The following is a 115343-nucleotide window of genomic DNA, read 5'->3' as shown; positions in this document are numbered from 1 at the left end:
GAAGAGCAAAAAGCGACTATCGCTGCACTGTAATTTAAGCTAACGCACAAGAGAAAGACCGGTCGAATGACCGGTCTTTTTTTATCTCAAAACTGTAAGAAAAATTTAAACCACACGGTTTTGCTCTTCCCCATCCATGTAAGCACGAATATTGTCCATTAAGATATGAGTCAACTTTTCAATCGCGGAATCGCTGCCCCAAGCAACATGAGGCGTTAACAATAAATTGGGTAAATGGCTATTGGCTAACAGTGGGTTACTCTCATCGGCTGGCTCTTGGCTAAATACATCCACACCTGCACCGCCAACCTGCTGAGTTTTCAACGCATCCACAAGTGCCTGTTCATTAACTAATCCACCCCGCCCGGTATTGATCAGTAAGGCGTCAGGCTTCATCTTCGCTAACTCTTTGGTGCCAATCAGATCACGCGTCTCTTCCGTAAGCGGGCAATGTAAGGTAATCACATCAGCAAGCATCAGCACCTGTTCAAAAGGTAAGTAACCTTCTCGGTAATTCGTCGCCCCTTTACGTTCAGCAAAAATAATGTTCATCCCTAGCGCTTTGGCTAAGGTCGCCGTTGCCTGCCCAAGCTCCCCACTGCCAATCACCCCAAGCGTTGCACCAGCGATATCCCCAATCGGATGAGTAAAAAAGCAAAACTGCTGCTTGCGCTGCCATTCTCCGTCAGCAATGTCGCGGTGATACCCCATCAAATTGCGCCTTAGCGCAAACATCAGCGCGATAACATGCTCAGGGACAGATTGCGTCGCGTAACCGCGAACATTCGCCACCGCAATACCTGCTTCGCGACAGTAATCGATATCAATGTTGTTAAAACCCGTGGCTGAAACGGCGATTAACTCGAGATTGGGCAGGAGCGAAAGCGTACTGCGATCCAGCACGACTTTGTTAGTGATCACGATTTGAGCTTGACTCAAACGTTCAACAATCTGATTTTGTTCAGTGGTATCGTATTCGACCCATTGGTGGTCAAAAGGTAGGTGAGGAAACTCAATATGATCTGGGATGGTTGAGCGATCAAGAAAGACAACAGTAGGCAGCGACATAAATTTCTCCTTATTTCACTGCCTATTACTCAATCTACATCACTGTAGTTAGTCTTGCGCTCGTAACGACGCGATAGTTTTTGCGCGGCATTATGGTCGTGGCAGCGTTTTGTAATCCGGTAATTTTCGCACAGGATCGAAATAGTTAAAGATCATCTCTTCTGCTTCCGGATAGAAGTCACAAGGTACAAAAATACTTCGTAGCCAATGACTGCGTGGATGATAAAAGCTTAGCTCAGCAGCATGCAGAGCCAAACGGTCCGAGCAACTAAACGCTTCACCTTCAGAATAAAACTCATCACCAACGATTGGATGCCCTAACGCCTGCATATGCACACGCAACTGGTGTGAACGTCCAGTGACAGGTAATAACCTGACGATAGTGGTGTTCTCTTCATACTTCGCCACTTGGAAGATGGTTTTCGATGGCTTACCCGTCTCATAACAGACCTTTTGTCTTGGTCTATTTTCCCAATCGCAAATCAGAGGAAACTCCAGCACACCTTCACTTTGATCGACATGCCCCCATACTCGAGCATAGTAGACCTTATGGGTTAAACGGTATTGAAACTGCTTTTTCAACGCACTCTCTGCACGTTTGTTCTTTGCGAGTACCATTAACCCTGACGTATCCATATCTAAACGGTGGACCACCTGTGCATCTGGGTAGGTTTCTAACACACGACTCCAAGCACTATCATGGTGCTCAGGTAAACGTCCTGGTACAGACAATAACCCCGATGGTTTGTTGATCGCTAAGATATGCTCATCCTCAAAGACGATCTCAACCCAAGGATCGCGAGGTGGGTTGTATTCCAGCATTGCCATGTTACTTGCTCCAAGAAACGGGCGATAGCACTCAGCCTATCGCCCGCAATAGATGGGATTATTGGTGAGAAACCACGATCATACGTAGTGAGTCTAGTTGGAACTGCGCTTTGCTGATGTAGCCTGTTAGCTCTTTGATTTGAGCATCAATCGCGTCAATTTCTTCATCACGAATGTTCGGGTTAACCGCCTTCAGTGCTTGTAGACGCTCTAGCTCACCGTTAAGGCTAACTTGCATCTCTTGTTGAGCTTGGGCTCGAATTGCTTCTACCTTACTCTCAACCAGTTTGTCACCAGCACCAATTAGCTGATGCACCTGCGCTTGCACTGAAGTCACCAATTTCGCCGCAATATGACGACCAACAGGGCTCAATTGACGGTTGAAACTCTCAAACTCTACCTGCTCAGACAGATCATTACCTTTGCCATCCAACATCATACGAATTGGAGTTTGTGGCAAGAAGCGGCTGATACCACTGCGTTTCGGCGCTTGCGCATCAACCTTGTAAACAAGCTCAAGTAGCATAGTGCCAACCGGTAGCGCTTTGTTTTTCAATAGCGATACCGCTGCGGTACCCACCCCTTCACTCATCAGTAGATCAATACCACCTTGGATCATCGGGTGCTCCCAACTGATAAAGTGCATATCTTCTCGCGAAAGCGCCGTCTCACGATCGAAAGTAATCGTGGCGCCTTCGTATGGTAAACCTGGATAGCTTGGCACCATCATATGATCAGATGGCGTCACGACTAGCGCATTTTCACCTTTGTCATCTTGGTCCAAACCAATGGTGTCAAATAGGCTTAATGCGAACGTGACTAGATTGGTATCACCGTCGGTTGCTGAGATTTTCTCAACGATTTCTTGAGCACGTTCACCACCGTTAGAGTGCATCTCTAATAGGCGGTCGCGACCTTGCTCAAGTTGCGCTTTCAGCTCTTTGTTCATTTGAGCTGATTCTTCAATCACCTCATCTAAACCTTCACTGCTACCAGACGCCAAGATTTCAATCAAACGGTCTGAGAAACGATCATACACCGAACGCCCCGTTGGACAGGTTTCCGCAAATGCGTTTAGGCCTTCATCAAACCAACGCGCTAGAATCGCTTGCGAGGTCCCTTCTAGGTACGGCACATGGATATCGATATCGCGGTTTTGACCGATACGATCCAAACGACCAATACGCTGTTCAAGTAAGTCTGGGTTGAATGGTAAATCGAACATCACCAGTTGGTTAGCGAACTGGAAGTTACGACCTTCCGAGCCGATTTCGCTACAGATAAGTACCTGAGCACCGCCCTCTTCTTGAGCAAAGTAAGCCGCCGCTTTGTCACGCTCTAGAATCGACATACCTTCGTGGAATACAGTCGCACGGATACCTTCACGCTCACGCAGCGCTTGCTCGAGTTGCAGTGCAGTGCTGGCACGCGATGCGATCACCAAAATTTTCTCGCTACGTTTATCTTTGATTTTCTCAAGTAACCAGTTCACACGAGAGTCAAATTGCCACCAGCTTGAGTCTTCACCTTCAAACTCTTGGAAAATCTCTTCTGGGTAAAGGTTTTTCAGCGCGCGAGCCTCTGGGCTCATCTTACCGCCGATCATACCCGCAACACGCATCGACGTGGTGTATTGCTGTGGGATTGCCATTGGCAATAGGTGCACGTTACGAGTTGGGAAACCTTTGATTGCCGCACGTGTATTACGGAACAACACACGACCAGTACCATGGCGATCCATTAGGTTATCAATCAACTCTTGGCGAGCGGCCGCTTTATCGGCTTCATCACTATTGCTTTCAATAATGCGGAATAGCGGTTCAACATCTTGCTCAGATAGTAGCTCAGTAATTTGGTTTTTCGCGTCATCAGGCAACGGCTGACCAGAGAACAACATGCTGACAGAATCTGCTACTGGTGCGTATTGTTCTTCTTCTTTAACAAATGCTTGGTAATCGTAGAAACGGTCTGAATCCAACAGGCGCAGACGAGCAAAGTGACTCTCGCGACCCAATTGCTCTGGCGTTGCGGTTAGCAGTAGGACACCAGGGGTACGTTCAGCTAAACCTTCAACCACTTGGTATTCGCGGCTTGGTTTATCTTGGCTCCACTCTAGGTGGTGCGCTTCATCGACAACCAGTAGATCCCACTCACCTTCTAATGCTTGCTCGTAGCGCTTACGACTCTTACGTAGGAAATCGAGTGAACACAACACATATTGCTGGGTATCAAATGGGTTATCCGACTCAGCAAACGCTTCAATGCAGCGCTCTTCATCAAAGATTGAGAAGTGCAGGTTAAAGCGACGCATCATCTCAACTAACCATTGGTGTTGCAGTGTTTCAGGTACCACGATAAGGATACGCTCAGCACGACCCGCCAATACTTGTTGGTGAATGATCATGCCCGCTTCGATAGTCTTACCTAGACCTACTTCATCAGCCAACAGTACGCGTGGTGCGTGACGACGACCAACTTCGTGAGCAATGTACAACTGGTGAGGGATCAAACCTGCACGCATACCACAGAGACCACGCATTGGGCTCTTATGTTGTTCGTACTGATTTTTTAGTGCACGGTAACGCAACACAAAGTTGTCCATACGGTCGATTTGACCAGCGTACAACTTATCTTGAGGCTTATTAAAACGAATCTGGTTACTCAGCATGATTTCGCGTAGTACAACTTCTTCATCGTTATCTTCACGCGTACCAATGTATGACAGTAGTCCTTGTTCCTCGACCACTTGCTCAACTTTTAGTGACCAACCTTGCTGGCTCTCTACTACGTCACCAACATTGAAGCTCACGCGAGTTACGGGCGCATCACTACGAGCATAAACACGATTCTCTTCTGATGCAGCAAACATTAGCGTTACTGTACGAGCATCCAATGCAACGACGGTTCCTAAACCTAGATCACTTTCCGTATCGCTAATCCAGCGTTGGCCCAAAGCAAATGTCATGAATCGACTACCTCATTTAATCAATTTGTTGTTTATACCCAGTGACTTCAAAGTAAAAAGTGCCAAGCCGTACCAAGGATTCCATTAAATGAAAACGCTGACACGATAAAGTCATATCAAAGTTACTAGGGTATATTTTAGCTGCTCTCGCGCCATTTCAAAGGCGACTGACGGGGAATTTTAAGGTCAGCTATGGCACGAAAAAAGGTCGCTAATATTACTCGAAGCTGTGACATTGGTCACGTGCCTAGCGCGCATTTCCTAACAAAATTTCGCCGCAATTATGAATGACATCAAAGTGTAAGAAAGCAGTGGCACAACTAAAAGTGCTGGTTGCATATACCAAAGCCGCGCAATAAATCGTCAAACATGAGCAATAGACAGCCATCAAGCGAACAAATCTGCTCACTAAATTGACGTTGAATTGTGCAACTTTAATAAAATCAGCTATATACTTTTATTAACGCATGAGTGATTGCCAATTTGTCACTGTTTGCGTCTCTCATGCGTATAAAAGACGATCAACACGGGTTTGCTAGTTGGCTCTCCCGCTCGGTCAGACAACAGAGCGTTGAGTCACTTTCTCCCTTACCGACCGCTCAACGTCGGAGGTTGAAAGCAAAAGCTAGCAAGCAGGTAGTTAGCCTCACATCAGTGAGCCTACGCCGCTTAGCGGCAGGAGACGCCTATGGGTGATACGGACAGAAAACTCTTCGTTCTCGATACCAATATTTTACTTCACGAACCTCTCGCTATTTTTTCTTTCCAAGAACACGACGTGGTTATCCCCATGACAGTGTTAGAAGAGCTCGACCGAATCAAAGACAGTAAGCGCGACGTCGCTCGCGATGCGCGGGTAGCCATCCGCGCCCTAGAAGCCCTCTTCAAAGATGCGACACCGGATGAGATTTCCGAGGGTATTCCGATTAATCGCGACAAAGACAGTACCGGGCATATTGCGATTCTCGCTGACTTTGAACTGCAAGAAACCATCAAAGCTTTTGCCGATAAAGCCGGTGACAATCGCATCCTCAATGCGACGCTCTACTTACAAAATAAACGGGCACCACGAGAAGTCATCTTAGTCACTAAAGACATCAATATGCGCCTTCGAGCCAAAGGTGCTGGAGTGCGTTTTGTTGAAGATTATCGCAGCGACCAATTGATCGATGACGTGCAATATCTCACTAAAGGTTTTCAGCAAATTGAAGGGGATTTTTGGTCCAATGTCGATCAAGTCGAAAGTAAAAACCTCGCAGGCCGAACCTACCACACTCTAGCTCGAGAACCGTTCGAACCCACTTATCTCAATCAATATGTGATTGATGATGAAAGTGACTTTGTCGGTCGTGTGGCACAAATCGACACCGACTCGATTACTTTGCAAGATCTCAGCCGCGAGCGCCTCATTCATCGCCGCGCGTGGGATATCACACCGAAAAATATCTACCAAGCGATGGCGCTTGATGCTCTGCTCGATCCCGAAATTGATTTAGTGATCCTAACCGGGGCGGCGGGAAGTGGTAAGACATTGCTTGCCCTTGCAGCAGCATTAGAACAAAGCATTGAAAAAAACATGTTCGATAAGATCATCGTCACACGTAACACCCCAGATATTGGTGAGTCGATTGGCTTTTTGCCCGGTAGCGAAGAAGAGAAAATGTTGCCATGGCTTGCCGCCGTCACGGATACCTTAGAAGCGCTGCATAAAAACGATCACTGTACCGAAGGCTCGCTCAAATACATCTGCGACAAAGCCAATATTCAGTTTAAGTCGATCAACTTTATGCGTGGTCGCTCAATCCAAAATGCCTTCGTTTTACTCGATGAGTGCCAAAACCTGACCGCCTCGCAAATCAAGACCATCATCACTCGTTGCGGCGAAGGGACTAAGATCGTTTGTTCCGGTAACTTAGCGCAAATTGACTCACACTACCTCACCCCCGTTACCTCGGGCTTAACTTATATGGTGGAGCGATTTAAAAACTTTGAAGGCAGCGCCAATATTCACCTCAACGGCGTCGTGCGTAGCCGCTTAGCTGAGTTTGCCGAAGAGAACCTATAGTGACAGCAAACTGATTACAAACTCACAAATGGCGAATCAATATTCTCAATTCGCCATTTATTTAAAATAATTATTCACAAACAGTGCGTTTTTATGTTTAACTAACCCTATGTTTTATTCACACTCAAGGATTAGAGTATGGCTTTCAATCTTCGCAACCGTAATTTCGTCAAGTTACTCGACTTCACGCCTAAGGAGATCCAGTTCTTACTCGATCTCTCTGCGGATCTAAAAATCGCTAAGTATTCCGGTACTGAGCAGCCAAAACTGCAAGGAAAAAACATCGCTCTGATCTTTGAAAAAGCCTCCACTCGTACTCGTTGCGCGTTTGAAGTGGCTGCGTTTGATCAAGGCGCTCAAGTCTCGTATATCGGTCCGTCTGGCTCGCAAATTGGTCATAAAGAATCAATGAAAGATACCGCTCGAGTGCTCGGGCGTATGTATGACGGCATCGAATATCGCGGCTTTGGGCAAGCGATTGTGGAAGAACTAGCCGAACACGCTGGCGTTCCAGTCTGGAATGGTTTGACAGACGAATTCCACCCGACGCAAATCTTGGCCGACTTCTTAACCATGCTCGAACACGGTCAAGGCAAGCAACTGTCAGAAATGAGTTTTGCCTACCTCGGCGATGCACGCAACAATATGGGCAATTCTCTTATGGTTGGCGCTGCGAAAATGGGCATGGACATTCGCCTTGTCGCGCCACAACAATTTTGGCCAGAAGAAGAATTGGTTGCCACGTGCCAAACGATAGCGAAACAGACTGGCGCGAAAATTACCCTAACTGAAAACGTCGATGAAGGCGTGCAAGGTTGCGACTTCCTCTACACCGATGTTTGGGTATCGATGGGAGAAGCCGCCGAAGCTTGGGATGAACGTGTCGCACTCATGACCCCATATCAAATCAATATGGATGTGATTCACAAAACCGGTAACCCACAGGTGAAGTTTATGCACTGCCTACCTGCATTTCACAATGACGAAACCACTATTGGTAAAGAGGTGGCAGAAAAGTACGGCATGCAAGGGCTAGAAGTGACTGAAGAGGTGTTTGAGTCTGACTATTCGATCGTATTTGATGAAGCAGAAAACCGTATGCACACCATTAAAGCTGTCATGGTGGCGACACTTGGTCGCTAAATTAACCGATTTCTGATTCAAAAAGCGCCAAGTAATCGCTTGCGCTCGACAATCTTCTGCGTATAATGCACGGCAATTTGTCTGGAGGTTGTAAAAAATGCCACGTAATTCGTGTTCTACAATGCGCTTTACTCAAGGTAAGCTAGCTTGCTTACTGGCTGTTTATTTTACACTTTCCACCGATTTTTAAAGCCTCCCTATTGGGAGGCTTTTTTATTGCCTAAATTTTATTCTTCTAGTCAGATAGGGATGACGATTATGACCAACACGCTTTACAACAAGCACATCATTTCGATTCCAGAGCTATCACGTGCAGAGCTCGAATTAATAGTTCAAACCGCAGGTCAATTAAAAGCTGAACCAAACCCAGATCTGATTAAAAACAAAGTGGTTGCAAGCTGCTTCTTCGAACCATCAACCCGTACGCGTCTCTCTTTCGAAACGGCGATTCAACGTATCGGCGGTGATGTGATTGGTTTTGACAACGGTGGGAATACTTCGCTGGCGAAAAAAGGTGAAACACTGGCTGACTCAGTACAAGTTATCTCTACGTATGTGGATGCGTTTGTGATGCGTCACCCACAAGAAGGCGCTGCGCGTCTTGCGGCAGAGTTCTCGAATGGCGTACCAGTGATTAACGCCGGTGACGGGGCGAACCAGCATCCAACACAAACTTTGCTGGATCTCTACACCATTTCAGAAACTCAAGGACGCCTTGATAACCTCAACGTTGCGTTTGTCGGCGACCTAAAATACGGACGTACTGTGCATTCATTGACTCAGGCGCTGGCGAAATTTAACAACATTCGTTTTTTCTTCGTCGCTCCTGAAGCGCTTGCGATGCCAGACTACATCTGCGAAGAGCTTGATGAAGCTGGCATTGAGTACAGCCTGCACACCGATATGGAGAGTGTGATTCCTGAATTGGATATTCTCTACATGACTCGCGTGCAAAAAGAGCGTTTCGACGAGTCTGAATACGCCCATATCAAGTCAGCATACATCCTAACAGCCCCAATGTTAGAAGGTGCACGCGAGAATCTGAAAGTACTGCACCCACTACCGCGCGTCGATGAAATCACTACTGATGTGGATAAAACCCCGCACGCCTACTACTTCCAGCAAGCAGAAAATGGCGTTTACGCGCGCCAAGCCTTGTTAGCACTTGTATTAAACCCATCACTGTAATCGAGGAGAATCATCATGGCTAAAGAAACTCAATTGCAGGTTGAAGCAATTAAAAATGGTACGGTTATCGACCACATTCCTGCGCAAGTAGGTATCAAGGTACTGAAACTATTCAGCATGCATAAGAGTAACCAGCGCGTGACTGTCGGTCTAAACCTGCCTTCGTCAGCGTTGGGACACAAAGACTTACTGAAAATTGAAAACGTATTTATCAGTGAAGAGCAAGCAAGCAAACTGGCGCTGTACGCACCGCATGCGACCGTCAACCAAATTGAAAACTACCAAGTCGTCAGAAAGCTAGCGTTAGAACTACCAGAGCAAGTCAACAACGTCTTTGCTTGTCCTAACACCAACTGTATTACTCATGGTGAACCGGTTGAAAGTAGCTTTAAAGTGTTTGAGAAAAACAATGATGTACGCTTAAAGTGTAAATACTGTGAGAAAGTGTTCTCGCGTGAGATTGTTACCGAGCGTTAAGCTAAATCTCGCCACAAGTGCGATATTGTCTACATTCATACCCCGCTTATGCGGGGTATTTTGATCTTTACCTAGTGATTTATAAAGGGCACACTGATTGCCTTAATGAGATCAGATAAATGAGAAACCTCACATGACTAAAGTACTTCACACAGAATCGGCTCCTGCAGCTATCGGTCCTTACGTTCAAGGTGTTGACCTAGGTAACATGGTGCTGACTTCTGGCCAAATTCCAGTAAACCCAGTAACTGGTGAAGTCTCAGCAGAGATCACGGTGCAAGCTCGTCAATCACTGGAGAATGTTAAAGCAGTGGTTGAAGCATCAGGTCTTAGTGTGGCTGATATCGTAAAAATGACGGTATTTGTCAAAGATCTAAATGACTTTGGCGCGGTAAACGAAGTTTACGGTGCTTTCTTTGATGAGCACAATGTTGCTAACTACCCAGCGCGTTCTTGCGTAGAAGTGGCTCGCCTACCAAAAGATGTTGGTATTGAAATCGAAGCGATTGCGGTACGTAAATAATCGTAATTAGCATATAACAAAGGCGAGCAGTAGCTCGCCTTTTTCGTATCAGTCATGCCGATAAAACGGAATACTATTTAAAGCCTTTGACCTTCTTAATCAGATCATACGCATTTTGAATTTCTTGCGATTTCTCTTTGGCTACGTTCATCATTTCAGGCGGTAAACCTTTCGCCATCAATTTGTCTGGATGATGTTCATTCATCAGCTTGCGGTAAGCACGCTTAACCGTTTTCGAGTCGGCATCTTCATCGACACCAAGTACTTTATAGGCATCACTTAATTGACTAGCAGACGAAGCTTGCTGCCACTGACCTGATTGTTGATGACCGCCACCAGCTTGACCACCGAATCCACCACGCTGAAAACGAAAGGCGGCTTCTTGCATACGCAGGCGCTGTTCCAATTGCTGAGTAGAGAAACCTAACCCTTCCGCCACTCGGTGCAGCACTTCTCGCTCACTTGGATGAATATCGCCATCAGCAAAAGCTGCCGAAATCTGGAGCTCTAAGAAAAACTGCAATAAATCAAAACGACCACCTGAAGAAATCTTCACCCGAGCCAATACTGAATCGAGTGGAAAATCGCTGGATTTACCTTCACGAAATGCATTCTGTGCTGCGGTACGCAGTTCACCATGCAAGTTCATGCGATCCATCATCGCACTGGCTAGTTGAATTTCTTCGCGAGTCACTTGACCTTTAGCCTTCGCCACGTGTCCCATTACCGCAAACGCTGCTTTAAAAAACTCTTGTTGCTTTTGCGCTTGACTCGGTCCACCACCAAATGGCGAAGAGTTAAATCCCGCTTGTCTTAAACGGCGCGCTTTATCGAATTGGTGGCCAATAAATAAACCAAAAATTGCGCCTAGAATATGTCCAAACAGAAAGCCGAATATGGCACCTAAAATTTTGCCCAAATTATGCATTATGTGCTCTCAATCTATGAATTTTTTCATCGTTAAGCGGTCTGATAGTGCCGGATGGTATAAATTCCTTTATGATAAAGACCGTTTTATTCTTTGTTCGGTTGTCGATACACCGAATTTATCAAGTTCAACAGGATAGTAAAACTCAATGTCACGTTTTCCACGTACGTTACTAGCCGCTTCAATCAGTGCTGCGTTATTTGCACCCCAGATTCAAGCCAATGAAGTCGTCGCTGATAATAGTGTGCAGGAACTGCCTGCTATAGATCAATGCTTGATCGATCAACCGGAAGCAGAAAACCCAAATCAGCTACCGATCACCGTAGAAGCTGACAGCCTTGAAGGAGTCAATGGCGACAAAGCCACTTATAGCGGCAATGTAGTTGTTGTACAAGGCAAAAAGCGTATGCAAGCTGATAGCGTGACTCTACATCAGCCAGATAACGTTGTGGTTGCCGAAGGCAATGTCACCTTCAGTGATGGTCAGGTAAAAACCGTTTCCGATAAAGCGGTTAATAACCTCAATACTGATTACGTTGAACTCAATAACACCAAATACCAATTCCTATGTGAACCAGGACGTGGTGAAGCGGTGTACGTATCGAAAACCGGCAAAGCGGTCTATGAAATCGAGGACGGTTCGATCACCTCATGTCCTGAAGGCGATAACTCTTGGCGCATGAAAGCCTCAAGCATAGAAATCGATCAAGACGAGGAACAAGCGACCTTTTTCAATCCCCGCTTTGAAGTACAAAGCGTACCTATTTTCTATTTACCGTATTTAACCGTGCCAATTGGCGATACGCGTAAAACGGGTTTCCTCTATCCAACCGCATCCTATGGTTCAAGTGATGGTGTTGAGTTTGAAGTTCCTATTTATTGGAACCTAGCACCCAACTACGACTTGCTGACCACGCTTAAGTATATGGAAAAACGCGGTACACAATTAAACAGTACCTTCCGTTATTTAACCGACTTTGGTCAGGGCGAAATAGAAACCGAATACCTACCGGATGATAAGAAGTATCCGGAAAAAGGTGATCGCTGGGGTATGCAATACACCCACGACGGTATTTACGAGCAAAACTGGAAATTCCATATCGACTACTCCAAAGTCAGCGATATTGATTACTTCACTGACGTTGATTCCAATATTGGTAAACGTGAAGATGGTCAGCTGATCCAAGAAGGCGAATTCCAGTATCGTACTCAGAACTGGGACGCGACGTTACTTGCGCGAGACTTCCAAGTATTGACAGAAGAAGGCAACCTTCCTTACCGAATCTTGCCGCAATTGTCATTTAACTACTACTCGCCAGCCATTGCGCCATATGTCGATTTTGATGTGATCAGTCAAATCTCTCGCTTTGACACCGATGACTCATCGAAGCCTTCGGCAACACGTCTGCATGTAGAGCCAGGTATTACGATTCCAGTGCATACCACATGGGGTTCTTGGACTACCGAAGCTCGAATTCTCGGCACCCATTATCAACAAGATTTGAACGGTGTAGATACCTCATTCCGTGATATTGATAACGATGGCATCAACGATAACTCGGCTTACGGATTGAAAGAAAACGTGACGCGCGTGATTCCAGAATTCCGCAGTCATGCTGGTATTGTTTTAGAGCGCAACACTTATGTATTTGGTGGCTATACGCAAACGCTGGAGCCTCAAATCCAATATCTATACGTACCAAAAGAAGATCAATCCGATATTTTCTTGTACGACACCACGTTACTGCAAACCGACTACTATGGTCTGTTCCGCAGTCGTAAATACAGTGGCGTAGACCGAATTGCGGCAGCAAACCAATTTAGTTATGGTGCCTCTACTCGTTTCTTTGACGACATGTACAAAGAGCGCCTAAACATTTCATTTGGTCAGATATTCTATCTTGATAAATCAACTAAGAATTCCGACCCACTGTCACAAAACCAAGACGCAACCAGCTACTCTGCATGGGCGGTCGAGATGGACTTCAACTTCTCTGACTACCTCTTCTACCATGGTGGTATTCAATACGACGTGGATTCAAGTGAAATGCAGTTAAGCAACAGTACACTTGAATATCGTACCGACAAAGGTTACCTACAAGGTAACTATCGTTACGTGACGAAAAGCTACATCGAACAAACGGTTGATCTAGAAAGCATCGCTGGCACAGGTGGCATCAACAGCATCACCCGCGACGGTATCTCTCAAGCAGGTGTGTTAGCCGGTTATACCTTCTCACCAAACTGGAATGCTAGCGCCCAATATTTCTATGACTTGACCACCGATAAATCGATCGAATGGTTAGCGCGCGTCAACTATATCGACGATTGCTGGTACATTGGTTTCACCTACAGCAACCAATTACGCGGCTGGAATTCAAGCGATGATCGCGGTTTCGCTGCTTACCCTAATGCTGAGCCAGATTACGAAAACAACTTCAGTATCAACTTTGGTATTGTTGGTTTTGGTACCAATATTGGCTCAGGGGCTGGTCTATCGGAAACCGATAATGGTGGCAACTCCCTCGGTTATGGTCGCCCATTCTTCTTAAACAATTAATTTTTCAAGCCAGCTCATTTGGGCTGGCATACATCTAAGGGTTATTAATGAATACTTGGAAAACGGCGCTGCTTACCCTTGTAGCGGCATGCCATATCGGTACAGCTAACGCTGATATGGTTGAAATGGATAAAGTGGCAATTATTGTTAATGACGGTGTCGTACTACAGAGCGATATCGATACTGCACTGAAAACACTGGCTATCAATGCAAAGAAAAGCGGTCAAACACTTCCAGATCGCGATGCTCTGATTGAGCAGGTAGAAGAAAAGCTGATCTTGGAAACCATTCAAGAGCAAGAAGCCGAACGTATTGGTGTGCGTATTGATGACACTCGTCTTAATTCGGCGATTGCTGATATTGCCAAAAACAACAACCAAACCGTTGACGAACTAATTGCCTCAATTGCGGCGGAAGGCATCAGCTACCCAGAGTTCCGTGAGCAAATCCGTAAAGAAATTGCAGCCACTGAAGCACGCAATACCTTGGTGCGTCGCCGCGTCAACATTCTGCCAGCAGAAGTGGATAACCTAGCTGAAGTGCTCGCCAATGAAACCAATGCGACGGTGCAATACAAAATTGGTCATATCCAACTACGTGTCAACGATGGGGACGATAAAGCCAAAGTCCAAGCACAAGCTGAAGAGTTAGTAAAACGCATCAAAAATGGGGAAGACTTCGAGAAGTTAGCCTACACCTATTCAAAAGGTCCTAAAGCTCTGCAAGGCGGTGACTGGGGATGGATGCGTAAAGAAGAAATGCCAACCATCTTTGCTGATCAAATCAAGCTGCAGAATAAAGGTAGCATTATTGGTCCGTTTGCCAGTGGCGTGGGTTACCACATCCTAAAAATTGAAGATGTGAAAGGGCTTGAAACGGTAGCGGTAACTGAAATCAATGCTCGTCATATTTTGATTAAGCCGACCGTAATCCTCAGCGATGAAGGGGTTCAGAAGCAGCTCAATGAGATTATTCGTCAAATCAAAGCCGGTGAAGCAACCTTTGGCGAACTGGCGCAACAATATAGCCAAGATCCAGGTTCAGCGGCGCAAAATGGTGAACTAGGCTACCAAACTTCTGATCTCTATGTACCAGAATTTAAGCATCAAGTTGATACACTTCCAGTTGGACAAATTAGCGCACCGTTTAAAACGGTACATGGCTGGCACATTGTCGAAGTACTTGATCGTCGTGAAGTGGATCGCACTGATTCAGCAATGAAGAACAAAGCATATCGCATTCTGTTCAACCGTAAGTTCAACGAAGAAGCCAGCGCATGGCTACAAGAAATTCGTGCTGGTGCCTATGTTGAAATGGTAGAGGATCAACAAAATGGCAATTAAGCGTATCGTGGTAACCGCAGGTGAACCTGCGGGTATCGGTCCTGATTTAGTCCTCGCCCTCTCTAAAGAGGGCTGGGATCATCAAATTGTAGTCTGTGCCGACAAAACTATGTTAGCCCAACGTGCGGAGCAGCTTGGTATCGAAGTCACTCTGCATGATTACGATGCATCTCAACCAGCTACCAAACAGCAAGCTGGCTCGCTAATTGTTGATCATATTCCCTCAGCAACTAGTGTAACTGCTGGTCAGCTGGATGAAGCAAATGGTCACTACGTGCTGCAAACTCTTGAGCGTGCTGCCAACGGTTGTATGGCTGGCGAATTCGATGCGGTCGTCACCGGTCCAGTGCATAAAGGTGTGATCAACCGTGCCGGGGTTGCCTTTAGTGGGCATACTGAGTTTTTCGCTGAAAAATCTAATACACCACTGGTGGTTATGATGCTGGCAACTGAAGGTTTACGTGTTGCACTGGTCACGACCCACATTCCACTGGCTTACGTATCAAAAGCGGTAACAGCAGAACGCTTAGAAAAAATCATCGATATTTTGCATACCGATTTGGTAGAAAAATTTGCTATTCGTCAGCCAAACATCTATGTTTGCGGGCTTAATCCTCACGCTGGGGAAGATGGCTGTTTAGGCAGAGAAGAAATAGAGACGATTACGCCAACTTTAGAGCGTATCAAACAGGAAAAAGGTATTAACCTGATTGGTCCACTTCCCGCTGACACCATCTTTAACGAAAAGTATTTACAAGATGCGGATGCGGTTCTTGGTATGTATCACGACCAAGTACTTCCCGTGCTAAAATACAAAGGATTTGGTCGCTCAGTGAATATCACGCTCGGCCTACCATTTATTCGGACATCGGTGGACCACGGTACAGCACTTGATCTTGCTGGCACGGGTTCAGCAGATACAGGGAGCTTCCGAACAGCATTGGCGCACGCAATAGATTTAGTAGAGAAGAAACAATGAGAAATGATGTCCATCTAGGGCACAAAGCGCGTAAACGTTTTGGTCAAAACTTCCTAAACGATCCATATATCATTGATGGTATTGTTTCAGCCATCAACCCAAGACCGGGTCAGAACCTAGTGGAGATCGGTCCGGGTCTAGGTGCAATTACCGAGCCTGTAGGTCGCGAAGTTGATAAGTTTACTGTTATCGAACTTGACCGTGATCTAGCAGAGCGTCTGCGTAATCACCCGGAACTGGCGGATAAATTGACTATCCACGAAGGCGATGCAATGCGCTTCGACTTCACGCAATTGGTAAAACCAAACAACAAACTGCGTATTTTCGGTAACCTTCCGTACAATATTTCTACGCCGTTAATGTTCCACTTATTTGAATTCCACGCGGATATTCAAGACATGCACTTTATGCTGCAAAAAGAAGTGGTAAACCGTCTAGCAGCAGGTCCTGGCAGCAAAGCTTATGGTCGCCTAACGGTAATGGCGCAGTACTACTGTAAAGTTGTACCTGTACTAGAAGTACCGCCAACGGCATTTGTTCCGCCACCGAAAGTGGACTCTGCGGTTGTACGTCTAGTACCTTACGAAACTCTTCCGCATCCAGCGACAAGCCTAAAATGGCTTGAGCGTGTATGTCGTGAGGGCTTCAACCAACGCCGTAAAACCGTGCGTAACTGCTACAAGGCACTGATGAGTGCTGAAACTCTGGAAGAGCTAGGTGTAAACCCAGCTATGCGTCCAGAAAACCTAATGCTAGAGCAATTTGTTGCCATGGCGAACTGGTTAGATGCAAACAGCAGTCATCAAGCATAATCTTTAAGGGCGCACTCGCGCCCTTTTGTTTGGCTATACTCAAGTAACCTCAAGGTGCGAGGTCACTTGAGTATATACGAGGAGCTTATATGGATGTCTCTCAACCTTGTATTAAAGTCCAAGTTCATACCCGCTATATCGCGGAACAATCCGATCCTGCGGCAAAACGCTATATCTTTGCCTATCTCATTACTATCAAAAACCTCAGCACTGAAACCGTACAGCTAATTGCTCGTCGCTGGCTGATTACTGATGCCAACGGCAAACAAGTCACGGTTGAAGGCGAAGGTGTGGTTGGGCAACAACCTTTTATTGCAGGTAATGACGAGTATACCTACACCAGCGGCACGGCGATTGAAACGCCTGTCGGAGTGATGCAAGGTCAGTACATCATGCTGGATGCGAAAGGACAGCAATTCCACGCTGAAATCGAGCCATTTCGTCTCGCTATCCCCAATGTCTTAAACTAGGAAAACGCTGTGGCAACATATATCGTTGGCGATATACAGGGCTGCTTTGATGAACTCAAGCAGCTACTTAACACCGTGCAGTTCAACCCAACTCAAGATCAGCTCTGGCTCGCAGGTGACTTAGTCGCTCGTGGTCCTAAATCACTAGAAACACTCCGTTTTGTTAAACAACTCGGTGATAGCGCGAGAGTGGTACTCGGCAACCATGACTTACATTTGCTCGCGGTTTCCCTTGGAATTCATCGCGTAAAAGACAAAGATCAAACCGCGCCGATTTTTGCCGCTGAAGATAAAGATGAGCTTTTGACATGGCTGCGTCACCAGCCGTTAATGGCAGAACATGAAGAATTCGTGATGAGTCACGCTGGCATCTCTCCTCAATGGAATTTAGCCACCGCGAGAGCAAATGCAAAAGAGGTAGAGCAAATCCTACAAAGCCACGATTGGACTTGGTTAATTGAAAACATGTACGCCAATCAACCGGACTTATGGGATAACAAGCTGGAGGGTATTGAGCGCTACCGTTATATCATCAACGCTTTTACCCGTATGCGTTTCTGCTTTGCCGATGCTCGACTCGATATGGATTGCAAATTACCACCACAAGAAATCGAGGGTGATGAGCTTGTGCCATGGTTTGAACTACCAAGCCGAATCCGATTAGATAAAGCGGTGATCTTTGGTCACTGGGCGGCACTTGAAGGGCATCAAAGTGACCAAGAGATAGGCTTAGACACTGGCTGCGTCTGGGGTGGCTCACTCACCATGTTGCGTTGGGAAGACAAACAGTTTTTTACTCAACCGGCGTTAGCATAGTAACGCATGGATTATGGAACGCAATGCTACGGACAACGGAATCGCGAGGGAACTCGCGATATCAACATCTCACAGTTTCTGAGTAACTAAACTGTCCCGTATCTAATAGTGAAGCTCCGATTTACTTTCCGTAAACGCAGTGTTCTCACATCCGTCAGCGAAGCGTTCCATACAAAGCGAAGCTACGCTTCGCGCCCTACTCTCTATCCAAAACCGTAAAACGCATATCGTAAGCGTTCTTCTCATCGGCACTGTAGTGCTCTGAATGGCTCTCAACAAAGCTTTCATCCCATGCAGGGAATTGGGTGTCACCCTCAATCTTTGCATCGATATGGGTGATGTAGAGACGAGTCGCAAGAGGCAGGCACGCCGCGTAGATCGCACCACCACCAATGATCATCACTTCTTCCACATCTCCAGCAACCTTTAACGCCTGCTCAATCGACGTCGCGGTTTCAACGCCTTCAATGCGAAGCGTGTCATCACGGCTAATCACGATATTCTGACGACCAGGCAGCGGTCGGCCAATAGATTCATAAGTCTTACGTCCCATGATCACTGGTTTGCCTAGCGTGCAGCGCTTAAACCAAGCAAAATCTGCTGGCAAGTGCCATGGCATTTGATTGTCTTTACCAATAATACGCGCGTCTGCCATCGCGGCAATCATGCTAATAATCATTCAGCTATCCTATTTGTTGAGCCTAACTTTCTGTAAAAGGAGTGGGTGCCTGTGCGTTTAAACAATTGGGCGACGGCGATAGAATAACAAGCCTGGCATCGCTAAGCCAACAGCAAGACCGGCGATAATAAACATCGCTTTCAAAAAGTTAGTCGCCAGCATTTCTAGTAACTGTGGTTCAAAACCACGGTGGTTGAGCTCCACTAGCGCGATCATGGCTTTAAAGGCAAACACCCCCGGAACCATCGGAATCAATGATGCCACGGTGAAGACTTTCGGGTGCGCTAACAGTTTATGCGACCAATGCACGCCAATCATGCCAACAAAAGTCGCGGCAAAGAAAGTCGCCCATTCAATCGGGACTCCAAAATGCATCATTAGATAGCGTGAACCATGACCTATCGCTCCGCCCAATGCGCAATACTTCAGTGCTTTCACTGGCACATTAAACACTAAGGCAAAGCCAACCGCGGGAATCGCGGCAAAGAACATGTCATTGAGTAAACCAAACAGCAGTTCGAAGAAACTCATAATAGCCACCCCCACACATCAAAAACACTCATGGCGGCAATAATGCCAAGACAAGTCGCAAGCGTCAGCAGGCTCGCCATAACAAAGCGAGCAATCCCCATATTGACGTAGCCTTTGAGCATATCGGCGACACAGTTAATTAATGGCACCCCTGGTACCAACATCAAAACTGACGATGCCATCACCAGCGTAGGTAAATTACCGATATTGTAGATATAGGCTTGTACAGAAATAGCCGTGGTGACAAAAGCCGTCACAGCAAAGTTAAGCAGAGGATTGAAATGACGATGACCAATCTCTTGACGTACAGTCATCCCCACAGCAGAAGCAAGGAAAGTCATGGCAAATACTGCCCAGTCACCGCCCGCTAGGCGAGCAAATGCGGCACAAGATAGACCAATCATCACCATCACTAACCACCGATTATAACGCTCCGGGCTGATCTGATTGATCTTATGCTGGGCAAGATATTCATCAATGATCCCACGCTCCAGCATAATACAGATGCGCTGTACTTGAGTGACGACACGCATGTTGATGCCACGGTCAGCGCAACGCCTCGCCGTGGTAATACAATGTCCACGATTAACGGTCGTCACGACTAATGAGCTTGCTGAAAGCGATACTTCAACTTCATCCATGCCACAGGCAAGACCAATTCGTTCCATGATGCTGCCAACCAATGCACTTTCTGCTCCATGAGCAAGCAGCATTTGACCAGCTTGTGCAATTAAGCGGGAAACCGCTCTTTGCTTGGTATCCATACTGATTTAACTACTCCCTAAATCACACACTTCCTTGAAGGGATGACATTGTGACCAAAAATCACGCAAATAACTTTGATTTCAGACCAGATTTGTTTTTAGACGTAAAAAAGCCGCAAATAAATTGCGGCTTTCAATTCGATATAAGGATTAATCGCGAACGTAGACAACGTGACCGTCATCTTCTTCGTCATCCCAATCATCCCAGTCGTCGTCATCACCTTCAGTAATAACGTCTTTGCCAGACATCGCGTCTTTGTGGTAATCATCCCACATGAAATCAACTTTATCTTCTTCGCTGATCTCTTCTTCACCGCGAGGTAGAGTTTCCATAAAGTCAGCTAGCTTGTAACAAAGCTCTTTCGTGCCTTGCTTGTTCACTGCTGAGATCTTGAAGTACTCTTCTTCCCAACCTAGCGCATCCAAAATACCTTGAATCACTTCATCAGCTTCTTCTTCAGGCATTAGATCCACTTTGTTGAACACTAGCCAGCGAGGTTTGTCTGCCAGCTTCTCACTGTATTGCTCTAGTTCATCAATGATCGTTAATGCATTTTGGATCGGATCAGATTGATCAATCGGCATAATATCGATCATGTGTAGCAATACGCGACAACGCTCTAGGTGCTTCAAGAAACGAATACCTAGACCCGCACCGTCAGCGGCACCTTCGATTAGACCAGGGATGTCAGCAACAACGAAGCTCTTCTCTGGAACAACGCTGACTACGCCAAGACTTGGGATCAGTGTCGTGAACGGGTAATCCGCTACTTTTGGCTTCGCTGCAGAGACTGCGCGAATGAAAGTTGATTTACCTGCATTAGGCAGACCAAGCATACCAACGTCAGCTAACAACAGTAGCTCAAGACGCAGTTCACGGATCTCACCTTTAGTACCCAGTGTTTTTTGGCGTGGCGCGCGGTTCACTGAAGATTTAAAACGCGTGTTACCAAGACCATGCCAGCCGCCTTTCGCAACCATCATTTTCTTGCCGTGTTCTGCAACTTCCGCTACCACTTCATTGGTGTGGATATCAACCGCACGTGTACCTACAGGTACGCGTAGCACTTTGTCTTTACCACGTTTACCAGTACAGTTACCACCACGACCATTCTCGCCGCGCTCCGCTTCATAGAAGCGTTGGAAACGGTAATCGATCAGCGTGTTTAGGTTCTCGTCAGCCACGATGTAAACATCACCGCCGTCACCACCATCACCACCGTCAGGACCACCTTTGGTAATAAATTTCTCACGCCAGAAACTTACTACACCACTACCGCCATCACCGGCTTGAACTTTAACTACCGCTTCATCAACGAATTTCATCTGTTACTCCGCATTGTGTGCGTTGCAATATCACTTACAAGGCTCATTCGAGCTAATTGACAATGATATAAATTCTAGCAGATCCCATATACAGATCGATCACCTGAGATCTTGGGTCGCCTACTTTGGACCAAATAACGAGAGGTTTTCTCTGTTCAGCTATAAAAACTAAAAGCCTCTGGTTATTTGCCCTTGCTAAAAATAAAAAACCCCGCCGAATCGGCAGGGCTTTTAAATTCAGCTAGAAACCTAGTTCTAAGCTAAGAATCTGATTATTCAGCAGATTCGATGCTTACGAATTTACGGTTTTTAGGACCTTTCACTTCAAACTTAACTTTACCGTCAGTTAGAGCGAATAGAGTGTGGTCTTTACCAAGGCCTACATTGTTACCAGCGTGGAACTTAGTACCACGTTGACGAACGATGATGTTACCTGCAAGAACAGATTCGCCACCGAAACGTTTAACACCTAGGCGTTTGCTTTCTGAATCGCGGCCGTTACGAGTAGAACCACCAGCTTTTTTGTGTGCCATTGTTAAGCTCTCCTAATTCGATTAAGCGTTGATTGCAGTGATTTTCACTTCAGTGAACCACTGACGGTGACCTTGCTGCTTACGAGAGTGCTTACGACGACGGAATTTAACGATTTTAACTTTATCGCCACGACCGTGTTGTACAACTTCAGCTACAACTTTGCCACCCTCAACAAGAGGTGCACCAACGTGAATGTTTTCACCGTTAGCAACAAGAAGAACTTTATCAAATTCTACAGTTGCGCCAGTTTCAACGTCTAATTTTTCTAAACGAAGAGTTTGACCTTCGCTTACACGGTGTTGTTTACCACCAGATTGGAAAACAGCGTACATATTTTACTCCGCTTTTTCCGCACAGCCTGCATACATAATGAGCTAGGGTGTGCGCTAAACTAATCATCAATAGGGCGCAGATTCTACAGAATGAATGCCACTATGACAAGCCATATTTTGAAAAAATTGGCGAAAAGCTAGTCGCCAATTAAAAGTGCCGAGATCATGCCCTTAAAGCATGTATTTATCAACGTTTTTTAGTGTATTATTCAGTTAACAATTTAGATATAAATACCAGACAGGTTCTAACCTCAGCCGGAATTACAATGGATTTTAAAGCTATCCAAGCGCTTACTGCCGACGACATGGCAAAAGTGAACGAAACTATTCAAGCCCAGCTAAACTCTGATGTATCACTAATTAACCAACTTGGTTTCTATATCGTCAGTGGCGGCGGCAAACGCATACGCCCACTCTTAGCGGTACTGACAGCTCGTGCGCTTGGTTATCAAGGTAATGCACACACGACCGCGGCAGCCTTTATTGAATTCATCCACACAGCAACTCTGTTGCACGATGATGTTGTGGATGAATCTGATATGCGCCGTGGCAAAGCGACCGCTAACGCAGCATTTGGTAATGCCGCCAGCGTATTAGTTGGTGACTTTATCTACACCCGCTCATTTCAAATGATGACTGAGCTCGGCTCACTGAAAATTCTTAAGCTGATGAGTGATGCGGTAAACGTGATCGCTGAAGGTGAAGTATTGCAGTTAATGAACTGTAACGACCCTGATACTACCGAAGAAAGCTACATGCAGGTGATCTACTCTAAGACTGCACGCTTATTCGAAGCGGCGACGCAAATCGGAGCGATTCTAACCGACTCTTCTGCCGAAGTTGAATTAGCCATGCAGAACTACGGTAAATACCTTGGTACTGCCTTCCAGTTGATTGACGACGTGATGGATTACACTGCTGACGGCGAAGAGATGGGTAAAAACGTTGGTGATGACCTTGCTGAAGGCAAACCAACCTTGCCATTGCTGCATGCGATGCAACATGGCAACGCAGAACAGGCAGCAATGATCCGTGAAGCGATCGAAAAAGCCAACGGCATGGATCGTTTAGAAGAGATTTTGCAAACCATGGATCAAACAGGATCTTTAGAGTACACCCGTGCGAAGGCTGTTGAAGAAGCTGACAAAGCGATTGCCGAACTCGCTATCTTGCCTGATTCTGAATACAAGCAGGCATTGATTACCCTAGCCCACTTGTCAGTGCATCGTAGCAAGTAAGCTCTCACTCAAATTACTAAAAAAGGCAAGCCAATTGGCTTGCCTTTTCTCTATCTCATACGCTTAGTAATATTTATCGCAACCTAGATGCAGTTGAGGATCATCGACGATTTCCTCGACACCCACCGCGAATTGCTCATGACTCTGCTGATTTTCAATCAACACCGATTGTGTCACTTCATCAATCACCAACACTTTGCCGCTACCTTGAGCGCTCTCAACTAGCATACCTCGTCTTAACTCAGAAAGTTCCATATCGCATCTCCTGTGAAACCTCGGTTTAAGTACGGCACGTATTTGGGCAAAGATCAAAAAAGCCGATATCTCTATCGGCTTTTTACTATCAGCTCAGCGACGTCAAATTACTTAACGAAATCGACACCCACTTGAATATCGCCACTTAGTGTTTCTAGCATGCCATCAAGTGCCGCTTTTTCGTAAGCGCTCAGCTCACCGTAGCTCAGTACTTCTTCAACACCGTCTTTACCTAGCTTCACTGGTTGAGCGAAGAATGGCGCATGTTCACCAGCACCTTCTACGTAAGCACACTCAACCACGCCTTCTTCACCTTGCAGCGCGCGAACCAGTGCTAGACCAAAGCGACAAGCAGCTTGACCCATAGATAGCGTTGCAGAACCGCCGCCCGCTTTCGCTTCAACCACTTCAGTACCTGCGTTTTGAATACGTTTGGTTAGCGCTTCTACTTCTTCAGCCGTAAACTCTACACCTTCAACTTGAGAAAGTAGCGGTAGAATTGTCACACCAGAGTGACCACCAATCACAGGCACACGTACATCGCCTGGATCTTTATCTTTTAGCTCAGCAACAAAAGTTTCAGAACGGATCACATCAAGGGTTGTCACGCCGAATAGTTTGCGCTTGTCATAAACACCTGCATTTTTTAATACTTCAGCCGCGATTGGTACTGTAGTATTTACAGGGTTAGTGATGATACCGATACATGCTGTTGGACATACAACCGCAATTTTTTCCGCTAGCGACTTAACGATACCCGCATTGACGTTGAAAAGATCCGCACGATCCATACCCGGTTTACGCGCAACACCTGCCGAGATAAGAACCACATCAGCGCCTTCAAGCGCAGGCGTAGGATCTTCGCCGGCATAACCTTTGATCGATACTGGAGTTGGGATATGGCTAAGATCCGCAGCAACACCAGGTGTCACTGGCGCGATATCATAAAGAGCTAAATCTGAGCCTGCAGGAAGGCGATTTTTAAGTAGTAGGGCTAGGGCTTGTCCGATGCCACCAGCGGCACCTATTACGGCTACTTTCATCGTAGTTCTCCTTGAGAGGTGATCTCTTCTATTTTTTTGGTAGAGTATTTTGTAAACAGTTCTGCAGTCCAAGCTATAGTATTTAACGTCCAATTACAATTATTTAACTTCAGCTTTGCGACGCCACGCAACTCGCGTTTTTCGTGCTACAAATGGGCGCGGATAATAGCATGATAATCTCGTTATTTTCCAAGTCTTTAACTAACTAAAATGTCACTAATCAGCGGTAATGTCTTCATCACACTCTGAAGTTATTTTCGATGGCTAACTAGCGAAAAATGCATGTTTATGCGAGACTATGCACTTACTTTTAGTGTTGCGAGTTAAATAGAGAACTATGCGTCATACCGAAAAACAAGATAATCTCGTACGTGCTTTTAAAGCTTTATTAAAAGAAGAACGCTTTGGTTCACAGGGCGACATCGTCGATGCGTTAAAAAACGAAGGGTTTGAAAATATTAACCAATCCAAAGTTTCTCGCATGTTAACCAAATTTGGTGCGGTTCGTACGCGTAATGCCAAAATGGAGATGGTTTACTGTCTGCCAGCTGAACTCGGCGTTCCAACAGTTTCAAGTTCACTGCGCGAACTCGTGTTAGACGTTGATTACAACGCAGCGTTAGTGGTAATTCACACCGGTCCAGGTGCAGCACAACTGATTGCTCGCCTACTCGACTCGCTAGGTAAATCAGAAGGTATCCTTGGTGTCGTTGCAGGTGATGACACGATCTTCATCACGCCTACTCTGTCTATTTCAACCGAACAATTGTTTAAGTCGGTCTGCGAACTGTTTGAATACGCTGGCTAAAATTGAAATCAAACAGAATAAATGATTAATCACACCTATTTTTAGGTGTGATTTGTTTCACAACTTAATCAAAACCCCGACCGAAGTCTCAATTATGATAACTAACTGAGCAAAAAGAACTTTCCCTGCTATAGCAGAATCAAATCTCGCCTGATTAACTAGCTATTTTCGCTAAAAATTTTAACAATCATGTAATTATCTGCGGTTTTTTGATATCATTTATCAACTTTTTCAACAAAAGGATTGAAAAAGATGCCGTTTCCCAAATAGGAAACTCTTTTAGCAGATATACTTGCTGAAGGACTAATAATGAATAAAGGAAGGAACATTCATGGCATTTAACAAACTTATTCAAGCTGGCGCAATCGCAGCAGCAGTTATGGGTGCAGGTGCAGTAAACGCGCAAGAGTTTATTACTATCGGTACTGGTTCAGTAACTGGTGTTTACTATCCTACTGGCGGTGCAATTTGTAAGCTTGTTAACAAAGGTCGTAAAGAACACAATATTCGCTGTTCAGTAGAATCAACCGGTGGTTCGATCTACAACGTAAATACCATTCGTGCCGGTGAACTGGATTTCGGTATTGTTCAATCAGACTGGCAATACCACGGTTATAACGGTACCAGCAAATTTGCTGATCAAGGTCCATACAAAGACCTGCGTGCAGTGTTCTCTCTACACACCGAACCTTTCAATATTATCGCTCGCGCTGACTCAGGCATTGAAAACGTCTCAGATCTAGCAGGTAAACGTGTCAACATTGGTAACCCAGGTTCAGGTGACCGCGCGACAATGGGCGTGGTAATGGATGCAATGGGTTGGACTAATGACAGCTTCAAACTTGCTTCTGAGCTTAAAGGTTCTGAGCGTTCACAAGCACTTTGTGATAACAAGATTGACGCATTTGTTTATGTTGTGGGTCACCCAAATGGATCAATCAAAGAAGCAACCACTTCTTGTGATGCAAAACTAATCCCTGCAACGGGTGAAGCGATCGATAAGATCGTGGCTGACAACCCTTACTACGCATTCAGCACAGTGCCAGCGGGCATGTACCGCGGCACCGAAAAAGATGTAAACAGCTTTGGTGTAGCAGCAACGATGGTGACGACAGCGAAAGTCTCTGATGAGATTGCTTACAATGTTGCCAAAGCCGTGTTTGAAAACTTTGATACATTCAAACGCCTACACCCTGCGTTCGCAAACCTGAAAAAAGAAGACATGGTGCAAGCTGGTCTTTCAATTCCTCTACACCCAGGTGCAGAGAAATACTACAAAGAAATTGGTCTAATCAAGTAACCAACATCGGCAAGGAGGCTCGCCCTCCTTGCCTGCTACTCTCTGATATATACACCAGATACTTTTAGAGTTTCACAACTGAAACTCCGACCTTTTACATTCAAATTTTGCCGCGCTTCACTGACTCAGTCACTACACTGATAAAAGCGTAAGGCTCTATATCAATAAAAACGAACCCAATATAACAAGGATAACCTCCATGACGCAGACTACTACACCATCGCAAGATGTGCAGGATATGGTAGCCCAAGCCGATACAGGGGCACGTTCACCGAAGGGGATTTCGGGACGTATTCTATGGTTTGTTCCGCTATGTTGGTCTCTATTCCAACTTTGGTACGCATCACCACTTCCGTTTATTTTCAATTTTGGCGTACTTAACGACACTGAAGCGCGTTCTATTCATCTAATGTTTGCGGTGTTTCTAGCCTTTACCGCTTACCCCGCAATGAAAAACTCACCGCGTGATCGCATCCCGCTGATTGATTGGGTATTAGCACTCGCGGGCAGTTTCTCTGCCGCTTATATCTATATTTTCTACACCCAATTAGCAGAACGCTCTGGTGCCCCAATACAACCTGATATTGTGGTCGCCGTGATAGGTATGTTGTTGCTTCTAGAGGCTACCCGTCGTGCATTAGGTCCACCATTGATGGTGGTTGCCGCTGTATTCTTACTGTATACCTTTGCCGGTCCTCACATGCCGGACGTGATTGCGCACAAAGGCGCAAGCCTTAACAAAGCCATGTCTCACTTATGGTTAACAACCGAAGGGGTATTTGGCGTTGCACTGGGGGTTTCCACCTCGTTTGTATTCTTATTTGTCCTCTTTGGTGCGATGCTGGAGCGAGCGGGCGCTGGTGCATACTTCATTAAAGTTGCCTTCTCTATGCTTGGTCATATGAAAGGTGGTCCGGCAAAAGCGGCGGTTGTTGCATCTGGCTTGTCCGGCTTAGTCTCGGGTTCTTCGATTGCTAACGTAGTAACAACCGGTACGTTTACCATTCCTTTAATGAAACGTGTTGGCTTCCCTGGCACCAAAGCTGGCGCAGTTGAAGTGGCAGCTTCCACCAATGGTCAGCTCACGCCACCAATTATGGGTGCAGCGGCTTTCTTAATGGTCGAGTATGTCGGCATTTCCTATGTTGAAGTAATTAAAGCTGCACTTTTACCTGCGCTTATCTCTTACATTGCGCTGATTTACATTGTCCACCTAGAAGCATGTAAAGCAGGTATGACGGGCTTACCTCGCCGTCATAACCCAACGCTACTACAAAATTTACTCTCATTTACTGGCACTATCTTGGGACTAGTCGTCACCAGTGCGGTGGTGTACTACGGTATTGGCTGGACTAAAGATGTATTTGGCGATGCAGCAACACCAATTGTGACTGTCGCGCTGTTTATCGCCTACCTTGCGCTACTGCGCGTGTCTGCTAAATACGCCGATGCGGGCAACATTGAAATTGATGCCGAGCTCACTGAAGTGCCAGATCCCGGTCCAACCGTAAAATCTGGTCTGCACTACCTACTGCCTATTGTGGTTTTAGTTTGGTGCTTAACGGTAGAGCGTTTTTCGCCGGGTCTGTCGGCATTCTGGGCAACCGTGTTTATGATCTTTATTTTGATCACTCAACGCCCTCTTATGGCGATGATGGCGAAAACCGGTGATGTGGCAGAGCAAACCAAACAAGGCTTTATTGATTTAGCTGAGAGCTTAGTAACTGGCGCGCGCAACATGATTGGTATTGGCGTGGCAACCGCGGCAGCTGGTACTGTGGTTGGTGTTGTGACCCTTACGGGCATTGGCTTAGTGATGACCGAATTCGTTGAGTTTATCTCTGGCGGTAACGTAATTCTGATGCTGCTGTTTACCGCGCTGATCAGTTTGATTCTCGGTATGGGCTTGCCTACTACAGCAAACTACATCGTAGTTTCAACCCTAATGGCACCGGTAATCGTAACATTAGGGGCTCAACATGGTTTGATCATTCCACTTATCGCTGTACACCTCTTTGTGTTCTACTTCGGCATATTGGCAGACGATACCCCTCCAGTAGGTCTGGCTGCTTTTGCTGCGGCTGCGATTGCCAAATCCGATCCAATTCGCACCGGTATCCAAGGTTTTACTTACGATATCCGTACCGCGATTTTGCCCTTCATGTTTATCTTCAATACTCAGTTATTAATGATGGGTATTGATAGTTGGTGGCACTTACTGCTGACGGTGATCTCTTCAATCATAGCAATGCTGCTCTTCTCTGCGGCGACGCAAGGTTGGTGGTTTACTCGTAATAAATGGTGGGAAACCATTCTACTGCTAGCTTTGACCTTCTCATTCTTCCGCCCTGGTTTCTGGTGGGACATGATCTACCCAGCGAAAGTTTATTCGCCGGGTACCGAGATTGCTCAGATTGCCGAGCAACTCGATGTAGGGCAAACACTTGAATTGCGCGTCGCCGGTGAAACCTTAGCAGGCGATATGGTTGAAAAAACTGTGCGCCTACCATTTGAAGATGATGCAGTAGGTGCTGAAGAGCGCATAAGCTCAATGGGTCTGATGCTAACTGAAAATGAAGGCAAGATGATTGTCGATATGGTGGAGTTTGGCAGCCCAGCAGAAGCGTCTGGCATCGATTTTGATTGGCAAATTAAATCAGTGGTCCAAGACGCCGATCGACCAATGAAAGAGTGGGTGTTCTTACCTTGTCTATTGATTGTCATCGCACTTGGTGCCAACCAGAAACGTCGTGCTCGTAAGGAATCGCTGAGCGCTTAAACCGATAGGCTCCAAGGATGGAGCCTTAAAGAGAGAAAGTGATGTATAAACAGATTCTTGTACCTGTCGATTTAAACGAAAATGGTTTTTCTGATCGCGCAATTGAAACTGCGATTTGGCATGCCAAGCAATCCAATGCTCAATTGCACTTATTGACGGTGTTGCCTGGAATTCATATGCCTATGGTGGCGAGCTACTTCCCTAAAGATGCCGCCGAGGTGATGAGAAAAGATGTCGAGAAGCAGCTTAACCAGTTTGCCGAGCAGCAAATTGGCGATCAAGTGGCGTATAAAGTCCATATCGCTGAAGGTAAAGCTTACAAGACCATTTTAAAGTATGCCGACAAACTCGCGGCAGACTTGATCATTATGCCAAGCCATAAGCGGTCCAAATTGGATAAAGCCGTGTTAGGTTCTGTGGCAAGTAAAGTGGTTCAAGCGTCACCGGTCAACGTGTTGGTGATCAAACCACAGGGTTAATCTATTAGTGAATAGCGACTTATTTAAAACACAAAAGGCGCTCATTGAGCGCCTTTTTGATAGGTATTAGCTATTAAATAAATACAATTAAGCCATTATCTTTATCAAAACAAATCGACAATAATCAAATCATGGTCACCCACTAATGACATTGATTATGAAGAAGACACTTACTTTTGCCAGCATTCACTTTACTATCGCTTTTACCGTTGCATACCTACTAACCGGTGACATTTTGATTGGTAGTATGATTGCAATGCTTGAGCCAAGCGTAAACACGGTCGCCTTCTACTTCCATGAATTAGTTTGGAACAAGACTCGCGCCTTGCAGAACTTAGCACGTAATCCAAAAATCAAAACAACCAGCTTTGCAGTGGTTCACTTCAGCGTTGCATTTGGTGTGGTATACCTACTGACTGGCGATGCCTTTGTCGGTGGTATCATGGCAGCGATTGAGCCAACCATTAATACTTGTGCTTATTACTTCCACGAAAAAGTGTGGTTACGTAAACAAGAGCGTGAATTCAATATCGCTTGCGCTCATTAATCTCAGAGCTACACCGGATAATGCTGAGCGCAAAGATCTTCGCTCAGCCCGACTCGGTACTCTCGAGTCTGACCATCTAAACTCACTTGCAATGCATACAAATGTTGTGGGTTGGGCTGATTAACATCAAAGTAGATCGGCGCTTCGACTTGAAACAGTGCACTGGTATGGTTGTTGCGCACATCAATAGGTAAATGGTAAGTCATACCATTGAACTTCACCGATGCAGAGACAAGACCTGCAGCATAAGTGGTATAGTAAAGATCGACCTTAAACTCACAGCCTCCCCCATGGTGCCAAATTTGCTCTGTCGCGACATAATCTAAGCGTACATGGCGGATAAACTGTAAATATGGCGCTTGCCAAACACCAATGCGCTCATCGTGTTTTGACTCTCCATCAGCACACAAGCTACATACTTGCTCAACTTCATCTTCATCAATCAGCCAGTCGTCATCTTGATGAAGAAAAAGGATTTCAAAACGGTTTCGTCCTAATTGTAGGTAGGGTCGCACATCTTTCTTATAGATCGCTTGTGTGCCATCACAATCAAACACCGCCACACCATTAACCCGCACCTCGGCATAGTAATCGACCCCGCCAATTACGAGATCCACTGCCGGAAATGCCAGCATCGCTTCATCAACTTCAATGTCGTGCATTAAATGCCACTCTTGCTCAGCAATGGCGGTTTCAGAGAGCGTATTTGGCAACACCTCACTGAGCGGTGCAGGGAAAGAAAGATCGTCTTGTGGGATAGAGAGATCGGTTAGCGGAGATAATTGCCACAGTCCGGCGAGAGAGAATTCCATGTTATACAAACTTGCGCTAGATCAATATTCGCTAGATTATAGTGAATACAAGTGAGTATAGATACCGCTTAGATACAAAAATACCAGCTTGATAAGCTGGTATTTGTAAAACAGTTTCCGATGCTAATCGCGTAGATTAGTAATCTTCGTCGTCTTCATCTTCTTCAGAGTACAGAGCGTCTTCGCCTTCGTAGTAAGTACCCCAACCATCGTAGATGATGTCGTATTTTTCAGCTAGGTGAACAAGTTTTTCAACTTGAGCATCGATCGCTTCTGCATTCAGTACAGATTCCATCGTTGCGTCACAGCAAAGTAGCTTGTTGCCATCTTCGTCTTCAGTTTCTTCTGCTTCTAGCACTTCGAAACCCATTTTGAACGCTTCAACGACTGCTTTTTCTAGCGTGTCGAAGTCTTCAGCGAATAGATGGTGCTCGATCTCGTATAGCGCATCTGGATCACTGCCGTCTTCAAGCAATGCTTGGATAATATCGCGAGTCTCTTCCTTTTGAATCTCAATTAATTCTTCTACTGATAGATATTCATCTTCGTGAGACATAGTTGTGCTCCAGAGTGTGATAACAATATTGACGATTTCTCGCGACGAAATATCGCACGGTTCAACAAAAAATACTACCCAGAATCGCTGCTCGCGATGATCTTTCTTGCGATCTTAGCCTTAAATGGGCGATCTTGAATGCAAATACTCTAATTTAACCACTTTATCCTCGCTAAGCCGACTTCAGAACAAAGTATCGCCTGGTCAATTAGACCAATTTCACTCAAAGCGAGTGTTTATCAATTATGGACGCATAACTAAACGCTCACTAAATTATGCATAAACATGAACTTAATCAGCTGCTTTAACTGAATTGATGCATAGCTATATCTCATTGAGTGCCGAACGATGCAGTATCAATCAACTCAGCTTACGAATAGAAACTCGCGAATGTGAAATGTTACAAAAAGCGCCATAAAGTTATATTCGCCAAAATAGCCCATTTTGCAGATAAAAAATTTACAAAGACACCAGTAGGCAGAAGTTAAATTTACAAAACAAGCTTGCATCTTTTAATTAACATTGTCATAAATGTAGTAGAACTTAATGTAAGGATACAAAATGAGTAAGTTGTATGTAGGCTCAGAAGTTGGTCAGTTGAAGCGAGTGTTGCTCCACCGCCCAGAGCGTGCGCTCACCCACCTCACACCATCAAACTGTCACGAACTCTTGTTTGATGATGTACTTGCAGTGGATGCAGCGGGTGAAGAGCATGATATTTTTGCCAATACCCTCAGAGGACAAGACGTCGAAGTTTTGCTCCTTCACGATTTATTAGTCGAAACGTTAGATGTACCAGAAGCGCGCGAATGGCTGCTCAACACCCAAATCTCTGATTTTCGTTACGGTCCCATGTTTGCCCGTGATTTCCGTCATTACTTATCAGAAATGGACAACGAGCATTTAGCTTGTGTATTGCTTGGTGGCTTAGCCTATTCTGAGTTACCGTTTAAGTCGGCTTCAATTTTGCCCAAGCTTAATCGCGCACTCGATTTTGCCATTGAACCGCTACCTAACCACCTATTTACCCGTGATACTTCATGCTGGGTCTATGGTGGCGTCTCGCTCAATCCAATGATGATGCCTGCTCGCCAACGCGAAACCAACCATCTCCGTGCCATCTATCATTGGCATCCAACGTTTGCCGGACAAGATTTTATTAAATATTTTGGTAACGAAGACCTTCACTATGATAACGCCACCATAGAAGGTGGTGATGTGCTAGTGATTGGTAAAGGCGCGGTGTTGATCGGCATGTCTGAACGTACGACTTCACAAGGAATTGAAAACTTAGCCGCTTCGCTATTTAAACATGGTCAAGCCTCGCAAGTCATCGTCACTGAACTGCCAAAAAACCGTGCCTGCATGCACTTAGATACAGTGATGACTCATATGGATATCGATACCTTCTCGCTCTATCCAGAAATTGTTCGTAAGGACATGAACACCTGGTGTCTCACGCCGAAAAATGATCACCAAATGCATATCGAACAAACCAATAACCTGGTGGGTTCAATTGAAAAAGCGCTCGGTTTAGATGCACTAAAAATTATCACTACGGGTGGCGATAGCTATGAAGCAGAACGAGAACAGTGGAATGACGCCAACAATGTCCTCACTGTGAAACCAGGCGTGGTAATTGGCTATGAACGCAATGTCTACACTAATGAGAAGTATGACAAAGCCGGAATCACCGTCTTACCGATTCCAGGTAACGAGCTTGGTCGCGGTCGCGGTGGCGCACGTTGTATGAGTTGCCCAATCGAGCGTGAGGGGATCTAAATAACGGAACGCAACGCTCACGGATACGGGAACGCACAGCATCTGCTGTGCTGCGGGAAAAATAGATAATGAGTTATTTTTACTTTCCTTAAAAACACCAAGGCTGACGTCATAGCGTCAGCCTTGTTTATTAATCAGAGCGAGATCGTTAAGACGCTCGCCTCCCAAATCTCGCAGCGAAGCGCTCCGTTATCCGTAGCGTAAGCGTTCTAAGTATCTATTACGCTACTCCGTACCACCCACTGTGATTGAGTCTAGTTTTAGTGTTGGTTGACCAACACCAACAGGCACGCTTTGACCCGCTTTACCACAAACGCCAACGCCGCGGTCAATGCTAAGATCATTACCGACCATCGAAACTTGCTGCATCGCTTCAATGCCTGAGCCAATCAGCGTGGCACCTTTCACAGGGCGAGTGATCTTACCGTCTTCAATTAAATAAGCTTCTGAGGTTGAGAACACAAACTTACCCGATGTGATATCTACCTGACCACCGCCAAAGTTTGGTGCATAGAGACCTTTTTTCACCGTAGAGATGATCTCTTCTGGCGTGTGCTCACCCGGCAACATGTAAGTGTTGGTCATGCGTGGCATTGGTAGGTGCGCGTACGACTCACGACGACCATTACCCGTTGGTGCAACACCCATTAGACGCGCATTCAATTTGTCTTGCATGTAGCCTTTTAGCACGCCGTTTTCAATCAGCGTGTTGTATTGACCCGCAACACCCTCATCATCAACGTTTAGCGAGCCGCGCAAGTCAGTCAAGGTACCATCATCAACGATGGTGCAGTGTTTCGAAGTTACTTGCTCGCCAATACGACCGCTAAATACTGAAGACTCTTTACGGTTAAAATCACCTTCTAACCCATGACCTACCGCTTCGTGTAGAAGAACACCCGGCCAACCAGAGCCTAGTACCACAGGCATGGTACCCGCAGGCGCGGCATCAGCGTCTAAGTTCACTAGCGCCATACGAATCGCTTCATCGGCAAATTGATACGCAACTTGCTGACCTTGTTGCGACGTTAGGAAGTAATCGTAAGTATAACGACCACCGCCACCGGCACTACCACGCTCACGGCGATCACCGCGTTGCGCTAGAACCGTAATTGAAAGGCGTACCAGTGGGCGAACATCGCCAGCGTAGGTGCCATCCGTCGCCGCAACCAGCATTTGCTCATGCACGCCACTTAGGCTAATTGAAACTTCTTGAATCAGAGGCTCTTTAGTACGAATGTACGCATCCAGCTCTTTCAATAGTGCGGTTTTCTGCTGTTTTTCCCACGTTTCTAGTGGGTTAACCGCTGCGTAATACGCTTGATTATCAAAACGTTTGAATGCTTGGACCTTGCCATTTTGACCTTGCTGCGCGATACCACGTGCGGCAATAGCACTCTGCTTAAGCCCTTCAAGCTGAATCTGATCTGAGTAAGCAAAACCCGTCTTTTCACCCGTAATTGCACGTACACCAAGGCCACAATCGATGTTAAATGAGCCATCTTTAATGATGCTATCTTCTAAAACCAGTGATTCATGCCAACTGGATTGGAAATAGATATCAGCGTAGTCAATCTGACGAGTCGCGATGCTTTCCAGCGTGCTCGCGATATCCTGCTCAGTTAAACCAGCAGGTTTTAGTAGGGCTTCTTCTACGTGATTAATTGTCATATTTTGCTCTTAAATTTTAATTCGATTATCAAAGCGGTTGTGCTGCATTACTGGCATGGTCGCTCTGATCTCTGTCACTGCTTGTAAATCTATCTCGACCAATAGATTACCCGCAGCGTCATCCAAACTGGCGAAGACTTCTCCCCATGGTGAAACCACCATAGAATGACCCCAAGTTTGTCGTCCACCTTGATGAACACCGGTCTGATTTACCGCGACAATCCAAGATTGGGTCTCGATGGCTCTCGCGGTTAATAATGGCTGCCAATGAGCCTGCCCTGTCACTGCGGTAAACGCAGCCGGCACCACAATAACATTCGCGCCTTGTCGAGCTAATTCACTGTATAGCTGCGGAAAACGTACATCATAGCAAATCGTTAGACCTAAGTGCGCGAAAGGCGTCTCTAATGACACAATCTCTTTGCCAGCGGTGAAAGTTTCAGACTCTCTATAACGTTGATGACTATCGGCGACATCGACATCAAACATATGCAGCTTGTCATAATCAGCAACCAACTCACCACTGCAGTTATAGACTAGCAGCGTTGTGGTCACCCCAACCTCACGTCTTATCGGCATACTCCCAACCAGCAACCACACTTGGTAGCGCTTTGCCATCTGCGCCAACTGGGTTTGCATTTCACCATCACCAATCGGCTCAGCATAATGGTGGTAGTCGGCACGAGATCCAAATACCACCGAGTTTTCTGGGGTAATAACCCAAGTCGCACCTTGCTCAGCAAGCGCTGCGACTTGTTGTTCAATATAAGCCAGATTAGCTTGAGGGTTTGGACCTGAAGTCATCTGAATCAAACCAACTCTATCCATGAGTCGCTCTCCTTTATTCGACAGCGTCTAGCAATTTCTTAGGTAATTTGAACTCGCCTTTGCTACGCGAAACTTCTGTTACGATTGGCGAATCCAGCGGTCCTTTCACTTCGTAGTCAACTTGAGTAAAGACTTCGACAACCGGTGAAATCACCGTGGTAATTGCTAATACGTATAACGCCGTCTGTGGTGCCACGGCAAAAGCACTTAATACCGGAATACCTGAGGTAATATCAGGTACAAAGTTAACAGCTGCATCGACGGTGCGGTTATTGAGGTTTGCCAACCCTTTGATGTTCATCTCACCAGCGACCGCATCCATACGGATGTCATTGGTCAAGAAGATGCCATTTTTTATCTCACCGCTACCCGTAATCGAGTTAAATGCCATCCCTTTATCAAAGACATCACTGAAATCGAGCTGCATCTTGCGGATGATCGAGTCCAAACTGAACAAGCCAAGTAATCTTGCCGCACCACTCACATCTGAAATCATGCCCTTGCCCAGCTTCGAATCAACACTGCCAGATAAGCTGCTGACACGCATGCCCCAAGGTGCGCCATCCCATTTAAGTGTGGCACGAATATCAAATGGTGCTTTCTGAATACCGGATGTCACGCCAAAGCGCTCCATCACTTCACTGTTGTTATCCCCTGAAATAGCGAGATTCATCTCAGTCTGGCTTTTATCACCATCAAGTAACCAACTGCCATCAACCTTAACTTGGCTACTGCCACTCTTAAGTGACAAATCTCGCCATTGCAAACTATTTCCCTGGCGCTGCAAGTCAAGATGCGCTTGCCCTAACTTATAACCCTGCACCCATAAATCATCGATAGCTAAGGTAATATTAGGCAATTGTTGATGAAGTTTGCGGTCAAATTCGGACACCAATGGTTGATTGGGGTCTTCAGCTTCAAACAAACTGCGTCGCTGAACCTCTTGCTGTTCAACCTCTGGGAAAAACAGGTGCAGATGATCCAATTTCACTGATAAATCATACGGTGCGATATAGTTCGCTTCACCTTGCGCTTGTTGACTATCTAAACTCATATGCCAACCCAAGTTTTTGCGCTTGGCATCGAAGTTAACGTCATTCCATTCCATGCTTGCCAGTTGCAGTTCATCTACATCAATGCTGAAACGCTCTGGCGTCGGAATGGTTGGTGTATTCAAATCTGCTAATGCCGACACTTGTGTCGTTTGAGGATGAGTCAGCGCACTGAGCCATGCATCTAAGTCAAACTGCTTAGCTCGGATCTGCAAATCATGACCCACTATCGGGCTTATTTTGAAACTCCCTTTACCCAACACTAAATTTGTAGCGGTTAGCACTGGCGTTTGAGGGCGAATATCAATTTCAGTTTGATATTTAAAGTCTGGAAGCTGTAAACGAGCGGTGACCGTCTCTTGGTTTCCGGAAGCTTGCAACTTAGCTTTGCCTTTCTGCCCGACTTTCCACTCTAGCGGATAAGGGTAAGTACTCGCTAACATCTGCATATCAGCGCTGGCATCAATCTGATAAGTAAAACCAACATCGTTCAATTGAATTTCAACATTGGTTTGCCAAGGCACATGCCCCGAGACAGGCTTAAGCCACTGCTCGCCCACATAAGGAGCTAATGGTTTGACTGACCAATCACCGACGACATCAACGCCAATGTTGTAGCCAGATTTCGAACTTTCACCATTAAAATCAATCGAAACGGGTTGCTTGAGTAGATTGGCAGACAAACCCGCCGCTTTAACCACATCATTATCAAACTCAATCCGACCAGAAACGTTATCCAACTCCATTGGCGGCGCATCAATGGTGACATCATTGCCTTTCAGTTCAGCGTAACCCCAAGCTCGGGTATCAAAATTATCGAATGGCACTTTCAGTTTAAAGTCAGAGGTGACTCTGCCATCAACTTGCACCGCAGTTAGCGCGGCACCAACTGAATCAACCAACGGAGAAGCCATCATATAATCGCGAACTTTATCGCCATCGCCCGAAACCGAAGCTTCAATTTCGATATGACCGTTTTCAGCAAGCTCAGGGATACGCCCTGTGATACGGCTTGCTTTAACGCCACGCAGTGTCGCACTATGTGAATCCAAATACATGGCGTCATTTTGAAATAACAGATTAAGTTGTAAGTCAGTAATCGAAGGCCAAGTCGTATCAAAACTAAAGGTAGCGTCTTTTAAACCCACCCAAGCTTGGAACATGCCCTGATTATTCTGATACGGGAAATCACCTAACTCGCCATACCACAACAACTTAGCCGTATCGACTTTACCGCCTTGTATCGCAGTCGAAAGGTAATCCGTGAGATCCTGACCTAATGCCAAGGTTGGCAAGTAACGCCAAGTTTCACTGGCATTAAACAAGTCAGCTTCTGCGTAAAAAGAGAGAAATGGACTTTTTCCACGTGGGAAATCTAAGCGAAACGCGCCCAGCACTTGCAAATCTGGTGTTGCTGCAGTGACTTTATCCGCCCATAAACGCCACCCTTGCTCGCCCAAGTTTTGCCAAACAATGTCGACTTCCGCTTGTTTAACCCGCAACGGTGCTTGGAATACGTCACCATAAGGTAAGACATCATCAATCAATGACGCTTGAATACGCGCTTGATGATAGTTACCACTAACTTTGGCATCGAGATGATGAACCCCTGGCAGTAACTCCCATTGCTCAATCTTACCTTTAACCAAATTCGCCGAGTACTTTATCGATTCCAGTTCGCTGCCCATTTGCACTCGGATATCTTCCAAGCGCCCGCCAAGCGCGAAAGTATGGAGTAGCTGACTCATTTGATCCGACTCAGGCGCGAGTTTCACTAACGGAGAAATAGCCTGTAGATCTAGTTGGGAAGCATTGAGTTGCCATTGTTGTGGCTGCCAGTTAAAGGCAATATCTAACTCTGGCCACTGGTAATCATCGGTGCGCAAGTTAAGTGAGTGAGCATTTACTTGCCAACCTTTGTCATTTGGCTCTAAAACAAATACCCCAGACTCAAACATCAGTTCATGGCGTCCGCCTTCCTGCCAAATCAACTCGGAAGGTAGCACTTCAACGTAAGCGTTAACGGGCTTACTGTGGGTTAAAGTTAGCCAAGCATTGAGGCTGACCTCGCCTTTCTCTATCCCAGTCTCATCTTGCAAATATTCGGTTAACCAAGGCGTAACTAATACATTCTCTGCCGATAGATAAAATTCACCGGACACATCCACCAGCGAGCCGTGATCGACAAAATTCGCTTTCACATCCAACGAGTTAATCTTGGCATCCGGAATGGTAATTTCACCTTCTGCAAGGTGATGACGACCTTGGTTATTCCATTTTAATTGGGCAATCTCTAAACGACGCTCTGCGCCATCAATCGCCATAAATTGGACGGTTGAGTCTTTAAGAGAAAAGTGATCAAGTTGACGAAGCAGCAGTTTATCAAGTTGCTCGACCACACTACGCTGCTCGCCTTGCGGAGCGAGCTTGGCGGTTTTATCACTTTGCTTGATCCACTGAATCGAGCGAATATCGACATTGAGCCCGTGGACACTTAAATCTGCCACGACCGGTTCAAGTTGGACAAGTGACTGAAAAAGGTCAAATTCCACTTCAACGGTTTGCGCAGCAAAACCGATACCACTTCCTTTTGGCGTATTAGCCCGCACATCCACGAGCGAGATTGAGGGATGAGTATTTCGCCAAAAACCACTGATATCACCAATTTCAAACTCCAAACCGGTTCCTTGATTAACCCAAGTTTGGATCTCTTTTTGAAAGTGATTCAGTTGTGGTAAAGCAATACGAAGCGTTGTGACAGCAATGGCAAGTAACACCATTACTGTCAAAAACACCCATAATAAACTTTGTGCGATACGATTAAATGTCGAGCTCACGCGTGCCTGCTACATCATGACAACATCGAAATGCTCTTGGATATAGAGCGGTTCTGATTGGATTTTCACTTGTTTACCAATAAAGACTTCTAGCTCTGCCAATGCATGTGACTCATCACCTTGCAAGGTATCAGCCACAGCTGGCGAAGCGTAGACAACAAAGTTATCTGCATCATAAGCACGGTTTACACGGGTAATCTCGCGCAAAATTTCAAAACAAACCGTCTCGACCGTCTTAACACGTCCACGACCTTCACAGGTTGGGCAAGTCGAACACAGTACGTGCTCAATACTCTCTCTGGTACGCTTACGTGTCATTTCAACCAGACCCAGGCTAGTAAAACCGTTGATATTGGTTTTAACGCGATCTTTATCTAAGGCATTTTCCAATGAAGTCACCACACGCTTGCGATGCTCTTCTGATAGCATATCGATAAAATCGATAATAATAATGCCGCCTAAATTGCGCAGACGCAGTTGGCGAGCAATTGCCTGAGTTGCCTCAATATTGGTATTGAAAATGGTTTCTTCTAAGTTACGACGTCCAACAAAAGCACCAGTGTTGATATCAATCGTCGTCATCGCTTCTGTCTGGTCGATAATCAAATAACCACCAGACTTCAGCTCAACTTTACGATCCAACGAACGCTGAATTTCATTCTCAGTGTCGTACATGTCGAAAATTGGCTTATCACCTTCATACAGCTCTAATTTCTCTGTCAATTCAGGCACATACTCAGAAGTAAACTCTTTCAGGTTTTCAAATTCTAAGCGAGAGTCGACTAAGATCTTGGTGAGCTCGGTACCTACAAAATCACGTAAGATACGCTGAGACAGCCCCAACTCTCCGTATAACGTAGAGCGTGTCTTGTACTTTGAACGGCGCTCATTCACTTTTGACCAGAGACGTTTTAAGAACGCCGCATCTTGTGAAAGCTCTTGTTCATCAGCTCCTTCCGCAGCAGTACGAATAATAAAACCGCCATCTTCATCGCAGTAATGAGCCACCACTTTTTTCAAACGGTCACGCTCTTTCTCGCTTTCAATACGCTGAGACACACCAACGTGGCTTGCCCCCGGCATAAAGACTAAATAGCGTGAAGGTAACGTGATGTCGGTCGTTAAGCGCGCACCTTTCGTGCCCAGCGGATCTTTTACCACCTGCACGACAATGTCTTGCCCTTGACGCACTAACTCAGAAATATCGCGAACTTGGAATTGCTGCTTTTCATTTTCTGCCACACACTCAGTGTGTGGGACAATATCTGAAGCATGAAGAAATGCCGCTTTGTCTAAACCAATGTCAACAAACGCCGCTTGCATTCCCGGTAAGACACGGCTGACTTTACCTTTGTAAATATTCCCTACAATGCCACGTTTCGCTTCACGCTCAACATGAACTTCTTGTAAGACACCTTCTTCGATCATCGCCACGCGCGTTTCGCTCGGGGTCACATTGATCAACAACTCTGCACTCATGAGCGCACCTCAAATTTGAATTATAAAAATTTGTGCAAGAGCTGGTCAGTTTCATATAGCGGTAAGCCAACGACAGCGTAATAACTGCCCTCGATTCGGGTGACAAAGCGCCCACCAAGTCCTTGGATCGCATAACTGCCAGCTTTATCGCATGGTTCGCCTGATTGCCAGTATTGTTCGATTTCTTGCTCTGACAAAGGTTTAAACCATACGTCGGTAGTCACAACTACCGTTTCTCGTTTTTGTTTGTTCGCAACCGTCACGGCGGTCATCACTTGATGAGCTCGTCCAGACAATTGCGTTAGCATCTGTTTCGCGTCTAGGTAGTCGCTTGGCTTCTCTAATACATTTTGTTCGCAGACCACGATGGTATCAGAGCCAATCACAATTGAGTCTGGCGACAATGCTACGCCTGCTAAGGCTTTGTCTTGCGACAAACGCGACACGTATTCAAATGGGCTTTCACCACGTTGACGCATCTCTTCAACATCGGTACGAATAACCGCGAACTGATAGCCCAATTGCTCAAGAAGCTCTTTGCGTCTTGGCGAGCCTGATGCCAACAGTATAGATGGCTGCATAATTACCTCACATGCCAATGACGTCTAACTCGTCGCATTAGCAAGAACATCCATGGCCACAGAATACAGTTAATCAAGCCTGCCCAAAGTGACGTCGGGTTAAAAGTAATGTCTTGAATTAAGTACTCACCAAAGAAAATCAGCACTTCCAATGCAATGGAAAGTAAGCCAATCACAATCGCTTGCTGCCACAGCGCCATATTACGTAATACGAGGAAATTCAAAGCCACGATATAGATTAAAATCGACATCATCATGCCACGAATACCCAGCGTCGAACCTAATAAAAGATCCCACAATAACCCCAATACTAGTGCAGTACCAACGTTTACGCGATTTGGTAGGGCTAACACCCAATAACAAGTCACCAATAATAGCCAAGAGGGGCGCAGTACATCGAGCACACCAGGCCATGGAATGGTCTGTAACGTTAAGGCAATAAGGAATGAAGTCAGAATGACCATCTTGCCTTTCATAATGCTATTGCCCATCCGTCGTTACCTCTACCATATTACTCGGCTCTGCTGACTGCACTTTTTCTTGGCGTGAATCACTTGGCCAAATCAATAGTAGGTAGCGCAGGCGTTCAAAATCTACCACAGGATCCGCTTCAATGATGGCAAATTCACGATGGCTATCACGCTCGACTTTATCGATATAAGCCACTGGGTACCCTTCAGGGTAAACACCGCCAAGACCAGAGGTCACTAAAAGGTCGCCTTCCTGAATATCAGTACTGATCGGGATGTGATCAAGATGGATCTTATCCACCTTGCTATTACCAGAGGCAATAACACGAATATCATTTCGAATAACTTGAACTGGAATCGCGCTGTTAGAGTCAGTCAGTAACAACACGCGGCTATTATGTGCCGAGACGAAAGTTACCTGACCTACGATGCCTTTCTCGTTCGCCACAGGTTGACCAACGTATACACCGTCTATGTGTCCCTTATCAATTACCACTTGATGACGATAAGGAGAGGAATCGACCGCCATGACTTCTGCCACGACTTTACGTTCATCACGAACAAATGATGAGCCGAGCAGTTTACGCAGGCGTTGGTTCTCTTCTCGATATTGATCAAGAAGGAGTAAATCATTTTTTAGACGCAGCACTTCTCGCTTGAGCACACGGTTACTTTCCATTGCCCCTTGACTGGTGTTGAATCGCTCATACACACCGTCAAACATCTCTCTTGGTACGTCAGCCAGATATTGAATTGGCGCAACCACACTATTCAATAAGTAGCGCACCTGAGCAAAAGCACCTAAACGACTATCAGCCAGCATAAGGCTGGCTGATAAAATCACGGCGAAAAATAGGCGTAATTGAAGTGAAGGTCCTCGGCCAAAAATAGGCTTCATTGAATATGAGTTCCTTGTTTCTATATTGTTTGCCCAGCGATTAAGCTGGGCAACAGCGATTACTCTTCGCTAAATAGATCGCCACCATGCATGTCGATCATTTCTAGTGCTTTACCACCACCACGAGCCACACAAGTTAGTGGATCTTCAGCGATAACAACTGGAATACCCGTCTCTTCAGTAAGTAGACGGTCTAGATCTTTCAGTAGTGCACCACCACCTGTTAGAACCATACCATTCTCAGAAATGTCTGAAGCTAGCTCTGGTGGACACTGCTCAAGAGCAACCATCACTGCTGATACGATACCCGTTAGCGGCTCTTGCAACGCTTCAAGGATTTCGTTTGAGTTCAGGCTAAAGCTGCGTGGCACACCTTCCGCTAGGTTACGACCACGAACTTCGATCTCTTGAACTTCATCGCCAGGGTAAGCAGAACCGATCTCATGTTTGATCTTTTCTGCTGTTGCTTCACCGATCAAGCTGCCGTAGTTACGACGTACGTAGTTGATGATCGCTTCATCAAAACGGTCACCACCGATACGCACAGATGATGAGTAAACCACACCATTTAGCGAGATAACGGCAACTTCAGTAGTACCACCACCGATATCGACCACCATTGAGCCAGTTGGTTCTGATACACGCAGACCAGCACCGATCGCTGCCGCCATCGGTTCATCAATTAGGTACACTTCACGAGCACCAGCACCCAGTGCTGATTCACGAATGGCACGACGCTCTACTTGTGTTGAACCACATGGTACACACACTAGCACGCGTGGGCTTGGCTTTAGCACACTGTTGTCATGCACTTGTTTGATGAAGTGCTGTAACATTTTTTCAGTTACGTAGAAATCAGCGATAACGCCATCTTTCATTGGACGGATCGCAGAGATGTTGCCTGGTGTACGACCAAGCATCTGCTTAGCAGCATGACCGACAGCGGCGACACTTTTACCCGCACGGTTACGATCTTGTCGAATTGCGACTACTGATGGTTCGTCAAGGACAATGCCTTGACCTTTGACATAAATAAGGGTGTTGGCTGTACCTAAATCGATTGATAGGTCATTCGAAAAGATGCCACGAAGTTTTTTGAACATATTCTTCGTTCGTCCTGAAAGAATTAGAAGATAAAAAATTGGTCTAAATGTACCAATGCCTCGCCATCACAGCAAGGCATTGTCTAAGAAAGATGGAGTGAAACACGCAATTTCTAACAGTTTCCTTACGTAAGCCCCCATTTGACCAAAATTTATTGTCCGGTAAGACCAGATTCACTGCGGAAAATGATCCTATCGTTACCGCGATAGATCCCGAAAGTGACAACTGTTGAAGGATCCTCATCCCCCTTTCCATGCCAATTATATTGCAGCCACGGCTGATCAAGCCCTGAACTACCACAACTGACTCCGACTTCATCCACTTGAGGTGAGACATGGGTCAAATCATCGATATCATCAAGACGTAACCAAAACTGAACTTGCTCACGTAACTGGCTGTCACTGGTATCCGCCGTCGCGACCAACTTATCCGATACGCCAAGCTCAACATTAGTCAATCCTGACGGTTCAGAGAGTTTTGAATCGGAGGCAATCGGTGCTTGGGGCCAAATGGTTTTCTTACATTGATAATCACTCGCAGCAGCAAACTTAGCCGCACTGTCGTCAACATTAGTGACAAAGTCGCTACCATCCCAATACTCCACTTTGAGTGGCACCTTAAGTGCAATACCCGAGGTGCCGCCTAAGCTGCTCAATACCATTCTTCCATAACGTAACTTAGGTTGATTGATGAACTGTTGGTAATCTTGAGAGGTATGAGAATCGAAAAAGACCGGATCGACACCTGTCACTTGCAAACCATAATCAGTGTTGTCTAACCCAGATCCGGTGTTAAATGGCCCATTTTCCTTGGTAATAATACTCGAACCAGTATTGCCCTGTTCAAATCGCATGACTCGAGCAGTAAGATCTTCTAGCTCCCAATAGGAATACCCCGAACTACCCAACGAGTCCTCGCGCCATTCGCCTAAAGCCAAGTCGAGATGAAGTGGGTTGTTGTCTTTGGCGCTACTGTCATCCCATAGCGCGAAGCTTGCCTGAAGACCTGGGGTAAAATGATGGTAGTTTTTGACCTGTGTATCACCCAACGCAAAAGCAGCAACTTTCACTTGAGCGCTCTCAAATGGCTGGCTTAAATAGGTGAAATCACCTTGATTGACTGGAGCTATCCACTCTGATTGACTAATCGCAAAATGATGCGGATAGAAACGTCCGACATCGGTACGCCCCTCATCAATCGTCATTCCTAGATATTGCCCAGAGGCAGACGCTTTCAGTTCAAGTTGTCCAACCTCAGTCCAACTCAAGTCGTTAAAACGATAGACACCACTTACTTGTGCTTGCTGTTGGTCATACTTAACCGACACCGTCCCTTTAAGTACGCCGTCAGCTAACGCAGGAGCAAGGACATTGTGTTTAAGCTGCACATCTATGTCATCGTCACCACCAAGAAAGAAATTGCTCGTTACATTATTGCTATTGCAGTAGTCAGGCTGGGTGGTAATTGGAGCCGATGAGCTCTCTAGCCAGCGAATGGGTAACACATTGACTGAGAATGGCTCACCTGCTGCGACAAAGCGAGCAGAGTTAACATCGCTAATATTGCCATTTGGTAAGAGCTCTTGATCTAGAGACTGACACAAAGCAAAAGTCCAAGGACGCGCTTTAAATTTTAGCTCGCCGACAACGTCCACCTCATCTTTGGAGCCAGATAGTTCGGAAGGGCAATCTTTAACGTTATCACCAAAATCACTGCACTTTACCGTATCTTTTAGCGTAGCGGTGAACTCCCCAGCATCATCAAAACGCAATGGTGCAACAGCTTCGCCATCTTTAAACGCAGCGGAAAATGTCAGTTTGTTTTTATTGTCGCTCCAGTTGCCTGGAGAAAACTTAGCATTGACTAGATGAGATAAATTGAGTGATTGCTGGTAATTACCAAAAATCGGCTTATTGCTGTTATCACAAGCAAGTGCATGAATTTTTACGCTATCAGGCTTACCTGCAATTAGCTCTTTCTCTGCGCCGCCATTGATATCGAACACCACTGGCGCATAAACCACGTCGCTATCGTCAAAAACACTATCTTCAGCGCCAACAAGATGGGCTTTTACCGCGATTGGTCCATAGTTATTGTTTGCTTTGTCTTTAATATTGAATACAAAACGACTACGAGTCGCGTCAAAAGTATCTAGTTCAAACGTCAGGGCACCATTTTGAGTTGAGTATAATGAGACTTTACTATCACCAATGTCAGTGATTGGTCGGTTGTCTTTATCATAGACATAGACGTAAACCTTATTCTCTGCCGCACACTGCAGATACATATTAGTTGGCTTGATTTCAATCTTGGCTATCTCTGGGGTAGGTACTAGGCATTTGGCGGAAATCGCATTAAAGATATTACGTCCCCCAGCTATCGATACGCTGTTAGATGTCACTCCACCATTAAACACATGATCATACCCTTGAATATCAAACCCACTGCGGTTACTTGATCCCGGGTGTATATAGATATGAGCATTAATTTTATTTTTTACATACTCTTTTTTGCCAAATAAATAACTCTCTCCGACCGTAAATCCCGCGATGTCTCCATGCCCAACAAATAGCAGTGATTTAGGGTTAAGTTGATTAATCTCAATATTGTTACCAGCAAGTTCTATCACTTCATAGTGAATCTGAGTATCTGACCCGAGCTCTATTTTTGATTGCTCTAGCATAGATAACATGTTCATTTGATACTCACCAGCGAGTCGCAGTGTTGCTTTCGCCTCAACTGTAATCGATTGATAAATTCCTCTCGGTAGTGAGCAAATATCACCAGAAACGCAAGTAAAATTATCTTTGCTATTTTTTAGTTTAGGGAGTTTAGCTGGTATATTTTCATACGCATGGGCAGTTGTTACACACATAGCGCCAGTAGAACTCTGATCGTAATAACATCCAGGCGCATTATTGTATGGTTCGAAAAATGACAATATATCGCTTGATTTCAAAAACATTTTATTGGTGCTAGCAATAATTAATGCACCATAAGGCTTACCAGAATTATCATAATTATTTGTTTGAGCAACACCAGGAATCAACAAACAAGGTTCAATGGGTTTTATCGGCTTCTTAGCATAAACGGTACTCTGAAAAGACAGATTACAAAGAACTATTCCAAGCAGCATTATCAGTTTGTTTCTCATTCTGCCTCCCTCACCCAAATTTCTTCCGTTCGCTCAACCAGACTCTTTCCTGAGCCGCAGCTCACTTGAGCGCGCAATTTGAAGTAATTCATCTCATCCAAAGTACCAACTGGAGAACAACTTAGTTCCTCTAGCGTACAATTAATCTGTGAGTCCAAAAATACCCCTGTGGCATCAACAAAATCAGGGAAGGTTATCCCATCGCACTGCTCTGCGACCTTGGATTCAGTAGAAGTTAGAGGATAAAAACGGGTCAGTACTTGTTCATTTACCGACTGAGCCAACAGCCAAGCTTGAGTCCCCAGTACATCTTTGCTGTGCGCATCATGATTCGACCACTCGAACCGTGATAACTGGGTCGCGAGAAAGCCCATCACAACCAGGACAAACACCACCACGATTAATAAACTGCCTTGTTGCTGAACTCTATGGGACATTAAGCACCTGCACATCTTGCTGGAAGCGAGTTGACTCGCCACGTTGTGAGAAGGTCAGATCTAGGTGAACCACGCCAGTATATTGAACGCTGGCAGGCGTATAAGAGATCGCGCCGCTTACTGAGGCATCAGAAATATCGGTTAATGGCAAAGCATCACCAGACAACCCGATCGTTCGTGTGATGCGCCCGCCTGCAATACAGTAAGAAATACGTCGCGCATCCGCAGTAATATAGTGACGATTGACCACTGAACCACCGAGTAGATCCTCCGCGACATCGGGAATGGTAAAGGTCGCCCCCGAAATCGTCGCGCCGGATATTTTAGCGACGTCGGTCAATGCGAAGCTGTTATCGAGATCCGTCAAGTTTTCACTCGGCGCGAGCAATTGGGTTGGATTAATCACCAAGCGTTGATCTTTTAACGTATCAACGTCAGCCGCCGAGTTGCCAATGATGAAATTAATATCGCTACCAGATACAGCATAAAAGCCCGAGTCAATAATTGGGTAAAACGACAAGCAGTCGCCATCAGCAACAAAAATATTTGGCACAGCATGGCGAGCCTCACGTGTTATTTTTTCGAGTGCGAAGCGCGCCTGGGTTTGCATCGCTTGTCGATCGGCACTTTGTGCATAACCTTTGGTTCCGAGCTCAATAAAACCCGCGATACCTAAGATCAATATGGCGCTAATCACTATGGTGATCACCATTTCTAATAGAGTAAAACCACGAACACGCATTAGTAGTTCCCTCGGTAAGCAATCAGTTTTATCGGTGTTTGGCTCCCTGCCGAGACAACAACTGAAAGTTGTTTTAACGTGGGCTCTGCTGGCGCTGACGGTGAGTAAGCCACATTGATATCAAGCTTAAAGTTGTGGTAACCACTCTCTTCCCCCTGAGAAATCAGCGCATACAAGTCACCACAACTGGCAGAGCCGTTCGGTACCCAGCAACCAGAAAAATCATCAACATCATTAAAATTTTGTGGTGATTCGCCTTCATCCCCCAAATCAGCAGTTAGCGTGCAAGAATTAGACGAACCATCTAAGGTCGAGCAACGCACTGCACCCAAATCATCACTATGATGATCAAATTTACTTGCGAGCATTTTAGTCATGATACTTTGCCCTAATGCTGCGGCTCGAGTTTGGTAATGTGGATCGGCAGAACGCGAAAGTTGCGGAAATAAAAAACTGCTGAGACTCAACATCGCCACTGCCATGATCACCATCGCAATCACACTTTCAATCAGGGTAAAGCCACGCGTTTTAACCATTAGTGACACCCCGACTTAGAGATCAGTCCATTGGTACAGATCCAGACTGACGCTTGGCTGCTTGCTGCTAATATTTTTATTTCGACATCCGACAAGCCAATGGCATTGCCCAGTAGATCAAATCGAATCTCACTCACGCTAGTCGAAAACGTAACATCATCGACCGAGACCCAATCACTGCGACCTTGTTGATCAGCACAGCCAAGTATTGAACCAAAACAGTTGGCATTAATTGATAAAATAAATTCATCCCTGATAGTAGTCGTATTGGATTGCATGCGATTGAGTTGCACTTGACGCGCAACAGAGATAATCGAGTCTTGGATAACAGGCGCCGAGAAACTGCCGACACCAATGTATCGACTTGTGGCATAAAGAGAAACTATGGTCAGCAAGATGATCACGATGATCAACTCAACTAAGGTAAAAGCCCATTGCTTGCGAATATTCATCCTACTCTTCGTCAGCTCTAGGTAAGTCTTTGCAGTATATCGTTTCTTATGACGATAAAGTTAAATGATTGATAATTTTGAGACGGGTATAAAAAAGGCCAGCAAGGCTGTAATGCCAGTCAGTTAAGCTGACTGGCATTTTTTCTATTTGTCGCATATTTCTTGGGTTTCAGTTTCACCCAACGAGGATAACTTCTATCTTCTCTTCGGGGGGGTAGGATAAACATGGATATTTGCTGTAGTAGCACTTCATAGTGTTTAGGGAGTTTCCCTGGACTCGTTAAAGGTAAAGCTGCAAAGTATTGAGTCACAGCCATGGCACTACTCGTAAAGCTTAATTGGTTCGGCCAAACGCTATCTAACTTGCTCGCCGCTTTTGTCATAACCTGCCTTATAAGGTTATAGGCTAGCAAAATCCCCCAGAGCTCCTGTCTAACCATATCTGGGCGCTTACTTCGCAATGTATACTCACTATCAAGCAAGGTTTGCTTCATTTCTCTATAGCCTAATTCGATTTCCCAACGATAGCGATAGAGCTCTACAATGTCTTCTCCGGGAAAGCGCAACCCATCACGCATTGAGGTAAGAACCTGATACTCCTTACCTTTAATGGCTTTCGATACCAACCTTGCTTCTATTATCTCAGGCAGGTCACTGAACTTCTTCCTTGCCTGAGGTGATGTTTTTATAGCAACGATAGCATCACTCTGACTGTATTTATGGACAACTTCATACTGAAAGTCTTTTCTCACAGGGAGCATCCAATGCCTTTCTTGACCTACTTTGTTCCAGCGATTAAGCAGCCCTAAAGAGTAATATCCTTTGTCAAAAATGGTCAGTGATTGATCTGGCGTTTGTTCAATAAGCTCTTCTGCGAGCCGCATTTCGCTGGTGCGATAGTCAGAGAATGCACTATCGATTAGCTGATGACTTGTAAGCTCCATCAAGCAAACCATGCGGACCTTAGGGTAAATATTCTCAGATGATTGATTGCGCTGCGCTTTAAACTCTTGATGATTTTCGGGTGTATCTGTCGTTCTCCAAACGACACCATCGACAGATAGAAGGTTTAGTCCACACCAAGTTTCGAAGTTAGACGACTGATAGCTATGCGCAGCCATCTTCTTAAAGACTTGCTTTACACCTTCTTCGCCTAATCTCTGTCTCGCTTGAACAACTGCACTTGGTGCAACAAAACGTTGTTTGTCTGGCAAGACAATATCGAGTTGGTTAGCAATATCCCAAACAGATTGTTGACGAAAGAGACTCATTCCAACAACGGACCAAAGTACGGCTTCTAAAGGTAACCGTCTTCTTCTAACGGTTGCTACACCAGCTTGCTCAAAACCTTGCTGGATAAGCTCTGGACTAAGAATGTCAGAGTATTTATCAAAGTGGTGGAAGGTATTACATGACCGAAAAGTATTGGCAAGTTGGCTTTCTAAAGACATAAAAAAATCCGATATTAGTTTCCTAATATCGGATTTTGAAGCCTTTTGAGGATCGGTCAAATGATCTCACAAATTTCTTAACTGATCGGCATTACAGCAAGGCTGACCTTTTTTGTTTTGACTATTTACTTACAATCACCTGTGATTGAAGTTTTAGCTGCAGACGCTGCGGTGCTACCGGTCGCTTCTGTGTATGTTACATAACAATCCGATGCTACAATTTTCGCGTAATCGGCATTATCCATTTTAAAGGTAATAACCATTGCAGAAGCACCTGAAGGTGCACGAGACCAATCTGAATCTAAACCAACTACCGCTTTGACAAGACCGGCATCTGTTGCTGTTGGGTAACCATAATTGGTAGCAATACCTTCTACTTCAGGAGCCGGTGTGTCACCCTTCTGTTTATTTTCAACACCATCAACTGCCGCTTTACCAAACGTAATACCAGCCGCACCATCGATAGCACCTTTTAAACCTTGGATAGAAGCAACACGCGCATCATCTTGAAGGTTTAGGAAACGTGGCGCTGCCGTCACTGCAAGAATACCTAGAATAACAATTACCACCACTAGTTCGATTAGGGTGAAACCGCCTTGTCTTTTCATAGTAAAATCTCTCAATTTTGTTAGTTATTTTTCGCAGTATTACTGCAAGGTTACGGTCACACGACCAGTTGCAACTTCATACTCAAACTTATGTCTAGTCGACCCTTCGAGTTGTGTATAAACACAAGTGTGGATACTAGGCAAAGCTTGAGCTGAATAATGTATGCTAGAGTTATCTTTAGCATTATCAACAGTATCAACCTTTGGAGGATTTTGAAGCAAGTTCTCCATCAAGTTTATACATGCAGAATCTGTTAACTGAATCGAAGAATTACCAACTTCAGTAAATAGATCGATTGGATAACCATCACGAAAGCCGCTCGGTGTACCATCAGGATTGACTGAGCGAGTTAGCCAAAATTCGGTACCGTCATAATTGACCACGTTATAGGTGACACCATCAATGGTTTTGCTCGGGCGAGCCTCAGCTTCCCATTGAGCACGAGCTGAAATCACGCCATTGCCAAAGCCGCTTGCTACGCCTTCGATACTGGCTTCTTTCGCCCCATCAACGACTTCTAAAAAACGAGGTAATGCCGTCACCGCTAACAAACCTATCACCACAATAACAATGACAAGCTCAAGCAATGAGAAACCAGTTTGTTCTCTGTTCATGATGCTAAAGTTAAACCTTTTGTACTATTAATTATACGCTTATTAAACAAATTTACTATGGATATGCGTCAAAATTTTTATTCCGCCGTAAAAATGACGTTAACTACAAACTTGTCATCAATTAAACTCACTTCTAAGCGGTCTTTCGCAGAAAAAGAGTAATCACACTGATAATTCGATGCTTTTGAATTGTCATTTATTTTGTCTGGCAAACTTCCTAAAACGCGCTGTTCTTCGTAAAACAGTTTCCACCAGTAATTACAGTCAACTTTGCTCGCTTGATTAAGCGGCAGTGCCCAGCCTTTCGCTGAGAACTGAATAAACTTTTGGTTTACTTGTAGCTGTTCCGGTTGACCCGCAAGTAACCACTGCTGCTGATAATAATTGGCTCGTTCCAGTATGCGTTTACTGGCAACCGATAAAGCGGTGCTTTCTGTTTGAGCCATCAGCTTATGCCAAGAGAACAGCAACACGCCACAAAGCAGGATAATCATCATCAGCCAAACCGCGAAGCGCTTCTCTAATACCAAATCAGCGATGCTAGCCCTTAATCCCGTCATACATACTCCACATCGGCAAGAAAATACCCAGAGCTAAGATCAACACCATACCCGCCACAACAATCAGCAAGAACGGCTCAATACGAGCGGTTAAGGTTTTCAAGTCGTAATCGACTTCACGATCGTAAAAGTCAGCAACTTCAACTAAAAGCTCATCAATACGACCGGTCTCTTCGCCAACAGAGATCATCTGAATCACTAGCGGCGTAAAAACACCACTGGCAATGGCGGTATTAGAAATCGAGCTACCTGCCTCGATCGCCGATTTCATTTCTAACAAGCGATTTTCTAGAAAACGGTTATCCAAAGCTTCGGCAGAAAGTGATAACGACTGATTTAATGGCACGCCCGCTTTAAGCATCAAAGAAAAGGTGCGCGAGAAGCGCGCCAACTGAGCTCGATTAACCACGCTGCCAAACACGGGCATACGTAAGCGGAATCGATCCCATTTTTCTCGACCGCTGTCGGTTTTCGTCCACGAACGAAAAGCAAATAACAAGGCAAAAATTGCCCCCAGCATCGCCGCCCAATAATTGACAAAAAAGTCTGAAGTGGCGATCAAGATCCGCGTTGGCAAAGGCAAGTCGACACCAAAGCGTTCAAACATTGAGGTAAATTGCGGGATCACTTTGACGTTAAGAATAAACATCGCCAAGGTGATAAAAATAATCACAAATACAGGATAACGCATTGCGGTTTTAATTCGCTTACGCGTCTCTAGCTCTTGTTCATAGTATTGCGCCAGTTGTAATAGCGCATCGTCTAGGCGACCGGTGTTCTCCCCCACACTCAGCATTGAAACAAACAACGGGCTGAATATTTTCGGGTGCAGCTGCATCGCTGACGACAAGTTACGCCCGTTGGTGAGCTCGTTCGTCACCTCTTCAAGCGCTTCTTTTAGCTGCTTGTTGGTGCAATTTTGTGTTAGTCCGCGCATAGCGCGCAGCAAGGGTACGCCAGCTTTGGTCAAGCTATACATCTGACGACAAAATATTACCATCACCTCAAGAGGGACTGATGGCGTAAACAACGCCGATAAATCAAAAGAGGCGGCGCCGCCTTTTTTACCCGCTTTGATCTCAGTTGGAATCACACCTTTGGCGATCAATGCTTCTGTCGCTAACTCAAGGGTGGCAGCCTCAACTTGCCCCGAGACTTTGCTGCCATCTAAATTGCGTCCTTGATAGTTGAAAACTGACATACCAATTCCTACAAGTAAATCGCTTGAACGCTACCTGATGAGTCGCCTTCACCGAGATTCATCACTTCTTCAAAGCTCACGATACCTTGCAATGCCAATTCCATAGCAGAAGCAAGCAATGGCTTATAATTAGGGGCGTTTCTTGCCACTTGCGCAAAACCCACCGCATCATTCGCTCGTAATGCATCCATCATGGTCTGCTCTAACTCAAGCATTTCAAATACACCAATACGACCACGATAACCGGTTAAGTTACAGTTCTGACAACCGCGCCCACGGACAAAACTGGCTTCAACCTGATTTGGGAAGCGCTGGGTTAACCACTGGCGATGACTCTCTTCAAGATGGTGTTCCGTTTTACAATCTGGGCAAACTTTACGTACCAAGCGCTGAGCAACGACAGCTCGTACCGCACTTGCGACCAAATAGCCCGGAGCGCCCATATCCATCATGCGTAAAGCACTATCTACGGCATCGTTGGTATGCAAGGTACTTAGCACCAAGTGACCCGTTAATGCGGCTCGCAGACCGATCTCTACCGTCTCTTGGTCACGCATCTCACCGACTAGGATAATGTCCGGGTCTTGGCGAAGGAAAGTACGTAAGATGGTCGAGAAATCGAGATTGATCTTGGAGTTAACTTGAACTTGGTTCACTCGTGGCAGACGGTACTCCACCGGATCTTCCGCAGTAATGATCTTCTTACTTGGCTCGTTAAGTTCACTCAGCGCACCATACAAGGTGGTCGTTTTACCCGAACCAGTCGGTCCGGTAACCAAAATCATACCGTGTGGACGACGCAACTGTTTACGCAGACGGCTTAGCAGCTCTGGAGGTAAGCCTGACTCTTCCAACTTTCTGACGCCAGAAGATTGGTTGAGTAGACGCATTACTACTGATTCGCCATATTGCACTGGCATGGTCGACATACGAATATCGACAGATTGACCTTTGGCTTTGATATTAAAGCGACCATCTTGAGGCAAACGCTTTTCAGAAATATCTAAGTTAGCCATCAGTTTAAGGCGCAGAACTAACGCTGATGCAATGTTGATTTCATTCAGTAATGTTTCATGCAGAACACCATCAATACGTTGACGTAAGCGCAGTACATTAGCATCGGGTTCAATATGGATATCCGACGCACCGACTTGAATTGCATCTTCAAACAGTGAGTTGATCAGCTTAACAACCGTCACTTCATCGCTGTCATCATCTTCAATATTGAAATCAAACGCTTCGTTAACTTGATGTTCCGCTTGTAACTGCTCAGCAAACGAGGCGATCTCTTTGGTACGACGATAGTAACGATCGAACCCTTCAACCAATTGTTTTTCTGGAGCAATCACAAACTCAATCGAGTATTGCGGCAACTGAGATAACAACGCTTCTTGAGCAAACAGATCCGCAGGATCACTCATCGCTACGCGTAAAGAGTCTTGGTTGCGACCAATCACCAACGCACGCAAACGGCGAGCATGAACTTCCGGCAGAAGTTGTACCGCATCAATATCAATATTCATGCGGCTTAGATCAATCAGTGGTACATCCAACTGCTGAGAGAGGAAGGTCAGCATTTGCTTCTCGGTTAAGAAACCGAGATCGATCAGCGTTGCTCCCAGCTTGCGCCCAGAACCCTGCTGCTCTGCCAGTGCCAACTCCACTTGTTGCTCAGTGATAATGCCTTCTTCGACTAACAAGTCACCGAGGCGTTTTCTTAATCTAATTTGCATCTGGCTGCTCCTGTAATCGATTCAGCAAAGCCAAACGATCACGAATAAACTGTTGCGATTGGCTCGAGATGCCGACTTTATCGATCGCTTGTTGGTAAGAGAGTTTCGCTTGAGGTAACTCAAAAGCGCGCTCTTGCTGAATAGCTAAGCCAAGCCACCAGCGTCCATTGTCAGGCTCTAACTCCACCAGCTTCTGATAGCTTTCTATCGCCAGTGGATCTTGCGCGCTTTTCTGCGCTAACGCAGCACGTAACGAAAGGTATTCACTGCTTGGATTACGCGGCAAGTATGTAAGTGGCGTTAACGCCGCACTGGTTTGCTTCTCTTTAAGCAGTAATTTTGCCAACGCAAGACGTAGATTTTGATCATCATTATCGATTGAGATGCCTTTTTGCAGCAACTCGACTGACTTGCGCACTTCCGCTTTACCGTAATAAAGTGCAGCCAATGTTTGACGAACCTTACTGTCGCGTGGCGTGTAGCGCAGCGCATCTTGATAATGACTAATCGCACCAGCAAGATCGTTGGCATCAAGCGACTTTTTCGCACGAATTTGCGCTTTTTCCGCCAACTGCGTTGGCGTTAATTCGACTTGCTCAACTACCACGCTCCCTTCCGCAGCGTTTGACTGCGGCGAGTTTTCGGCAACGTTTTCAGTAACGCTTGAGGTTTGAACAGGTTGAGCGCTGGCAACTAACATCGGAGCCGGTCTCACATCCTGTTCTTGCCGCTTAGGCAGTGGCGCTGTAATAACTTGGTTTTTGGTAACTGTTTGCTGGGTAACCAGAGGTTTGACACTTTCCGTTGCCTGCGCTGCTTTAGAGACAACTTGTTCAGTCGAGCTTTGGATAACCACTGGCGCATCATAAATTGGCTGACTTGCTTGAACAATTTTGCTGGTTGGCGAAATCACTGTAGGCTCAAGTGGTGTTTCAGATTGAGACTGACTAACTGATACTTGAGTAATCGATTGTCTCTCCACTTGAGGCTGCTGAGAAACCGCCCAACCGCCCACGGCTAAACTCAAACTAAATCCACCGATCAGCCAAGGTAGCGCGTTGCTGCGCTTAACGACGGGTACTTGCGCTTTCTCGATCTCAACTTTTGATACAGTCTGCGACTTTGATAATTCAGACAGCGCGTTATTAATCGCACTCATGTGTTAACTCCAACCCCATAGCACTGGGCTTTTATATTTAGGTTTGCAAGCATCAAACGTGTCATGCATGGCTGCGTATAAATGATGATTAGCAATTTTAGCCAGTTGCTGACTGCTGGCTAAAACTAAACTCTTATGACAAATTTGGTTGATCAGCCTCGGAACGCCTTGGCTCGCACGCCAAATGGCTTTCTTTTGGGCCAGAGTAAATATCTCGCTATCAGCTCCCGCTTTCGTGGTTCGATTACCGATATATGCCACGGTTTCATGCAACGAAAGCGCTCGCAATTGGGCATTAAAAGTGATGCGCTGACGAAACTGACGCAAATGATGTTGCTGAAGACGTTCATCTAATTCTGGCTGCCCAAACAGCACGATTTGCATCAGCTTACGTTGTTCTGTTTCTAAGTTGCCAAACAGACGCAAGACCTCTAAAGCTTCATCACTGAGAGCTTGAGCTTCATCGACCAAAACCACAACTTGCTTACCTTGCTTAGTCAGCTCAATCAATCTTTGCTGAATCTGATCAACAATCTTGCTATTGCTTGCGACATCGAGACCAAGTTCAGTTGCCACAGATTGCCTTAACTCAACTCCGGACAAAGCAGGATTAGGTAAATAGACCAATTGAACGTGAGATTCAAAGTGGTTCACCAACATCCGGCATACCATGGTTTTACCTGTACCAACCTCACCCGTCACTTTGATCACCCCTTCTCCCATCGAAAGTGCAGAATTGACCATTTGTATCGCTTCGTAGTGAGGCTCTAACCCCAAAAACAGTTCAGTATTTGGCGTGAGATGGAATGGCAATTGGTTAAAGCCAAAATGCTCTAAATACATAGCGAATTACTGCGACTGTTCAGGGAACCACTCTTGCAGTAGATCTCGTGAACGCTCTAACTCTTTCTGCCAAGTATTCACACCCACAACGGTTGGTTTTAGCAAGATAACAAGCTCGGTTTTCTGTTGCAGCTTGGTTGTGTTTCTAAATAAATGCCCTAACCCTGGTACATCGCCTAAAAATGGCACTTTAGACACCTGATCAATGGTGTTGGACTTCATCAAGCCACCGATCACCACTACGTCCCCATCTTGTGCACGAATCACGGAGTCAGACTCACGAATCGAACTGCTCGCCAATGGCAGAACAATGTTGTTCCCACCAAACTCAATACGCTTATTCTGCTCTTCAACTTCAATCACCGCTGGGTGAACATGCAGCAGTACATTGCCTTGGTCATCAATCTGTGGGGTAACATCGAGAGAGATGCCTGAGAAGAATGGCGTCAACTCCACTTCAGGAGATGGCTCTGCGTTATCACCTGAGCCAGTTTCACTCGACAGGTTTGTGACAAAGTACTCGTCGGTACCGACTTTAATCACCGCTTTTTGGTTGTTAGAAGCCGTCACGCGCGGGCTTGAAAGTACGTTCAAATCCCCTTGCGTCGCCATAAAGCTGATCACTGCATCAAAACTACCGCCAGATACCACTAAGTTCGTTTGCCCACCTAATAGGGTGCCAATCGCATCTAAACCAGGTAATACCGAAGCAATTGGGTTGCCGTTGGCATCACGATTAATCGTGCCTTGACCAATAGAGAAATCGTTGCCATTTGAGCTGAATGCTTTGTTCCAATTAATCCCCTGCTGATAGCCATCACTCAAGGTCACTTCCAAGATTTTCGCTTCAAGGATCACTTGGCGGTGCATGCGCTGTTGCGATATGCCTAAGAACTCACGAACCTGACGAATTTCATCTGGGTAAGCACGCACGGTAATCACGCTCGCTTGCGGTGTAACAACGACCGACTGCCCTTTGCCACTGCCAATCAGCTGTGCAACCGCCGTTTGCAATTGCGGCCAAAAATCACTTTCATTGGTGGTTTCAATTTCAGTACCGCCATTGGAAGTCGTGGTCGAACTCGATGAATCATCAGAGTCTGAATCACCTGATGAGCTCGTGCCGGTATTAGTTACCGTTCCTGTCGTGATCGAGGTTAATGAGCGACCTGTGCGCTTGAACTGCAAGTAATCGACTGGGATAGTCACCGTGCGCAAACCCGCGGGATAAACTTGAATCACCTTGCCGACAACCTGAACGTCGTAGCCGTACATATCACTGACGACTGACAGCACTTCATCTAAGGTGACATCAGATAAATTGACTGTAATTTTGCCCGTGACATTAGGGTGAATCGCCGCGCTATACTCGGTACCCTTCACTAGACTGGCAAAAAATGAGCGGGCATCAACACCGTTGGCTTTAATACGAAAGCGCTTCATGGTGTTATTTTGCTCGAGCGCAACACCATCCAAATCAGGCATTAGATCTGCTTCAACCGATGCTGGCAATTCTTGCAACGCTCGACTATTCGATTGATTAATCGCTTCATTTAAGACACTTTTCGCTTCTACAGGATCTCTATGTCCCATAGAGCAACCAGCTAATGAAGCGAGAGAGATAGCTAAAACAAGTTTACGCATACAATTCCAACAACCTTATTGTTTTACTTCTAAAGGAAAAGGTTCCAGTTTCCACTGTTTATTACCACGGGTTACGGTAACGAAATCCGGATTAATCTGTTTAACACTAAAGCCAGAGATTTTCTCACCACGTGCTTTAGTCTTACCATCCAAAATTGCGTAACACTCTTCACGCTCACCACAGACTATGCTCTGTAAATTGGGTACTCGATAACTCACCACCTTTTTCACTTGAGCCGTTTTAACTGGAGCTTGCCAGTCAAGTGGTGCGGTCGGATCTTGTGATGCCAGTGTAAGTGGTGATATCAAGAGCAAAAATAACAAACTTTTGTTAGCCACCAATAAACTCCTGTCTCGTACCAAGGGTGTATACCTCAAGAATCAAGCGCGCGTTAGGGTACGCATCAACTTGATAATTAAAACTGCGCCAATAATAGTTAACCGGCAAAGATTCCAAGGTTTCTAAATATTTTAAAATGGCAAAGTAGTTGCCTGTTAGCTCCAAACGGACCGGGTGTAAGTAATACCCTGCGTAGTGTTCCGATGCGGCGCCACTAATAATCGGTTCAGCTTTTAATGACTCTAAAGAGACTAAATGCAGATCTTTACTGCCAAGCAAAACCTCTTCTAATAATTTCGCCATTTGACTTGGCGAAATAAGGTTTTCGATTACTTTGGCTAATTTGCCAGACAGCGCTTGGCTCTCTGTTAGTAAACGCTGGTACTCAATATTGATTGACTGGTCTGGGTCTTTTTTTAGCTTGGCGGTGATCGCTACAATTTCACTGTCTAAACGAATATTGTTTTGTTCAACAGCGACAATTTGTTGACGATAACTGCGATTAGCTTTCAACGCGGGTTCCAACAAAAGAGTAAACATCGCCACCAAAACTAACGCGACAGTACAAATAGCAATCAACCATTTCTCACGCACACTCAATTTGAGGAACTGCTCGCTCCACTTTTGCCAATATGCTTTCATTACTGCGTCTCTTTTTCTTGGGTACGTAACTCAAACGTCAGAATATTGTTCTCGTTGCGAGCTATTTTTAGCTTTTCAAACGAACGACCAACCAAGTTAATTTCACTCTTAAACTGGTTTACCCAGTTAGGTATCGCTTGAGGATCACGTGCTAATCCTTTGATGTCCAGATTGGCATCATTCATTTGAATCGAAGTGAGTGAAATATCTTTACGTCCCAACTGCGCCAAAGATTGCATCACTCCGGAATAGCCCGCCTGCAATTGACCATCATATTTCGCCACTGCAGCAAGTGAGTCTTGCTTGGATTTAATCTCTTCTTTTAGACGCTCCACCGCATGCACTTTTTCTGGTGAAGGGCGATGTTTAGCTAAACGCTGCTTCAGGCTTGCAACCTGCTGATTGTATTCTTGTTGTTGTGACTGTGCGATTTGTAGTTGGCTTTGTAACTGACTGTTCTGCCATGTTAAATAGCCAAAACTCGCTGACAATACCCCGACCAAAACCAATGTCAGTAAAGCGACATTAGTTAAAGTAAAGTGTTCAACTTTTGGCTTTAAATGGTCTGGATAGAGGTTGATAACAAATAAGCTCTCATCGCTCATCGCATCAATCAACAGCTTCCCTGACTCAAGCTTATTTTGAGAAAGCGGGGAAACGCTGACACTTAAACGCTGATTAAGCTCATTAGCGAGCTCTTGATCATCTTCTTCATCACAACAAATCTTTAAGTGATGTAAGGTTGCACCGCGTAATTGTGAAGAGAGGTAATCAACCGAACGTTGTAGCTCTAAAGCAATTCCATCCAACTGCAACCCACTGGTTGCAACGCCAGTCAGTGGTGGGGTAATACCACGTAGCGTACGTTGAAATACACAGCGCTTATCAACAAACGCACTGAGTTTATAACCAGAGCCTTTGCTACGTTGAAATAGGACGAAGCGCTCGGCATCTTTAACCGCGCGAGGCCAAACATCATCTTCAACTAATACACGTCCTAGGCTTACTTTGACTTCGGCAAGCTTGGCAGACAAACTGAGGATTAAAGACTTGGCAACAACATAAGCTTGTAGCTTATTGCTGGTCGGCAATAATGTTGCATCAGCAATAATGTCAGTCACTTTCTCATTAATTAAATCTTTTAATAAGAAAGGCAACGTTAGTGCTAATTCTTCCTGTGGAACGTTAGGCTTATCGATCTGATAAGTTTGGTATTGGCTCGAATTCAAAACCACATCAACACTAATATCGCTGATACCAGCATGCTGCAACGTTTTAACTAGCGTACTTTGCCAATCACCAGAATTAATGGCGACTTGATGTGGCAACTCTGCATCGCTCCAATGGGAAAAATAAAGCGAATGAGGTTGTACAACAACCTGTAATCGATTTGCCGTTCGGCTAACAGAACTAAACTTACCTAATATAGTTTGAATGCTCATTTACTACTAACTTTTACGCCAACGGTTACGTCGTCCAATTTGAATGTTTGATTTAGGTTGAGTTTTATTCAACTCGGCTTGTGGCTCTGGAATCATTTGTTCTTCGGCAGCTAAATAACGCCCTTGAACCCCATGCACACCTAGCGATAATAAGGTGTTGTACTCTTGCTCTTGGTCAACACCTACCGCGACAAGCTGAGTATTTAGCCCTTCACACGCACCTAACAAACTTCGTACAAAAAGTTGGTTTTCATGCCTTTGATCGATTTGTTTAATCAAGCTTCGGTGAAGCTTTAAATAATCAACTGATAGTTCTTTTAGGTAGTAAGTACTAACAATCGAACGACCCGCTTGTCCAACAACTACTTTACAACCTAAGCCTTTTAACATCTTCAGCACAGGTCTCATATAATCAAGATGCCGTACTAAATGAGCTTCTGAAAACTCGAATAGCAGACTGCGTCGCAAATCAATTGGAAGTTGAAGGATTTCGTTCCTAAACCAACGAAAGTACTTCTTTCCAGCAAATGGGGTAACATTTAAGTTAATAGAGTAACATAAACTATTTTTTGACGCTTTCAAAAATCTGGCGACAGCTAAAAAAACTGAGCGATCTAAGACACTTTCGTAACCTACCGCCTCAATTGCCGCATTAAATCTCGATGCTTTTATCACGCCTCTTTGCGGATCATGAATGCGCACAAATAGTTCATAGTGATCCAGTTGTGTTTGCTGATTGTCGAGCAAATAGCATGGCTGTGAGAAAATATAGACAGTGTCTGGTGTCAAGACTTGGTCGAAGAGCGTTCGCCAACGCACGCTACCTCGCTCATCCTCATTACTGACTAATTTATTAAAGCGATTCCAAGCATTGGCTTGCTGCAACTGAGCACTTTTTAAGGCTGTTTCAGCCTCATCCATAATTTTGCCCTGTCTTTCACCTTCTTGAAAAACCGTCATACCGATGTGGCACCAATTTTCTTTGTCTAATGGTGCCAGCAGTTGCAATTTGTCAAACTGCTTCAAACAGTGGGTGGCAATATTACCCAGCTCCTTGTTGCCTAAATTAGGTGCAAAAATAGCAAAGTCTGTCTCGTAGTAGCGGGATAAGATCACATCTGGGTAGCGCAATATCACGGTGTTAATCGCTTCGCCGACATCAACAATAAACTGATTGGCCTCTGTTTTATCGACTTCTTCTTTGACTAAATCCCAATCATCGATACGAATCAATAGTACGCCGCCATGAGCACCACTCTCAGACAAGGCCGATTCAAGTTTGCTATCAAATAAAATTCGGTTCGCAGAGCCCGTTAGTTGATCGAGGAAAGTTTGACTGCGAATAAAAGTGTCGAAGCGGCTGCGCTCTTGACGCGCATCCTGTAATTCTTCAATTAGACGATCGAGTGCTTCACTGGCCGTGTATGGCCATTCGCTTTCATCCCCTTTGGCATATTGCTCGACACGCCCGGCAAGAATCATTCGCCCCCGCTCTTCGAGCAGTTCAGAGCCAATCAATTGCTCTTTTAGCCACTTCAACCCACGCATCAAGCAAAAAATGATCAGCGCGACTGCCAAAGTGATCGACCAAAGCGCCTGCATTGAGTAGCCATAGCCAACATAAGGAGGAATAGCGGTAAAACGGATGGTAAAGCCAGGATTGCGCTCAAGAGGATATTCAACTTTATAAAACAAAGCTGGATCGATTTTTGATGATGTATCGCGGTAGCGATAAATCACGCCCACTTGGGAAGACAATTCCATTTCAACAATGCTGGAGGCTTGCAACATCTTGGGCATCCAACGTTGCATTGAATACGCGGCGTCCGGATCTTCCATCTCTTTATCAACCACTTTGACAATACCTTTAAGCGATTGATCGAGATATTCTTGCCCGAGACTGCGAAATGACAAGGTTCCACCAAGGAACAGAATAAACATCGCACTAATCACGATAACGGTGACAAAAGCAACCAGTCGTGTGCTCAATTTTAAGGTAGGTGTATACCTCATAAATTGGAGTTCCCTCTCTGTGATTCTGGTGAATAACCATTTAGAACCAGATAATACGCTAGAACTATTTAGCTAGCACGAATAACCTCCTTCCTTCGAGGTATTAGTCCTTAAACGCCGAACTATCACAAAAACGTTTAAGTCCCTTTTGCCACTATATAAAAAAGCCGCGAAAATCGCGGCTTTTTTTAACATTCAATCGATTAAAACGGGATATCGTCGTCAAAATCCATTGGTGGCTCATTATATTGAGGCTGTTGCTGAGGTGGTTGCTGAGGCGCACGCTGTTGAGGCGCTTGCTGTTGCTGCATTGCTGGCTGTTGAGGTTGTCCCCAACCCTGCTGTTGCTGCTGTTGACCGCCCATAGGTGCACCTTGACCACCTTGACGACCACCAAGCATTTGCATTACGCCATTGTAGCCTTGTACCACGATCTCAGTTGTGTACTGATCTTGACCTTGCTGGTTCTGCCACTTACGTGTTTGCAATTGACCTTCAATGTATACTTGAGAGCCTTTGCGCAGGTACTCACCGGCAACTTCAGCAAGTTTGCCAAATAGAGCCACACGGTGCCATTCAGTTTTCTCGCGCTGTTCGCCAGTCGCTTTATCACGCCATGTTTCTGAAGTCGCAACCGTAATGTTTGCTACTGCGCCGCCACTAGGCATATAGCGCACTTCTGGGTCTTGGCCTAAGTTACCCACTAAAATAACTTTGTTTACTCCACGGCTAGCCATGTTTCGCTCCGTCTGGTTCATTTTTGATAACGCATAAGGATAGCATACCCGTCTTACAAATCGAACTAGAGTTCGCTTCTTCAGGTCCGATTGACAAACTTTTTGTCACGACTCCCAATTCACAATACTTATCTCGATTTTCATGCTCTAAATTTCAATGAGATAAAGAAAACTCGCTATCAATTATGAAACAAACAAAGATTCATACTGAAGATGGATCGCGCTTTGCAAATAAATAGGACAGGATAATCAGCAATGATTTTATAAAGTCCAAATTATTAAGGATGAGAACGAGTTATGGTTAAAAACATCTACGCGAGAACACTCTATTTTCTTTGTGAAGATAAAGATGGGCATTACCCACTGGTGGACTTAATTGAAGAAGGGTTAGGGGTAGCAATCCCTCGTATGGAACCAGAAGACTTTATGCTGGCTATGCAACAACACAAGCATAAGATCCTATTAATTGATCACAACAATTATCAGCAATTGAGTAGTGCAATTCGTAGCCTACCACTTTCAAACAAAATTTTTGAAACCGTCATATTCAATGTCGAAAGACGTTTGACCACCGATGAGTTACTTAGCTTTGGTAACTTAAAAGCCTTGTTTTACAGCAACGATGAAATACCACATATAGCCTATGGGTGTGGCGAAGTGATTAATAGCCAAAACTGGTTACCGCGTAAAGTCGCCGCTCAACTATTACATTACTACCGTCATGTCATCGACAGCCAAACCTCTCCTGCGACCGTCGACCTGACAACGAGAGAAATTCAAATCTTGCGTAGTTTGCAAACTGGAGCCTCAAATAATCAGATTGCTGAAGATCTATTTATTAGTGAATTCACCGTCAAATCACATCTTTATCAGATTTTCAAAAAGCTATCGGTAAAAAATAGAGTCCAGGCCATATCATGGGCAAAGCAACATTTAGTGTCTTAAATATAATGCAAGGGATAGAAAATTAACTTTTGGTCGACCTGGTTAATTATCTATTCATCAAAACCGTGCTATCTTATCGCCAATTTCAAATACGTCAGAGATACAAAGGGTTTAATCATGATTAAAAAGTGCCTATTTCCTGCGGCAGGTTACGGAACACGCTTCCTGCCAGCAACAAAATCGATGCCAAAGGAAATGATGCCAGTAGTAAACAAGCCGTTGATTGAATACGGTGTCGAAGAAGCGATTCAAGCGGGTATGGACGGCATGTGCATTGTCACTGGTCGTGGCAAACACTCAATCATGGACCACTTTGACAAAAACTACGAGCTAGAGCACCAAATCAGCGGCACCAACAAAGAAGAACTGTTGGTTGATATCCGTGACATTATCGAATCAGCAAACTTCACTTACATCCGCCAGCGCGAAATGAAAGGTCTAGGTCATGCGATTCTGACGGGGCGTGAACTTATTGGTGATGAACCATTTGCAGTCGTGCTAGCTGATGACCTTTGTGTCAATGAGCAAGAAGGCGTACTGGCACAAATGGTGACGCTATTTAAACAGTTCCGTTGTTCTATTGTTGCTGTTCAAGAAGTACCAGAAAATGAAACTCACAAATACGGTGTGATTTCTGGTGAAATGATCAAAGATGACATTTTCCGCGTTGACGACATGGTTGAAAAACCAGAACCAGGTACAGCACCAAGCAACCTAGCAATCATCGGTCGTTATATCTTAACTCCGGATATCTTTGAGCTAATCGAACAAACTGAACCAGGCAAAGGTGGTGAAATTCAGATCACTGATGCACTCCTTAAGCAAGCAAAAGCCGGCTGTGTTCTAGCGTATAAATTCAAAGGTCAACGCTTTGACTGTGGTAGTGTAGAAGGCTACATTGAAGCGACCAATTACTGTTTTGAAAATCTATATTTGAAAGACAGCCAAAAAACAGAATTAGGTAAACACGCAACAGCTAAACAAGGCTAATCCGCGAGTTAACGAACATAAAGGCGACCACTGGTCGCCTTTACTGTTTTTATGTCCAGTATTTTTCTTTGAACATTTATCGCACTGTGTAATACTAGAAGTTCTTCCCATACAGAGCGATTACCATGGACAAGATAGAAGTACGCGGAGCCCGCACCCACAACCTTAAAAACATCAACCTCACCATCCCGCGCGATAAACTCATTGTTATCACTGGTTTATCCGGCTCCGGTAAATCATCTTTGGCTTTTGATACTCTGTATGCAGAAGGGCAACGTCGCTACGTTGAATCACTGTCTGCTTATGCGCGTCAGTTTCTATCCTTGATGGAAAAGCCTGATGTCGACCACATTGAAGGTCTATCGCCAGCGATTTCTATCGAGCAAAAGTCCACTTCACACAACCCGCGCTCAACCGTAGGTACTATCACTGAAGTTTATGACTATTTACGTCTGCTCTATGCTCGTGTTGGCGAGCCGCGCTGCCCTGAGCATAAGGTGCCGCTGTCAGCACAAACCGTATCGCAAATGGTCGACAAAGTGCTAGAGATGCCAGAAGGCTCAAAAATGATGCTGCTGGCTCCTATCGTTAAAGAACGTAAAGGCGAACACGTTAAGACACTAGAAAACCTTGCCGCGCAAGGTTTTATTCGTGCCCGTATTGATGGGGAAACCTGTGACCTGTCCGATCCTCCGACACTAGAACTGCATAAAAAGCACACCATTGAAGTAGTGGTCGATCGCTTTAAAGTACGCGCCGATCTGCAACAACGCCTAGCGGAATCGTTTGAAACCACACTAGAGCTTTCTGGTGGTATTGCTGTGGTCGCGCCAATGGATGGCGACGGAGAAGAAACGGTCTTTTCCGCCAATTTCGCTTGTCCACATTGTGGCTACAGCATGCAAGAACTCGAACCTCGCCTATTTTCGTTCAACAACCCTGCTGGGGCATGTGGAACTTGCGATGGCTTAGGCGTGCAACAATATTTTGACCCTGACCGAGTGCTCCAAGATGAGTCACTCAGTCTTGCTCAAGGGGCTATTCGCGGCTGGGATCAAAAGAACTACTACTACTTCCAAATGCTTAGCTCACTGGCTAAGCACTATGATTTCGACCTCAATCAGCCGTTTAACAAACTGCCGAAGAAAATCCAAGATGTGATCCTTAAAGGCTCAGGTCGAACAGAAGTTGAGTTTAACTACATCAATGATCGTGGTGATATCCGCGTTAAACGCCATCCGTTTGAAGGGATTTTAAATACACTAGAGCGCCGCTACCGCGATACCGAATCAAACTCTGTCCGTGAAGAGCTAGCTAAATACATCTCAACTAAATGCTGTGCGAGTTGTGACGGCAGTCGTCTGCGTTTAGAAGCGCGTAATGTGTTTATCGGTGATACCACTCTACCTGAAATTGTGGAACTGAGCATTGCCGACGCGCTAGGCTTCTTCGCGGATCTAAAACTAGAAGGTCAACGGGCGAAAATCGCCGAAAAAGTGATGAAAGAGATCAACGATCGCCTTGAGTTCTTGGTTAACGTGGGTCTTAACTACCTAAACCTTTCTCGCAGCGCCGAAACGCTCTCTGGCGGTGAAGCACAACGTATTCGCCTCGCAAGCCAAATTGGCGCGGGCTTAGTCGGTGTTATGTATGTGCTTGATGAACCATCGATTGGCTTGCACCAACGTGATAACGAACGACTATTAAAAACCCTAACCCACCTACGCGATTTAGGTAATACCGTGTTAGTTGTCGAACATGATGAAGACGCAATTCGCTGCGCCGATCATGTGATTGATATTGGTCCAGGTGCGGGGGTCCATGGCGGACAAGTGGTTGCACAAGGTACGATGGCAGAGATCCTTGAAGTCCCTGAGTCGCTCACTGGTCAATACCTCTCTGGGGTTAAGAAAATTGAAATACCACAGCAGCGCACACCGTTTGATAAGAAGAAAGTGGTGGAACTCATAGGCGCGACGGGTAACAACCTCAAAGAGGTCAATTTAACGGTTCCTGTCGGTCTATTTAGCTGTATAACCGGGGTTTCTGGCTCAGGTAAATCAACCCTAATTAACGATACCTTCTTTAAGATTGCCCATACTCAACTCAATGGCGCGACGACAGCAACGCCTGCACCTTATAAGAAGATCAAAGGGCTTGAGCACTTTGATAAGGTGATCGATATAGATCAGAGCCCTATCGGTCGTACGCCGCGTTCTAACCCTGCCACTTACACTGGGATCTTCACGCCGATCCGAGAACTGTTCTCTGGTACACAAGAAGCACGCTCTCGTGGCTACAAGCCTGGTCGCTTTAGCTTTAACGTCCGTGGTGGTCGCTGTGAAGCTTGCCAAGGTGATGGCGTGATTAAAGTCGAAATGCACTTCTTACCCGATGTTTATGTACCTTGTGATGTATGTAAAGGTAAGCGCTATAACCGTGAAACCTTAGAAGTACGCTACAAAGGTAAAACCATCGATGAAGTGCTAGAAATGACCGTTGAAGATGCACGACTATTCTTCGACCCTGTACCTGTAATTGCGCGTAAATTGCAAACCTTGATGGATGTTGGTCTTTCTTATATTCGTCTTGGTCAAGCCGCGACAACCTTATCGGGTGGTGAAGCGCAGCGCGTGAAGCTCGCTCGCGAACTGTCTAAGCGTGATACCGGTAAGACGCTATATATCTTGGATGAGCCGACGACTGGTTTGCATTTTCATGATATTCAGCAACTACTTACTGTACTGCATCGCCTACGTGATCACGGTAATACCGTCGTGGTTATCGAGCACAACCTCGACGTAATTAAAACGGCGGACTGGATTGTCGATTTAGGTCCGGAAGGTGGTCAAGGCGGTGGCGAGATCATTGCTCAAGGCACACCGGAAGATGTGGCGCAGGTCGAAGGTTCACATACCGCACGCTTCCTTAAACCTATGTTAAAATAGTCAAAAGTAGTTAAACCAGCGTATCATACGCTGGTTTTGTTTTTGTAGAAGTGACCCTATATGGCAACCATACACCTAACCGGAACACAGCTTGAACCTAAGGCAGCAAAACTTCCGCTAATTCGCCCTTTTTTAGCCTCCATCGGTGCTATCTATATTTTGGCGATGCATTTTTTTATGCCTAATCCGGGAGGCTCTGGTTTAGCCTTATCCTTCAATGCCAGTACTTGGCTCGCATTTGGGATCAGTCTCGCTATCGGTCTGTATCAAATCGGTACTGAAGGCAAACTACGCTACAACAAACTCACCATCGTATTATTCATCTCTTGCCTGATGATGACTGCCCCTGTGCTCTATCCAGAGAGCTCCGCAGAGCTTTCGTTTAATCGGCTGACTGGGCTATGGATGGGTTTGTTGCTATTTGTTATTTTGCAGCAGTTCCGTTTCAGCAATCGACAAAAACAGCGTCTACTGTGGTTCATCGTAATAGCTGTAGCGATTCAAGCCTGTTTTGGTTGGGTACAATACCTACTACTGCAACCAGACAATATTTTTGGCTACAACACCACCACAAACCGCCCATATGGTATTTTCCAACAGCCCAATGTGATGGCGAGTTTCCTTGCCACTGGACTCGCAATATCTGGCTATCTGCTTTCACGTCAGCCAATTAAATATCAACGCAAGTTAAGTGACGTGACCTTGCTGTATTTGATGCCGCTGCTCACCATTCCACTGCTGATCGTTTTAGCTTCTCGTACAGGCTGGCTTGGTGCGGCAATTGCGGTTGCGGCGGTACTGCCTTACCTATACCGTTTTGCCACCCATAAACGTATTGCCGGTTGGAGTCTTTCAGCACTAGTTGGGGTTATGGTGGGTCTGGTGATGCCACTTATGGTTGGCAGCTCGAATACCATTCAAAACAAAGTAAATCTCGAAAGCCCTAGACAGTACACATTTCCACAAACTCTCGATATGTTTATCGAAAAACCATTTACTGGTTATGGCTATGGTACTTTTGAGGCAGACTATACGCTTTATACTGCACGTCAGCATCAATTAAACCCGAGTTACCACGTCGGTTTACCTGGGATGGATCATCCCCATAATGAACTCCTGTTCTGGGGGGTAGAAGGCGGTCTACTGCCAGTCTTAGGTATTATGCTGGCAGCACTATTTATGCTGTTACGCATGTATCAAGCTAAGCATGGCACGCGACTGGCAATGTTCGGTTTGTTTGTTCCTATCGTGCTGCATAGTCAACTTGAGTACCCGTTCTATCACTCATTCGTACACTGGATTACTTTTATTATTTTGCTCTATTGGGTTGATCAACGCTCCAATAGCTACCGTGAAGCATCATTTAGCAAACTATCGCAAATCGCCTTGCGGGTGATGAGTTTAGTTGTGCCGATACTCACCAGCGTTTATATGGTGACGGCTTTGCATAGCAATTATGTGTTGATGAAGTTTGAGCTGTCCAACCCAAAGGATCCGCAGATTTTAGAACGCGTCAGTAACCCAATCGTCTGGAAAGATCGTTATGATTGGGATATTTACAGCACCTATCTCAACATTGGTTTAATGACCCACAATCCAAAGTTCATTCAACCTTATATCGATTGGTCACTAAAAATCATTAAAGATAAGCCACGTCCGGCTTTCTACAATAACTTGATCATGGCTTATCAAGGACTTGGCGAAGATAAAAAAGCAGAACAAATTCGCAGTGAAGCTAAATTTCTGTTTCCTAAGCGGGACTTCGATAAGGTGCAATATATTGCGCCCAATATTGATGCGCTAAAACCATCGGCAGCGCAATAGCCTAGGCACTCACATCGTTCAATACTAAAAAAGCGGCTATCCAGCCGCTTTTCCTTTAAACTCGGGACGATTCTCAAGCTAACTTACTGAGTCAATGACTCCTCTAGCGCTCGCAAACACAGTGCGACATTTTCTTCGCGCGCGCCGTAACCCATCAAACCGATGCGCCACGCTTTACCGGCTAAAGCACCGAGACCAGCGCCAATCTCAAGGTTATAAGTTTCTAGTAAATGGTTACGCACCTTCGCTTCGTCAATGCCCGCAGGAACATAGACTGCATTCAACTGGGGTAAACGGTACGCCTCTTCAACCACAAAAGTAAAACCTAACTTCTCTAGTCCAGTTTTTAACTTTTCATGCATCGCTTGATGACGCAGCCAAGCATTCTCTAGCCCTTCATTTTGTAACATCACTAATGACTCATGCAGGGCGTATAAACTGTTTACTGGCGCAGTATGGTGATAACTGCGTTTACCTTCGCCACTCCAATAGCCAAGTACTAGGCTCTGATCAAGAAACCAACTTTGTACTGGCGTCGTGCGGCTTTGAATCTTCTCAATCGCTTGGGATGAAAATGTCAGAGGAGCCAAACCTGGTGTACAAGAAAGGCATTTTTGGCTACCAGAATAAACCGCATCAAGTTGCCACTCATCGACTTTAAGCGGCACACCACCAAGAGATGTCACCGTATCAACAATGGTTAACGCATTATACTGCTTAGCTAAAGCCCCCAACGCCTGCGCATCTGAAACCGCCCCAGTTGAGGTTTCAGCATGAACAAACGCAACAATTTTAGTATCTGGGTTATCTTGCAGAGCTTGAGCAACTTTATCAACAGAGACAGGAGTACCCCACTCATCGTCAATCACAACCGCTTCTCCACCAGCACGAATCACGTTCTCACGCATACGTTCGCCAAACACCCCATTACGACACACAATCACCTTGTCGCCGGCTTCAATTAAGTTAACAAAACACGCTTCCATACCTGCACTGCCTGGCGCAGATACAGCAATTGTGAACTCATTCTCAGTCTGGAAAGCATACTTTAGTAGTTGTTTTAGCTCATCCATCATGCCGACAAATAGCGGGTCTAAATGTCCAACAGTTGGACGACTCAACGCTTGCAAAACTTGCGGTGAGATATCAGAAGGACCAGGTCCCATTAGGGTTCGGCGCGGTGGAATAAAGCTTTGAATTGTCATAATCGCTCCTTGCAGCATGCTTCGAAATCTTCTCAGGTTAGACCACCATAGAACAATATCCAGCAAGGGACAATTGGTCATAAGTCTAGTTGTTACATATTGTTGGATTATAGGTAAAATTATCTGTTGACTTTGATCACATAAAACCGTTCAATAATTAAACACAGAAGAGGAGCACTGCCTAGGTAGATGCATCGTGGAGCCGCAACTCCAATACGATTCATTGAGGGAGAGTAGTGCCGAGACATCGCTAAATTGTCGGTTTAGTGAGGTCGGTTGACTTGAGTTGACTCTCATCAACTGTCATCAGCACTGCCTGATGATGCGCTTCTGAGGTGAATATTATTGCCAAATAACTTACCTCTTATCGCACCAAACTCTCTTCTCTTGAAAACAACATAGGACGTTGGGTAACCCAGCAAAAATATTTAGGAAGCCGTGGGAGAATCGCTGTGAGTTCTTTTAATGTCGCCAAATTTGGCGGTACTAGTGTCGCAAATTTTGAAGCCATGAGCCGCTGTGCGGCTATTATCGAAAACAACCCGAATACTAAACTCGTCGTCAGCAGTGCGTGTTCTGGCGTTACCAACTTATTGGTTGAGTTAGCCAATGGTGTAAGCAATGAGCAAGAGCGTGCCGATATCTTGCAAAAACTTGCCGATATCCACGAAGCGATTCTAGCTAAACTAGAACACGCGACGGAAACTGCCAATGAGGTATATCAGATCCTCGATACGGTGACCAGTTTAGCGGAAGCCGCTTCTATCCAGTCTAGCCATAAGCTAACCGATCATCTTGTTGCTTGCGGCGAGTTGATGTCAACTCACATTCTCGCCCAGCTTATGCGAGAACGTGGCATTAACGCCATCCGTTTTGATATTCGCCAAGTACTACGCACCGACGATGATTTTGGTAAGGCTGAGCCTGATGTCGCCCAAACAGAGTTACTAGCAGCAGAAAAACTGCTACCACTTTGCCAAGAGCATGTGGTCGTGACTCAAGGATTTATTGGTTCTGATGAGCAAGGCAATACTACGACTCTCGGTCGTGGGGGCAGTGACTACAGCGCGGCATTGATCGCCGAAGCGGTAAAAGCTGAAGGCTTGGAGATCTGGACTGATGTTCCGGGCATCTATACCACAGATCCTCGCATTGCCGCCAAAGCATCACCGATTGCCGAAATCAGTTTTAGTGAAGCATCAGAAATGGCTAACTTTGGCGCTAAGATCCTTCACCCATCAACGCTGGTACCGGCGCTACGTCATGATATTCCGGTATTTGTCGGCTCATCAAAAGAGCCAGAAAAAGGCGGTACTTGGATTCGCCATCAAGTGCAAAGCTCACCACTATTTAGGGCATTAGCACTACGCTGTAATCAAACCATGGTCACACTGCGCAGCGATAAAATGTTCCATGCCTATGGTTTCCTTGCCAAAGTATTTGAGATCCTCGCGAAGCATAAAGTTTCAGTCGACTTGATCACCACCTCAGAGATCAGTGTCTCATTGACCTTAGATCAAACTGATACCTCTGGTGGTGCGCCGCAACTGCCGGCAGCCGCTCATGCCGAGCTGGAACAGCTCTGTACGGTTGAAATCGAGCAAAACCTTTGCTTAGTGGCACTGATTGGCAACAACATGAGCGAGAGCCGTGGTTACGCTAAGCAAGTATTTGGCACATTAGAAGATATGAATCTCCGTATGATTTGTTTTGGTGCCAGCCCACATAACTTGTGCTTCTTAGTGCACGAGTCAGTATCACGCCAAGCGATTCAAAAGCTGCATAAAGAGCTATTTGAGGGCTAATTATCGCGACAAAAAAACCGAGCGTGATGCTCGGTTTTCCCATTTCATCTGGTACTAATTCATATCAATTTTGACATCCGCTAAAGAGCCAGAAGCAAAACCGTCCCCACTCAAAGTCTTAAGCATAATGCGTAAGTCATTGGCAGAGTCTGCACTATGTAGCGCATCTTCTTCACTGATTTTGCCATCAACCACCAGCTGATACAGCGCTTGATCAAAAGTTTGCATGCCGGATTGCTGAGATTTTGCCATGGTCGCTTTTAACTCATGCAGTTCGCCGCGGCGAATTAAATCAGCCACTCGCGGGGTATTGAGTAATATTTCAAATGCGCCATGGCGACCTTGTCCACTCTTATCACGCAGCAACTGTTGCCCTACGACACCTTTTAGGTTCATTGATAGATCAAACAAAAACTGCTCTTTCTTCTCTTTCGGCACCAAATGCAAAATTCGTTCAAGCGCTTGGTTAGCATTATTGGCATGCAACGTCGCCATACAAAGATGCCCTGTCTCCGCAAACGCCATCGCATATTCCATCGTTTCACGACTGCGGATCTCACCAATCAAGATCATATCCGGCGCTTGGCGCAGCGAGTTTTTCAGCGCTACTTCATAACTCTCGGTATCCAAGCCTACTTCACGCTGAGTGACGATACATTTTTGATGTTGGTGAACAAATTCAATCGGGTCTTCTACGGTGAGGATATGCCCAGAGCGATGGCTATTGCGATAGCCTGTCATCGCCGCCATCGTGGTCGATTTACCTGAACCTGTCGCTCCAACAACCAACACTAAACCGCGCTTAGCAATGGATAAATCTTTAAGTACTTCCGGCAAGTGTAACTCGGCAAAAGTCGGGATCTCCGTTTCAATCCGTCTTATCACTGCGCCGGGTAACTCGCGTTGAAAAAAAGCGGATACACGAAAGCGTCCATACTCGCGTACGACAGCGAAATTCGCTTCTCGGCTGGCACGAAACTCGTCTTGACGTGATTCATCCATGATGGAATCAAGCAGTTCAAACACTTGCTCGGCAGATAACTTCTCACCACTTGGCTGCAACTCACCATCAATGCGATAGAGTACCGGCGCATCAACTGTAATATAAAGATCCGAGGCTTTATGCTGCTTCATTCCTTGAAGAAAACTATCCATTGCCATGCTTATCCTTTAGTAATCAAGTGAACCAATCTTCTGCTCCACTTCTTGCGGTTCAACCAAGCCGCGAGCAATCAACTGTTTGGCATTTTGCTCAATCGTCTGCATGCCTTGCGCGGCACCAGTTTGGATCACTGAGTACATCTGTGCCACTTTATCTTCACGGATCAAGTTACGAATCGCTGGTGTCGCCATTAAGATTTCATGGCAAGCAACACGACCACCACCAATGCGCTTGAGCAGCTTCTGGGCGATTACCGCACGCAATGATTCTGAAAGCATTGAGCGCACCATACCTTTATCGCTGCCAGGGAACACATCGATAATACGGTCGATAGTCTTTGCCGCAGAGCTGGTATGCAGCGTACCAAACACCAAGTGCCCCGTTTCAGCCGCAGTCAGTGCCAAGCTAATCGTCTCTTGATCGCGCAACTCACCCACCAAAATCACATCTGGGTCTTCACGCAGAGCACTGCGCAGCGCGGCTTTAAAGCTGTGAGTATCACGATGTACTTCACGTTGGTTAATAAGACATTTTTGATTTTGATGAACAAACTCAATTGGGTCTTCAATCGTTAAAATATGCTTATTGTGATTGCGATTAATGTAATCCACCATCGCCGCCAATGTAGTCGATTTACCCGAACCAGTCGGACCGGTCACCAACACTAAACCTTTTTCCAAATTGGCAATTTTTTCAAAGTTCTCCGGCGCATCCAACTCTTCTAAAGTTGGAATGGTCGTTGGAATCGTACGGAATACCGCCGCGCAACCACGCGCTTGGTTAAATGCGTTAACACGGAAACGACCGACATCCGGTAATTCAAATGAAAAGTCGACTTCGAGACGCTCCTCAAATTCACTACGCTGAGCATCGTTCATAATCTCAAAGACTAAACGGTGCACATCGGCATGGCTAAAAGCAGGTACGCTCAGCTTTCTGACCTCACCGTCAATGCGCACCATTGGAGAAACACCTGCGGAAAGATGTAGATCTGACGCATTATGTTTTACACTAAAGTCCAGTAACTCAGCGATATCCATTTAAATTCCTTAGTAAAGTTAGATATGAGTAGTATTCAACAAAATATTGAACAGATCACCTCAGAGATCTTAAGTGCACAGCAAAAATGTGGTCGTGCTCAAGAGTCAGTACAACTTCTTGCTGTAAGTAAAACTAAGCCTAACCAAGCAATCCTTGAAGCTGCACAAGCAGGTCAACGTGCTTTTGGTGAAAACTACGTGCAAGAAGGCGTAGACAAAATAGCATATTTTTCCGAGCATCATTCTGAGCTAGCGATTGAATGGCACTTTATTGGTCCAATTCAATCTAATAAAACTCGCCCTGTAGCAGAGAACTTTGCTTGGGTTCATACCATTGATCGCGCTAAAATTGCCCAACGCTTGAGTGATCAACGCCCGGCAGAGATGCCGCCATTGCAAGTACTGATTCAAGTCAATACCAGTGGCGAAAGCTCTAAATCAGGCATTGAAGAGCAGCAAGTTTTTGAGCTAGCGCAGTTGATTTCATCACTACCAAACCTCACTTTAAGAGGATTGATGTCAATTCCGGCAAATGTGCCAGACTACGCATCACAGCTTAATGCGTTCAACCAATTGGCGGATTTAAAACATCGCCTGAGTGAACGTTTCCCTGAGCTGAACTTGGATACCCTCTCTATGGGTATGAGTGGCGATATGGAAGCCGCCATCGAAGCAGGAAGTACCATGGTTCGAATCGGAACCGCTATTTTCGGCGCACGTGACTACAGCAAGTAATAACATAAGTATTTAGGAAGCCATCATGGATCATAAGAAAATCACCTTTATCGGCGCGGGAAACATGGCGCGTTCAATTATTGCTGGACTGCTAGCAAGCGGTTACCCAGCAAACCTGATCACCGCAACCGATCCCAACCAAGATCAACGTGATTTTCTTGCCGATCAATATGGTATTAATACTGACGCTGATAACGCAGCGGCAGCAAACAGTGCCGATGTTATCGTGCTCGCAGTGAAGCCTCAGCTAATGTCTGTGGTTGCAGAAGGCATGCAGGCGATTGATTACCAAAACAAGTTAGTCATCTCGATTGCGGCTGGTATCAGTGCTGAACGTCTCAACCAAATGTTTGCTGCCACACTCAACCTCGTACGTGTGATGCCAAACACTCCAGCACTCGTTAGCCAAGGCATGAGTGGGCTTTACGCTCCGCACAATGTTAGCCAAGCAGACAAACAATTTGCGGCAGATTTGATGAGTGCCGTGGGTAAGGTATGCTGGGTTGAGGCAGAGTCAGGTATTAACAATGTTATTGCCGCTGCTGGTAGCGCTCCGGCTTACTTCTTCCTATTTATGGAAGCGATGCAAGCGGAAGCGATCAAGCAAGGATTTGATGCGGATACCGCGCGTTTATTGGTGCAACAATCGGCTTTAGGTGCGGCAGAAATGGTTATCGCAAACCCTGAAACAGAACTGTCTACTTTACGTGAGCAAGTGACCTCAAAAGGAGGCACTACTGCTGAAGCGATTCGTACCTTCAATGAACACCAACTGTCTGATATCGTGGCTAAAGCGATGCAGGCAGCGGTAATTCGCGCAGAAGAAATGGAAAAATTATTTTAAGCCTGTTAGGGGCGGTTTAAACACAAGGGTAACCTATGAATTCAATGAGTTTTCTAATCTCCACCTTGTTTGATCTCTACATCATGGTGGTTTTGCTGCGCATTTGGCTACAAGCTGCGCGCGCAGATTTTTACAACCCGTTTTCACAATTTATTGTCAAAGCAACTCAACCTGTGATTGCTCCGTTACGTCGCGTTATCCCATCTGTGGGTAAGCTTGACTTAGCGACAGTCCTGTTCGCTTTCCTATTGTGTGTACTAAAGTTCGTTAGCCTAATGCTAATTGCTTCTGGTGGCTCAGTAGCGTTTAGCGCAGATTTCTTATTCCTAGGGTTATTATCGCTGGTTAAAGCGGCAGGTGGCTTACTATTCTGGGTACTACTGATCCGTGCAATCTTAAGCTGGGTAAGCCAAGGTCGCAGCCCGATTGAGTACGTGTTCCACCAACTGACTGAGCCAATGCTAGCGCCGATTCGTCGCATTATTCCAGCGATGGGCGGCTTTGATTTAAGCGTCCTTGTACTATTTATTGGCTTGCAGTTTGCTAACTTCCTGATGGGTGATTTGATCGGTCCAATCTGGTTCCAACTATAATGTCAGTAGCGGTATGGCGTGAAGGTGAAGACTTGGTGCTTCGCCTTTATATCCAACCTAAAGCAAGCCGCGACAAAATCGTCGGCTTGCATGGTGAAGAAATCAAAATTGCGATTACTGCACCACCTGTTGATGGCAAAGCCAATGGACACTTAGCTAAGTACCTGGCAAAGCAATTTAAAGTGGCAAAAGGATTGGTCAATATCGAAAAAGGAGAACTCGGACGCCATAAACAGGTGCGCATTATCTCCCCCAATCAAATTCCCACTGAAATCGAAGCCATCCTATGATGGCTTTTTGTTTATCTAAATGGATGTAAAGATATGAAAAAGTGGCTAATTACACTCCTGGTAAGCTGTTTCGCACTACCAAGTTACGCTGGACAGTTTAAAACCATCAAAGACGTTGAAGCCCATTACTCGGCGTTCAACTCCACCTTTCTCACCCCACAAGTGGCACGCAGTTATAAACTCAAACGCAGCGGCTACTCTGCAATTTTAAACATTAGTTTGCTCGACATGTCGCAAGTAGGAAAGCCAGCAATTGCAGGCAAAGTCTCTGGCACTGCCAAAAACCTTCTTGGACAAACCCGCCAGCTGAGCTTTAAAGAAGTCACAGAAGGTGATGCTATCTACTATTTAGCGGAGTTCACTATCAGTGAAGAAGAAAATATTAGCTTTAATATCGATATCGATGCTGGCAATAAAGGCAAAGGCGCTTTAAAGTTCACGCAAAAATTTTATGTTGAAGAATAAACGGGACCAAGCATGAGCAAGATTGTATTAGCGACCGGTAACCAAGGCAAAGTGCGTGAAATGGCAGATTTGCTAGCTGACTTCGGCTTTGAAGTACTGGCGCAGAGCGAATTCAATGTGACAGAAGCCGATGAGACTGGCACAACTTTTATTGAAAACGCAATCATCAAAGCACGCCACGCAGCCAAAGAAACGGGCTTGCCAGCTATCGCCGATGACTCTGGTCTTGAGGTGGACTACCTTAAAGGTGCGCCTGGGATTTATTCTGCACGTTACGCAGGCGTTGGCGCAAGTGATGAAGAGAACCTCAATAAACTGCTGGATGCCATGCAAGGCGTACCAGAGGCGCAACGCACTGCCCGTTTCCACTGTGTATTGGTTTTGATGCGTCATGCTGACGATCCAACCCCAATCGTGTGTCACGGTAAATGGGAAGGTCGCATTCTAACGGAAGCTCAAGGTGAGAATGGCTTTGGCTATGACCCTATTTTCTATGTACCTGAAGATAACTGCTCATCTGCCCAACTAGAACCTACGCGTAAAAAACAACTTTCTCATCGCGGTAAAGCATTGAAAGCTCTCTTCGCCACTTTAGCGGAGCAGCGTTAACTGATGCAATTAGTACCACCAGCACTCAGTCTATATGTTCACATCCCGTGGTGTGTACAAAAGTGCCCTTATTGTGATTTTAACTCTCATGCGCTCAAAGCAGAGATCCCTGAAGAACAGTACATTAGTGCGCTGCTTGAAGACTTAGATCGCGATATTGAGAAATACCAACTCAACCTCGCCCCGCGTCCATTGCACTCGATCTTTATTGGTGGTGGTACGCCAAGCTTAATTTCAGCAGAGGGCATCAAACGTCTATTGGATGGCATTGAACAGCGTATTCCATTCAAGTCTGGGATTGAAATTACCATGGAAGCCAACCCAGGCACAGTTGAGACCGATCGCTTTGTCGGCTATCAAGCCGCTGGGGTTACTCGTATTTCCATCGGCGTACAGAGCTTTGCGGCTGAGAAGCTCGAAAAGCTCGGTCGCATCCATGGTCAACAAGAAGCCATCAATGCGGCAAAACTTGCTCATCAGATCGGGCTAAACAGCTTCAACCTAGATTTAATGCATGGATTACCGGATCAAAGCATTGAACAAGCTTTGGCGGATCTCGACCAAGCGATTGAGCTGAATCCTCCGCACCTCTCTTGGTATCAGCTGACTATCGAGCCAAATACCATGTTCTACTACAAGCCGCCGACATTACCGGATGATGATGACTTGTGGGACATCTTTGAGCGTGGACACCAAAAGCTTACCGAGGCAGGTTATGTGCAGTATGAGATTTCTGGCTATAGCAAACCCGGCTATCAATGCCAGCATAACCTCAACTACTGGCGCTTTGGCGATTACCTTGGCATTGGCTGCGGCTCTCACGGTAAATTGAGTTTTAGTGATGGTCGCATTGTACGCACAACCAAGACGAAACACCCACGAGGCTACCTTGCCGCGTACCAAAATATGGTTAAACCATATTTAAGTGATGAGTTTGAAGTCGCAGCAGAAGATCGCCCATTTGAGTTCTTTATGAACCGTTTCCGCTTAATTGAAGCCTGTCCAAAACAAGACTTTATTGATACTACCGGGCTTGAACTGAGTGCGATTCAAGACACCATCAACTGGGCGCTTGAGCAGCAATATTTGTCACAAACTGACACTCACTGGCAGATCACCGAAAAAGGTAAGCTATTTTTGAACGATCTACTCGAAGCCTTTATGGCGGATGAAGAGTAAGACGCGCAGCAAAGCTGCGCTTGGATGCGGGATATTCGAAGACGGAACGCGAAAAACATAACTGTTTTCGCTGCGGGAATTTAGGACGCTCTATAAATAGAGCTTTGAGAGAACCCTAATCCGTAGCGAAGCGTTCCGAAGTCCGTAAGCGCAGTTTTTAAGCTGCGCGTTCCAATCCTCAGAAAATCGAACGCCCAATACGCTCTGAAAGTAATTCTAGGGCTTTGGTACCTGCGAGTGAGTTACCTGATGCATCTAGCTCAGGAGACCAGACCGCAATGCTCATTTCACCGGGTACGATGGCAATGATGCCACCACCTACGCCTGATTTACCTGGCATACCGACACGGTAGGCAAACTCACCAGCACCATCATAAAGACCACAGGTAGCCAATAGCGCATTAAGCTGCTTAGTCTGCATTGGCGTGATGATCTGCTTGCCCGTTTGCACCGATACGCCTTTGTTGGCTAAATAACTAAAGGTTTTCGCCAAATCGACACAGTTCATTTTCAAAGCGCAAGCATGGAAATAGTTCGCCAATACTGGAATAACATCATTCTCAAAGTTACCAAATGAGCGCATCAGATAAGCGATTGCAGCATTGCGATCGCTGTGCATCATCTCAGAGGCAGCGACCACTTTGTCATAAACAATATGATCTTCACCTGACAGTTGGCGAACGAACTCAAGTAAACGATGACGAGGCGCAGAAAGACGACTATGTAACAAGTCAGCCACGACGATTGCACCGGCGTTAATAAACGGATTACGGGGAATACCCTGCTCCATCTCCAACTGAATCATAGAGTTAAATGCCTGACCCGATGGTTCTTTACCGACGCGTTGCCAGATTTCGTTTGGCTTATACAGAGACATAGCAAGCGTTAAGCTCAGAGCTTTAGAGATCGATTGGATCGAGAACCCCTCGTCTGCATCTCCCGCTTTGATCACTTCACCTTGGTTAGTGAATACCGCGATCCCCAACTTAGTATTTGGCACTTTCGCCAATGCTGGAATGTAATCTGCGACTTTTCCTTGCCCAATTAGAGGACGAACTTCTTCCAAAATGTCCGCTAAAATCTCACGTGTCGGTTTCATCTATGACCTGCTTGTGGTTGTCGTTGAAACTCGCCAAAACGAGTCTGTTTGCTAGGGTGTGTTTATCTTTCGTGGTTAAATTTTGTTCGAGATAAAAACGTTTTAATCGCGGCGAGAGGCTTGCCGCCTAGCATTCTAAGTAAAAACCTCTCAACAAAGAGTAAAACGCTTTTAGCCGAACCCTTTGGGCAGTGTTTGTGGGTTCTTTTTACTGTGTTATCGGCTTCTCGTGTAGATAAGCTACACGTCGAAGTCTCTGCCTTGTATAAAAAACCCACAAACTACTGCAAAAATCATCTCGAAAGATAAACACACCCTCTATATTCTAGCCATATTCCCATCTTGATCGCTTTGCTGAGGTTAGACCAAAAGCCTAATCCATAAACCCAAAGCCTTAAGTGAGATCGGTATAGAGTCAAAAAAGCCAACATCGCAATGTTGGCTTTTCACTGGCTATTTTATACCAAACGAAATTTGGTATCGTAAAGCGAATTAAGAAATTACGCGGTACGTTTGTATTTGATGTCCCAAACACCATGACCTAAACGGTGACCACGTGCTTCAAACTTAGTCAGTGGACGCTCATCCGGACGAGGGATGTAATCGCCATCTGTCGCAATGTTGGCAAAACCAGGTGCTTGATTCATAATTTCAATCATATGCTCAGCGTAGTTTTCCCAGTCAGTCGCCATGTGGAAGATACCGTCTTCCAATTGAAGCTTTTGACGTACCATTTCAGCAAATTCAAGTTGAACGATACGACGTTTGTGGTGACGTTTTTTGTGCCATGGGTCAGGGAAGAACAGTTGCAGTGTGCTCAAGCTACCATTTGGAATCATGTGCTCAAATACTTCAACTGCATCGTGACACATTACACGTAAGTTAGTTACGCCTGCTTCACGCGCATCAGAAAGACATGCGCCAACACCTGGACTATGCACTTCAATACCGATGAAGTTTTTCTCAGGCGCATTTTTTGCCATTTCTACAAGTGACGCACCCATGCCGAAACCGATCTCTAATACCACTGGGTTATCGTTACCAAACACTTCTTTCCAATCAAGAAGTTGTTCTTGGTAGTCAATACCCATTGTTGGCCAGCACTCTTTCATCGCATTTTCTTGACCTTTGGTCAGACGACCTTCACGACGCACAAAACTACGTATTTTGCGGATCATCTTGCCGTCTTCATTGTATTCGTTAGTGGTCACTTCACTCATGATTTCGCCTGTTTAAAAATTGGTCTCGACTTAAAGGGATTGTGATTATCCAAAGAATTGCCATTGGTGCAAGTGTTTGGCGTAAAAAAACCTTAGAGTTTATCGGTTGTATTTACCCCACAATCTGTGATGCAATTTTAGACCATTAATCTTACTAATTATAATCGAGCAAGTCGTGACGCCTTTTGCCAAAGCCATAATTACTTGGTATGACGCCTACGGTAGAAAAGATCTGCCTTGGCAACAAAACAAAACCGCCTACAGTGTTTGGCTGTCGGAAATCATGCTGCAACAGACTCAAGTTGCGACCGTTATTCCCTACTACCAACGTTTCTTAGAGCGCTTTCCAACCGTAGTCGCCCTTGCCAACGCTGAGCAAGACGAAGTTCTCCACCTCTGGACGGGGCTTGGCTATTACGCCCGCGCGCGCAATCTACACAAAGCTGCAAAAATCGTTGCTACTGAGTACCAAGGTGAGTTTCCTACCGATATTGAGCAACTCAACGCTCTACCGGGTATCGGTCGCTCCACCGCAGCCGCGATCTTGTCATCGGTCTATAAACAACCTCATGCCATTTTGGATGGCAACGTGAAACGCACTCTCGCACGCAGTTTTGCCGTCGAAGGTTGGCCTGGACAGAAAAAAGTTGAAAACCAGCTGTGGGAATACGCGGAGCAACATACCCCAACCCGAGATACCGATAAATACAATCAAGCAATGATGGATATGGGCGCGATGGTCTGCACACGCAGCAAACCTAAGTGCACCCTTTGCCCAGTTGAGCAACTTTGTCTCGCCAACAAACAAGGTAATCCGCTTGATTATCCCAGCAAGAAGCCGAAAAAAGACAAGCCCGTCAAAGAGACTTGGTTTGTGATGTTGCATTACAACGGTCAAGTCTGGTTAGAACAACGTCCACAATCTGGTATTTGGGGAGGGCTATTCTGTTTTCCAGACAATGAAACAGCGGATATCCAAGTACAATTAGATCGTCGTCAGATTAAAACCAAGGACATTAAACGCACACAACAGTTGATCGCGTTTCGTCATACCTTTAGTCATTACCATCTCGATATCACGCCGATTTTGCTGGATCTATCAAAACAGCCTGACGTGGTAATGGAAGCCGACAAAGGTCTTTGGTATAACTTATCTCAACCCGAAGAAGTTGGCTTAGCAGCTCCAGTAAAACAGTTGCTGGAAAGTTTGCCATTTGAACTTCAATAGTTAAAAAGGAATCTGTTATGAGCCGCACTGTATTTTGTGCTCGTCTAAAACAAGACGCTGAAGGTCTTGATTTTCAACTTTACCCAGGCGAGCTAGGTAAAAAAATCTTCGACAATATCTCTAAGCAAGCATGGGCTGAGTGGCAACATAAACAAACTATGTTGATCAACGAGAAGAAACTGAACATGATGGACCCAGAGCACCGCAAGCTACTGGAAACAGAGATGGTTAACTTCTTGTTTGAAGGTAAAGATGTTCACATCGAAGGCTACACGCCGCCAAGTGAATAACTGACAACCAGCAATGAGAAATGGCATCACAGTTCACTGAGGTGTCATTTTTTTATGTTTAGGATCCGTACCTCTAGGATAGTGATGAAAAAACTCGCTTACTTTTTTACCGCCATGCTGCTAGTTGGCTGTAGCCGTGAATTTGTCGAAAGCATCTACGATGTCAATTACGAACCCACCAACCGTTTTGCTAAAAACCTCGCACAGCTGCCTGGTCAATTTACCAAAGATACTGCAGCTCTTGACGCTTTGATCAACAGCTTCTCGGGTAATATCGAAAAACGTTGGGGCTCTCGCGAAATCAAAGTTGCAGGTAAAAGTAACTACGTAAAGTATATCGACAACTATCTCAGTCGTTCAGAAGTCGACTTTGAAAAAGGGACGATATTAGTTGAAACCGTTTCGCCAACCGATCCTAAACAGCATCTCAAAAATGCCATTATCACCACCCTGTTGACGCCGGACGATCCAATGAGCGTCGATCTGTTCTCATCAAAAAGCATTAAGTTAGAAGGGCGTCCATTCCTCTATCAACAGGTGGTCGATCAAGATAACAAGCCGATTCAATGGTCATGGCGAGCAAATCGCTTCGCTGACTATTTGATTGCGAACAAACTCAAAGTTAAAGACGTCGATTTCAAAAAAGCCTATTACGTTGAAATTCCTCTGGTCGAAGACCAAGTCGAGATCCGCAGCTACCAATACGCAGATATCGTCCGCCGCGCATCGCGTAAATACGACATTCCAGAAGATTTGATTTACGCGATAATCAAAACCGAAAGTAGCTTTAACCCTTATGCTGTAAGCTGGGCGAATGCATATGGGTTAATGCAAGTGGTGCCGAAAACCGCTGGTCGAGACGTATTTAAGCTAGTTAAAAACCGTTCTGGCGAACCGAGCCCTGAGTATCTATTTAACCCAGAAAACAACATCGACACTGGAACAGCCTACTTTTACATCTTAAAAAATCGCTACTTAAAAGATGTCAATCATCCTCTGACGTTGGAGTACACCATGATCTCTGCCTACAACGGCGGCACAGGTGGCGTTTTGAATACATTCAACCGCAGCGATCGCAAGCGAGCAATGCGCGATATAAATTCACTGCAACCCAACCAAGTTTATTGGGCGCTCACCAACAAGCACCCGAAGGCAGAAGCCCGTCGTTACTTAGAAAAAGTCACAACTTTCAAAAAGGAATTTAACTCGGGCAATACTTAATCGTGATTTTTGAACAAAAACCCAGCAAACAACCGTTATTTTGAAAAAAAAATCAAAAACACGTTGACGTATGAGCTGAAAATCCGTTTAATACGCTCCGTCGCCCGGATAGCTCAGTCGGTAGAGCAGAGGATTGAAAATCCTCGTGTCGGTGGTTCGATTCCGCCTCCGGGCACCACAATTTCTAAATTGTTGGTGCTTAAGTACGAACAATTAGTAAAAGAATATAGTGTGCCGACTTAGCTCAGTAGGTAGAGCAACTGACTTGTAATCAGTAGGTCACCAGTTCGACTCCGGTAGTCGGCACCATTCTTTTGCCTCGATAGCTCAGTCGGTAGAGCAGAGGATTGAAAATCCTCGTGTCGGTGGTTCGATTCCGCCTCGAGGCACCACTTTTGGTGCGCTTGCCTAACGCAAGACACAAACAGAATAGTTCCTCCTTAGCTCAGTTGGTAGAGCGACGGACTGTTAATCCGCAGGTCGCTGGTTCGAGCCCAGCAGGAGGAGCCACTTTAAGAAGCCATGTCTTTGACGTGGCTTTTTTTTCCAACCGGTGACAATTCACTTGTTGGAAGATAACGACAGTTACTGTTGTTTATCGCAAAGAATATAGTGTGCCGACTTAGCTCAGTAGGTAGAGCAACTGACTTGTAATCAGTAGGTCACCAGTTCGACTCCGGTAGTCGGCACCATTCTTTTGCCTCGATAGCTCAGTCGGTAGAGCAGAGGATTGAAAATCCTCGTGTCGGTGGTTCGATTCCGCCTCGAGGCACCACTTTTGGTGCGCTTGCTTAAAGCAGGACACAAACAGAATAGTTCCTCCTTAGCTCAGTTGGTAGAGCGACGGACTGTTAATCCGCAGGTCGCTGGTTCGAGCCCAGCAGGAGGAGCCACATTAAGAAGCCATGTCGAAAGACGTGGCTTTTTTCTTATCTGCAATTCGATGAACTTCGATAGCTATTCGATGCGCACTGTCCCGACTGGTTGAAAATCATCGGTCGGTGACCTAGGCGGTCCCGTTATTCCGCCCGAGGCACCATTTTTGGTGCACTTGCTTAAAGCAGGACACAAACAGAATAGTTCCTCCTTAGCTCAGTTGGTAGAGCGACGGACTGTTAATCCGCAGGTCGCTGGTTCGAGCCCAGCAGGAGGAGCCACATTAAGAAGCCATGTCGAAAGACGTGGCTTTTTTCTTATCTGCAGTTCGACGTGTATTATACCGATTGGTTGAAACTCATCGGTCGGTGCCCCACTTCTCAATTCTCAATTTCCCGATTCTCCAACCATATTTCAGCAAGAAAAATTAACTCTTCTCGCCAAACCGTTTTTCCTTCTAATATTTCGCACCAAAAAACAACTTACTACTTTTTCACTATAAAACTGGTTGATTTTTCATCTCTGCACTGCGAGAATTCGCCCCCTTTAACGACTAGACACAAATAACAATCATTAGGAATTAAGAAAACACGCCATAAATTCAATGCTCTAATCAATTAAAGACATTATTTCGTGGTTAAAATTTAAACTCGATCATATTTTTCGACTCAACTAAAGATCAAGTAACACCGCCTAATGTAGTATTTTTGTCATAGTCACCCAAACAACTTTCTCCTTACGCTTTGAGAGTAAGGAAACTACTACCAGCCTAACTGCCAGTGGGGATCCATGAAACTCAAAACACAAGCTTACATTCTGTCAGCAATCATTCTGACTGCTCTTTTAGCTTTGACAGTAACAGGTCTTTGGACACTACGCGTTGCGAGCAGCCTCGACAACAAAGCACGAGTAACTGAACTATTTAAGAGTGCCTACAGCATTCTGACTGAAGTAGAGCAGATGGCGATTGAAGGCAAAATGCCAGAAGAGGAAGCAAAAGCTCTCGCAACTCGCCTACTACGTAACAATATCTACAAGGATAATGAATACGTATATGTTGCTGATGAAAATATGATTTTCGTTGCCGCACCACTAGATCCTCAACTTCACGGCACCAGCTTCCATGACTTTAAAGACGGTAATGGCAACAGCGTTGGTCAGTTGATCCTCGATGTATTGGGTCGTTCAACAGGAAAGATCGTCGAATACACTTGGACGCAAAAACTGGCTGATGGCTCGATCGAAGAAAAACTATCAATAGCTGAGAAAACGCCTCATTGGGGCTGGGTTGTTGGCACCGGTATCGGATTTAACGAAGTAAACGCTCGATTCTGGTCTTCAGCACAATGGCAGTTACTTCTATGTCTAGCGATTGCAGGCAGTATCTTTGGCGTGCTGATTGTTTCTATTCGTAAAATCATCGCGTTATTAGGTGGTGAACCCCAAGAAGTGCGCAATGCGGTACAAGCTGTCGCACGCGGAGATATCCAAGCTTCATTTGATAAAAATGCGCCCCAAGGCAGTATCTATGAAGCCGTCCAACATATGAGTCTTTCACTGGCTCAACTGGTGAACAACTTAGATTCCTCAATGGTTGCGCTACGTCGCGAGCTTGCGAATGTGGAAGATCGTGCTTCGAGTATTGCGGAGCTTACTGACTCCCAGCAGCAATCGACCGCAATGATTGCAACGGCAATGACTGAAATGGCGTCATCAGCGAATCACGTCGCCGATTCAGCGAGCGACACTGCGCGTAATACCGACCAAGCAGATCAACAAAGTCAGCATACGCAGCAGTTAATCCACAATACAGTCGATAATATTCAAGGACTTGCATCACAATTGGGCACTGCCAGTCAGGCGGTTTCTGATTTAGACAACGACGTTAATAATATTGTCAAAGTACTGGATGTGATCGGTGATATTGCTGAGCAGACTAACCTCCTTGCTCTCAACGCAGCCATTGAAGCGGCACGCGCGGGTGAACAAGGTCGTGGTTTTGCGGTGGTAGCCGATGAAGTACGTAACCTTGCTGGTCGAACTCAAGACAGTACTAAAGAGATTCAACAAATGATCTCTAACCTACAAGAAGGTTCTCGCAATGCCATTCACACCATGGATGTCTGTGCGGCAACAAGCCAGAGTACGGTTGAAGAGTCGCAAAATGCTTCAGAAGCGCTGCAACAAATCGTAATTGCACTCGAGTCAATCTCACAAATGAGTCATCAGATCGCCACCGCAGCTGCAGAACAAACTGAAGTCAGTGATGATATTTCGATGCGCATTAATATTATCGAAGAGAGCGGCAACAAACTAAGTAACGTGGTGACAGCGAGTCATAACAGTACTCAAACACTCACTCACCTTGCGAATGAACTCGAAACCTGGGTAAGCAAGTTTACTGTTAAGCAGTAATCAATAACTAAACCGATAAAAGCACGCTTAATAGCGTGCTTTTCTTATGCCCTAACCACAACAATTACTGTGCTTTTAAGCCAATAATTTGTCTTAATTCATAGCTGAACAGAGGTTAAATGGGTAAAAACAGCCCATTAAGTACATAAAAGCAACAAACGATATTTTTTTTGCATTTTAGTGTTGACCTTAAAAGCGAAAAGCCGTTTAATACACCTCGTCGCCCGGATAGCTCAGTCGGTAGAGCAGAGGATTGAAAATCCTCGTGTCGGTGGTTCGATTCCGCCTCCGGGCACCACAATTTCTAGTTGTTGGTGCTTAGCACGAACGACAATATAAAGAATACAGTGCGCCGACTTAGCTCAGTAGGTAGAGCAACTGACTTGTAATCAGTAGGTCACCAGTTCGATTCCGGTAGTCGGCACCACTTATTTAGTGTTTCTATAACACAAACAGAATAGTTCCTCCTTAGCTCAGTTGGTAGAGCGACGGACTGTTAATCCGCAGGTCGCTGGTTCGAGCCCAGCAGGAGGAGCCACTTTTAATCGATGAGATTTAATCTTGTTGATGATGTGCCGACTTAGCTCAGTAGGTAGAGCAACTGACTTGTAATCAGTAGGTCACCAGTTCGATTCCGGTAGTCGGCACCACTTATTTAGTGTTTCTATAACACAAACAGAATAGTTCCTCCTTAGCTCAGTTGGTAGAGCGACGGACTGTTAATCCGCAGGTCGCTGGTTCGAGCCCAGCAGGAGGAGCCACTTTCAAAAAAGCCTTATCATCTGATAAGGCTTTTTTACATTTGTCGTTTCGAAAAATGAATCTAAAGCAGGCTTGCTAATAATCGCACGGTATCTAGTGAAGGCATACTGGCTAAATCGTAGTTCCCCCCTGTTGCGACAATCACCGCATCTTGATTAGGTAGCATCACAATATATTGCTCACCAATGCCATTCGCCGCCACCGCTCCACCAATCTTCGAAACCTGCCAAAAATGTAATCGATACCCCATGCTATAGCTGTAAAACGAACTTGAACGCAGCATGTTAAACCAATGCCCAGCTAAAATGCGTTTCCCTTGGAATTCTCCTTTGTTTAACCACATCAAGCCAAACTTACCCATATCTAACGGTGACAACATTAAGCCCCAGTCGGCTCCTGGCTCATTACTGCCGTGTTGAGCCAGCCAACGATAGTCTGTGATCGATAACGGCTCAAACAGCTTCTCTCGCATCACTTGAGTAAAAGGTTGACCATATACACGCTCAATAATCTTGGATAACCCCACTGTCGATAAGCCACTGTAGGCAAAACGGCTGCCAGGCTCAAAGGCAAGCTTTGTCTCCAGGAACATCGCCAATAAATCTTCTGCCATATAATGGCGAGTGAATACATTGCCAGAGCCCTGTCGATAAGAGGTTGCCAGTTCATCCAGTGCGTATCCCGTTGACATGTTCATCACATCACGCACGGTTATCGCCATCTTCGCTTCACGATCACTCTGTTGATATTCAGGAAAGAGACTGAATACTGGTATGTCTAAATTCGCCAACTTGCCTTCGTCAATGGCAATAAAAATCAAAGTCGCGACAAAGGACTTGGTCACTGAATGGATATTATGTAGCTTATTTGCCCCTACAGGCACCATAGAGGTCTTCTGAGTACCATATGTACCTCCGCCCTGTCGGTGAAGCTCAAACACCTTCTCGTTGCTCTGCCAAGCGATCAATGAGTGGATATTATTCGCTTTGCCACTTTTGACTCGCTGCTCGACAGGCGCAAACCTTTCATTGCTTTGAACAACATCTATCTCTTCTTGCCCACATCCCGTTACGATGGCTAGTAGAGATATAATAGCCAACACTCGACACACCATTATTCAAGCCCCCTACCTTCGTCTTTTGCCTACTTAAACAAAAAGTACGAAGCATTGCAGCGTGCTTCTTAGGGTATAAAAAAAGCGTGCGACCAATCGCACGCTTTTCTCAAATTTAAATACCAGAGTTAAAATTAACTCACTGCCTTCTTACTGGCTTGATTCAGCTGTTTTACTTCGCTATCCAATTCAGCCAGCTTCGCTTCCATTTGCTCACGGCAAAGGTTCGCAAGTTCACGTACTTGTTCCTTACGGTAACCTTCGGTACTCACTGGTGGCAGCATCTCAACAATCACATGTCCATTGTTCCAACGATTAAGCTTAATGCCATCTGTAGAACTACATACAATTGGAATCACGCCAACTTGTGCGCCGATAGCGGCATGGAAAGCGCCAGTTTTAAACGGCAACAAACCGCGACCACGAGAGCGCGTACCTTCTGGGAACATCCACACAGAAACGTCACTGCTCTTCATGTTATCAACAACCTGATCAATCGTACCAACTGCCTTGCTACGGTTAGCTCGGTCAATCAGGATGTTACCCGTTAGCCAATACAACTGACCGAATAAAGGTAGCCAAGCTAAGCTTTTTTTACCCACTGTCACCACTTTTGGTGTCACAGCAGAAGATACGGTAAATAGGTCCCAGTTATTCTGGTGGTTAGCAATATAGATATGCTGACCACGGGTGTAAGCATCTTCTGGAATACGCAAATCAAGCTTGATGCCAAATACGCGCGACATCTTGCCAAACAGGCGACCGAAGGTGAATACGTGTTTTGGGTTGCGTGGGCTTAACAAGCAATAACCACAACCAAATACAAACATAACTATCGCAAAAATCACGACGGCGAAAACACGCAGTAGTGCAATCATTAATGCTCTCCAAGTACGTATGGGAAAGAATAGTGGTCATAATCTAACGGATCTTGTGACCATAAAAAAGCCGAAACCTAAGTTTCGGCTTACATTTGTTAGCTTAAGGCGATTGAATTAATCGCGAAAGCGCTCAATTTTAGCGCCTAGTGCTGACAACTTATCTTCAATCTTATCGTAGCCACGATCGATATGATAAATGCGGTCAACAATAGTTTCACCTTGAGCAATACAACCCGCAATAACAAGACTTGCCGATGCACGTAGGTCTGTCGCCATCACTTGCGCAGCGCTTAGCGTGTCAACATCACCACAGATCACTGTGTTACCTTCGATCTCAGCTTTAGCGCCCATACGCATCAGCTCAGGAACGTGCATAAAGCGGTTCTCGAAGATCGTCTCAGTGATAACGCCGCCACCTTTCGCCATCATATTGAGTAGCGTAAACTGCGCTTGCATATCGGTAGGGAAACCTGGGTGTGGAGCAGTACGAATGGTTACCGCTTTAAGCTCACGATCCGTCATATCAACTGAAATCCAGTCTTCACCGGTTTCCACTTTTGCACCCGCTTCTTCTAACTTAGCAAGTACCGCTTCCAACAGGTGAGCGTGAGTATTGCGACATACCACTTTACCGCCAGACACTGCCGCAGCAACAAGGAAAGTACCCGTTTCAATGCGATCTGCAACCACAGCATGCTTACCACCACCTAGACGCTCAACGCCTTCGATAGTAATGGTATCAGTGCCTGCGCCTGAAATTTTAGCGCCAAGCTTATTTAAGAAATCTGCAGTATCAACGATTTCTGGCTCACGCGCTGCGTTATCCAGAACCGTTTTGCCTTCTGCTAACGTTGCTGCGCACATAATCGTAATCGTAGCGCCAACACTCACTTTGTCCATGACGATATGCGCGCCCTTAAGGCGACCATCGACGTGTGCTTTTACGTAGCCATCTTCAAGAGTGATGGTTGCACCAAGTTGCTCTAGACCATGGATATGCAGATCAACAGGACGAGCGCCAATCGCACAGCCACCAGGAAGCGATACTTGTCCTTGACCAAAACGAGCCACTAGCGGACCTAATGCCCAAATAGAAGCGCGCATAGTTTTAACCAGATCGTATGGTGCGCAGTACTCATTAATACAGCTAGGATCAACGTGAACAGAACCGTTACGCTCTACTTTCGCACCAAGGCGCTTAAGTAGTTCCATCGTGGTATCAATATCACGTAGATGAGGTACATTACTTACTTCAACTGGTTCTTCAGCCAGAATTGATGCAAAAAGAATTGGAAGGGCGGCGTTCTTCGCACCCGAAATAGTGACTTCACCCACTAATGGCTGCGTAGAACCAGTTACTCGAAATTTTTCCATTACAAAACCTTACAGTGACATCAGCTTCTTATCGCGAGCCCACTCTTCTGGCGTGTATGCCTTAATAGATAGAGCGTGGATGTCATTTCTTTGGATATACTCCATAAGTGGAGCATAAATAGTTTGTTGTTTCTTAACGCGGCTCATTCCATCGAAACAAGCATCAACAGCGATCACTTCGTAGTGGCTACCCTCGCCCTTCACGTGTAGTTCTTCTAGATTTAGTGCTTCGTTTAATATCTGTTGTACTTTGGCGCTATCCACAATTTACCTCTAAATTTAAATCTTTATGTGCTCAGCAATGTATTTATCTACATTACTCAATGCCAGCAAAGTGCTGAGTTGCGTCGGCACGAAGCTGAGCATTATATGACAGTTTTGCTTTTTTGCATGCTCTAAAAGATGAATCAACATCACCATACCCGCAGAGTCAACTCGCTCTACGCCCGCCAAGCTAATTTCCAACTCAGCTTGCGTGGGTTGCCATAGTTTTAATTGATTCCAAAGTTCCGGCACTGTATCACGATTTAGCGCCCCTATCAGGGCGCCACTATTTACATCACTCGATTGCCACTGGCTATGAGTTATCATTGCTTCGCCTCGAAACGAATCGGTTGAGCCGCTAAGTTTTCAAGGTCTTTCGCCACCGCCAAGATACCTTCTTGGCGTAACTTACCGTTCCATTCAGATTGCTTGCTCGACAATAAACTGATGCCCTCAGCAATCATGTCAAATACTTGCCATTCACCCGTCTTCTTATCTTTACGCAGCTTAAACTCAAGTTTGATGTTTGGACGAGGCGCATCAATGATATCAACCTTAACACTGGTGATAGTCTTGCCTGCATCAACCTTTTTCTCTGGTTCAAACTGCAATTCTTGATCGGTGTACTGCGTCAACACTTGCGCATAAGAAGCGATTAAGTACTGGCGAAAGGCTTTAATGAATTCATTCACATCCGCACGCTTAGCCCCTTTTAGGTTTGAGCCCAGCAGTTTTAATGCCGCATACTTATAATTAACGTAAGGCATTAACTCTTCTTCGACAATCACCTTAAGGTGGTTTGGATCTTGTTTCACCATCGCCTGCTCAGCTTTGAGACGATCAAACGCGATTTCTGCCACACCCGTCATCAGCTGATACGGCTGGGTCTTATCTATCTCCGCAGCACTCGCAACTACTGGTAACCACAATGTGCAAATTAGGATCAAAAACTTCTTTAACATCTTTTATTCTCCAGATTCCGATTCCGAGCCACTGCCAACGCTATACAGCACTTGACCGATGAGATCTTCAAGCACTAGCGCAGACTTAGTATCTTCAATGTAGTCGCCATCCACTAGCATCTGCTCATCATCAAATACAAAGCCAGGAACCAAACCAATATACTGCTCACCAATTAAACCAGAGGTTAGGATCTGTACACTAGAGGTTTCAGGAAATTGATTAAACTGGCTGCTAATCGCCATTTTCACCACTGGTAATAGCGAGTCAGGGTTTAAATTAATTGCCGTCACTCGACCAACGACAACGCCACCAACTTTCACTGGTGAGCGTACTTTTAAGCTACCGATGTTATCGAATTCGGCGCTGACAGTGTAAGTATCGTTCGAACCGATGCCTTTTACGTCAGCAACTTGAAAAATCATAATCAAGACTGCGCAAATTCCTGCCAATACAAAGCTGCCCACCCATAATTCTGTCTTACGTGTCTGTTGCATTATTAATTCCCGAACATCAATGCGGTCAGTACGAAGTCTAGTCCAAGTACTGCCAAAGAAGAGTGTACTACCGTGCGAGTCGTCGCGCGGCTGATGCCTTCCGAAGTCGGAATTGCATCGTATCCATTAAAAAGCGCAATCCAAGTCACTGTGATTGCAAACACTAAGCTCTTAATAAAGCTATTGCCAATGTCTTGACCTAAGTCGACCGACGCTTGCATGGTTGACCAGAAGCTACCGTGATCGATACCTTTCCAATCCACACCAACCAACTGACCGCCCCAAATGCCCACTGCCATAAAAATCATCGCTAGCATTGGCATAGAGATCACACCAGCCCAAAAGCGTGGGGCAATGACTCGTTTAAGTGGGTCGACAGCCATCATTTCCATCGAAGAGAGTTGCTCTGTCGCCTTCATCAAGCCGATTTCAGCCGTCAAAGCAGAACCTGCACGACCTGCAAACAGCAATGCAGTAACAACTGGACCTAACTCGCGCAGCAACGACAGCGCCACCATCTGACCTAGCGCACCTTCAGCACCAAAATCAACCAGGATAACGTAGCCTTGTAAGCTCAATACCATGCCGATAAAAAGACCGGATAAAATAATGATCAGCATTGATTGCACGCCAACGCTATAGAGCTGCTTGATCAATAGCGGGGCATTTTTAATTGGCTGTGGGCGAGTAACGAGAGCACCAACTAACATTAATGTGGCACGACCAAAGACTTCACATGCCGCCATAGAGCGACGACCTGTTGCAGCAACAAAATCAATTAAATTGGAGATCATTGAAACAGGTCCTCTGCGATCGATTTAGCTGGATAACGAAATGGCACTGGACCATCTGCGTCCCCGAGTAGAAATTGCTGTACTTGAGGATCTGGGTTCGCGTGTAGCTCTTCTGGTGTGCCGCTAGCGATAACTTTTCCATTGGCCAAGATATAGACCCAGTCAGCAATGCTCATCACTTCTGGTACATCATGCGAAACCACTACGGATGTCACCCCCAACGCTTGATTTAGATTACGGATAAGCTCCACCAGCACACCCATAGTGATAGGGTCCTGACCAACAAACGGCTCATCATACATAATCAACTCAGGATCGAGTGCGATTGCACGAGCCAGAGCTGCGCGGCGAGCCATACCACCGGATAACTCACTAGGCATCAGATCGGCAGCGCCACGTAAGCCCACCGCTTCCAATTTGAGTAACACCAAGGTGCGGATAAGCGCCTCGTCGAGCTGAGTGTGTTCGCGTAATGGAAAAGCAACGTTATCAAAAACGGTAAGATCGGTAAAAAGCGCACCCGATTGAAACAGCATGCTCATTTTTTTGCGCACTTGATAGAGCTTGCGGCGGCTTAACTTGGGGATATCAAGACCATCAAACAACACCTCGCCACTATCAGGCGCCAATTGCCCGCCGATTAAACGCAGCAGTGTCGTTTTACCAATCCCGGATGGCCCCATAATGGCGGTCACTTTGCCTTTGGGAACATGTAGGTTTACGTTATCAAATATCACACGGTTTCCGCGAGAAAACGTGAGATTATTGACTGTAACCAAATCACTTGATGACATTAGGTACTCGTCGTCAGAATCCTTGTTTAATAGGCAATCATAAGCAGATTACCCTCGAATTAAAAGCACTGTTCAATTAAATGTGAAGCTCTATGTCTTTGCTTTATCAGACAAGACTTAAATTCAATTACATAATGTGCAACAAATAATTGAATCTTCGGCTTCCCTTTTAAACTGCAACAAGTCAAAATTGGCGGTTAATTTATTCAGTTTACAGATAAGTTGGGAAATATCATGTTTGAAGCGGTTGCGTTCCTCATCGTCGGTCTCATTTTCTTGGTATGGAGTGCCGATAGACTTGTATTTGGTTCCGCGGCTTTGGCAAGAAATTTCGGTATTTCTCCACTTGTCATTGGTATGACGATTCTCGCGATGGGATCATCAGCACCAGAAATGATGGTTTCTGCCACCGCCGCCCTTGATGGCAAAACAGATACTGCCGTGGGTAACGTTTTGGGTTCCAACATCGCCAACATTGCCTTGATTCTCGGTATTACCGCTTTAATTAAGCCACTTTCAATTAGCTCAGCGGTACTGCGCCGTGAATTACCTTTAATGATAGCAGTCACTGTGATTGCTGGTGCTATCTTATGGGATAATCACTTAGGCTTTATGGAAGGTATTCTGCTGCTAATACTCTTTGTCGGTTTTATCTTGGCAATGCTGCACATCAGCCGTAAAGAGAAGAAAAACGGCGATGTAATGCTGGATGAGCAAGAATCTGAAATCCCACAAGGCGTGAGCAATATGAAAGCGGCGTTCTGGGTCGTGGTGGGCTTAATTGTGTTACCGCTATCGGCTGACACGCTAGTCGAAAGTTCAGTCGTCATCGCTAAGTATTTTGGTATGAGCGACTTAGTGATCGGTCTAACCATCATTGCGGTCGGTACCAGCCTTCCAGAACTTGCCGCATCGGTTGCGGGGGTAATGAAAGGTGAAGATGATATGGCTGTCGGCAATATCATTGGCTCAAACGTATTCAACATACTCGCCGTAATGGGTATCCCTGGTATTCTTAACCCATCGGTTCTGAGTGAACTCGCTATGGGACGTGACTTCTGGGTAATGCTTGCCGTATCACTGCTGCTGGTTGTGATGGCACTTGGTAAATCTCGTAGTATTAACCGCATTGAAGGCGCGATTCTTTTCGTGGTGTTCATTGCTTACCAAGTTTATTTAATCGTCAATATGACCGCTTAAACGATTTCAGGAAATCCAAATGTTTGACTACCGCAAAGCTGCACTTGACGTGCTCAACACTGAAGTAGAAGCACTAAAGCAACTCGATCAATACTTTGACGACAATTTTGCCAAAGCATGCGAAACCATCTTAAATAACAAGAATGGCAAAGTTGTCGTAATGGGCATGGGTAAATCCGGTCATATTGGTAATAAAATTGCAGCAACACTTGCCAGTACGGGCACTTCTGCATTTTTTGTCCACCCTGGTGAAGCCGCACATGGCGACTTAGGTATGATTGAGCCTGGTGATATTGTGTTAGCGATTTCAAACTCTGGTGAAGCACATGAGATTCTTGCGCTTTTCCCAGTACTAAAGCGTTTACAAATTACCATCATCAGTATGACGGGTAAGCCATTATCAAATATGGCTAAGCTTGCGGATGTTCACCTACAAATCACCGTACCGAAAGAAGCCTGCCCAATTCAACTTGCACCAACATCAAGCACTACCGCGACATTAGTCATGGGTGATGCTTTGGCGATGGCATTAATGCAAGCACGTGGTTTCACCGCTGAAGATTTTGCCCTGTCTCATCCGGGCGGTGCACTGGGTCGCAAGCTGCTACTCAAGCTTGAAGACATTATGCATACTGGCGATAAACTACCGCTAGTATCCGCCGATACTCTTATTCGTGATGCGCTATTAGTGATCAGTGAAAAAGGGTTAGGTATGACCGCAGTGGTCGATAACCACCTACAACTGCAAGGTATTTTTACCGATGGCGACTTACGTCGTATTTTAGATAAGCGCGTAGACATTCATACTACAGTCATCGGTGATGTGATGACTAAAAATCCAACTGTAGCCAACCCTAACATGCTGGCGGCAGAAGGAGTAAACTTAATGCAAGAGAAAAGCATTAATGGACTACTGCTTTGCCAAGAGAACCAAGTGGTCGGTGCGCTGAATATGCACGATCTACTCAAAGCTGGAGTAATGTAATGACGGCAAACGTTGCCACACTTTACGGTCAAGTAGACGCTGACATTCTGGAAATTGCCAAACACATCAAACTATTGATTTGCGATGTCGATGGTGTGTTTTCGGATGGTCTAATCTATATGGGCAACAATGGCGAAGAGCTAAAAACCTTCCATACCCGTGACGGCTATGGCGTTAAATCGCTAATGAATGCTGGCATTGAAATTGCCATCATTACTGGTCGTCGCTCGCAGATTGTGGAAAATCGCATGAAAGCGCTGGGTATTTCACTGATTTACCAAGGTCAGGACGACAAGGTTAAAGCCTACCAAGACATCTGCCAAAAGCTCGATATCGCTCCTGAACACACTGGCTATATTGGCGATGATTTGATTGATTGGCCGGTGATGGAAAAGGTTGCGCTAAAAGTATGCGTAGCCGATGGGCACCCATTACTTGTACAACGAGCAAACTATGTTACCCACATTCGTGGTGGTCATGGTGCGGTGCGTGAGGTCTGCGATTTGATCTTGCAAGCTCGAAACGAGCTTGATGTACACAAAGGTTTAAGTATATGAGTCTCCCTCGTGTCGGGTATTTAGTTTTACTCATCATTATTAGTGCATCAAGCTACTACTTAATGAGAGATCAAGCTAAATACGATATACAAGTAGAACCCGATATTGAATTACCTGTATTCACCGGTGAAGGTTTAACTAACACTTCTTACAACGAGCAAGGTTTGCGCAGCTACGTGATTACCTCAGCGCGTTTAGACAACTACGCGAGTAATGGTGAAACGACTTTTGAAAAACCCGTTCTAAAGGTATATCAGCAAGGTAGTGTTCAAGAGTGGGAGATCACAGCGGAGCAAGGTGTTCTAACCAAAGACCACATTTTGGTTCTAAAAACCAATGTTCTAGGTAAAAATCTATTACCTGACTCCGGCTTTGACACTTTATCCACTGACACTCTGAGTATACAGTTAGATAATCGAGATTTTTGGGCGGAGAACCAAGTCACTTTGGTCGGTCCTCAGTTTGAAACCGTCGGTCAAGCGATGAAAGGTAACTTCGCTGAAAACACCGCGACACTTTACAAACATGTACAAGGCAGATATGAAACTCTCACACCTTAGTTTAATTGCCTGTTTGTTTGCTTCAACACAAGCATTGGCGCTATCGACAGACCGCGACCAACCTGTGTACATTGATTCAGACAGCCAGCAGCTTGATATGCAGAGTAACCAAGTTACATTCCTTGGCGATGTGAAGCTTAAGCAAGGCAGTATTAACATCAATGCTGACAAAATCGTCGTAACACGCGACAAAAATGATGGCTCAATCAAAAAGATTGAAGGCTACGGTAAACTTGCGACCTTCTCTCAATTGACAGATGATGGCAAAACGCTGCATGGTGAAGCTAAAGAGCTTTATTACGATGTCAGCCAAGACCAACTGACAATGATTGATCAAGCAATGCTGGCACAAGATGATAGTGAGATCCGTGGTAACCACATCCGCTACCAAATTTCATCACAAAAGCTAATTGCTGATGGCAAGCAAAAAGGCGATCGTGTGACCACAGTGCTTCAGCCGCAAGCAGTACAAGAATAATTATGGCGATTTTAAAAGCAGAGCACTTAGCGAAAAGCTATAAAAACAGAAAAGTAGTTTCTGACGTCAGCCTAACGGTTGAGTCGGGACAAATTGTAGGGCTACTAGGTCCAAACGGCGCAGGTAAAACCACTTCGTTTTACATGATCGTCGGTCTAGTAGCACGCGATGAAGGGACGATCAGCATTGATGGTCAAGATATCAGTATCTTGCCTATGCATAGCCGTTCTCGTATGGGTATTGGCTACCTACCACAAGAAGCCTCGATTTTCCGTAAGCTGTCCGTACAAGACAACATCATGGCGGTTCTTGAAACTCGTGAAGAACTGACTCGCGAAGAGCGCCAAGACAAATTGGAAGATTTGTTAGAGGAATTCCACATTCAGCACATTCGTGAAAGTGCAGGTATGGCACTATCAGGGGGCGAGCGTCGACGAGTTGAGATCGCGCGCGCTTTGGCTGCTAACCCACAATTTATTTTGTTGGATGAGCCATTTGCTGGTGTAGACCCTATTTCAGTTATCGATATCAAAAAGATCATTGAACACCTTCGTTATCGAGGCTTAGGGGTATTGATAACCGACCATAACGTTCGAGAGACGCTAGATGTATGTGAAAAAGCCTACATCGTAAGCCAAGGTCATTTGATTGCAGAAGGTACACCAGACGACGTACTTAACAACGAACAAGTTAAGCAAGTTTATCTTGGTGAACAATTCCGACTATGATTAATAAAAAGTCTGTAGAACTTTATAAGGCACGTATTACTGCATGAAACCCTCATTACAACTCAAGCTAGGACAACAGCTGGCGATGACGCCACAATTGCAGCAAGCGATTCGCTTACTGCAACTATCAACGTTAGACCTTCAACAAGAGATCCAAGATGCTCTGGACTCCAACCCTTTACTTGAGGTGGAAGAAGGCAACGATGATGTGTCCACCAGCGATGAGAAAAATGTAAACGAGGAAAAAGAATCCGCGCAGGAATCGGCAGATATGGAGCTTCCTGACAGTTCAGAGCTTATCGAAAAATCTGAGATTAGCTCTGAACTCGAAATCGACACCACATGGGATGATGTCTATAGTGCCAACACTGGTAGTACAGGCATCGCTCTTGACGATGACATGCCAGTCTATCAAGGTGAAACCACCGAATCTCTACACGACTATTTAATTTGGCAGTTAGATCTAACCCCATTTAGCGAAACTGACCGTACCATTGCTCTTGCGCTTATCGATGCCATTGATGATTACGGTTACTTAACCGTTTCTTTGCAAGATATCTTAGAGAGCTTTGATCATGAAGATATTGAGCTGGAAGAGATCGAAGCGGTTCGTAAACGAATCCAACAGTTTGATCCTCTAGGGGTTGCATCGGTCAACTTACAAGATTGCCTACTACTGCAACTGGCGACTTACCCAGAAGACACCCCATGGCTTAACGAAGCCAAGCTCGTACTCACCGATCATATTGATCAATTAGGTAATCGCGATTACAAACTGATCATTAAAGAAACTAAGCTTAAAGAAGCGGAGTTACGTGAAGTTCTCAAATTGATCCAACAACTCGATCCTCGCCCAGGTAGTCGCATCTCCTCTGAGCATGCTGAATATGTGGTTCCAGATGTGTCAGTGTTTAAGGATCATGGCAAGTGGGTCGTCACTATAAACCCCGATTCCATTCCGCGTTTGAAGGTCAATCAACACTATGCGGCAATGGGCAAAGGTAACAGTGCGGATAGCCAATACATTCGTTCCAATTTGCAAGAGGCAAAATGGCTAATAAAAAGCCTAGAGAGCAGAAACGAGACACTGCTCAAAGTTGCCAAGTGTATTGTTGAACATCAGAGAGATTTCTTCGAGTATGGCGAAGAGGCAATGAAGCCGATGGTACTCAATGATGTTGCTTTAGATGTGGATATGCACGAATCAACGATTTCACGTGTCACCACCCAGAAATATATGCACACCCCGCGTGGCATTTTTGAATTGAAGTACTTCTTCTCTAGCCATGTCAGTACTGACAATGGCGGAGAATGTTCATCGACTGCAATTCGTGCTTTGATTAAAAAGCTTGTGGCAGCGGAAAATACCGCAAAGCCACTCAGTGATAGCAAGATTGCAGCTCTACTCGCTGACCAAGGGATTCAGGTAGCTAGACGAACAATAGCCAAATACCGTGAATCACTGGGCATTGCCCCTTCAAGTCAGCGCAAACGCCTATTGTAGGCAGCAACCGAGAAGGAAAGTCTATGCAAATCAATATTAATGGCCATCACGTTGATCTAACCGATTCAATGCAAGACTACGTAAACGAAAAGTTTCTAAAGCTTGAGCGTTTCTTTGAACACATCAATAGTATCCATGTGGTTTTAAAAGTTGAAAAACTTCGTCAAATCGCTGAAGCTACCCTTCACGTCAACCAAGCTGAAATACATGCGTCTGCGGATGACGAAAATATGTACGCAGCTATCGACTCTCTAACCGATAAACTGGTTAGACAGCTGAATAAGCACAAAGAAAAATTAAACAGTCATTAACTATGCAACTTAGCGAAATCCTAACATTGGACTGCACCAAAAGTGCAGTCCAATGCACTAGTAAGAAACGAGCTCTAGAAATGATCAGTGAAATCGTTGCAGAGCAAACCGGGCAAAACCCTACCGAACTTTTTGAATGCATGCTTAGCCGCGAAAAAATGGGCAGTACTGGCATTGGAAATGGAATTGCCATTCCCCATGCTCGTATGCACTCTAGCGACAAAGCCATTGCAGTTCTCATGCAGTGTGAAAGCCCTATCGAATTTGACGCCATTGATAACCGTCCAGTTGACTTGCTGTTCGCTTTGCTTGTGCCTGACGCGCAATGCAAAGAGCATCTTAAAACTTTGTCTTGTATGGCTGAACGTCTAAACGACAAGCAGATCCTAAAACAACTGCGTAAAGCAGAATCGGATCAAGAGCTATACGACATCATGATCAACAGGTAATCACATTTTATGCGTTTAATCGTAGTCAGTGGTCAGTCTGGTGCTGGCAAGAGTGTCGCGTTACGAGTATTAGAAGATTTAGGTTATTACTGTGTCGATAACCTTCCGGTAAATATGTTGGATGCATTCGTCCACTCAATCCGAGGTAGTAAGCAGAATGTTGCGGTAAGTATTGATATCCGCAACCTGCCTGAAGAGCCTTCTTTGGTTGAAGATGTCTTAACCAAACTCAAGCAAGAGAGTGACGTCAGTGTACTGTTCTTAGACGCGAACAAAGACACGCTACTTAAACGCTATAGTGAAACACGCCGTATTCATCCGCTATCGCTTAGCCTTGGTAACACCTCACTAGAACAAGCCATTGAGAAAGAGAAAGAGATCCTTTCTCCGCTTAAAGAACATGCCGATCTCATCATCGACAGCAGCAATCAATCACTGCACGATTTAAGTGAAAATGTTCGCCTACGTGTCGAAGGGCGCGAGCGAAAAGATCTCGTCATGGTATTTCAATCATTTGGCTTTAAATATGGCTTGCCAAGTGATGCCGACTACGTGTTTGATGTTCGCTTCTTACCCAACCCACATTGGGAACCTGATTTGCGTCCACTGACAGGCTTAGATGCGCCGATTCGCGCATTCTTAGAGAGTCATCAAGAAGTGATCGAGTTGAAGCTGCAAGTGCAAAAGTTTATTGAGCACTGGTTACCATTATTAGAAAAAAATAATCGCAGTTACTTAACCGTTGCGATTGGCTGTACAGGAGGTAAACATCGCTCTGTTTATCTCACCCAGCAGATTGGTCAGTACTTTGCAGACTTAGGCCACCAAGTTCAAATTCGTCATACCTCGCTAGAAAAAAATTTAAAGGATTAATCGATGCAGCAAGAAAGCAAAACTGTCCTTATTCAAAACCGCTTGGGGCTGCATGCTCGTGCTGCCGTAAAACTCGTCGAACTGGCCCAATCCTTTGATGCTATTCTGACGATTCAAAGCCATGAAGGTAAGACGGCCACCGCAGATAGCGTCATGGGACTATTAATGCTTGAATCGGCCCAAGGCGAGCATGTGACAATCCACGCAGAGGGAAATGATGCCGCTAGTGCTCTCGACGCGGTAAGCCAACTGATCGAACACAAGTTCGATGAAGACGAATAAACCTCACTAAAACTATCTGCAAAATCCGGTTGGTACTTTTTCATCCCAGTATCAACCTTATATCCTTTCCCGTTTCTACTCTTTGCTACGCTTTAGCACAATATTTCACAGCTAGAATTGTTTTTATTAACACGATCTTATTAAACAAGTTGTAAAATTAAGTTACTATTCAGAACATTGTAAGCATAAAGAGTCAGGGGGAACAAATGGCAGAGCAAATAGAATTCGATCAAGCTCACCAAGCCCTGCAAGAAGTCACTGAAGCTCTAGAAAATGGGCGATTTGTCCATGTCCGCCGCCAACTGCAGGATATGGAACCAGAAGATATCGCTCATCTATTAGAAGCATCACCGCGTAAAAGCCGTGAAGTTCTATGGCAACTTACCGATCCAGAAGATTATGGTGAGATCCTCGATGAACTGAGCGAAGACGTAAAAGATGATCTGGTGTCTCGCATGGCACCTGAAATGCTGGCGGAAGCAACCGAAGGTATGGACACTGATGATGTGGCCTACGTACTTCGAAGCCTACCCGATGACGTTTCGCGTGAAGTCCTATCCCAGATGGACGACGAAGAGCGTCAGCGTGTTGAAACGGCACTATCTTATGCCGAAGATACCGCCGGTGGTTTAATGAATACCGACGTTATCACGATTCGTGGTGACGTCGATATTGACGTTGTATTACGTTACTTGCGTATGCGTGGTGAGCTACCAGAAGCAACCGACGCCTTGTACGTTATCGACGAAGAAAACCGTCTTATTGGCGAGTTATCACTAGTGACCGTACTCACTACCCAACCGGACGTTCGCGTTGCGGAAGTGATGGAAGATGCTGACGACGCCATTGAAGTTACGATGAAAGACTCTGACGTCGCAAGCTTGTTTGAACGTCGTAACTGGGTCTCGGCACCGGTTATTGATGAAAACCAGCATCTCGTCGGTCGTATCACCATCGATGACGTGGTTGACGTAATTCGTGAAGACGCTGAACACTCTATGATGAGTATGGCGGGTTTGGATGACGACGAAGATACCTTTGCTCCGGTCGTCAAATCAGCGCGAAAACGCAGTGTTTGGCTGGGTGCTAACGTACTTGCAGCGCTAGCTGCCGCATCGGTCTCCAACATGTTTGAAGCCACGCTCGATCAGATGGCGGCCATTGCTGTATTGATGACTATCGTTCCATCAATGGGCGGGGTTGCCGGTAACCAAACCGTTGCACTGGTTATTCGTGGTCTGGCACTTGGTCATATCGGTGATGCCAACAAACGTGAGCTACTAATGAAAGAAGCGGCAATCGGCTTCTTAAACGGCATTATGTGGGCACTGATCATCGGCGGCATTGTTGTCGCTTGGAAAGGTAACTGGATGCTCGGTGGTATTATCTCAGCGGCCATGATGACTAACTTGTTAGTCGCGGGGATCGCCGGGGTATCTATCCCTATCGTGCTAAAGAAAATGAATATCGACCCGGCACTGGCAGGCGGTATGGCATTAACCACGGTAACCGATGTGGTTGGTCTCTCGGTATTCCTAGGTCTGGCTACGATACTTATCTAGTGATTTTAAGCATAGAAAAAGCGCTGTAATAACAGTAATGCCAGTCAGTTAAGCTGACTGGCATTTTTTCTATTTGTCGCATATTTCTTGGGTTTCAGTTTCACCCAACGAGGATAACTTCTATCTTCTCTTCGGGGGGGTAGGATAAACATGGATATTTGCTGTAGTAGCACTTCATAGTGTTTAGGGAGTTTCCCTGGACTCGTTAAAGGTAAAGCTGCAAAGTATTGAGTCACAGCCATGGCACTACTCGTAAAGCTTAATTGGTTCGGCCAAACGCTATCTAACTTGCTCGCCGCTTTTGTCATAACCTGCCTTATAAGGTTATAGGCTAGCAAAATCCCCCAGAGCTCCTGTCTAACCATATCTGGGCGCTTACTTCGCAATGTATACTCACTATCAAGCAAGGTTTGCTTCATTTCTCTATAGCCTAATTCGATTTCCCAACGATAGCGATAGAGCTCTACAATGTCTTCTCCGGGAAAGCGCAACCCATCACGCATTGAGGTAAGAACCTGATACTCCTTACCTTTAATGGCTTTCGATACCAACCTTGCTTCTATTATCTCAGGCAGGTCACTGAACTTCTTCCTTGCCTGAGGTGATGTTTTTATAGCAACGATAGCATCACTCTGACTGTATTTATGGACAACTTCATACTGAAAGTCTTTTCTCACAGGGAGCATCCAATGCCTTTCTTGACCTACTTTGTTCCAGCGATTAAGCAGCCCTAAAGAGTAATATCCTTTGTCAAAAATGGTCAGTGATTGATCTGGCGTTTGTTCAATAAGCTCTTCTGCGAGCCGCATTTCGCTGGTGCGATAGTCAGAGAATGCACTATCGATTAGCTGATGACTTGTAAGCTCCATCAAGCAAACCATGCGGACCTTAGGGTAAATATTCTCAGATGATTGATTGCGCTGCGCTTTAAACTCTTGATGATTTTCGGGTGTATCTGTCGTTCTCCAAACGACACCATCGACAGATAGAAGGTTTAGTCCACACCAAGTTTCGAAGTTAGACGACTGATAGCTATGCGCAGCCATCTTCTTAAAGACTTGCTTTACACCTTCTTCGCCTAATCTCTGTCTCGCTTGAACAACTGCACTTGGTGCAACAAAACGTTGTTTGTCTGGCAAGACAATATCGAGTTGGTTAGCAATATCCCAAACAGATTGTTGACGAAAGAGACTCATTCCAACAACGGACCAAAGTACGGCTTCTAAAGGTAACCGTCTTCTTCTAACGGTTGCTACACCAGCTTGCTCAAAACCTTGCTGGATAAGCTCTGGACTAAGAATGTCAGAGTATTTATCAAAGTGGTGGAAGGTATTACATGACCGAAAAGTATTGGCAAGTTGGCTTTCTAAAGACATAAAAAAATCCGATATTAGTTTCCTAATATCGGATTTTGAAGCCTTTTGAGGATCGGTCAAATGATCTCACAAATTTCTTAACTGATCGGCATTACTGTAATAACAGCGCTTTTTTTGTTTTTAAACCAATCAATTAAGATTTGGACCAAGCCACTTCTCAGCTTCTAGCCTATCCCAACCCTTACGATCGGCATAACTCTGCGCTTGATCCTCTTGGATCTGAGCAATAGCAAAATAGCGCGAGTCTGGGTGTGAGAAATACCAACCTGATACCGATGCACCAGGCCACATCGCATAGCTGGTTGTCAGTGACATACCTATCATCTCTTCAACTTTGAGCAACTCCCACAGCGCGCCTTTCTCAGTATGCTCAGGGCAAGCCGGGTACCCCGGAGCAGGACGAATACCTTGGTACTTTTCGCGGATCAAATCATCGTTAGATAAATTTTCATCCGCACTGTAACCCCAAATCTCTTTGCGCACTCGCTCATGCAGATATTCAGCAAAGGCTTCGGCGAGACGATCCGCAACAGCTTGGATCATAATCGCATTGTAGTCATCACCTTGCGCTTTAAACTCATCTGCTAGCTCACGCTCCCCAACGCCACCTGTAACTGCAAAGCCACCAATCCAGTCCAACTTACCTGACTCTTTTGGCGCAATATAATCCGATAGACAGTAATTAAACCCTTTTGGCTTTTCAGTCTGCTGACGCAAGTTATGCAGTACTTTCGCTACCTCTGTACGCGACTCATCAGTATAAACTTCAATATCATCACCGACACTGGCAGCAGGGAACAACGCACACATACCGCGTGCTTTGAGTAGCCCTTCGCGTTCAATTTTATCTAACCAATCGTTGGCATCTTGGAATAGACGCTGCGCCTCTTCACCTACCTCTTCATGCTGCAAGATAGTCGGATACTTACCGACTAACGACCAAGTCATGAAAAACGGCGTCCAGTCGATATACTTACGTAATGTAGCGACATCAAAATCATCAAATACATGCACACCAGGTTTGGCTGGTGCTGGCGGCGTATAAGCCTCCCAATCGATCGCCACCTTATTAGCGCGCGCTTGCTCAAGCGTCACTGGCTTAGTACGAGGTTTCTTGCGGTTATGTTGATCACGTACACGAACATAATCCGCATCGAGTTTTTCAACAAAAGGTGGACGCAACACATCGGAAAGTAGCGAAGTACACACGCCCACCGCTCGTGAGGCATTGTTAACATACACCACTGGGTGTTGGTAATTCTGTTCAATCTTCACCGCAGTATGCGCTTTCGATGTGGTCGCGCCGCCAATCAATAGCGGCAAGTCAAAATCAAGCCGCTCCATTTCTTTGGCTACATGCACCATCTCATCCAACGATGGGGTAATCAGTCCAGAGAGACCGATAATATCGACATTCTCTTCTTTGGCGACTTTGAGAATCTGTTCACACGGCACCATCACACCGAGATCGATAATTTCATAGTTATTACACTGCAAAACCACGCCAACGATATTCTTACCAATATCGTGCACATCGCCCTTCACCGTTGCTAGTAGGATCTTACCATTTGAGCTGCCCGCTTGTTTTGAGGCATTGATGAATGGTTCTAAGTGTGCAACCGCCTGCTTCATTACTCGAGCAGACTTCACAACCTGCGGAAGGAACATCTTACCTTCACCAAACAAGTCACCGACCACGTTCATACCATCCATCAGTGGACCTTCAATCACCTCTAATGGTTTGGATGCATTGAGGCGAGCCTCTTCTGTATCTTCAACGATAAACTCGGTAATGCCTTTTACCAATGCATGCTCGAGGCGTTTTTCAACCGCCCAACTGCGCCACTCCAGCGCAGCAGCATCTTCCTCTTTGCCGACCCCCTTACCAGCATACTCTGCCGCAATATCAAGCAGACGCTCTGTGCCATCATCGCGGCGATTAAGCACAACGTCTTCGACTGCCTCACGCAGTTTATCTAGCACGTTATCGTAAATCTCTAACTGACCAGCATTAACGATGCCCATATCCATACCGTTTTTAAAACAGTGATAGAGGAACACCGCATGAATCGCTTCACGTACATAGTTATTGCCACGGAACGAGAATGACACGTTTGAGACACCGCCAGAGATCATCGCATGGGGTAAATCGCGCTTAATATCCGCTACTGCCTCGATAAAATCGACTGCATAGTTATTGTGTTCTTCAATGCCGGTCGCGACGGCAAAAATGTTTGGGTCAAAAATGATATCTTCTGGTGGGAATCCAACCTCATCGACCAAAATACGATAAGCATTGGTACAGATCTCTAACTTACGTTCACGAGTTTCCGCCTGACCAACTTCATCAAATGCCATCACCACGACAGCGGCGCCAAAGCGACGAATGATCTTTGCCTGCTCAACAAACTTCTCTTTGCCTTCTTTAAGAGAAATCGAGTTAACCACCCCTTTGCCTTGAATGCATTTAAGACCTGCCACGATCACTTCCCATTTAGAAGAGTCGACCATGATTGGCACTTTGGAAATTTCCGGCTCTGATGCACACAAATTAAGGAAGCGAATCATACAGGCTTCAGCATCTAACATGCCTTCATCCATGTTGATGTCGATGATCTGTGCGCCATTCTCGACTTGCTGTCGAGCAACATCTAACGCTTCATCATAGAGTTCTTCTTTGATCAAACGTTTAAAGCGCGCCGAACCCGTCACGTTAGTTCGCTCACCAACGTTCACAAACAGCGTCTCTTTCTCAATCGTGAGTGGCTCTAGCCCCGATAAACGGCAAGCAACCGGAAGATCGGGTAAAGCACGCGGCGTAACGCCTTCCACTGCCATCGCCATATGGCGAATATGCTCAGGCGTGGTACCACAACAGCCACCAATTAAGTTAAGGAAACCACTTTGCGCCCACTCTTTAACATGCTCCGCCATATCTTCAGGAGAGAGATCATATTCACCAAAAGCGTTTGGTAGACCAGCATTAGGGTGAGTTGAAACAAACGTTTCAGAAATGCGCGACAGTTCCTCAACGTAAGGACGCAACTCATCCGGACCAAGAGCACAGTTAAGACCAAAGGAAATCGGTTTAACGTGACGTAGGGAATTGTAGAAAGCTTCTGTGGTTTGCCCCGAAAGGGTACGACCAGAGGCATCAGTGATCGTACCGGAAATCATTACCGGTACTTCAACATCCAACTCTTCTAAAACACTATCCACCGCGAAGGCACACGCTTTGGCATTCAAGGTATCGAAAATCGTTTCAATCAGAATCAGATCAGAGCCACCTTTGATTAGTGCGCGAGTTGATTCTGAATAAGCTTCGACAAGCTCATCAAAAGAGACATTACGATAACCAGGATCGTTAACATCGGGTGAGATAGAACAGGTACGGTTAGTTGGACCAAGTACGCCAGCAACATAACGCGGCTGCTCTGGCGTTTTTGCCGTCCACTCATCTGCCGCTTGGCGAGCTAATTGCGCTGCGGCAAAGTTAATTTCTTCACTAAGGCTCTCCATGTCATAGTCAGCCATAGCGATAGTTGTCGCGTTAAACGTGTTGGTTTCAAGAATATCCGCACCCGCTTCTAAATAAGCATTATGGATATCCTTAATCAAACCTGGCTGAGATAAAACCAACAGATCGTTGTTGCCTTTAAGATCGCAGTGCCAGTTGGCAAAACGGTCACCACGATAATCTTGTTCTTCCAGTCTGTAGTCTTGAATCATGGTGCCCATACCACCATCGATCAGCATAATACGTTGCTTAAGCTGCGCTACTATCTGTTGTCTTAACTTGCTTCCCACAATACAGCCTCATTCCTTTGTTTGTACTCCCATCCTATCACAGAGAAAAAAGGAGTCTAGACGTCTAAAAAACTAAATTACTGACAATCAATTGATTAAATAGTGTTTGCCATTTGCCACACTTAGGCACAAAATTCTTATTTACAATTTGTAACATAAGAGTCCCATCATGTCGGTCTACTACACTCTTTGCTTTTTATCCGCCGCGGCAATGTTAATTGCCTTTATAAACAGCAAAATAGGTAAGATGCAAACCACCATTGCGATTACCGCCGGTTCGATGATGCTGTCATTGCTCATCTTGATCGCGGGTCAAAATGATTGGTTCCAACTCACTGAAATTGCATCCAGCACCATCGCCAGTATAAATTTTGAAGATTTCTTACTTAAAGGCATCCTCGGGTTTCTGCTCTTTGCCGGTGGTCTTGGCATTAAGCTCTCCAACTTAAAAGACCAAAAGTGGGAAATTACCGTTTTAGCGCTTGGCGCGACTCTCTTCTCCACTTTCTTTATCGGTTTTGCACTTTACGGATTCTGCCAAATCATCGGAATTCACTTTGAACTGGTCTACTGCCTTCTCTTCGGCGCTCTAATCTCTCCCACTGACCCCATCGCGGTTCTTGCCATTGTCAAAAAGCTAAATGCACCAAAACGCATCTCTACGCAAATTGAAGGGGAATCACTATTCAATGATGGTTTCGGCTTAGTTATCTTCGTCACTATTTACACCATCGCCTTCGGTAATGAAGCACCAACAGTGGGCAGCGTAAGTATGCTGTTTTTACAAGAAGCGGTCGGCGGCATTGTTTATGGTTTCGCGCTAGGTCTAATTTTCCATTATCTGATTAGTGCCACTGATGACCACTCCATGGAGCTACTACTGACTATCGGTATCCCAACCGCTGGTTATGCGTTTGCTGAAGTACTGCATGTGTCAGGACCGCTTGCGATGGTGGTATCAGGTATCATGATTGGTAACTGGACACGCTACATCGGTTTTTCAAAAGAGAGTGAAGATCACCTCGACCACTTTTGGGAATTGGTCGATGAATTCCTCAATGGCTTACTGTTCTTGCTGATCGGTATGTCGATGCTGCTGTTTGAATTCCACAAAGAAGACTTCATCCTAATGGCATTTGCCATTCCATTGGTGCTGACGGGACGTTACTTAAGTGTCTTCCTTTCATACATCGGCTTTAAACGTTACCGAAGCTACAACTCTTGGTCGATTCGTATTCTTACATGGGGCGGGTTAAGAGGTGGACTAGCGCTAGCAATGGCACTATCGATTCCGGCAGGTATTTGGGTCATTCCCGATAAGCTCATCGACGTGAAAGAGATCATTCTCGTCATGACCTACTCAGTGGTTGTTTTCTCAATCCTAATTCAAGGATCAACCATTACCCCTATGATAGAGAAAGCCAAACAAGAAGAAAAAGAAGCTCAAAAGAGCGAGTAAATCTCAGATGAAATAATAAAGGCAGCCATTTGGCTGCCTTTATTAGTTAAAGAGGTTGTTGGTCAGCTTTTAGATCATGGTAGCCCAAAAGGAACATGGCAACCCAAAAGCTATATCAACGGATTAATGCTTCACTTTTGCGGCTTGCTGTTCTTGCCAAACTTTACGTAGACGAACAGTCACAAAACCAAGCAGTGCAGTAACCAAGGTGATCACCGGCGCAGCCATTAACCCCATCGTGACCAATTTGCTGATGTTTTCAGGCAGCAGCGGCAACAACATACCAAATGAGCAAAGTAGTAATGTCCATAAGATAGCGCTCAGCCAAGCAAAATAATGGAACTTGTTGACCTTATTCGCACGCATACCCATCATCAGCGGCAATAGAGAACGAACTACAGGAACGAATCGCGCACAAAATAGAGCAACGAGACCATGCTTACCCAACAGCACATCAACTTGCTGTAGACGTTTCTGCGGTACCGCGTTCACCCATCCTTGAACTTTAGGTAGGCGATTTAACCAACGTCCTTGCACATAAGCAGCCCAACTACCCAGCGCCGCACAGGTCGCGATTAAAACCAAAATTAATACTGGGTCGAGCACACCAACTGCCGCTAAGGTACCCGATAACACCACAACGCTATCACATGGGAATGGCGCAGCAGGAATAAAACCACTTTCTAAGAAAATCAGTGCACCTACAACGAAATACACCATAACTGCGCTGCCTGGAGACATCAGCGTAGTAAAGTCTTGATGCCAAAGCGCCATCAAAACATCAATAATTGAATCCAACATTTTGTAACCTCATAAACCAAATCAAATAATATTTAAGCGATTGAGGGTCTATGTCGGCTATGGATGAAGCGGTAAATCAAGTTTGACTCATAGTAACCCTTTGCTCGAAAAGCGGTACTACCATCAATATAACGATAGTAAGAGGAGCTAAGCGCACTATTCAATGCGTAGATTGAGTCAGTAACAGGCAAAAAAGAAGCGGTTTGATTTTGCCGCTCAGTTGATTTAACAAGGTAGCGACTAACAAGGCTATGTAGAGGATTAGAATGACGTTTTGCTTCGAATCCAAGGGCAACAGTCGTGTTTGCGGGTTGAAGCTGATGAGCAACGTTCTGGGACGCTAAATTTTGAGAAAACAGCTCCTGATCCGTCGCCGAAGATAGCAACAGAGTAAGACAAGCCGCTGATAGCATTCCCATCAATCGCAAAGCGATTCTCCACACCAAGTTGTTTAGCAATAAAACTAGAACGATCAATTCTACAGGCGTTTTAGCGCCACTAGAGAATTAGTTCAATAGCGATCATCTATCGTAAGCATTAACAAAATAAACACCTGAAAATGCACGTATATATACCTATAAAAATCAGGGCTATAGCGTAGAGGAGGGCTGAGAATTGAGATTGGAGAATCGAGAACCACTCGCTGAATCATAGGATGGTAAGAGAAGAGTAGAATAGTAAGAGAGTAGAAGTGAGATGATAGAAACGCCGATCTAAAGATCGACATCAAAATGAACCACTCACTTATCCTTTTCTCAAATTAAGGCATCAAAGATGCTAAACGCTCCCTACTCCCACATCCGTAAGTGAGGCGCTAGCCGAACGTTCT

The 115343-nt window shown here is 45.4% G+C and carries 106 protein-coding genes, 13 tRNA genes and 1 riboswitch (1 of these 120 running past the window's edge); of the genes, 61 read left to right on the top strand and 58 right to left on the bottom strand.

The features are described 5' to 3' along the window. Positions 1–33, top strand: partial view of a valine--tRNA ligase gene (locus GZN30_RS00595; RefSeq protein ID WP_075649392.1) — the final stretch only. 2823 nt of this gene lie to the left of the window's left edge; only the last 33 of its 2856 coding nucleotides appear in the window; its start codon lies off the left edge, out of view; its stop codon occupies positions 31–33. Positions 34–105: 72 nt separating this feature from the next. Here the strand turns inward: GZN30_RS00595 and GZN30_RS00590 are convergent, their stop codons facing one another. From GZN30_RS00590 to rapA, 3 genes are all read right to left on the bottom strand, one after another. Further along, complete coding sequence (locus GZN30_RS00590; RefSeq protein ID WP_161987018.1) at positions 106–1068, bottom strand: D-2-hydroxyacid dehydrogenase; 963 nt, start codon at positions 1066–1068, stop codon at positions 106–108. A 90-nt stretch (positions 1069–1158) separates the two neighbouring features. Further along, positions 1159–1896 (bottom strand): bifunctional tRNA pseudouridine(32) synthase/23S rRNA pseudouridine(746) synthase RluA, encoded by a 738-nt coding sequence (gene rluA, locus GZN30_RS00585; RefSeq protein WP_075649394.1) that lies wholly within the window; start codon positions 1894–1896, stop codon positions 1159–1161. 58 nt (positions 1897–1954) lie between these two features. Then, complete coding sequence (gene rapA, locus GZN30_RS00580) at positions 1955–4861, bottom strand: RNA polymerase-associated protein RapA (protein ID WP_075649395.1); 2907 nt, start codon at positions 4859–4861, stop codon at positions 1955–1957. 688 nt (positions 4862–5549) lie between these two features. Here rapA and GZN30_RS00575 point away from each other — a divergent pair. From GZN30_RS00575 to GZN30_RS00555, 5 genes are all read left to right on the top strand, one after another. After that, complete coding sequence (locus tag GZN30_RS00575; RefSeq protein ID WP_075649396.1) at positions 5550–6926, top strand: PhoH family protein; 1377 nt, start codon at positions 5550–5552, stop codon at positions 6924–6926. Positions 6927–7064: 138 nt separating this feature from the next. Beyond that, the gene (locus GZN30_RS00570) at positions 7065–8069 is read left to right on the top strand and encodes an ornithine carbamoyltransferase (protein WP_075649397.1); all 1005 of its coding nucleotides are present in this window, start codon (positions 7065–7067) and stop codon (positions 8067–8069) included. A gap of 258 nt (positions 8070–8327) precedes the next feature. Then, a complete protein-coding gene (pyrB, locus tag GZN30_RS00565; protein WP_075649398.1) occupies positions 8328–9257 on the top strand; it encodes an aspartate carbamoyltransferase in 930 nt (309 codons plus the stop codon). A 15-nt stretch (positions 9258–9272) separates the two neighbouring features. Continuing rightward, a complete protein-coding gene (gene pyrI / locus GZN30_RS00560) occupies positions 9273–9734 on the top strand; it encodes an aspartate carbamoyltransferase regulatory subunit (RefSeq protein ID WP_075649399.1) in 462 nt (153 codons plus the stop codon). Between the two features lie 133 nt (positions 9735–9867). Next, on the top strand, positions 9868–10257 hold the full coding sequence (locus GZN30_RS00555) for a RidA family protein (protein ID WP_075649400.1): 390 nt from the start codon (positions 9868–9870) through the stop codon (positions 10255–10257). A gap of 73 nt (positions 10258–10330) precedes the next feature. On the opposite strand, the gene djlA is transcribed toward GZN30_RS00555, so the two are convergent. After that, entirely contained in the window at positions 10331–11185 is an 855-nt protein-coding gene (djlA, locus tag GZN30_RS00550) for a co-chaperone DjlA (protein WP_075649401.1), read from the bottom strand. A gap of 148 nt (positions 11186–11333) precedes the next feature. Between djlA and lptD the strand changes: the two genes are divergently transcribed. The 6 genes from lptD (at position 11334) to apaH (ending at position 18165) form a co-directional block, all read left to right on the top strand. Continuing rightward, on the top strand, positions 11334–13745 hold the full coding sequence (gene lptD, locus GZN30_RS00545; protein ID WP_075649402.1) for an LPS assembly protein LptD: 2412 nt from the start codon (positions 11334–11336) through the stop codon (positions 13743–13745). Between the two features lie 47 nt (positions 13746–13792). Next, positions 13793–15088, top strand: a complete 1296-nt coding sequence (gene surA, locus GZN30_RS00540; RefSeq protein WP_075649403.1) for a peptidylprolyl isomerase SurA — start codon at positions 13793–13795, stop codon at positions 15086–15088. Beyond that, positions 15078–16067: a 4-hydroxythreonine-4-phosphate dehydrogenase PdxA gene (gene pdxA / locus GZN30_RS00535; RefSeq protein ID WP_075649404.1), complete on the top strand. Its 990-nt coding sequence runs from the start codon at positions 15078–15080 to the stop codon at positions 16065–16067. Before surA ends, pdxA begins: the two co-directional genes overlap by 11 nt. Beyond that, positions 16064–16879: a 16S rRNA (adenine(1518)-N(6)/adenine(1519)-N(6))-dimethyltransferase RsmA gene (rsmA, locus tag GZN30_RS00530; protein ID WP_075649405.1), complete on the top strand. Its 816-nt coding sequence runs from the start codon at positions 16064–16066 to the stop codon at positions 16877–16879. The genes pdxA and rsmA overlap by 4 nt, the downstream gene beginning before the upstream one ends. Before the next feature lie 89 nt (positions 16880–16968). After that, entirely contained in the window at positions 16969–17349 is a 381-nt protein-coding gene (gene apaG, locus GZN30_RS00525; RefSeq protein WP_075649406.1) for a Co2+/Mg2+ efflux protein ApaG, read from the top strand. 9 nt (positions 17350–17358) lie between these two features. Continuing rightward, on the top strand, positions 17359–18165 hold the full coding sequence (gene apaH, locus GZN30_RS00520) for a bis(5'-nucleosyl)-tetraphosphatase (symmetrical) ApaH (protein ID WP_075649407.1): 807 nt from the start codon (positions 17359–17361) through the stop codon (positions 18163–18165). A gap of 196 nt (positions 18166–18361) precedes the next feature. Here apaH and folA read toward each other — a convergent pair whose 3' ends face one another. The 6 genes from folA to rplU form a co-directional block, all read right to left on the bottom strand. Continuing rightward, positions 18362–18844, bottom strand: coding sequence for a type 3 dihydrofolate reductase (folA, locus tag GZN30_RS00515; RefSeq protein ID WP_075649408.1), 483 nt, complete (start codon positions 18842–18844; stop codon positions 18362–18364). Between the two features lie 57 nt (positions 18845–18901). Continuing rightward, entirely contained in the window at positions 18902–19375 is a 474-nt protein-coding gene (locus GZN30_RS00510) for a threonine/serine exporter family protein (protein ID WP_075649409.1), read from the bottom strand. Beyond that, positions 19372–20139 (bottom strand): threonine/serine exporter family protein, encoded by a 768-nt coding sequence (locus GZN30_RS00505; RefSeq protein ID WP_075649410.1) that lies wholly within the window; start codon positions 20137–20139, stop codon positions 19372–19374. The genes GZN30_RS00510 and GZN30_RS00505 overlap by 4 nt, the downstream gene beginning before the upstream one ends. Before the next feature lie 150 nt (positions 20140–20289). Then, positions 20290–21465 carry an Obg family GTPase CgtA gene (gene cgtA / locus GZN30_RS00500; protein WP_075649411.1) on the bottom strand — a complete coding sequence of 392 codons (1176 nt, stop codon included), beginning with the start codon at positions 21463–21465 and terminating at the stop codon, positions 20290–20292. A 272-nt stretch (positions 21466–21737) separates the two neighbouring features. Next, positions 21738–21998: a 50S ribosomal protein L27 gene (gene rpmA, locus GZN30_RS00495; RefSeq protein ID WP_027251812.1), complete on the bottom strand. Its 261-nt coding sequence runs from the start codon at positions 21996–21998 to the stop codon at positions 21738–21740. Positions 21999–22019: 21 nt separating this feature from the next. Next, the gene (gene rplU / locus GZN30_RS00490; RefSeq protein WP_075649412.1) at positions 22020–22331 is read right to left on the bottom strand and encodes a 50S ribosomal protein L21; all 312 of its coding nucleotides are present in this window, start codon (positions 22329–22331) and stop codon (positions 22020–22022) included. A 266-nt stretch (positions 22332–22597) separates the two neighbouring features. Between rplU and ispB the strand changes: the two genes are divergently transcribed. After that, entirely contained in the window at positions 22598–23569 is a 972-nt protein-coding gene (gene ispB / locus GZN30_RS00485) for an octaprenyl diphosphate synthase (protein ID WP_075649413.1), read from the top strand. Between the two features lie 63 nt (positions 23570–23632). Here the strand turns inward: ispB and GZN30_RS00480 are convergent, their stop codons facing one another. Together GZN30_RS00480 and mdh are read right to left on the bottom strand one after the other, a co-directional pair. Beyond that, positions 23633–23824: a hypothetical protein gene (locus tag GZN30_RS00480; RefSeq protein ID WP_075649414.1), complete on the bottom strand. Its 192-nt coding sequence runs from the start codon at positions 23822–23824 to the stop codon at positions 23633–23635. A gap of 107 nt (positions 23825–23931) precedes the next feature. Further along, positions 23932–24867 (bottom strand): malate dehydrogenase, encoded by a 936-nt coding sequence (gene mdh, locus GZN30_RS00475; protein ID WP_075649415.1) that lies wholly within the window; start codon positions 24865–24867, stop codon positions 23932–23934. Positions 24868–25204: 337 nt separating this feature from the next. Here mdh and argR point away from each other — a divergent pair, with 337 nt between their 5' ends. The 5 genes from argR (at position 25205) to GZN30_RS00450 (ending at position 30780) form a co-directional block, all read left to right on the top strand. After that, positions 25205–25675: a transcriptional regulator ArgR gene (argR, locus tag GZN30_RS00470; RefSeq protein WP_075649416.1), complete on the top strand. Its 471-nt coding sequence runs from the start codon at positions 25205–25207 to the stop codon at positions 25673–25675. A 331-nt stretch (positions 25676–26006) separates the two neighbouring features. Then, on the top strand, positions 26007–26975 hold the full coding sequence (locus tag GZN30_RS00465) for a TAXI family TRAP transporter solute-binding subunit (protein ID WP_075649417.1): 969 nt from the start codon (positions 26007–26009) through the stop codon (positions 26973–26975). Between the two features lie 199 nt (positions 26976–27174). Beyond that, entirely contained in the window at positions 27175–29754 is a 2580-nt protein-coding gene (locus GZN30_RS00460) for a TRAP transporter permease (RefSeq protein WP_075649418.1), read from the top strand. Positions 29755–29795: 41 nt separating this feature from the next. Next, positions 29796–30233: a universal stress protein gene (locus tag GZN30_RS00455; RefSeq protein ID WP_075649419.1), complete on the top strand. Its 438-nt coding sequence runs from the start codon at positions 29796–29798 to the stop codon at positions 30231–30233. Between the two features lie 157 nt (positions 30234–30390). After that, on the top strand, positions 30391–30780 hold the full coding sequence (locus GZN30_RS00450) for a DUF2061 domain-containing protein (RefSeq protein WP_075649420.1): 390 nt from the start codon (positions 30391–30393) through the stop codon (positions 30778–30780). Between the two features lie 8 nt (positions 30781–30788). On the opposite strand, the gene GZN30_RS00445 is transcribed toward GZN30_RS00450, so the two are convergent. Together GZN30_RS00445 and rraB are read right to left on the bottom strand one after the other, a co-directional pair. Beyond that, positions 30789–31592: a glycosyl hydrolase 2 galactose-binding domain-containing protein gene (locus GZN30_RS00445; RefSeq protein WP_075649421.1), complete on the bottom strand. Its 804-nt coding sequence runs from the start codon at positions 31590–31592 to the stop codon at positions 30789–30791. A gap of 136 nt (positions 31593–31728) precedes the next feature. Continuing rightward, positions 31729–32148, bottom strand: a complete 420-nt coding sequence (gene rraB, locus GZN30_RS00440; protein ID WP_075649422.1) for a ribonuclease E inhibitor RraB — start codon at positions 32146–32148, stop codon at positions 31729–31731. Positions 32149–32709: 561 nt separating this feature from the next. On the opposite strand from rraB, the gene arcA reads away from it, so the two are divergent. Continuing rightward, positions 32710–33930, top strand: coding sequence for an arginine deiminase (gene arcA / locus GZN30_RS00435; protein WP_075649423.1), 1221 nt, complete (start codon positions 32710–32712; stop codon positions 33928–33930). Positions 33931–34155: 225 nt separating this feature from the next. Here arcA and tldD read toward each other — a convergent pair whose 3' ends face one another. The 27 genes from tldD to GZN30_RS00300 all read right to left on the bottom strand — a co-directional run bounded on the left by tldD (position 34156) and on the right by GZN30_RS00300 (position 65159). Next, the gene (gene tldD / locus GZN30_RS00430) at positions 34156–35601 is read right to left on the bottom strand and encodes a metalloprotease TldD (protein WP_075649424.1); all 1446 of its coding nucleotides are present in this window, start codon (positions 35599–35601) and stop codon (positions 34156–34158) included. Between the two features lie 9 nt (positions 35602–35610). Then, positions 35611–36429 (bottom strand): carbon-nitrogen hydrolase family protein, encoded by an 819-nt coding sequence (locus tag GZN30_RS00425; protein ID WP_075649425.1) that lies wholly within the window; start codon positions 36427–36429, stop codon positions 35611–35613. A 13-nt stretch (positions 36430–36442) separates the two neighbouring features. After that, positions 36443–40318, bottom strand: coding sequence for a YhdP family protein (locus GZN30_RS00420; RefSeq protein WP_075649426.1), 3876 nt, complete (start codon positions 40316–40318; stop codon positions 36443–36445). Between the two features lie 9 nt (positions 40319–40327). Further along, entirely contained in the window at positions 40328–41797 is a 1470-nt protein-coding gene (gene rng, locus GZN30_RS00415) for a ribonuclease G (protein ID WP_075649427.1), read from the bottom strand. Positions 41798–41817: 20 nt separating this feature from the next. Beyond that, positions 41818–42378, bottom strand: a complete 561-nt coding sequence (locus GZN30_RS00410) for a Maf family protein (RefSeq protein WP_075649428.1) — start codon at positions 42376–42378, stop codon at positions 41818–41820. A 2-nt stretch (positions 42379–42380) separates the two neighbouring features. Then, positions 42381–42869: a rod shape-determining protein MreD gene (gene mreD, locus GZN30_RS00405; protein ID WP_075649429.1), complete on the bottom strand. Its 489-nt coding sequence runs from the start codon at positions 42867–42869 to the stop codon at positions 42381–42383. After that, the gene (mreC, locus tag GZN30_RS00400) at positions 42859–43746 is read right to left on the bottom strand and encodes a rod shape-determining protein MreC (protein WP_075649430.1); all 888 of its coding nucleotides are present in this window, start codon (positions 43744–43746) and stop codon (positions 42859–42861) included. Before mreC ends, mreD begins: the two co-directional genes overlap by 11 nt. 59 nt (positions 43747–43805) lie before the next feature. Next, positions 43806–44849: a rod shape-determining protein gene (locus tag GZN30_RS00395; protein ID WP_075649431.1), complete on the bottom strand. Its 1044-nt coding sequence runs from the start codon at positions 44847–44849 to the stop codon at positions 43806–43808. Between the two features lie 152 nt (positions 44850–45001). Then, entirely contained in the window at positions 45002–47548 is a 2547-nt protein-coding gene (locus tag GZN30_RS00390; RefSeq protein WP_139312240.1) for a DUF6701 domain-containing protein, read from the bottom strand. A gap of 452 nt (positions 47549–48000) precedes the next feature. Next, complete coding sequence (locus GZN30_RS00385) at positions 48001–48441, bottom strand: MSHA biogenesis protein MshP (protein ID WP_075649433.1); 441 nt, start codon at positions 48439–48441, stop codon at positions 48001–48003. Further along, the gene (locus GZN30_RS00380) at positions 48431–49183 is read right to left on the bottom strand and encodes a prepilin-type N-terminal cleavage/methylation domain-containing protein (protein WP_075649434.1); all 753 of its coding nucleotides are present in this window, start codon (positions 49181–49183) and stop codon (positions 48431–48433) included. The genes GZN30_RS00385 and GZN30_RS00380 overlap by 11 nt, the downstream gene beginning before the upstream one ends. Continuing rightward, positions 49183–49719: a type IV pilus modification PilV family protein gene (locus tag GZN30_RS00375; RefSeq protein WP_075649435.1), complete on the bottom strand. Its 537-nt coding sequence runs from the start codon at positions 49717–49719 to the stop codon at positions 49183–49185. The genes GZN30_RS00380 and GZN30_RS00375 overlap by 1 nt, the downstream gene beginning before the upstream one ends. Beyond that, positions 49719–50171 carry a prepilin-type N-terminal cleavage/methylation domain-containing protein gene (locus GZN30_RS00370; protein WP_075649436.1) on the bottom strand — a complete coding sequence of 151 codons (453 nt, stop codon included), beginning with the start codon at positions 50169–50171 and terminating at the stop codon, positions 49719–49721. The genes GZN30_RS00375 and GZN30_RS00370 overlap by 1 nt, the downstream gene beginning before the upstream one ends. Positions 50172–50290: 119 nt before the next feature. Then, positions 50291–51622, bottom strand: a complete 1332-nt coding sequence (locus GZN30_RS00365; RefSeq protein WP_075649976.1) for an IS4 family transposase — start codon at positions 51620–51622, stop codon at positions 50291–50293. Between the two features lie 125 nt (positions 51623–51747). After that, positions 51748–52230, bottom strand: coding sequence for a type II secretion system protein (locus tag GZN30_RS00360; protein WP_075650840.1), 483 nt, complete (start codon positions 52228–52230; stop codon positions 51748–51750). A gap of 39 nt (positions 52231–52269) precedes the next feature. After that, positions 52270–52845 carry a type II secretion system protein gene (locus tag GZN30_RS00355; protein ID WP_075650843.1) on the bottom strand — a complete coding sequence of 192 codons (576 nt, stop codon included), beginning with the start codon at positions 52843–52845 and terminating at the stop codon, positions 52270–52272. A gap of 77 nt (positions 52846–52922) precedes the next feature. Beyond that, the gene (locus GZN30_RS00350) at positions 52923–53405 is read right to left on the bottom strand and encodes a hypothetical protein (protein ID WP_075650845.1); all 483 of its coding nucleotides are present in this window, start codon (positions 53403–53405) and stop codon (positions 52923–52925) included. Beyond that, the gene (locus tag GZN30_RS00345; protein WP_075650847.1) at positions 53386–54606 is read right to left on the bottom strand and encodes a type II secretion system F family protein; all 1221 of its coding nucleotides are present in this window, start codon (positions 54604–54606) and stop codon (positions 53386–53388) included. Before GZN30_RS00345 ends, GZN30_RS00350 begins: the two co-directional genes overlap by 20 nt. 8 nt (positions 54607–54614) lie before the next feature. After that, complete coding sequence (locus GZN30_RS00340; protein ID WP_075650849.1) at positions 54615–56339, bottom strand: GspE/PulE family protein; 1725 nt, start codon at positions 56337–56339, stop codon at positions 54615–54617. Beyond that, positions 56329–57498: an MSHA biogenesis protein MshN gene (locus GZN30_RS00335; RefSeq protein ID WP_075650851.1), complete on the bottom strand. Its 1170-nt coding sequence runs from the start codon at positions 57496–57498 to the stop codon at positions 56329–56331. The genes GZN30_RS00340 and GZN30_RS00335 overlap by 11 nt, the downstream gene beginning before the upstream one ends. A 3-nt stretch (positions 57499–57501) precedes the next feature. Continuing rightward, on the bottom strand, positions 57502–58341 hold the full coding sequence (locus GZN30_RS00330) for an ExeA family protein (protein ID WP_075650853.1): 840 nt from the start codon (positions 58339–58341) through the stop codon (positions 57502–57504). A gap of 6 nt (positions 58342–58347) precedes the next feature. Further along, complete coding sequence (mshL, locus tag GZN30_RS00325; protein ID WP_075650855.1) at positions 58348–59985, bottom strand: pilus (MSHA type) biogenesis protein MshL; 1638 nt, start codon at positions 59983–59985, stop codon at positions 58348–58350. A 15-nt stretch (positions 59986–60000) separates the two neighbouring features. Further along, on the bottom strand, positions 60001–60324 hold the full coding sequence (locus GZN30_RS00320) for an MSHA biogenesis protein MshK (protein ID WP_075650857.1): 324 nt from the start codon (positions 60322–60324) through the stop codon (positions 60001–60003). Next, complete coding sequence (locus GZN30_RS00315; RefSeq protein WP_075650859.1) at positions 60317–60967, bottom strand: type II secretion system protein GspM; 651 nt, start codon at positions 60965–60967, stop codon at positions 60317–60319. Before GZN30_RS00315 ends, GZN30_RS00320 begins: the two co-directional genes overlap by 8 nt. After that, positions 60967–62409, bottom strand: coding sequence for an MSHA biogenesis protein MshI (locus GZN30_RS00310; protein ID WP_075650861.1), 1443 nt, complete (start codon positions 62407–62409; stop codon positions 60967–60969). The genes GZN30_RS00315 and GZN30_RS00310 overlap by 1 nt, the downstream gene beginning before the upstream one ends. Before the next feature lie 6 nt (positions 62410–62415). Then, a complete protein-coding gene (gene csrD, locus GZN30_RS00305; protein ID WP_075650863.1) occupies positions 62416–64422 on the bottom strand; it encodes an RNase E specificity factor CsrD in 2007 nt (668 codons plus the stop codon). A 203-nt stretch (positions 64423–64625) separates the two neighbouring features. Beyond that, positions 64626–65159 carry a single-stranded DNA-binding protein gene (locus GZN30_RS00300; RefSeq protein ID WP_075650865.1) on the bottom strand — a complete coding sequence of 178 codons (534 nt, stop codon included), beginning with the start codon at positions 65157–65159 and terminating at the stop codon, positions 64626–64628. 297 nt (positions 65160–65456) lie between these two features. Between GZN30_RS00300 and GZN30_RS00295 the strand changes: the two genes are divergently transcribed. The 4 genes from GZN30_RS00295 to GZN30_RS00280 all read left to right on the top strand — a co-directional run bounded on the left by GZN30_RS00295 (position 65457) and on the right by GZN30_RS00280 (position 71866). After that, on the top strand, positions 65457–66104 hold the full coding sequence (locus tag GZN30_RS00295; protein ID WP_075650867.1) for a LuxR C-terminal-related transcriptional regulator: 648 nt from the start codon (positions 65457–65459) through the stop codon (positions 66102–66104). Between the two features lie 117 nt (positions 66105–66221). Next, positions 66222–67094 (top strand): UTP--glucose-1-phosphate uridylyltransferase GalU, encoded by an 873-nt coding sequence (galU, locus tag GZN30_RS00290; RefSeq protein ID WP_075650869.1) that lies wholly within the window; start codon positions 66222–66224, stop codon positions 67092–67094. Positions 67095–67219: 125 nt separating this feature from the next. Beyond that, the gene (gene uvrA, locus GZN30_RS00285; RefSeq protein ID WP_075650871.1) at positions 67220–70042 is read left to right on the top strand and encodes an excinuclease ABC subunit UvrA; all 2823 of its coding nucleotides are present in this window, start codon (positions 67220–67222) and stop codon (positions 70040–70042) included. Between the two features lie 60 nt (positions 70043–70102). Next, on the top strand, positions 70103–71866 hold the full coding sequence (locus GZN30_RS00280) for a PglL family O-oligosaccharyltransferase (protein ID WP_075650873.1): 1764 nt from the start codon (positions 70103–70105) through the stop codon (positions 71864–71866). A gap of 83 nt (positions 71867–71949) precedes the next feature. Here the strand turns inward: GZN30_RS00280 and GZN30_RS00275 are convergent, their stop codons facing one another. After that, positions 71950–73071 carry a pyridoxal-phosphate-dependent aminotransferase family protein gene (locus GZN30_RS00275; RefSeq protein WP_075650875.1) on the bottom strand — a complete coding sequence of 374 codons (1122 nt, stop codon included), beginning with the start codon at positions 73069–73071 and terminating at the stop codon, positions 71950–71952. 159 nt (positions 73072–73230) lie between these two features. Next, a riboswitch (Lysine riboswitch) is annotated at positions 73231–73409 on the top strand. A 114-nt stretch (positions 73410–73523) separates the two neighbouring features. Here GZN30_RS00275 and lysC point away from each other — a divergent pair. After that, positions 73524–74876 carry a lysine-sensitive aspartokinase 3 gene (lysC, locus tag GZN30_RS00270; RefSeq protein ID WP_075650877.1) on the top strand — a complete coding sequence of 451 codons (1353 nt, stop codon included), beginning with the start codon at positions 73524–73526 and terminating at the stop codon, positions 74874–74876. 54 nt (positions 74877–74930) lie between these two features. On the opposite strand, the gene GZN30_RS00265 is transcribed toward lysC, so the two are convergent. Together GZN30_RS00265 and GZN30_RS00260 are read right to left on the bottom strand one after the other, a co-directional pair. Next, entirely contained in the window at positions 74931–76031 is a 1101-nt protein-coding gene (locus tag GZN30_RS00265; RefSeq protein ID WP_408646756.1) for a PilT/PilU family type 4a pilus ATPase, read from the bottom strand. A 15-nt stretch (positions 76032–76046) separates the two neighbouring features. Continuing rightward, positions 76047–77078, bottom strand: coding sequence for a type IV pilus twitching motility protein PilT (locus tag GZN30_RS00260; RefSeq protein ID WP_075650881.1), 1032 nt, complete (start codon positions 77076–77078; stop codon positions 76047–76049). A 24-nt stretch (positions 77079–77102) separates the two neighbouring features. On the opposite strand from GZN30_RS00260, the gene GZN30_RS00255 reads away from it, so the two are divergent. Genes GZN30_RS00255 through hemW form a run of 7 tightly spaced genes read left to right on the top strand, consistent with a single transcriptional unit; the run spans position 77103 to position 81793 of the window. Beyond that, complete coding sequence (locus GZN30_RS00255; protein WP_075650883.1) at positions 77103–77813, top strand: YggS family pyridoxal phosphate-dependent enzyme; 711 nt, start codon at positions 77103–77105, stop codon at positions 77811–77813. A gap of 25 nt (positions 77814–77838) precedes the next feature. Beyond that, positions 77839–78657 (top strand): pyrroline-5-carboxylate reductase, encoded by an 819-nt coding sequence (gene proC, locus GZN30_RS00250; RefSeq protein ID WP_075650885.1) that lies wholly within the window; start codon positions 77839–77841, stop codon positions 78655–78657. A 35-nt stretch (positions 78658–78692) separates the two neighbouring features. Then, positions 78693–79250 (top strand): YggT family protein, encoded by a 558-nt coding sequence (locus GZN30_RS00245; RefSeq protein WP_075650887.1) that lies wholly within the window; start codon positions 78693–78695, stop codon positions 79248–79250. After that, positions 79250–79540: a DUF167 family protein YggU gene (gene yggU / locus GZN30_RS00240; RefSeq protein WP_075650889.1), complete on the top strand. Its 291-nt coding sequence runs from the start codon at positions 79250–79252 to the stop codon at positions 79538–79540. Before GZN30_RS00245 ends, yggU begins: the two co-directional genes overlap by 1 nt. Before the next feature lie 33 nt (positions 79541–79573). Beyond that, the gene (locus tag GZN30_RS00235) at positions 79574–80005 is read left to right on the top strand and encodes a DUF4426 domain-containing protein (RefSeq protein ID WP_075650891.1); all 432 of its coding nucleotides are present in this window, start codon (positions 79574–79576) and stop codon (positions 80003–80005) included. A 12-nt stretch (positions 80006–80017) separates the two neighbouring features. Continuing rightward, positions 80018–80614 carry an XTP/dITP diphosphatase gene (locus GZN30_RS00230; protein ID WP_075650893.1) on the top strand — a complete coding sequence of 199 codons (597 nt, stop codon included), beginning with the start codon at positions 80018–80020 and terminating at the stop codon, positions 80612–80614. A 3-nt stretch (positions 80615–80617) separates the two neighbouring features. Next, positions 80618–81793, top strand: coding sequence for a radical SAM family heme chaperone HemW (hemW, locus tag GZN30_RS00225; protein WP_075650895.1), 1176 nt, complete (start codon positions 80618–80620; stop codon positions 81791–81793). Between the two features lie 178 nt (positions 81794–81971). Here hemW and glsB read toward each other — a convergent pair whose 3' ends face one another. Further along, positions 81972–82892 carry a glutaminase B gene (gene glsB, locus GZN30_RS00220; RefSeq protein ID WP_075650897.1) on the bottom strand — a complete coding sequence of 307 codons (921 nt, stop codon included), beginning with the start codon at positions 82890–82892 and terminating at the stop codon, positions 81972–81974. 500 nt (positions 82893–83392) lie between these two features. Continuing rightward, a complete protein-coding gene (gene trmB / locus GZN30_RS00215; RefSeq protein WP_075650899.1) occupies positions 83393–84112 on the bottom strand; it encodes a tRNA (guanosine(46)-N7)-methyltransferase TrmB in 720 nt (239 codons plus the stop codon). A gap of 175 nt (positions 84113–84287) precedes the next feature. Between trmB and mutY the strand changes: the two genes are divergently transcribed. The 17 genes from mutY to GZN30_RS00130 all read left to right on the top strand — a co-directional run bounded on the left by mutY (position 84288) and on the right by GZN30_RS00130 (position 90903). Further along, positions 84288–85340: an A/G-specific adenine glycosylase gene (gene mutY, locus GZN30_RS00210; protein ID WP_075650901.1), complete on the top strand. Its 1053-nt coding sequence runs from the start codon at positions 84288–84290 to the stop codon at positions 85338–85340. A 17-nt stretch (positions 85341–85357) separates the two neighbouring features. Further along, complete coding sequence (locus GZN30_RS00205; RefSeq protein ID WP_075650903.1) at positions 85358–85630, top strand: oxidative damage protection protein; 273 nt, start codon at positions 85358–85360, stop codon at positions 85628–85630. 84 nt (positions 85631–85714) lie between these two features. Further along, complete coding sequence (mltC, locus tag GZN30_RS00200) at positions 85715–86851, top strand: membrane-bound lytic murein transglycosylase MltC (protein ID WP_075650905.1); 1137 nt, start codon at positions 85715–85717, stop codon at positions 86849–86851. 102 nt (positions 86852–86953) lie between these two features. Continuing rightward, positions 86954–87029, top strand: a tRNA-Phe gene (locus tag GZN30_RS00195). 55 nt (positions 87030–87084) lie between these two features. Beyond that, a tRNA-Thr gene (locus tag GZN30_RS00190) sits at positions 87085–87160 on the top strand. 7 nt (positions 87161–87167) lie between these two features. Then, positions 87168–87243: transfer RNA gene (locus GZN30_RS00185), tRNA-Phe, on the top strand. A gap of 42 nt (positions 87244–87285) precedes the next feature. Then, positions 87286–87361: transfer RNA gene (locus GZN30_RS00180), tRNA-Asn, on the top strand. 106 nt (positions 87362–87467) lie between these two features. Next, positions 87468–87543, top strand: a tRNA-Thr gene (locus tag GZN30_RS00175). Positions 87544–87550: 7 nt separating this feature from the next. Further along, positions 87551–87626 (top strand) — tRNA-Phe (locus tag GZN30_RS00170). A 42-nt stretch (positions 87627–87668) separates the two neighbouring features. Continuing rightward, a tRNA-Asn gene (locus tag GZN30_RS00165) sits at positions 87669–87744 on the top strand. A gap of 188 nt (positions 87745–87932) precedes the next feature. Beyond that, a tRNA-Asn gene (locus tag GZN30_RS00160) sits at positions 87933–88008 on the top strand. A 508-nt stretch (positions 88009–88516) separates the two neighbouring features. Continuing rightward, complete coding sequence (locus GZN30_RS00155) at positions 88517–90142, top strand: methyl-accepting chemotaxis protein (protein WP_075647872.1); 1626 nt, start codon at positions 88517–88519, stop codon at positions 90140–90142. A 222-nt stretch (positions 90143–90364) separates the two neighbouring features. Further along, positions 90365–90440 (top strand) — tRNA-Phe (locus GZN30_RS00150). Between the two features lie 53 nt (positions 90441–90493). Then, positions 90494–90569, top strand: a tRNA-Thr gene (locus GZN30_RS00145). A gap of 35 nt (positions 90570–90604) precedes the next feature. Continuing rightward, positions 90605–90680: transfer RNA gene (locus tag GZN30_RS00140), tRNA-Asn, on the top strand. A gap of 36 nt (positions 90681–90716) precedes the next feature. Next, positions 90717–90792, top strand: a tRNA-Thr gene (locus tag GZN30_RS00135). 35 nt (positions 90793–90827) lie between these two features. Continuing rightward, positions 90828–90903: transfer RNA gene (locus GZN30_RS00130), tRNA-Asn, on the top strand. 62 nt (positions 90904–90965) lie between these two features. On the opposite strand, the gene GZN30_RS00125 is transcribed toward GZN30_RS00130, so the two are convergent. The 9 genes from GZN30_RS00125 to mlaF all read right to left on the bottom strand — a co-directional run bounded on the left by GZN30_RS00125 (position 90966) and on the right by mlaF (position 97582). Continuing rightward, positions 90966–92015 carry a serine hydrolase domain-containing protein gene (locus tag GZN30_RS00125; protein WP_075652440.1) on the bottom strand — a complete coding sequence of 350 codons (1050 nt, stop codon included), beginning with the start codon at positions 92013–92015 and terminating at the stop codon, positions 90966–90968. A 137-nt stretch (positions 92016–92152) separates the two neighbouring features. Continuing rightward, entirely contained in the window at positions 92153–92896 is a 744-nt protein-coding gene (locus tag GZN30_RS00120) for a 1-acylglycerol-3-phosphate O-acyltransferase (protein WP_075652420.1), read from the bottom strand. Positions 92897–93013: 117 nt separating this feature from the next. Next, on the bottom strand, positions 93014–94273 hold the full coding sequence (gene murA, locus GZN30_RS00115; protein ID WP_075652421.1) for a UDP-N-acetylglucosamine 1-carboxyvinyltransferase: 1260 nt from the start codon (positions 94271–94273) through the stop codon (positions 93014–93016). A 9-nt stretch (positions 94274–94282) separates the two neighbouring features. Then, complete coding sequence (gene ibaG / locus GZN30_RS00110) at positions 94283–94537, bottom strand: BolA family iron metabolism protein IbaG (RefSeq protein WP_075652422.1); 255 nt, start codon at positions 94535–94537, stop codon at positions 94283–94285. 15 nt (positions 94538–94552) lie between these two features. Further along, positions 94553–94864, bottom strand: a complete 312-nt coding sequence (locus tag GZN30_RS00105; RefSeq protein ID WP_075652423.1) for an STAS domain-containing protein — start codon at positions 94862–94864, stop codon at positions 94553–94555. Next, positions 94861–95499: a phospholipid-binding protein MlaC gene (mlaC, locus tag GZN30_RS00100; RefSeq protein ID WP_075652424.1), complete on the bottom strand. Its 639-nt coding sequence runs from the start codon at positions 95497–95499 to the stop codon at positions 94861–94863. The genes GZN30_RS00105 and mlaC overlap by 4 nt, the downstream gene beginning before the upstream one ends. 3 nt (positions 95500–95502) lie before the next feature. Then, positions 95503–95994 carry an outer membrane lipid asymmetry maintenance protein MlaD gene (gene mlaD, locus GZN30_RS00095; RefSeq protein ID WP_075652425.1) on the bottom strand — a complete coding sequence of 164 codons (492 nt, stop codon included), beginning with the start codon at positions 95992–95994 and terminating at the stop codon, positions 95503–95505. 2 nt (positions 95995–95996) lie between these two features. Next, a complete protein-coding gene (mlaE, locus tag GZN30_RS00090; RefSeq protein WP_075652426.1) occupies positions 95997–96788 on the bottom strand; it encodes a lipid asymmetry maintenance ABC transporter permease subunit MlaE in 792 nt (263 codons plus the stop codon). Beyond that, positions 96785–97582 (bottom strand): phospholipid ABC transporter ATP-binding protein MlaF, encoded by a 798-nt coding sequence (gene mlaF / locus GZN30_RS00085; RefSeq protein WP_075652427.1) that lies wholly within the window; start codon positions 97580–97582, stop codon positions 96785–96787. Before mlaF ends, mlaE begins: the two co-directional genes overlap by 4 nt. Positions 97583–97816: 234 nt before the next feature. On the opposite strand from mlaF, the gene GZN30_RS00080 reads away from it, so the two are divergent. From GZN30_RS00080 to mgtE, 12 genes are all read left to right on the top strand, one after another. Next, positions 97817–98782, top strand: a complete 966-nt coding sequence (locus GZN30_RS00080; protein ID WP_075652428.1) for a calcium/sodium antiporter — start codon at positions 97817–97819, stop codon at positions 98780–98782. A gap of 19 nt (positions 98783–98801) precedes the next feature. Further along, positions 98802–99767: a KpsF/GutQ family sugar-phosphate isomerase gene (locus GZN30_RS00075; protein WP_075652429.1), complete on the top strand. Its 966-nt coding sequence runs from the start codon at positions 98802–98804 to the stop codon at positions 99765–99767. Further along, positions 99767–100324 (top strand): 3-deoxy-manno-octulosonate-8-phosphatase KdsC, encoded by a 558-nt coding sequence (kdsC, locus tag GZN30_RS00070; protein WP_075652430.1) that lies wholly within the window; start codon positions 99767–99769, stop codon positions 100322–100324. The genes GZN30_RS00075 and kdsC overlap by 1 nt, the downstream gene beginning before the upstream one ends. Continuing rightward, complete coding sequence (lptC, locus tag GZN30_RS00065) at positions 100321–100884, top strand: LPS export ABC transporter periplasmic protein LptC (protein WP_075652431.1); 564 nt, start codon at positions 100321–100323, stop codon at positions 100882–100884. The genes kdsC and lptC overlap by 4 nt, the downstream gene beginning before the upstream one ends. Next, positions 100865–101362 (top strand): lipopolysaccharide transport periplasmic protein LptA, encoded by a 498-nt coding sequence (gene lptA, locus GZN30_RS00060; protein ID WP_075652432.1) that lies wholly within the window; start codon positions 100865–100867, stop codon positions 101360–101362. Before lptC ends, lptA begins: the two co-directional genes overlap by 20 nt. A gap of 2 nt (positions 101363–101364) precedes the next feature. After that, a complete protein-coding gene (gene lptB, locus GZN30_RS00055; protein ID WP_075652433.1) occupies positions 101365–102090 on the top strand; it encodes an LPS export ABC transporter ATP-binding protein in 726 nt (241 codons plus the stop codon). Between the two features lie 43 nt (positions 102091–102133). After that, positions 102134–103594: an RNA polymerase factor sigma-54 gene (locus tag GZN30_RS00050; RefSeq protein WP_075652434.1), complete on the top strand. Its 1461-nt coding sequence runs from the start codon at positions 102134–102136 to the stop codon at positions 103592–103594. Between the two features lie 23 nt (positions 103595–103617). Further along, a complete protein-coding gene (gene hpf, locus GZN30_RS00045) occupies positions 103618–103905 on the top strand; it encodes a ribosome hibernation promoting factor (RefSeq protein WP_075652435.1) in 288 nt (95 codons plus the stop codon). 2 nt (positions 103906–103907) lie between these two features. Then, the gene (gene ptsN, locus GZN30_RS00040; RefSeq protein ID WP_075652436.1) at positions 103908–104354 is read left to right on the top strand and encodes a PTS IIA-like nitrogen regulatory protein PtsN; all 447 of its coding nucleotides are present in this window, start codon (positions 103908–103910) and stop codon (positions 104352–104354) included. A gap of 9 nt (positions 104355–104363) precedes the next feature. Further along, positions 104364–105227, top strand: a complete 864-nt coding sequence (rapZ, locus tag GZN30_RS00035; RefSeq protein ID WP_075652437.1) for an RNase adapter RapZ — start codon at positions 104364–104366, stop codon at positions 105225–105227. Between the two features lie 3 nt (positions 105228–105230). Then, the gene (locus tag GZN30_RS00030) at positions 105231–105509 is read left to right on the top strand and encodes an HPr family phosphocarrier protein (RefSeq protein WP_075652438.1); all 279 of its coding nucleotides are present in this window, start codon (positions 105231–105233) and stop codon (positions 105507–105509) included. A gap of 206 nt (positions 105510–105715) precedes the next feature. After that, positions 105716–107071, top strand: coding sequence for a magnesium transporter (gene mgtE / locus GZN30_RS00025; RefSeq protein WP_075652439.1), 1356 nt, complete (start codon positions 105716–105718; stop codon positions 107069–107071). Positions 107072–107115: 44 nt separating this feature from the next. Here the strand turns inward: mgtE and GZN30_RS00020 are convergent, their stop codons facing one another. Continuing rightward, positions 107116–108447 (bottom strand): IS4 family transposase, encoded by a 1332-nt coding sequence (locus tag GZN30_RS00020; protein WP_075649976.1) that lies wholly within the window; start codon positions 108445–108447, stop codon positions 107116–107118. Positions 108448–108576: 129 nt separating this feature from the next. Continuing rightward, the gene (gene metH, locus GZN30_RS00015) at positions 108577–112254 is read right to left on the bottom strand and encodes a methionine synthase (protein WP_075647656.1); all 3678 of its coding nucleotides are present in this window, start codon (positions 112252–112254) and stop codon (positions 108577–108579) included. 169 nt (positions 112255–112423) lie between these two features. Between metH and GZN30_RS00010 the strand changes: the two genes are divergently transcribed. Then, a complete protein-coding gene (locus tag GZN30_RS00010) occupies positions 112424–113713 on the top strand; it encodes a cation:proton antiporter (protein ID WP_075647657.1) in 1290 nt (429 codons plus the stop codon). Between the two features lie 123 nt (positions 113714–113836). On the opposite strand, the gene GZN30_RS00005 is transcribed toward GZN30_RS00010, so the two are convergent. Further along, entirely contained in the window at positions 113837–114514 is a 678-nt protein-coding gene (locus GZN30_RS00005) for a DedA family protein (protein WP_075647658.1), read from the bottom strand. Positions 114515–115343: the final 829 nt, after the last annotated feature.

The sequence above is a fragment of the Vibrio ponticus genome (assembly GCF_009938225.1).
In the GTDB taxonomy this organism is placed as follows: Bacteria; Pseudomonadota; Gammaproteobacteria; order Enterobacterales; family Vibrionaceae; genus Vibrio; species Vibrio ponticus.
The sequence above is the reverse complement of the archived record's forward strand: the minus strand, read 5'-3'. Positions and strand labels throughout refer to the sequence as shown.

Coding starts and splice junctions, on each gene's coding strand:
- rplU (WP_075649412.1), bottom strand. CDS start 22,331: ATGTACGCTGTTTTCCAATCTGGTGGTAAACAACACCGTGTAAGCGAA.
- GZN30_RS00265 (WP_408646756.1), bottom strand. CDS start 76,031: ATGGATAGTTTTCTTCAAGGAATGAAGCAGCATAAAGCCTCGGATCTT.
- rapZ (WP_075652437.1), top strand. CDS start 104,364: ATGCGTTTAATCGTAGTCAGTGGTCAGTCTGGTGCTGGCAAGAGTGTC.
- GZN30_RS00080 (WP_075652428.1), top strand. CDS start 97,817: ATGTTTGAAGCGGTTGCGTTCCTCATCGTCGGTCTCATTTTCTTGGTA.
- GZN30_RS00425 (WP_075649425.1), bottom strand. CDS start 36,429: ATGGATAGAGTTGGTTTGATTCAGATGACTTCAGGTCCAAACCCTCAA.
- rapA (WP_075649395.1), bottom strand. CDS start 4,861: ATGACATTTGCTTTGGGCCAACGCTGGATTAGCGATACGGAAAGTGAT.
- GZN30_RS00335 (WP_075650851.1), bottom strand. CDS start 57,498: ATGAGTGCGATTAATAACGCGCTGTCTGAATTATCAAAGTCGCAGACT.
- GZN30_RS00570 (WP_075649397.1), top strand. CDS start 7,065: ATGGCTTTCAATCTTCGCAACCGTAATTTCGTCAAGTTACTCGACTTC.
- GZN30_RS00450 (WP_075649420.1), top strand. CDS start 30,391: ATGAAGAAGACACTTACTTTTGCCAGCATTCACTTTACTATCGCTTTT.
- GZN30_RS00235 (WP_075650891.1), top strand. CDS start 79,574: ATGAAAAAGTGGCTAATTACACTCCTGGTAAGCTGTTTCGCACTACCA.
- surA (WP_075649403.1), top strand. CDS start 13,793: ATGAATACTTGGAAAACGGCGCTGCTTACCCTTGTAGCGGCATGCCAT.
- csrD (WP_075650863.1), bottom strand. CDS start 64,422: ATGAGGTATACACCTACCTTAAAATTGAGCACACGACTGGTTGCTTTT.
- mreC (WP_075649430.1), bottom strand. CDS start 43,746: ATGAAGCCTATTTTTGGCCGAGGACCTTCACTTCAATTACGCCTATTT.
- murA (WP_075652421.1), bottom strand. CDS start 94,273: ATGGAAAAATTTCGAGTAACTGGTTCTACGCAGCCATTAGTGGGTGAA.
- rpmA (WP_027251812.1), bottom strand. CDS start 21,998: ATGGCACACAAAAAAGCTGGTGGTTCTACTCGTAACGGCCGCGATTCA.
- GZN30_RS00555 (WP_075649400.1), top strand. CDS start 9,868: ATGACTAAAGTACTTCACACAGAATCGGCTCCTGCAGCTATCGGTCCT.
- cgtA (WP_075649411.1), bottom strand. CDS start 21,465: ATGAAATTCGTTGATGAAGCGGTAGTTAAAGTTCAAGCCGGTGATGGC.
- GZN30_RS00365 (WP_075649976.1), bottom strand. CDS start 51,622: ATGTCTTTAGAAAGCCAACTTGCCAATACTTTTCGGTCATGTAATACC.
- proC (WP_075650885.1), top strand. CDS start 77,839: ATGGATCATAAGAAAATCACCTTTATCGGCGCGGGAAACATGGCGCGT.
- GZN30_RS00075 (WP_075652429.1), top strand. CDS start 98,802: ATGTTTGACTACCGCAAAGCTGCACTTGACGTGCTCAACACTGAAGTA.
- rraB (WP_075649422.1), bottom strand. CDS start 32,148: ATGTCTCACGAAGATGAATATCTATCAGTAGAAGAATTAATTGAGATT.
- ispB (WP_075649413.1), top strand. CDS start 22,598: ATGGATTTTAAAGCTATCCAAGCGCTTACTGCCGACGACATGGCAAAA.
- mshL (WP_075650855.1), bottom strand. CDS start 59,985: ATGCGTAAACTTGTTTTAGCTATCTCTCTCGCTTCATTAGCTGGTTGC.
- GZN30_RS00340 (WP_075650849.1), bottom strand. CDS start 56,339: ATGCAAATTAGATTAAGAAAACGCCTCGGTGACTTGTTAGTCGAAGAA.
- GZN30_RS00005 (WP_075647658.1), bottom strand. CDS start 114,514: ATGTTGGATTCAATTATTGATGTTTTGATGGCGCTTTGGCATCAAGAC.
- GZN30_RS00300 (WP_075650865.1), bottom strand. CDS start 65,159: ATGGCTAGCCGTGGAGTAAACAAAGTTATTTTAGTGGGTAACTTAGGC.
- mdh (WP_075649415.1), bottom strand. CDS start 24,867: ATGAAAGTAGCCGTAATAGGTGCCGCTGGTGGCATCGGACAAGCCCTA.
- hpf (WP_075652435.1), top strand. CDS start 103,618: ATGCAAATCAATATTAATGGCCATCACGTTGATCTAACCGATTCAATG.
- apaG (WP_075649406.1), top strand. CDS start 16,969: ATGGATGTCTCTCAACCTTGTATTAAAGTCCAAGTTCATACCCGCTAT.
- glsB (WP_075650897.1), bottom strand. CDS start 82,892: ATGAAACCGACACGTGAGATTTTAGCGGACATTTTGGAAGAAGTTCGT.
- GZN30_RS00330 (WP_075650853.1), bottom strand. CDS start 58,341: ATGTATTTAGAGCATTTTGGCTTTAACCAATTGCCATTCCATCTCACG.
- GZN30_RS00105 (WP_075652423.1), bottom strand. CDS start 94,864: ATGATAACTCATAGCCAGTGGCAATCGAGTGATGTAAATAGTGGCGCC.
- GZN30_RS00590 (WP_161987018.1), bottom strand. CDS start 1,068: ATGTCGCTGCCTACTGTTGTCTTTCTTGATCGCTCAACCATCCCAGAT.
- GZN30_RS00355 (WP_075650843.1), bottom strand. CDS start 52,845: ATGAACAGAGAACAAACTGGTTTCTCATTGCTTGAGCTTGTCATTGTT.
- GZN30_RS00370 (WP_075649436.1), bottom strand. CDS start 50,171: ATGAATATTCGCAAGCAATGGGCTTTTACCTTAGTTGAGTTGATCATC.
- yggU (WP_075650889.1), top strand. CDS start 79,250: ATGTCAGTAGCGGTATGGCGTGAAGGTGAAGACTTGGTGCTTCGCCTT.
- arcA (WP_075649423.1), top strand. CDS start 32,710: ATGAGTAAGTTGTATGTAGGCTCAGAAGTTGGTCAGTTGAAGCGAGTG.
- rsmA (WP_075649405.1), top strand. CDS start 16,064: ATGAGAAATGATGTCCATCTAGGGCACAAAGCGCGTAAACGTTTTGGT.
- GZN30_RS00410 (WP_075649428.1), bottom strand. CDS start 42,378: ATGCAGCCATCTATACTGTTGGCATCAGGCTCGCCAAGACGCAAAGAG.
- GZN30_RS00050 (WP_075652434.1), top strand. CDS start 102,134: ATGAAACCCTCATTACAACTCAAGCTAGGACAACAGCTGGCGATGACG.
- mreD (WP_075649429.1), bottom strand. CDS start 42,869: ATGGGCAATAGCATTATGAAAGGCAAGATGGTCATTCTGACTTCATTC.
- lptC (WP_075652431.1), top strand. CDS start 100,321: ATGAGTCTCCCTCGTGTCGGGTATTTAGTTTTACTCATCATTATTAGT.
- GZN30_RS00255 (WP_075650883.1), top strand. CDS start 77,103: ATGAGTAGTATTCAACAAAATATTGAACAGATCACCTCAGAGATCTTA.
- GZN30_RS00510 (WP_075649409.1), bottom strand. CDS start 19,375: ATGAGTTTCTTCGAACTGCTGTTTGGTTTACTCAATGACATGTTCTTT.
- GZN30_RS00245 (WP_075650887.1), top strand. CDS start 78,693: ATGAATTCAATGAGTTTTCTAATCTCCACCTTGTTTGATCTCTACATC.
- argR (WP_075649416.1), top strand. CDS start 25,205: ATGCGTCATACCGAAAAACAAGATAATCTCGTACGTGCTTTTAAAGCT.
- GZN30_RS00390 (WP_139312240.1), bottom strand. CDS start 47,548: ATGAACATGTTATCTATGCTAGAGCAATCAAAAATAGAGCTCGGGTCA.
- GZN30_RS00260 (WP_075650881.1), bottom strand. CDS start 77,078: ATGGATATCGCTGAGTTACTGGACTTTAGTGTAAAACATAATGCGTCA.
- GZN30_RS00155 (WP_075647872.1), top strand. CDS start 88,517: ATGAAACTCAAAACACAAGCTTACATTCTGTCAGCAATCATTCTGACT.
- GZN30_RS00350 (WP_075650845.1), bottom strand. CDS start 53,405: ATGACGGGATTAAGGGCTAGCATCGCTGATTTGGTATTAGAGAAGCGC.
- mlaC (WP_075652424.1), bottom strand. CDS start 95,499: ATGTTAAAGAAGTTTTTGATCCTAATTTGCACATTGTGGTTACCAGTA.
- GZN30_RS00020 (WP_075649976.1), bottom strand. CDS start 108,447: ATGTCTTTAGAAAGCCAACTTGCCAATACTTTTCGGTCATGTAATACC.
- djlA (WP_075649401.1), bottom strand. CDS start 11,185: ATGCATAATTTGGGCAAAATTTTAGGTGCCATATTCGGCTTTCTGTTT.
- GZN30_RS00455 (WP_075649419.1), top strand. CDS start 29,796: ATGTATAAACAGATTCTTGTACCTGTCGATTTAAACGAAAATGGTTTT.
- GZN30_RS00280 (WP_075650873.1), top strand. CDS start 70,103: ATGGCAACCATACACCTAACCGGAACACAGCTTGAACCTAAGGCAGCA.
- rng (WP_075649427.1), bottom strand. CDS start 41,797: ATGAGTGCAGAGTTGTTGATCAATGTGACCCCGAGCGAAACGCGCGTG.
- mlaF (WP_075652427.1), bottom strand. CDS start 97,582: ATGTCATCAAGTGATTTGGTTACAGTCAATAATCTCACGTTTTCTCGC.
- GZN30_RS00360 (WP_075650840.1), bottom strand. CDS start 52,230: ATGAAAAGACAAGGCGGTTTCACCCTAATCGAACTAGTGGTGGTAATT.
- GZN30_RS00380 (WP_075649434.1), bottom strand. CDS start 49,183: ATGCGTGTTCGTGGTTTTACTCTATTAGAAATGGTGATCACCATAGTG.
- pyrI (WP_075649399.1), top strand. CDS start 9,273: ATGGCTAAAGAAACTCAATTGCAGGTTGAAGCAATTAAAAATGGTACG.
- ptsN (WP_075652436.1), top strand. CDS start 103,908: ATGCAACTTAGCGAAATCCTAACATTGGACTGCACCAAAAGTGCAGTC.
- GZN30_RS00010 (WP_075647657.1), top strand. CDS start 112,424: ATGTCGGTCTACTACACTCTTTGCTTTTTATCCGCCGCGGCAATGTTA.
- hemW (WP_075650895.1), top strand. CDS start 80,618: ATGCAATTAGTACCACCAGCACTCAGTCTATATGTTCACATCCCGTGG.
- GZN30_RS00345 (WP_075650847.1), bottom strand. CDS start 54,606: ATGTCAGTTTTCAACTATCAAGGACGCAATTTAGATGGCAGCAAAGTC.
- GZN30_RS00315 (WP_075650859.1), bottom strand. CDS start 60,967: ATGAAAGCATATTGGCAAAAGTGGAGCGAGCAGTTCCTCAAATTGAGT.
- mlaD (WP_075652425.1), bottom strand. CDS start 95,994: ATGCAACAGACACGTAAGACAGAATTATGGGTGGGCAGCTTTGTATTG.
- GZN30_RS00505 (WP_075649410.1), bottom strand. CDS start 20,139: ATGGATACCAAGCAAAGAGCGGTTTCCCGCTTAATTGCACAAGCTGGT.
- GZN30_RS00230 (WP_075650893.1), top strand. CDS start 80,018: ATGAGCAAGATTGTATTAGCGACCGGTAACCAAGGCAAAGTGCGTGAA.
- GZN30_RS00460 (WP_075649418.1), top strand. CDS start 27,175: ATGACGCAGACTACTACACCATCGCAAGATGTGCAGGATATGGTAGCC.
- GZN30_RS00205 (WP_075650903.1), top strand. CDS start 85,358: ATGAGCCGCACTGTATTTTGTGCTCGTCTAAAACAAGACGCTGAAGGT.
- GZN30_RS00480 (WP_075649414.1), bottom strand. CDS start 23,824: ATGGAACTTTCTGAGTTAAGACGAGGTATGCTAGTTGAGAGCGCTCAA.
- GZN30_RS00030 (WP_075652438.1), top strand. CDS start 105,231: ATGCAGCAAGAAAGCAAAACTGTCCTTATTCAAAACCGCTTGGGGCTG.
- mltC (WP_075650905.1), top strand. CDS start 85,715: ATGAAAAAACTCGCTTACTTTTTTACCGCCATGCTGCTAGTTGGCTGT.
- GZN30_RS00120 (WP_075652420.1), bottom strand. CDS start 92,896: ATGATTGCACTACTGCGTGTTTTCGCCGTCGTGATTTTTGCGATAGTT.
- pyrB (WP_075649398.1), top strand. CDS start 8,328: ATGACCAACACGCTTTACAACAAGCACATCATTTCGATTCCAGAGCTA.
- GZN30_RS00575 (WP_075649396.1), top strand. CDS start 5,550: ATGGGTGATACGGACAGAAAACTCTTCGTTCTCGATACCAATATTTTA.
- GZN30_RS00445 (WP_075649421.1), bottom strand. CDS start 31,592: ATGGAATTCTCTCTCGCCGGACTGTGGCAATTATCTCCGCTAACCGAT.
- rluA (WP_075649394.1), bottom strand. CDS start 1,896: ATGGCAATGCTGGAATACAACCCACCTCGCGATCCTTGGGTTGAGATC.
- GZN30_RS00295 (WP_075650867.1), top strand. CDS start 65,457: ATGGTTAAAAACATCTACGCGAGAACACTCTATTTTCTTTGTGAAGAT.
- lptA (WP_075652432.1), top strand. CDS start 100,865: ATGAAACTCTCACACCTTAGTTTAATTGCCTGTTTGTTTGCTTCAACA.
- galU (WP_075650869.1), top strand. CDS start 66,222: ATGATTAAAAAGTGCCTATTTCCTGCGGCAGGTTACGGAACACGCTTC.
- uvrA (WP_075650871.1), top strand. CDS start 67,220: ATGGACAAGATAGAAGTACGCGGAGCCCGCACCCACAACCTTAAAAAC.
- GZN30_RS00310 (WP_075650861.1), bottom strand. CDS start 62,409: ATGAGCATTCAAACTATATTAGGTAAGTTTAGTTCTGTTAGCCGAACG.
- tldD (WP_075649424.1), bottom strand. CDS start 35,601: ATGACAATTAATCACGTAGAAGAAGCCCTACTAAAACCTGCTGGTTTA.
- GZN30_RS00395 (WP_075649431.1), bottom strand. CDS start 44,849: ATGTTCAAAAAACTTCGTGGCATCTTTTCGAATGACCTATCAATCGAT.
- folA (WP_075649408.1), bottom strand. CDS start 18,844: ATGATTATTAGCATGATTGCCGCGATGGCAGACGCGCGTATTATTGGT.
- mlaE (WP_075652426.1), bottom strand. CDS start 96,788: ATGATCTCCAATTTAATTGATTTTGTTGCTGCAACAGGTCGTCGCTCT.
- lptB (WP_075652433.1), top strand. CDS start 101,365: ATGGCGATTTTAAAAGCAGAGCACTTAGCGAAAAGCTATAAAAACAGA.
- trmB (WP_075650899.1), bottom strand. CDS start 84,112: ATGAGTGAAGTGACCACTAACGAATACAATGAAGACGGCAAGATGATC.
- kdsC (WP_075652430.1), top strand. CDS start 99,767: ATGACGGCAAACGTTGCCACACTTTACGGTCAAGTAGACGCTGACATT.
- GZN30_RS00465 (WP_075649417.1), top strand. CDS start 26,007: ATGGCATTTAACAAACTTATTCAAGCTGGCGCAATCGCAGCAGCAGTT.
- mgtE (WP_075652439.1), top strand. CDS start 105,716: ATGGCAGAGCAAATAGAATTCGATCAAGCTCACCAAGCCCTGCAAGAA.
- lptD (WP_075649402.1), top strand. CDS start 11,334: ATGTCACGTTTTCCACGTACGTTACTAGCCGCTTCAATCAGTGCTGCG.
- GZN30_RS00275 (WP_075650875.1), bottom strand. CDS start 73,071: ATGACAATTCAAAGCTTTATTCCACCGCGCCGAACCCTAATGGGACCT.
- GZN30_RS00375 (WP_075649435.1), bottom strand. CDS start 49,719: ATGGTTAAAACGCGTGGCTTTACCCTGATTGAAAGTGTGATTGCGATG.
- GZN30_RS00385 (WP_075649433.1), bottom strand. CDS start 48,441: ATGTCCCATAGAGTTCAGCAACAAGGCAGTTTATTAATCGTGGTGGTG.
- pdxA (WP_075649404.1), top strand. CDS start 15,078: ATGGCAATTAAGCGTATCGTGGTAACCGCAGGTGAACCTGCGGGTATC.